A 113,453-nucleotide genomic window follows, 5' to 3' on the forward strand; every position below is an offset into this window, starting at 1 on the left:
AGAAGCGACGGTGCGTTTCTTCTTCATCGGCATATCCATGACTTTTACCTCTCATAATATGCCTCGCCCACAGAATTGCGGATAGGTCCAGCTTCGAGGCTGCAGCAGCGGGTCTCGTCGCGCTGGGGACCACTTCTACGCAAGTGGGTTTTGCCATCGGTGCGCTCTTCCTGAGCAGCGTGGTCGCGCGTTACGACTATCATCGTGATCTGCTCTCGCTCGCAATGCGGATTCAAGATTTTCATAACTGATGCTTGCCTGGTCCAGATGCTCCCTCGGACCAGGCAAAAATGAACGTCAGCCCCTCAATCCACCGCCTTCATCATATCCTCCACCACCTTCTTCGCGTCCCCGAAAACCATCATCGTCTTGTCCATATAAAACAGTTCGTTATCGAGCCCGGCGTAGCCCGCCGCCATCGACCGCTTGTTCACGATGATCGTGCGCGCCTTGTACGCTTCAAGAATCGGCATGCCTGCAATCGCCGATTTCGGGTCGGTCTTCGCCGCAGGATTCACCACGTCGTTGGCGCCGAGCACGAGCACCACATCCACCTGCCCGAACTCGCTGTTGATGTCGTCCATCTCCTGCACCATTTCGTAGGGCACTTCCGCTTCGGCGAGCAGTACGTTCATGTGCCCCGGCATGCGCCCCGCGACCGGGTGAATCGCATAGCGCACGTCGATGCCTTTCTCCACGAGCTTGTCCGTCAATTCCTTCAGCGCATGCTGCGCGCGCGCCACCGCAAGCCCGTAACCCGGCACGATCACCACGCTTTCCGCATTTCCGAGCATGAAGGCCGCGTCATCGGCGGAACCGGATTTCACTGGGCGCTGTTCCTGCGCGCCGCCCACCGACGGGCCGCCCGCTTCGCCGCCGAAGCCGCCGAGAATCACGTTGAAAAAGGAGCGGTTCATCGCCCGGCACATGATGTAGGACAGAATCGCGCCCGACGATCCCACCAGCGAACCCGCGATGATCAGCATCGGATTGTTGAGCGAGAAACCAATGCCCGCCGCCGCCCAGCCCGAGTACGAATTGAGCATGGACACGACCACCGGCATATCCGCGCCGCCAATCGGAATGATGATGAGCACGCCCAGCGCGAACGCGATCAACGTCATCACGATGAACGGCAACCATGATTGCGTCAGCATGAAAATCACGCCGAAGCCGATCATCGCCACGGCAAGGAGCAAGTTGATGAGATGCTGTCCCGAGTACGTGACGGGCGCGCCCTGAAAGAGCCGGAACTTGTACTTGCCCGACAGCTTGCCGAACGCGATCACCGAACCGGAAAACGTGATCGCCCCGACGAACGTGCCGATGAACAACTCGACGCGATTGCCATACGGCATGTAATAGCCCGGCGGCGCAAGGCCGAACGCCGAAGGTTCCGACACCACGGCATACGCAATGCAGACCGCCGCGAGCCCGATCAGCGAGTGCATCGCGGCGACGAGTTCGGGCATCTTCGTCATCTCGACTTTCGCCGCGATATAGGCGCCCGCCGCGCCGCCGATCAGAAGCGCCGCGAACAAGAGCGTGAGTCCGAGCGAGAGATTGGAACCGAGATAGGAAGCCTGCTTCGCGATGAGCGCGAGCGTGGTGACGATGGCGATCGCCATCCCCGCCATGCCGAACGTATTGCCAATGCGCGCGGTCTTCGGATTGGACAAGCCCTTAAGCGCCTGAATGAAGCATACCGAAGCGACGAGATACAGAAGAGTGACGACGTTCATGCTCATTTACGCGCCCTCCTTCTTGATGAGTTTTCTCGGCTCTTTGCGCTTGAACATTTCAAGCATTCGCCGGGTCACGAGAAAGCCGCCGAACACGTTCACCGCCGCAAGCAGCACCGCGAGCGTGCCGAAGAACTTGCCAGCGCCGCCGATTGTCAGACCGACCGCGAGCATCGCGCCGACGATGACGATTGCCGAGATTGCATTCGTCACCGCCATCAAGGGTGTGTGCAGCGCGGGCGTGACGTTCCAGACCACGTGGTAGCCGACGTAAATCGCCAGCACGAAGATGATGAGATTGATCACCGTGTGATTGATGACGTCCATGTTGATCTCCGTGTGCTTTTAAGCCGCCGGGCGCGTGACTTGCCCGTCGCGGCACTGAAGCGTGGCCGCGACGATATCGTCCGCAAGGTCGATGTTGAGCGTGCCTTCCTTCGTGATGATCAGCTTCAGGAAGTCGAGCAGGTTGCGCGCGTAGAGCGCGGAGGCGTCGGTGGCGACCATCGACGCCAGATTCGTGAAGCCTACGATATGCACGTCATGCTTCATCACCACCTGATCGACTTCGGTGAGCGGACAGTTGCCGCCTTTACGGCCGTCGAATTCGGGTCCGCGTCCCGCCGCGAGATCGACGATCACCGAGCCCGGTTTCATATGCTTGACCGTTTCCACGGACAGCAAGGTGGGCGCGGGACGGCCGGGAATCAGCGCGGTCGAGATGACGATATCCGCCGCCTTCGCGCGTTCATGCACCTGCGCCGACTGACGCGCGAGCCAGCTCGGCGGCATGGGCCGCGCGTAGCCGCCCACGCCTTCCGCCGCCGCGCGTTCCTCGTCGGTTTCGAAGGGGACATCGACGAACTTCGCGCCCAGGGATTCGATCTGCTCTTTCACGGCTGGCCGCACATCCGACGCTTCGACCACGGCGCCCAAGCGCTTGGCCGTCGCAATCGCCTGCAGTCCCGCGACGCCCGCGCCCAGCACGAGCACGCGCGCGGCTTTCACGGTGCCGGCGGCGGTCATCAGCATCGGCATGAAGCGCTGGTAATACTGGCAGGCGACGAGCACCGCCTTGTATCCCGCGATGTTCGCCTGCGACGACAGCACGTCGAGACTCTGCGCGCGCGTCGTGCGCGGCGCGGCTTCGAGTGCGAACGCGGTCACGCCGGTGGCGGCGAGCCGCGCGGTGTTTTCGGTATTGAATGGATCGAGCATGCCGATGACCACGGCGCCCGGCGTGAGCCACGCGAGTTCGTCGATGCCCGGAGACTGAACTTTCAGAACGAGTTCGGCGGAAAAAGCGGTGGCGGCATCGACGAGATCGGCGCCCGATTGCGCGAAGGCGTCGTCGACATAACTTGCTCGCAAGCCCGCGCCGCTTTGCACCGAAACACGATGCCCCTGAGTGACGAGTTTCTTGACCGTTTCGGGCGTGGCGGCGACGCGCGCCTCGTTCGCCCCCGTTTCAGCAGGCACTCCGATGTGCATATTCGAATCCTCCTGTCTTCTCGCTTCCGCGCCGGGGCTGGCGTCAGGAAACTCGGGGCTGAGTTTCGTTTCAAATGCTGGAATCAACGGCTGTCTCCACTGTAACCGAAGAATGAGCCGATCCGGCACTCGTTCTTTCCCGCCGAGGGTTGTCACTCGTTTTCACGAGCGAGCTTCGACGGCGCCGGGCGCGATGAGCGTCGGCACGATAAAATATCGAACATGAAATCAGATACTTGGGTTCCTCACGTCACGGTGGCTTCGGTCATCGAAGCCGATGGACGCTTCCTCGTCGTCGAGGAGCACACATCCGGCGGCCTGAAAATCAACCAGCCTGCCGGTCATCTGGAAGCAGGCGAATCGCTGGTTCAGGCAGCTATCCGTGAGACGCTGGAAGAAACGGCGCATCGCTTCGAACCCGAGGCCCTCGTCGGCGCGTACATGACGCACTTCACGCGGGCGAGCGGCGATGTCACGTATCTGAGCTTTACGTTTTGCGGCAAGTCGCTAGGCGAGATGGCGGGGCGGGCGCTGGACGAAGGCATTGTCCGCGCGATGTGGTTGACCGCCGACGAGCTCCGCGCGATCAGCGAGCGGCATCGGACGCCGCTTGTCATGCAGCGGGTCGACGATTATTTATCCGGGCGGCGCGTGCCGCTCGATTTCATTCATACGCATTCGGTCGCGCCGGTCGCGCCTCTTAAGCAGACTTGAGCCGCGGTATTCCTATGAGCAAGCGCAGAGTAGTGGTGGGCATGTCGGGCGGCGTGGATTCGTCGGTCACGGCATGGCTTCTGAAAGAGCAGGGTTACGACGTCGTCGGCCTCTTCATGAAGAACTGGGAAGACGACGACGACGGCGAATATTGCTCGACGCGTCAGGACTGGATCGACGTGGTGTCGGTGGCGGATCTGCTCGGCATCGACGTGGAAGCCGTGAACTTCGCCGCGGAATACAAGGACCGCGTCTTCGCGGAGTTCCTGCGCGAGTACTCGGCCGGCCGCACGCCGAATCCGGACGTGCTGTGCAATGCCGAGATCAAGTTCAAGGCGTTCCTGGATCACGCGATGTCGCTTGGCGCGCAAACCATCGCGACCGGGCATTACGCGCGCGTGCGCGAGCAGGACGGCCTGTTCCAGTTGCTCAAGGCGACCGACTCCACGAAAGATCAGTCGTACTTTCTGCATCGGTTGAATCAGCAGCAGTTATCGAAGACGCTGTTTCCGCTCGGAGAAATTCCGAAGACGCAGGTCCGCGAGATCGCGGCCCGGATCGGTTTGCCGAACGCGAAGAAGAAGGATTCGACCGGAATCTGCTTTATCGGCGAACGGCCGTTTCGCGAATTCCTGAATCGCTATTTGCCGACCAAGCCCGGTCCGATGAAGACGCCGGATGGCAAGGTCGTCGGCAAGCATATCGGACTGGCGTTCTATACCTTTGGGCAGCGAAAGGGCATTGGTATCGGCGGCGCGAAGGACGGCAGCGGCGAGCCATGGTTCGTCGCGGGCAAGGACATGGCAAGCAACACGCTTTATGTCGTGCAGGGGCATGACCATTCGTGGCTCTTGTCGAACACGCTGGAAGCGGGAAACACGAGTTGGGTCGCCGGGTTCGCGCCGGAAGAAGGCGCGGTTTGTGGCGCGAAGACGCGCTATCGGCAACAGGATGCCGCGTGCCAGTTCTCGCGCGCCGACGATGCCCGCTTTGCGCTCCATTTCGACGACGCGCAATGGGCGGTGACGCCGGGGCAATCGGCGGTGCTGTATCAGGGCGATGTGTGTCTTGGTGGCGGCATCATCGAACAGGCGGCTTCGGGGCAGACTTCCGCGATGAGCGCGGAGCAGTTGGCCACGCAGGCGCTTTGACGCTTATCGGCGAGTTTTCCGGATCATCGAAACTCGCCGACTTCCACCGACGCAATAAAGCTTTTTTGATACAAGTGCTTGACTGTCTATCTAGCGATAGATAAATTCTCCGACGTGGGATGCGATAACTATTGTTAGTGTCAGAAAATCCGGAGACTGCGCAATGGACAAGAACACCGTACGCGAAGCACTGCTGGAACATGCCCAGACGCTCATCATGACGCGCGGTTACAACGGCTTCAGTTATCGCGATTTGTCCGATTTGGTCGGCGTAAAGACGTCGAGCATCCATTACTACTTTCCCGCCAAGGAAGACCTGGCGCTGGAAGCCGTGAACGCCTACAGCGCGGATGTCATGTCGTCGGTCTATGCCATCGACAGTTCCGCGGCGGCCGACAAAAAACTCGATCGATACACGAAACTGTTTGGGCGCATTCTCGGCGACGGGAAGCAAGTGTGCCTGTGCGGCATGCTTTCGGCGGATTTCGATTCGTTACCCGAAAAGGTTCGTCAAGCCGTGCAGGGTTTTTTCAAGGCGAACGAGAATTGGCTGGCGAAAGTGCTCGCGGAAGGTGAAGCGCAAGACACGCTCGATGCGGGTGGCAAGCCAGAAGCGGCGGCGCGCGCCTTATATGCCGCATTTCAAGGCAGTTTGCTTGCTTGCCGGCTGTTTCAAACGCGCGCCAGACTGGACGAAGTTGTCGACGCTGTCAGACGGTAGATAACCCTGTGGATAACTATGTGGATTTCATGGGTTTTCGCGTTGTGTAACCTATCTTTAGGTAGATAGATTTTGACGGGAGGTGTTTTACTTTGCCTTCGAATGGTGTCGGTGCGGACAATTGAGCGGCAGTAGCCGCCGTTTAAAGCTTGCGGCTTGAATTCCGTCGCATATTAATTATTTGCAAAGGGTTAAACGTTACGAAAATCTATCTAGGAGTAGATTCAATTTGAATTGCGGATTAGTGACGATTTCGTGCAGCAGTCGTCGTACGAAGCAAGCCGCAAAACAATCGGAAATTTGCCGCGATTATCGTGACAAGATCGATTTGCGAATGCTAAATGGGCGACGCGCAGCGTTCAATAGAGCAAACGCGGCCATCGAGGCCGCGTCAATCCGGGAAGCGAAGCGTCCGCTCGCGTTCAAGCCGGCGCCGTATCCACGAACGACTGCCGTTGCGCAAGCCGCGCGTAAAACTTATCGAGCGCCGGGTGCGCATCGCGCCAATTCAACTCCGGCAGGCGGAAATCCAGATAACTGAGCGCGCAGCCACAGGCGATATCGGCAAGTGTGAAGCGGTTCGCCGAGCACCATTGCTTCGAGCCAAGACCGCGCGCCATTGCGCGAATGCCGTCGTCGATCTTCAAACGCTGCCGCTTGATCCACGCCTCGCTGCGCTGTCCTTCCTCACGCAGCACGCCTTCCAGGCGAATCAGCACGGCGGCGTCGAGCATGCCGTCGGCGAGCGCTTCCCAGCAGCGCACTTCGGTGCGCTCGCGGCGTTCCTGCGGCAGAAGCTTGCCGACAGGCGTGAGCGTATCCACGAATTCGCAGATCACGCGCGAGTCGAACACCGCTTCGCCGTCGTCCAGAATCAGGCAGGGCACCTTGCCGAGCGGGTTGTAGTCGTGGATCTTGGAATCGGATGCCCATACGTCCTCGAGCACCAGTTCGCAATCTATCTTCTTCTCTGCCATCACGATCCGAACCTTGCGGACGTATGGACTTGTGTGCGAACCGATCAGTTTCATTATCTATCTTCGCGATCATTTCTTAATGCAGTCGAGAATGATCTTAACGGACGCACGCAAGCCATCGGCAAATTACAGGGGACGCCGCGCGTGGGTGTCGTCTGGTGACAACGCCGCCAGATTCCCCGCCGGGCACGGCAAGAGCGGCGCACTCGGCGTGCTGGCGGCCGTCTTGCCCTTCGCGGACGACGACACGGCGGGCGCGGGCGGCAGCGCGGCGACACTTCGCACGCCGCTCGAAATCGCCGATGCAATCTCGCTCACCGCCTGCCGATGCCCGTCGACGAGCGCATCGAAACCATCGCCGACGCGTTCCTGCGCCACGGTCCGGCACGTGAGCGTCGTCTGCGCTCCCGCCGATGTCTGCACGCTCCACACGGCGTCGATCACGGCCCGCGAGCCCGGCCACGATTCGAAGCGCTGCACGTTCACCTTCACGCGATACAGCGGCGTTCCTTCCGGCCGCGCCGTGCCCGAGACATCGATTGCCCCGAGCTGGCGTGTCAGATCCGCGGACAGCGCGCGCCGCATTTCGTCGGACGGCAGCGAGGCCCAGCGTTCCGTTTCGAGCACCTTGACCTGCGCGGGGCTCGTCTGCACGACCAACTGGTTGCGCGTTACCTGCTGCGGCATGTCCACCGGCGCGAGTTCGAAGTAGAGCGAGGCCGGCTGCGCGGGCGCCGCGCCCGGCGCGTCCGTTCCGGTGAGCGTGTAGAAGCGGCTCGACGGCGACGAGGCGCAGGCGGCGAGCACGCCTGCCGCGCCCAGAGTCAACAACGACGCGACGAACCTCATGGCTTTTCTCCCGTTTTCCCGCGCAACAGCGATTCCGGATGGCGTTCCAGATAATCGGCGAGCGCATTGAGCGATTGCAGCGTCCGCGTGAGTTCCTGCATGGCCTGACGCACGTCGGACTGGACCGGCGAATCTTGCGAAAGCGTCGATTGCGCCGCGCCGAAGGTTTTCTGCGCCTCGGTCAGCGTGCTGCGCATTTCCGGCACGACTTCCGTATCGAGTTGCTTGAAGAGCGCATTGGCCTGCTTGAGCGAGCCGTTCAGATTCGTGCCGATCTCGTCGAACGGAATCTTGTCGAGCTTGCGGGCGATGTCGGCGATCTGCAATTGCAATTCGTCGAGCGTGTTCGGCACGGTCGGCAACTCGATCGGGTCTGTGTTGGCGAGCACCTTCGCGGCCGGCGCCTTCGGGAAGAAGTCGAGCGCGACGTAAAGCTGGCTCGTCAGCAGATTGCCCGTGCGCAACTGGCCGCGCAGACCGCGCTTGACGAGCAGATTGAGCATGTCCTGGCTCGCCGGCGACCCCTTGTCGGGGAGCGCTTCCTTCGCGCGCCGGCCGAGGCGGTCCGGATAGAGGTCGATCGTCACCGGCATCATGAAGGAATGCGATTCCTGGTCGTAGCGCACGCCGATACCCGTCACCTGACCGAGCACGATGCCGCGGAAATCGACCGGCGCGCCGACCGACAAGCCACGCAGCGATTGATTGAAGTTCATCACCACGTGCACGGGCTCGCCGTCCGGATCGCGCATGGCGTCGGCTTGGTCGGCGGCGAGGCGGAACGTGGAGTTGTCCTTTGCCTGCGCGCCCGACTGCTGGTTCGGCGGCGTCTGGAACGCAATGCCGCCGAGAATCACCGTCGCGAGCGACTGCGTGTTCAGCGTGAAGCCGCTCGAATCCAGGCGCAGATCCACGCCGCTCGCATGCCACCAGCGCGAATTGCCGCCTACGTATTGATCGTAGGGCGAATTGACGAACACTTGCATGGTGACGCCGGTGCCGTCCTTGTCGAGCGAAAACGCCGTCACCTGACCGACCTGCACGCGCCGGTAATAGACCGGCGAGCCGATATCGAGCGAACCGAGAGATTCTCCGTGCAGCGTGAAAGTGTGGCCTTTCTGATCCGCCGTGACGGCGGGCGGCGTCTCCAGCCCGACGAAATAGCTCTGATCCTCGGAGGACTTGCCCGCATCGACACCGATATACGCACCCGAGAGCAAGGTGGATAACCCCGTCACCCCGCTTGCCGCCACGCGCGGGCGCACGACCCAGAAGCGCGTGTCCTTCACGGCGAAATCGGTGGCTTCCTTGGTGAGTTGCACATCGACGAGTACGCGTGAATGGTCTTTCGACAACGTGATCGACTTGACCGTGCCGATATCCACGTCCTTGTACTTCACCTTGGTCTTGCCGGTCTCGAGCCCTTCCGCGCTGACGAAGCTGATGGTCACCGTCGGTCCACGGCTCGTCACCGTCTTGACCACCAGAAAGATGCCGATCAACGCCGCCACGAGCGGAATGACCCACACGAGCGAAGGCAGCCAGCGGCTGCGTGGCTCGATCACCGGTTCCGGCAGATTGGGCGGCAGTCCGCCGCCTTGTTTCGACGGCTCGTCACCACGCGTGGATTCGTTCGGCCCGTTCGGCCCCTGGCCACTAGTCATGTTTCTTTCCTGACGGTTCTATGTTGTCCCATATGAGGCGCGGGTCGAATTGCATGGATGCGAGCATGGTAAGCACGACCACCGAAGCGAAGGCGATCGTTCCCGGTCCCGCCGTGATGACCGCGAGCGACTTGAAACGCACCAGCGCGACGGTGAGCGTGACCACGAAGACGTCGAGCATCGACCATCGTCCGATGCCTTCGACGATTCTAAAGAGCGTGGTCCGCTGGCGCGGTCGCCACACCGAGCGTCGCTGTACGCTGATGAGCAGGAAGCCGAGCGTGGCGAGCTTCATCATCGGTACGAGAATGCTGGCGATGAAGATGATTGCCGCGAGCGGATAGTCGCCATCGTTCCAGAAGAGCGCGACGCCCGACATGATGGTGTCGTCCTCGGAGCCGAGAATGGACGACGTGTGCATGACCGGAAACAGGTTCGCCGGAATGTACAAAATCGCCGCGCTGATAAGAAGTGCCCACGTGCGCGCGATGGCATCCGGGTGCCGCCGGTGCACGACCGCGTCGCAGCGCGTGCAGCGCTGTCTTTCGATGGTATGCGCGAGCGGCTGCACCAGACCGCATGCGTGGCACGCCACGACGTTCTGGCGCGATGCCGTGGTGTAGAGCGTAGGCGGCGGCGCTTCGGGTTCATCGACGGCCGCGCTGGTTTGATCCGGATTCATGATTTCTGCCTCACCGTCGGTGCGATGCGTTGTCTGCGTTCCGCGCGCTTGGGCAGCTTTTCGGCGATATCCCACAGCCGTTGAGGATCGAAGCTCACGACCACGGCGACCATCAGCGTCAGGGCGCCGAAAGCGAACAGCGCGGCTTCGGGAATCACGCGCGCGAGACTAACCATCTTCACGAGCGTGACGAGCACGCCGAGCATGAACACCTCGATCATTCCCCACGGACGTACGAACTGAATGGTGCGTAACGTGGCATTGAAGCCCGGCGGCACGTAACCCGCGCGCAGCGGCACGAGCACGTAGAGCAGCGCGAGCAGTTCGGCGAGCGGCGCGAAGATGGTGGCGAAGAACACCAGCACCGCGATGATCTCCATCTGCTCGTTCCACAAGGAAACGATTGCGCCGATCAGCGTGGTCTGCGAAGTGATGCCGTTGGCGTCCAGTTCGACGATGGGAAACGCCTGCGCGATCACGAAGGTGATCAGCGCGGCGAGCGTCATGGCGCTGATGCGATCGAGATTGCCCGCGATACTGCGATAGAGCAGCGCACCGCAACGCGGACAGCGCGCCGACGTATGCCGGGGCAACGCGCGCTTCTTGAAAAGCGCGTCACACTCGTGGCACGCAATGAGTTCATCCGGTTCGTTCTCGTTCATGGTCTGAAGCCGAGCCTTCTGATGCGGGTTGATCTGGCGCCGCAAAGATCGGCTCGGAGCGAGCACAGCAAATTACGAGCCAGCGCGATCGGAAGCAGCATGGTAACAAACGTCGCGGGACTGACGCTTATCTGGCGGCGCGGACAGGTGGTGGACGCGGTGAAATGAGCGCGGGAATATTGGCGCATGCTCCATCGTTATCTCTCATTGGGCGTCGGTCGGGCGTCCGTCGGGCGTGTGATTGGCGTCTTGCAGGGCGTGCGGGCGACTGAAGCCGAATGAATCAATCGACCGTTGCATGGGCGGAATAGTTCGTTGCAACAGTGCGACGTAGCAGCAAAAGAGCGCGCAGCGTCAATGGCGGCGGGGCTTTGCGGCTATTGGGCAGACACCTCGCACGCGCTGGCAATTCCGTATTGTTGATGTAGGATTGCGGCCTTGAAGACCCGTCGTTCCGGACGGCCAGCCGCATAACGATGAATATCAGGGTGAAGCAATATGGAAAGCAGCGTTCGCATCGCGTCGGCTCAGTCGACCGGACGATACAGCGCCACGGCAATCGGCCTGCACTGGCTGATTGCGTTGCTGATCGTATGCGGCTTTTATCTCGGCTGGATCATGACGGACATCCCGGGTTTCACGCCGACCAAGCTAAAGTATTTTTCGTGGCACAAGTGGATTGGCGTGACCGTGTTCGCGCTTGCCGTTCTGCGGCTCGTGTGGCGCGCCACGCATCGCGCGCCGCCGATGCCCGTCGACATGCCGGGCTGGCAGAAGGGCGCGGCGCATCTCACGCATTTCCTCCTTTACGCACTCATGCTGGTGATTCCCGCATCGGGTTATCTTTATAGTTCCGCGGCCGGCTTGCAGGTGGTTTATCTCGGCGTGTTGCCGTTGCCAACCATCATCGGGCCGGACAAGGCTTTGAAGGCGACGTTGAGAATCGTGCATATTGCGCTGAACTACACGTTGCTCTTCTTCGTCGTGATGCACGTGCTCGCGGCACTCAAGCATCATTTCGTCGATCGCGATGGCTTGCTCGGCCGCATGCTTCCGTTTCTGCGCTAAGCCGCCGATGCGATTGTTTCCTGTGCGTTGGCAAGGCGTTTCCCGCCTGCTGTTTTTTCCAGCATTCTTTTGATTTCCAATACCGGATGTTCGTCGGACCCGATCAGGAAAAGGTACACATGAAAGTGAAACTCAATCGTTGGATGCTGGCCGCCGTATCGGCAAGCTCGCTTGCGCTCGCCATCGGCGCACATGCGCAAGTGGACGTGAGCAAGAGCAGCGTGACCGCGACATCGAAGCAGATGAACGTGCCCACGGACGGCAAGTTCAACAAGTTCACGGCGCAGATTTCGTTCGATCCGGCCAAACCCGCCGCCGGCAGCGCGAATATCACGATCGATACCGGCAGCTACGATCTCGGCGACGACGACTACAACAAGCAGGTGCGCGGCAAGGAATGGTTCGATGCCGCGACCTATCCGACCGCCACGTTCGTTTCGAGCGCCATTGCGCCGGCGGGCGGCAATCAATACAAGGTGACGGGCAAAATCACCATCAAGGGCAAGTCGCAGACGGTCACGGTGCCCGTGACCATCACGCAGCAGGGCGCAACGGAAACGTTCGACGGCTCGCTGCCGATCAAGCGCAACCAGTTCGACATTGGAACGGGTGAATGGAAAGACACGTCGGTGGTCGCCGACGATGTCGTCATCAAGTTTCATATCGTCGCCGCGAAGAAGTAAGCGGCCGACTCAAGCAAATCAAAGCCAACTCATTGCATCGCAACGATTCAACCAGGAGAAGCACTTGAACAAACTTTCCGTTTTCGCCGCAGGCGCGCTTGCAGCCAGCCTTTCGTTCAGCGCAATGGCCGCTGATACCTACCAGCTCGATCCGAACCACACGTATCCGAGCTTCGAATCCGATCACTTCGGCGGCGTGTCCACGTGGCGCGGCAAGTTCAACAAGAGCAGCGGCACCGTCGTGCTCGATCGCGCGGCGAAGACTGGAACGGCTGAAGTGACGATCGACATTGCATCGATCAACACCGGCAACGCGAAGCTCGACGAGCATCTGCAAAAAGCCGAATTTTTCGATGTCGCCAAGTACCCGACCGCGGTGTACAAGGGCACGTCGATCCGCTTCAACGGCGACACGCCGGTTGAAGTCATCGGCACGCTGACCATGCACGGCGTGACCAAGCCGCTCAACCTGAAGCTCGACACCTTCAAGTGCTTCGTCAATCCGATGATGAAGAAGGAAGTGTGCGGCACGGAAGCGTCGGCGACGTTCGATCGCGGCGACTTCGGCATGGACTACGGCAAGTCGTACGGCTTCAGCCTGAAGACGACGCTGCATATCCAGGCCGAAGGGGTGAAGCAGTAAGTTTCATCGAGTGTGGGATGAAACCGCCTCGCGTGCTGTACGTGAGGCGGTTTTTTTGCGCCCGCGCCAAATGCAAAGGGCCGGTCTCCTTTCGAAGACCGGCCCTTTGCTTGTCCATCGTTACGACGCGCCTTAAACCTGAGCGCCCGCGTTCGGATCGTTCGGATCGAACCTGTCCTTCTTGTCCTTGACGAGATCTTCACGCTTCACGCCCAGCCACATCGCAAGCGCGGCGGCCACGAACACCGACGAGTAGATACCGAACAGAATACCCACCGTCAGCGCCAGCGCGAAGTAATGCAGCGTCGGACCGCCGAAGAAGAACATCGAGAGCACCATCATTTCCGTACAGCCGTGAGTGATGATGGTTCGCGACATCGTGCTCGTGATCGCGTGGTTGATGACCTCGATCACCGTCATCTTGCGCTGCTTGCGGAAGGTTTCACGAATCCGGTCGAAGATAACCACCGACTCGTTAACCGAATAGCCGAGCACCGCGAGAATCGCCGCCAGCACGGACAGCGAGAACTCCCACTGGAAGTAAGCGAAGAAGCCGAGAATGATCACCACGTCGTGCAAGTTGGCGATAACGCCCGCCACCGCATACTTCCACTCGAAGCGGAACGACAGATAGATCACGATGCCGATCACCACGCAAGCCAGCGCCAACAGCCCGTTGGTCACGAGTTCCTTGCCCACCTGGGGCCCGACGAACTCGACACGTTGCAGTGTGACTTGCGGGTCGTTGACCTTGAGCGCGGTGATCACCTGATCGCTCTGCTGCGCCGACGTGAGGCCTTGCTTGATCGGCAAACGGATGAGCACGTCGCGCGATGTGCCGAAGTTCTGCACTTGCGCATCGGCGTAACCGAGCCTGGCCATGGTGCCGCGCACGGGTTCGAGCGGCACGGCTTGCGGATACTGCACCTCGATGACCGTTCCGCCCGTGAACTCCACCGACAGATGCAGGCCTCGATGCACGAGGAAAAAAACAGCCGCGAGGAACGTGATGAGCGAGATCGCGTTGAAGATCAACGCGCGCTGCATCAACGGCAAGTCGCGGCGAATGCGGAAGAATTCCATGTTTCGTTTCTCCGGGGTTCAGTCAATCAGCGGGGCGAACCCGGTTTTTCCTCATCGATGCCAGGACCAGAACGGCGGCGCACGCTCGGCTTGCCACCGCGCGCAGGCGTCTGAACCTGAGCACGCGGCGCCGCGACGGGAACAGCCGTCTTGGTCTTGCCTTTCGCCGTCTTGATGATTTCGTCGACGGGCGAATCGTCACCGCGTTGAGCGGCGAGATACGCGGCCGCCGCAGCTTCGGTGTTGCCGCCTTCCGGGCGCCACACCTGACCGATAGCCAGCGACTTCAGCTTCTTCTTGCCGCCGTACCACAGGTTCACGAGGCCGCGCGAGAAGAACACCGCCGAGAACATCGAGGTCAGAATGCCGATACAGTGCACGACCGCGAAGCCGCGGACCGGACCCGAGCCGAACGCGAGCAGCGCGAGACCGGCGATCAGCGTGGTGACATTCGAGTCGAGAATGGTCGCCCAGGCGTGTTTGAAACCTTCCTGTATCGCCGTTTGCGGCGGCGCGCCGTTACGCAGTTCTTCGCGGATACGTTCGTTGATCAGCACGTTCGCGTCGATCGCCATGCCGAGCGCAAGCGCAATAGCCGCGATACCCGGCAAGGTCAGCGTGGCCTGCAGCATGGAGAGGATCGCGACGAGCAGCAGCAGGTTGACCGACAGCGACAACATGGAGATCAGGCCGAACAGCATGTAGTACACGATCATGAAGATGGCGATCGCGGCGAAACCGTACTGCACCGAATCGAAGCCCTTCTTGATGTTGTCGGCGCCAAGGCTCGGCCCGACCGTGCGCTCCTCGATGATGTCCATTGGCGCTGCGAGCGAACCGGCGCGCAAGAGCAGCGCGAGATCCGTGGCGGCTTGCGGCGTCGGCTGGCCGGTAATCTGGAAGCGGTCGCCGAGTTCGGACTGAATGGTCGCGACCGTCAGCACTTCGCCCTTGCCCTTTTCGAACAGAACCATGGCCATCGGCTTGCCGATGTTGTCGCGCGACACGCTCGACACCGCGCGGCCGCCGGCCGAGTCGAGGCGAAGATTCACGGACGGACGCTGATGATCGTCGAAGCCCGTGGACGCGTCGATGATGCGGTCGCCCGTGAAGATGATCTGCTTGCGCAGGAACACGGTGCGGTCGCCCTGCTTGAACGCTTCGTCGCCCGGCGGCACCGGGTCGGTTGCGTTTCCGTAGGTGTTCACGGGATCGGCGAGACGTGCTTCGAGCGTCGCCGTGCGGCCGATGATGTCCTTTGCCTTCGCCGTGTCCTGCACGCCCGGCAGCTCGACGACGATCCGGTCCGAACCCTGCTGCTGAATCACGGGCTCGGCCACGCCGAGTTCGTTGACGCGGTTATGCAGCGTCGTGATGTTTTGCTTGAGCGCGCCGTCTTCCACCGTGCGCTGCGTGCCCGGCGTGAAGGTGCCGACCACCTGATAGCCGTCGCCGCCCTGACGCGTGGTCCATTGCAATTCGGCGACGCCCGTCGTGAGCAACGTGCGCGCGTTGTCGGCCGCGGCCGCATCGGCGAAATTCACCACCACCGATTGCCCCACGCGATTCACGCCGCCATCGCGGATATTGCGGTCGCGCAGGTAAGTGCGCGCGTCGGCGGCGTCGGAATCGAGCTTCTTGTTGAGCGCGCCGGCCATGTCCACTTGCAGCAGGAAGTGCACGCCGCCGCGCAAGTCGAGACCGAGGTACATCGGCAATGCATGCAGCGCGGAGAGCCAGCGCGGCGATGCGCTCTGCAGGTTCAGCGCGACGATGTACTGCGGGTCGGTCGGGTCGCTGTTCAGCGCCTTCGTGATGATGTCTTTCGCATGCAACTGCGTGTCCGTGTCTTTCAGACGCACACGAATGTTCGCACTCGCCGACGAGTTGTCGAACGTGACTTCGTCGGACTGGATCTTCGCCGCGGCGAGCGCGCTCTCGACAGTCGAAAGCGTGGCGGAGTCGAGCTTCACGGTTGCCTTGCCGCTCGATACCTGCACGGCAGGCGCTTCGCCGAAGAAATTGGGAAGCGTGTAGACGAGACCGATGACGAGCGCCACCAGCATCACGACATACTTCCAGAGGGGATAACGATTCATGGGGATGGCCGAACGGAAAGTTGGCTGCGGGGGAGGGGGCGTCCGGCGTCATGCGCTGCGAACCGCATGGGAAGACCCGGTGGCTCGGTGGCGAGGCCGCGCCGGACGCGAAGGAACGTGGCCTTACAGCGCTTTGATGGTGCCCTTCGGGAGAATGGTCGTGACGGCAGCCTTCTGCACGGTGATTTCCGTGCCTTCGGCGATTTCCACGCCAACGTAAGCTTCCGACACCTTCGTGACCTTCCCGACGATGCCGCCGTTCGTGACGACTTCATCGCCCTTGGCCATGGCCGACAGCATGTTGCGATGTTCTTTCTGACGCTTCATCTGCGGACGGATCATGATGAAGTACAACACGGCGAACATCAGGATCAGCGGCAGGAAGCTCATCAGGCTCGATTCCGCGCTGCTGGCGGTGCCTTGTGCAAAGGCATTGGAAATGAACGACACGTTGGTCTCTCCGTTAATACGTTCAGAATTGCGTTCGAAATGACGTTCGCAAATGCGTTTGAAAACCTGGGCCAGAAATTAGCCCGATATTCTACCACTCGCAGCGCCCCTCAAATGGCTGGAATGCGCTTTGGCATCAAGCCGTTACCGCGACTTTCGAGAGTCCGTTGCGAGCGACGGAAAGGCGATTGTAATGCTTGTCCGGGCGATATCCGTCCCGCCTTAGTCGACGCCGCGCGCCCGATTCTCCGCGAACGTCTTGCGAAATGCCTCGAACGTGTGTGTTTCGATCGATTGGCGCACTTCGCCGATAAGTTCCAGGTAGTAATGCAAGTTGTGAATGGTGTTCAGCTGCGCGCCCAGAATTTCCCCCACGCGATGCAGATGGTGCAGATAAGCGCGCGTGAAATTGCGGCACGTATAACAACCGCAGCTTTCGTCGAGCGGCTTTTGCGAGTTCTTGTGCGTCGCGTTCTTGATCTTGAGGTCGCCGAAGCGCGTGAAGAGCCAGCCGTTGCGCGCGTTGCGCGTGGGCATCACGCAATCGAACATGTCGACGCCTGCGGCCACGCCCGCGACCAGATCTTCCGGTGTGCCGACGCCCATCAAATAATGCGGCTTGTCGGCGGGCAGCTTCGGGCCGATGTGATCGAGCACGCGCATCATGTCCTCCTTCGGCTCGCCGACCGAAAGACCGCCTATGGCGAGCCCATGGAAGCCGATTTCCGAGAGACCCGCGAGCGACTCGTCGCGCAAGTCCTCGAACATGCCGCCCTGCACGATGCCGAACAGCGCGTTCGGATTGCCGAGCCCGTTGAACTCGTCGATGGAGCGCTTCGCCCAGCGCATGGACATGCGCATGGAGTCGGCGGCTTCCTGGTGCGTCGTCGGTACGCCGTTCGTGGCGTAAGGCGTGCACTCGTCGAACTGCATGACGATGTCTGAATTCAGCACCTTCTGGATCTGCATCGACACTTCGGGCGAGAGAAAGAGTTTGTCGCCATTGATCGGCGAAGCGAACGTCACGCCTTCTTCCGTGATCTTGCGCAGTTCGCCCAGCGAAAACACCTGAAAGCCGCCCGAGTCCGTGAGAATGGGACGGTTCCATCCCATGAACCTGTGCAGCCCGCCATGCGCGCCGATGGTCTCGAGACCCGGACGCAGCCAAAGATGAAACGTGTTGCCGAGGATGATCTGCGCGCGAATCTCTTCGAGTTCGCGCGGCTGGATTGCCTTGACGGTGCCGTAGGTGCCGACCGGCATGAAGATCGGCGTTTCGACGACGCCGTGATTCAGCGTCAGACGGCCGCGACGCGCCTGTCCGTCGGTGGCGAGCATTTCGAACTTGAGGCCGTTGTCGGGCGGAGTGTGATTCTCGGTCATTGTGGTTCCTGGGCCGCCGGGGAGCGCAGAGATTGTCGCCATGGTAAGCGCTGTCGCTGGCCATGGAAGTCAAGCCGTCAGCTTCGGTCGATACGTCCGGCGCGTAGATGGTTAAGTTTGGGAATGGCGAGTCAAAAGCATGGCATCGCCATAACTGAAGAAGCGGTATTTCTCGTCGATGGCGTGCTGGTAAGCCGCGCGGATCGCGTCCATGCCGGCGAAGGCGGACACGAGCATCAGGAGCGTCGACTTCGGCAAATGGAAATTGGTGACGAGCCGGTCGACTACGCGGAAGGTGTAGCCTGGCGTGATGAAGATATCCGTCTCGGCGCTCGTCGCGGCGAGCGGGCGGCCGGCTTCGGCGGCGTCGCGGGCGGCGGCTTCCAGCGCGCGCATGGACGTCGTGCCCACGGCGATCACGCGATTGCCGCGCGCCTTCACCGCCGCGATTTTATCGACGAGCGACTGCGGCAACTCGTACCACTCGCTGTGCATCTTGTGCTCGGCGATATTGTCCACGCGTACCGGCTGAAACGTGCCCGCGCCGACGTGCAGCGTGAGCGTGGCGCGTTCGACTCCACGCGCGTCGAGCCGGGCGAAGAGGGCATCGTCGAAATGGAGGCCTGCCGTCGGCGCCGCGACCGCGCCGGGATTTGCTGCGTAGACGGTCTGATAACGCGTTTCGTCGTAGGCGTCGGGGTCGTGCTCGATATACGGCGGAAGCGGTAAGCGCCCGTATTGCTCGATGAGCGTCAGGCATTCGGCTGGAAAATGCAGCGTATAGAACGGTTCGACGCGCTCGCCGACGGTGACATCGAATGCATCGGCGAGGCGAATGGTCGTGCCCGGCCCGGGACTCTTGCTCGCGCGAATCTGCGCAAGCGCGGTGGTTGCGCCCGTCAGACGCTCTACCAGCACTTCTACGCGTCCGCCACTGGCCTTCTGGCCGAGGAAGCGCGCCTTGAGTACTTTGGTATCGTTGAAGACGAGCAGATCGCCGGCGTCGAGCCGGTTCGGCAGATCGGAGAAACTCCGGTCGATGAGCGTGGCCGGCGAAACGCGATTGTCCACTTCGAGCAGACGGCTCGCGCTGCGCTCGGTGAGCGCACTCTGCGCGATCAGCTCGGGCGGCAGATTAAAATCGAAATCGGAAAGCGTGAACATGGCGTTTGATAGTTGCCCGATGTTGCCTGAGGGCGGCACAGGCGCGCCGACCAAAACCCCATATTGTACTTGCGAAGAGAGCAGATGCCCTTGTCCGACCGCCGCGTGACTTCTCCCGACGAAGCGTTTCCGAGCGCCGAAGACAGCGGCGCGCGTGTCGAAGGGAAGGCCGCGCGCACGCGGAAGAAAGCGCCGAAGCCGGTCATGGCGGGCACGATCCAGCCGCAAGGCGAGGTGCGGGCGTCCGCGCTCGACGACGGTCATTCGCAGCCGACTGCTTCGGCGGCGAAGGCTCAAGACGCGGGTTTCGACAGCGCCGCCGAAACCTTCGAGGAGCCGAGCGTGGCGGACGCGCACTCCACTCGCGCCGCCCAACCCGCGTCGGCCGCGAAAACTGGGAACGCCGGTCTGACTAGCGCCGGCAAAACCGCGCCCAAGCTCGTCAAACCCGCCGACAAGCTCGCCAAGCTCGGCTTGAAGACCGACATCGACCTCGTCTTGCATCTGCCGATGCGCTATGAAGACGAAACGTCGCTCACGCCAATCGCCGAACTGATTCCCGGCGACATCGCGCAGACGGAAGGCGTCGTGTTCGATAACGAGATTGCGTATCGGCCGAAGCGGCAATTGCTCGTGAAGATTCGCGACGATGCCGGCGACGACCTGACGCTGCGCTTTCTCAACTTCTACGGTTCGCAAGTCAAGCAGATGTCCGTCGGCGTGCGCCTGCGCGTGCGCGGCGACGTGCGCGGCGGCTTTTTCGGGTTGGAGATGGTGCACCCGGTCGTGCGCCCCGTCGATGACGACACGCCGCTGCCGCAAGCGCTCACGCCCGTCTATCCGGCGACCGCGGGCGTCTCGCAGGCGTATCTGCGCAAGGCGATCGACAGCGCGCTCTCTCGCGTGTTTCTGCCGGAGTTGCTGCCCGAGCCGATCGCGCGCGCGCATCTCGCCCCGCTCAACGTGCCCGGCCTGCTCGACGCGGTGCGCACGCTGCATCATCCGCGCGCGGATTCCGACGAAACCGCGCTCATCGACGGCACGCATCCGGCGTGGACGCGCATCAAGTTCGAGGAACTGCTCGCGCAGCAGTTGTCGCTCAAGCGCGCGCACGCCGAACGCCGCACTCGCGCCGCGCCCGCCATGCCGCGCCGTGCCGCCGGCGATTCCGGCTCGCTCGTCGTGCGTCTCCTGAAAGCGCTGCCGTTTTCGCTGACCGGCGCGCAGCAGCGCGTCAGCGCGGAAATCGCGCACGAACTGACGCTCGCGCATCCGATGCAACGTCTTTTGCAAGGCGATGTCGGCAGCGGCAAGACCATCGTCGCGGCGCTCGCGGCGGCGCAGGCCATCGACGCCGGTTATCAGGCCGCGCTCATGGCGCCGACCGAAATTCTCGCGGAACAGCACGCGCGCAAGCTGCGCGGCTGGCTCGAACCGCTCGGCGTGTCCGTCGCGTGGCTCGCCGGCAGTCTCAAAGCCCGGGACAAACGCAGCGCAAGCGAGGCCGCCGCGCTCGGCACCGCGCACCTCGTCATCGGCACGCACGCGATCATTCAGGACTCGGTCGAGTTCGCGCGTTTGGGCCTCGTGATCGTGGATGAGCAGCATCGCTTCGGTGTCGCGCAGCGGCTTGCGCTGCGGGCGAAGGCGCAGAAAGCATCGAACGGGGCGAAGGACTTCCAGCCGCATCAGCTGATGATGTCCGCGACGCCGATCCCCCGAACGCTCGCCATGACCTATTACGCCGATCTCGATGTCTCGACCATCGACGAACTGCCGCCTGGCCGTACGCCGATTCTCACGAGAATCGTCTCCGACAGCCGCCGCGACGAGATCATCGGCCGCGTGCGCGAGGCGGCGCTGACTGGTCGGCAAGTTTATTGGGTGTGTCCGCTGATCGAGGAAAGCGAGACGCTGCAGTTGCAAACCGCCGTCGAGACTTACGAAACGCTCGTCGCGGCGCTGCCCGAACTGCGCGTCGGGCTGGTTCACGGTCGGCTTGCGCCCGCTGAAAAGGCGGCGGTCATGGACGCCTTCTCGCGCAACGAAGTGCAATTGCTGGTCGCGACCACGGTGATCGAAGTGGGCGTGGACGTGCCGAATGCATCGCTGATGGTGATCGAGCATGCGGAGCGTTTCGGGCTCGCGCAGCTGCATCAGTTGCGTGGACGCGTGGGGCGCGGCAGCGCCGCTTCCGTGTGCGTGCTGATGTACGCGAATCCGCTCTCGCAAACCGCGCGCTCCCGGTTGCAAACGATGCGCGAAACGACCGATGGCTTCGAGATCGCCCGCCGCGATCTTGAAATTCGCGGTCCCGGCGAGTTTCTCGGCGCGCGCCAGTCCGGTGAGGCGATGCTGCGTTTTGCCAGCCTCGAAAACGACGGCTGGCTGATCGAACCCGCGCGCGCGGCCGCGGATCGCATGCTCGAAGCATTCCCGGACGCCGTTACGCGCCATCTCACCCGCTGGCTGGGCGTGCGCGAACAGTATTTAAAAGCGTGATGGGTGAACTTGAGCGGGCGTCGTCGGTCCCTATTTGCTAAATACACAGCCGCGTTTGCAATAGCTGCGAGAGTTGTCGAATTGCGCTCGGCGGGTGTATAAGATAAACCTATCGAATCAATGTATTCCATTGGCCTCCAATGACGCTCACTGAACTGAAGTACATCGTCGCGGTTGCGCGCGAGCGGCACTTTGGCCGCGCCGCCGAAGCGTGCTTCGTCAGCCAGCCGACGCTGTCGGTGGCAATCAAGAAGCTCGAAGACGAACTCAACGTGCAGATCTTCGAGCGCGGCACGAGCGAAGTCAGCGTGACGCCCATCGGCGAGCAGATCGTCACGCAGGCGCAGCGCGTGCTCGAACAGACGCTCGCCATCAAGGAAATCGCCAAACAGGGCAAAGACCCGCTTGTCGGGCCGCTGCGGTTGGGCGTCATTTATACGATCGGGCCGTATCTGCTGCCGACGCTCGTTAAGCAGATGATCAAGGCGGTGCCGCAGATGCCGCTAATGCTCCAGGAAAACTACACGCTCAAGCTGATCGAACTGCTGAAGCAGGGTGAGATCGATGTGGCGATCATGGCGCTGCCATTTCCCGAAACGGGCCTCATGGTGCGCGCGCTGTACGACGAGCCGTTCGTCGTTGCCATGCCTTCGGGTCATGCGTGGGAAAACCGCGCGAAGATCGATCCGGACGATTTGAAGCAGGAAACCATGCTGCTGCTCGGCAGCGGCCATTGCTTCCGCGATCACGTTCTCGGCGTGTGTCCGGAGCTGATGCGCTTCTCGCAGAACGCGGACGGCATTCAAAAGACCTTCGAAGGCTCGTCGCTGGAAACCATCCGACATATGGTGGCAAGCGGCGTCGGCATCACGGTCCTGCCGCGTATGTCGGTGCATGAAGTGAAGCCGCACGCGGCGGGCATCGATTCCGGCCTGCTTAGTTACGTCGCGTTCGATGACCCCGTCCCGGACCGGCGCGTCGTGCTGGCGTGGCGCAAGAGCTTCACGCGCGTGCCTGCCATCGACGCGATCAGCGATGCCATCGCTGCCTGTGATTTGCCTGGCGTGAGAAAGCTGGACATACCGGTGGCGGTGAACTGAGTCCGCCGCAAGTTTCACGTTTCATTGCAAAGCCGTGCCTTCATCGAAGTCACGGCTTTTTCATCTGGGTGGCGCCCCCAGCTATCGAATAGATAAATTCAATCAAATTTTTGTTTTCGATAGTTTTCTATAAGCTTCCTCCATCGACAGCGCTTGGCCACTCCGGCCAAGCCCACGGAGGAACGTCATGCACCGCCACGCCGCCATCGCCAAATCATGGAACGAACTGCGCCACGTCGCCGTGCGCGTTCTAGCGGACTTCGCGCGCGTCGCCTGAATCTCGGCGAACCGTCGCATCACTCATCTCAAGCCAACGCAAAAATAGGAGTATCACGATGACCAACGAACGCCTCACGACTGCCGCTGGCGCACCCGTCGGCGACAATCAGAATTCGCAAACCGCCGGTCCGCGCGGTCCCGTGACCTTGCAGGATTTTTGGCTGATCGAAAAACTCGCGCATTTCGACCGCGAAGTGATTCCCGAGCGCCGCGTGCATGCAAAGGGTTCGGGCGCCTTCGGTACGTTCCGCGTCACGCACGACATCTCGCGCTATACGAAAGCCAAGATTTTCTCGGAGATCGGCAAGGAAACGCCGATTTTCATGCGCTTCTCGACGGTGGCAGGCGAACGCGGCGCCGCCGATGCCGAACGCGACGTGCGCGGCTTCTCCATCAAGTTCTACACCGAGGAAGGCAACTGGGACGTGGTCGGCAACAACACGCCGGTGTTCTTCATCCGCGATCCGCTGAAATTTCCCGACTTCATCCACACGCAGAAGCGCGACCCATACACGAACACGCGCAGCAATGTCGCCGCTTGGGATTTCTGGTCGCGTCATCCGGAATCGCTGCATCAAGTGACGATTCTCATGAGCGATCGCGGTATTCCGAAGAATTATCGGCAGATGCATGGCTTCGGCTCGCACACGTTCTCGTTCATCAACGCCGATAACGAGCGCTTCTACGTGAAGTTCCACTTCAAGTCGCAGCAGCCGCTCGAAAACTACACGGATGCCGAAGCCGGCGCCGTGATCGCGAACGATCGGGAAAGCGCGCAGCGCGATCTGGTCGACAACATCGATCGTGGCGAGTTTCCGCGCTGGAATTTCCGCATTCAGGTGATGAGCGAGGAGGAAGCGGCGCGCTATCGCATCAATCCGTTCGATGTCACCAAGGTGTGGCCGCACAAGGACCATCCGCTGATCGATGTCGGTGTGATCGAATTGAACCGCAATGCGCAGAACTATTTCGCGGAAGTCGAGCAGGCCGCGTTCACGCCCGCCAACGTGGTGCCGGGCATCGGCTTCTCGCCGGACCGCTTGCTGCAAGGGCGCCTCTTCTCTTATGGCGACACGCAGCGCTATCGGCTCGGCATCAATCATCATCAGATTCCGGTGAATGCGCCGCGCGTGCCGGTGGCGAATGCATTTCATCGCGATGGCGGAATGCGCGTCGACGGCAATCTCGGATCGCGCGTCAATTACGAGCCGAACCGCTTTGGCGAATTCGCGCAGGACGCGAGCGTGAACGAGCCGCCGCTCGCGGCGGGGACGGTGTATCGCTTCGATCACCGTGAGGACGACGACTACTACAGCCAGGCAGGCGCGCTTTTCCGTCTCTTCGACGAAGCGCAGCGCGAGCGGTTCTTTGGCAATATCGCGCGGCATATCTTCGGCGTACCGGATGAGATCGTCGCGCGTCAGATCGAACACTTCCGCCGCGCGGACCCGGCTTATGCGGCAGGCGTGATAGATGCTCTTATCAAGCTCGGACAGAAAGTAACCGTGAAGCAGGACGAGGAAGATACCGCGGCCGCGTGATCGGCCAGGGAGAAACGACCATGAATCAGGCATTCAACACCATCGAGCAGGCCATGAAACATATCGAAGCCACTAGTCGCAAAGTGCGCGTGACGCTTGCGTTTGGCGCCGTCGCGATGGGTTACGGGCTCGTCGTTGCCAGTGCATTGCATGGCGCGGGCGCGGGCGTTTTCGCCTGAGGCAGGACGTCTATCGACACGAAGACAGGCCGCTCTGTCAGCACCACGCGGCGGCCTGTCTTCCACGCATGCAAAGCCGCGCCATATAAAAAAGTGACCTTGTTTCTACGATAAACTAGCGGACGGTCTGTAGCTTCGCGCCTCGCTTGAGCAATAGGCGCACTCAACGTTCGAATCACACTTTCACGGAGTCAATATGGCGAACAAAGACGCTGCACCTCCCGTCAACATCGGCATCAACGACGAGGATCGCAAGAAGATCGCCGACGGGCTGTCCCGTCTGCTGGCCGACACGTACACGCTATACCTGAAGACGCATAATTTTCACTGGAACGTCACGGGGCCGATGTTCAACACGCTCCATCTGATGTTCGAGACGCAATACAACGAACTCGCACTCGCCGTGGATGCCATCGCCGAACGTATTCGCGCGCTGGGCGTGCATGCACCGGGCAGCTACAAAGACTTCGCGCGGCTGTCGACCATTCCGGAAGCGGATGGCGTGCCCTCAGCCGAAGAGATGATTCGCCAGTTGGTACAAGGTCAGGAAGCGGTGGTGCGCACGGCGCGCGAAATCTTCCCCGCGACGGACGCCGCCAACGACGAGCCGACCGCCGACTTGCTCACGCAGCGCATGCAGACGCATGAGAAGACCGCGTGGATGTTGCGCGCCATGCTGGCCTGACGTCTCGGCTTCAAACGCTTGGAAAGCTTCAAACGCTTCGATGAAAACCCCGTGCGCGGGGTTTTTTGTGGACGCAATGCGCGGGCTTGCGCCAGCACGCTGGTCTAAAATAGGCCATCGAACTTTCGCTGCCTCGCCATGCTCGCCCGCCTTCCGCTGTATATGCGCCTCGTGCGCCTGGATAAACCCATCGGCAGCCTGCTGCTGTTGTGGCCGACGCTCAACGCATTGTGGATCGCGTCCAACGGGCATCCTTCGCCAATGCTGCTCGTCATCTTCGTGATCGGCACCATTCTCATGCGCTCGGCGGGCTGCGCCATCAACGACTACGCCGACCGCGATTTCGACCGCTACGTGAAGCGTACGGCCGAGCGTCCGATCACGTCGGGCAAGATCAAGGCATGGGAAGCGGTGGCGCTCGCGGCGGCTTTATCGCTCCTTGCGTTTTTGCTGATACTGCCGCTCAACACACTCACGAAAGAACTGTCGGTGTTCGCGCTGTTCGTCGCGGGCAGCTATCCCTTCACCAAGCGATTCTTCGCCATACCGCAGGCGTATCTCGGCATTGCGTTCGGCTTCGGCATTCCCATGGCGTTTGCCGCCGTGCAGAATCACGTGCCCGCGCTCGCGTGGATCATGCTCGCGGCCAACGTGTTCTGGTCGGTGGCCTACGACACCGAATACGCCATGGTCGATCGCGACGACGACATCAAGATAGGCATCCGTACATCGGCGCTCACTTTCGGGCGATACGACGTGTTCGCCGTCATGCTTTGCTATGCCGTGACGCTCGCCATCTATGTGGGCATAGGCGTGGCGCTTGGCTTTGGCTGGGCGTACTGGCTCGGCTGGCTTGCCGCCGCGGCATGCGCCGTCTATCACTACGCGCTGATTCGCGAGCGCGACCGCATGGGATGTTTCGCTGCGTTCAAACATAACAACTGGCTCGGCGGCATGTTGTTCGTGGGAATTGCGCTGCATTACGCGCTGGCTTGATGCGCCGAATGATGCCGACTGGCATCTTTATGACAGTTTTCGGGCCATCGACTGATTGCGCGAAGCCGTCCAATGGCTAGACTCTTGCGGATTTACTTACACGCTTAAAACCGCATGAGTCACATCGAGCGCCCCATCGCCTTCATTCTCGCCGCGTCAAACCATGGCACGCTGATCGTCAATCGCAACGACTTCAACGCCGTGCAGAACGCCGTATCGAACTACACCTACGGCGTCGGGCATCAGATCCTCAGCAAGTCCAGCTTCGATCCGCAAGAAGTGCAGTTCGTGCTCTCTCTTCTCGCGCTGCGTCGTCGTTATTTCGGTGACGGCGTATTCGCCATAGACGGCGGCGCGAATATCGGCGTGCATTCCGTGGAATGGGCGCGTCACATGAACGGCTGGGGACGCGTGCTGAGTTTCGAGGCGCAGGAGATCATCTACTACGCGCTGGCCGGCAATCTCGCGCTCAACAACTGCCTCAATGCGCGGGCTAGGCTGGCTGCATTGGGTGAGTCCGTGGGCGAGATCGGCATTCCGCAACCGGATTACTTCTCTTCGGCGAGCTTCGGCAGTCTGGAAATCAGGCCGCGTGAGCACACCGAGTTCATCGGCCAGGCTATCTCTTACGATGCCGCCGCAAGCACGACGGTGCCGATGATCAGTATCGACTCCCTGAAGCTCGAACGCGTCGATCTTCTGAAGATCGACGTCGAAGGCATGGAAATGGATGTGTTGAGAGGCGCGCGCGAGACCTTGCTTCGATGCAAGCCTGCGCTTTTGGTCGAATGGATCAAGGGCAGCGAGAACGATATTCGCGACTATCTGAGAGGCGTTGGCTACGAGACGTTTTATTCGGTCGAACCGAATGTGCTTGCCATCGCCAAGGGTGATCCGCTGCATGCTCATTTGAACGAGCGCGATGGCGTGCTCAATATCGGTTGAGCGAGCTCGCGGGGCGGCGGTGAGCGCGAGCGAATCCTTCAATGCGCGGGTGCGAAGCCCGCGCGCCGCGCACGATTCACGTGTTGCCGTGCCGCCAGTTCCTTTTGTGCGCATGCGAGTTGCCAGCGCACCGCGCACGATTCACGTTTTCACAAGCCGCCCAACTCGTCACCCATCTCCTTCGCGCGCGCCTGCGCCGCGAGCGCGCCACGCACGATGGCGTCCTTCACACCTTCAGCCTCGAACGATGCCAGCGCCGCCGCCGTCGTGCCGCCTTTCGATGTCACCCGTTCGCGCAGCACGCTCGCCGCTTCGCCCGATTGCGCGGCAAGCTGTGCCGCGCCGGTGAAGGTCGCCACCGCGAGTTCGCGGCCCTGGGCTTCGTCAAGGCCGAGTGCGCGCGCGGCTTCCTGCATCGCTTCGATGAAGTAGAACACGTAGGCCGGACCGCTACCGGAAACAGCGGTGACGGCATCGAGTTTCGCTTCGTCGTCGAACCAGACGGAGGAGCCCACCGCTTCCAGAACTTGCGATGCCAGCGCCTTCGCGTCGTCGCTCACGCCCGGCAGCGCGGCGAGTCCGGTCACGCCCATGCCGATCAGCGCGGGCGTATTCGGCATGGTCCGCACGATCTGCGTATAGCCGTTCAGCCAGCGCGACAGATCCGTCGCGCGAATGCCCGCCGCGATGCTGATGATGGTTTGCTTCGACAGATGCGGCGCGAGCGATTCGGCCACGCTCTTGAGCACTTGCGGCTTCACGGCCAGCAGGATCGCGTCGTAGGCCGCGAGTTTCTCGTCGATGGCCGCGCCCGTCGCAATGCCGAACTGCTTCGCGGTGCGTTCGCGCGCTTCGTCGTTGATATCGACGGCATAGATATCCGCCGGCGCGACGCCGCGCTTGACCAGACCGCCGATGAGCGCGGCAGCCATGTTGCCACCGCCGATGAATGCAATTTTCATGGTGAAGTAGTCGAGAGTGAAATCAATGCGAATAGTCGCGCGCGCCGAAGATCGCGGTGCCAATGCGCACCATGGTCGCGCCTTCGAGCACGGCGGCTTCGAGGTCGGCGGACATGCCCATGGAAAGCGTGTCGAGATCGAGACCGTCTGCGCGCAGCTTGTTCATGAGTTCGCGAAGGCGCGCGTGCGGCTCGCGTCGCGCGTCGAGTGTGTCGGCGGCTTCGGGAACGGCCATCAGGCCACGCAAGCGCAGGGCAGGAAGCGCCGCGACCGCATGCGCGAGCGCGGCGGCTTCTGCCGGTTCCACGCCGCTCTTCGAAGCCTCGCCGCTCACGTTGACCTGCACGCAGACATTGAGCGCGGGCGTGCCTTCGGGCCGTTGCGCGGACAGACGCTCGGCAATCTTCAGCCGGTCGATGGAATGCACCCAGTCGAACTGCTCGGCGACGAGCTTGGTCTTGTTCGATTGCAGCGGCCCGATGAAGTGCCACTCGATGTCGCTGCGTAAGTCGGCGAGCGTGGCAATCTTCGCGATGCCTTCCTGCACGTAGTTTTCGCCGAACGCGCGCTGGCCGGCAATGAACGCGGCGCGCACGTCTTCGGCGGGAAAGGTCTTGGAGACGGCGAGAAGCTGCACGGACGCGGCGTCGCGCGAGGCGTCCACCGCGGCCTTCGCGATACGCTGCCGGACTTCTTCGAGATGTTGAGCGATAGACATGCTGGCCGCCTGAAAAGCAATCCAGTCATTATACGAAGCGCTCAACCGTAAAGCAGATGCTCGAGCAACTGAATCCAGTGCGCGACGGGCGTGGACGTGCCGCTTTGCAGATGCGCGATACACCCGACATTCGCCGACACGATCATCTGCGGCTCGGTCTTTTCCAGCCGGTCGAGCTTTTGATTACGCAGCGTGTATGAGAGCTTTGGCTGTAGCACCGAATACGTGCCCGCCGATCCGCAGCAGAGATGGCTATCCGCGGGCAAACGCACTTCGAGCCCGAGCGCGGTCAGCAGATGCTCGACGCGTCCGCGAATCTGCTGCCCGTGCTGCAAGGTACACGGCGGATGGTAGGCGACCGTATGCACGCTGCGGCGTCTTGCCAGCGCGATGAGTTCTTCCTCGTACATCGGCAGGATTTCGGCGAGGTCGCGCGTAAGCTCGACGATGCGCGCCGCCTTGTCCGCGTAGACCGGATCGTCGCGTAAAAGGTGCGCGTATTCCTTCACCGTCGCGCCGCAACCCGACGCGTTCATCACGATTGCCTCGACGCCGTTCTCCACATACGGCCACCATGCGTCGATATTGTTGCGCACGTCGTCGAGCGCTTCGTCGTTGTAGCCGAGATGCAGGCGGATCGCGCCGCAGCAGCCCGCATCCGGCGCGGTGACGATCTCGATGCCGAGCGCGTCGAATACGCGTGCGGTCGCCGTGTTGACGTTGGGCATCATGGCCGGTTGCACGCAGCCGGAAAGCATCAGCATCTTGCGCTCGTGTTTGCGCGTGGGCGCGGCGAGCGGCTTCTCCGGGACGGGAATCTTCGCGCGCAGATTGCGTGGCAGGATGCCGCGAAACTGCTGGCCGAGTTTCATCGCCGGCGTGAAGAGTGTGCTGTTCGGCAGAAAGCTCGCCAGCAAGCGCCGCTGCAAACGCTGGCGCATGGGGCGCTCGACTTTCTCTTCGACCACCTTGCGGCCGATCTCCACGAGCCGCCCGTACTGCACGCCCGACGGACATGTGCTCTCGCAATTGCGGCAGGTAAGGCAGCGATCCAGATGCAGTTGCGTGCTGCGCGTGACCGGCGCGCCTTCGAACATCTGCTTCATCAAATAGATGCGCCCGCGCGGTCCGTCGAGTTCGTCGCCGAGAATTTGATAGGTCGGGCAAGTCGCCGTGCAAAAGCCGCAATGGACGCATTTGCGCAGGATGGCGTCGGCTTCGTCGCCATCGGCCGTGCCGCGGATGAAATCGGCGAGATTGGTTTGCATCGAGGCGCCTAGAAATCGGGGTACAGCCGGGCGCGATTGAACACGCGCGCCGGATCGAACGCCGCCTTCAGCCCGCGATGGATTTTCATCAGCGGCGCGGGCAACGGCGTGAACACGCCCGCATTGCGGTCATACGCGGAACCGGCGCGGAAGATGGTCGCGTGCCCGCCGGCTTGCTTCGCGCTGATACGCACGGTCTGCGGGTCGGTGTCCGTGATCCACCAGCGCTGCGCACCGCCCCATTCCATGAGTTGCGCGCCCGGCAAATGCAGCGGCTCCGCAATGGACGGCAACGCGAGCCGCCAAAGCGCCGAGCGCGGCTGAATGACCGCGAAGAACGGATCGGTCTGCTCGCGCATGCCGATCCAGAAACGGTCGGCTTCGACGGCGTCGACTACCTCGCCGCCGAGCGTGTTGCGCGCGGATTTAACAGCAGCTTCCGCGCCCGCGAGACGTAGCGCGAGCGTGCCGTCGCGCCACGCGCTGCCGGTGATCGGCAAGGGATGACCGCCCCATTCGTTGAGCTTGCGCACGCCGTCCGTTGCATGCATGTCGAATTTGAGCGTGGCTTCGGCGACGGGGCGGGGCAGCACCTTGATCGACAGTTGCAGCATGAGGCCGAGCGTGCCGAGCGAGCCCGCGAGCAGGCGCGCGACGTCATAGCCCGCCACGTTTTTCACCACTTGGCCGCCGAAGTGCAGCACTTTTCCGTGCCCGTTCATCACCACCGCGCCGAGCACGAAATCGCGCGGCGCGCCGGTCCATGCGCGACGCGGGCCGGCAAGTCCCGCCGCGATGCAGCCGCCGAAGGTCGCGTTGCGGCCGAAGTGCGGCGGCTCGAAGGGCAGCATCTGCCCGTGCTCCCTGAGCGCGGCTTCGATTTCCGCGAGCGGCGTGCCGCTCTTCGCGGTGATCACGAGTTCCGCCGGATCGTATTCGACGATGCCGCGATGCGCGCGCGTGTCGAGAATCTCCCCTTGGAGCGTCTGTCCGTACCAGTCCTTCGTCCCGCCGCCGCGAATGCGCAGCGGCGTGCCGGTCTCGGTGGCGTGTGCAATCCGCTCCGACCAGCCGGCGACGATGTCGTCCTGTTCCATGGGTGTCCCGCTTGATTGATGCTTCTTCTATTCCGTCTCGTCCGGTCGATTGTACCGGGCGCTTAACGCAGCCACAGTCGGACAAACGTGGATAGCGGGATCGCGCACTCGTCAAAAGCGCGGAATCTCCGGGTGCGGCAAAAGCCCGCCGCGAATGTGCATCTTCCCGTATTCGGCGCAGCGCGCGCGCGTGGGAATGCCCTTGTCGGGATTGAGCAGGCCGGGCGGATCGAACGCGCGCTTGACCGCGTGAAAGGCGTCGCGCTCCTCGGGCGAGAACTGCACGCACATCGAATTGATCTTCTCGATGCCCACGCCGTGTTCGCCCGTCACCGTGCCGCCCAGTTCCACGCAGGTTTCGAGGATATCGCTGCCGAACGCCTCCGCGCGATGCCATTCGTCGAGATCGTTGCCATTGAAGAGAATGAGCGGGTGCATGTTGCCGTCGCCCGCATGGAACACGTTGATGCAGCGAAGCGCGTACTTCTGTTCCATCTCTTCGATCCGCTTGAGCAGCGGCCCGATGGAGCGGCGCGGCACCGTGCCGTCCATGCAGTAATAGTCGGGCGACATGCGGCCGGCGGCGGGAAAGGCGTTCTTGCGGCCCGACCAGAACTTGAGCCGCTCGCTTTCCGTGCGCGAAATCTGGATGCGCGATGCGCCGAACTCGCGCAGCACCGCCGTCATGCGGACGATTTCCTCGGCGACTTCGTCGTGCGTGCCATCGGATTCGCACAGCAGGATGGCGGCGGCGTCCAGGTCGTAGCCAGCGTTGACGAATTGCTCGACGGCGCGCGTCGCGGGCTTGTCCATCATTTCGAGGCCGGCCGGGATGATGCCTGCCGCGATGATCGCCGCGACCGCGTTGCCGCCTTTGACCACGTCGTCGAAGCTCGCCATGATGACTTGCGCCGTCTGCGGCTTCGGGATCAGCTTGACGGTGATCTCGGTGACGATGGCGAACATGCCTTCGCTGCCGATCAGCACGGCGAGCAGATCGAGGCCGGGCGCGTCGGGTCCGAGCGAGCCGAATTCGACGGCATCGCCGTCCATGGTGACGGCGCGCACGCGCAGCACGTTATGCACGGTAAGGCCGTATTTCAGGCAATGCACGCCGCCCGAATTTTCGGAGACGTTGCCGCCGATAGTGCACGCGATCTGCGACGAAGGGTCCGGCGCGTAGTAGAGCCCGTAAGGGGCGGCGGCCTCCGATATGGCGAGATTGCGCACGCCCGGCTGAACCGTCGCGGTGCGCGCGTACGGATCGACTTCGATGATCTTGCGAAAGCGCGCAAGCGACAACACGATGCCATGACGGATCGGCATCGCGCCGCCCGAGAGCCCCGTGCCCGCGCCGCGCGGCACGATCGGCACGTCGAGGCGCGCGCAGATCTGCACGACGCGCTGCACCTGCGCTTCGGTTTCCGGCAATGCGACCGCAAGCGGCAGACGGCGATACGCCGCGAGACCGTCGCACTCGTACGGCGCCGTGTCTTCCTCGCGAAACAGGAGGCAATGCGTGGGCAGCACCGCCATCAGCGCCTGCACGACATCGCGCTGACGCGCCGCGAGTTGTTCCTCGGAGAACCGAGGCGCGTCCGCATGCGGCAAATTCGGCGAAGTGTCGGTCACGAGTGCGGTCTTGAGCTCGTCGGGTGCGTTCATGTCTCCTCCGGGCGCTCGGCGGCGCTTCGTTCGGTTTGATCGACGCAGATGCTCTTCGTCGACGAATGATTGGGTTACCGCGGTCCATCTTGCCCGCTTGCGGCGACAGCGTCCATTGCCGTCGCCGTGTGCGCGAAATGAAGCGCAAACCGCGCGATTACTGCTCGAACGCGAAGATCTTGCCCGGATTCATGAGGTTTTTCGGGTCGAGCGCGTGTTTGATCGAGCGCATCACGGCGATCGCGTCCTCGCCGTGCTCCTCGATCATGAAGCCCATCTTGTGCAAGCCGACGCCGTGTTCGCCCGTGCAGGTGCCGCCGACCATCAGCGCGCGTTCGACGATGCGGTGATTCAGCCGTTCGGCTTCCGCTAGTTCCTCGGGCTTGGCCGGATCGAGCAGCATGGCGACGTGGAAGTTGCCGTCGCCGACATGGCCGACGATTGGGCAGGGAAGCGGCGAATCCACCAGGTCTTTTTCCGTTTCCTCGACGCATTCCGCGAGACGCGAGATCGGCACGCAGACATCCGTGGTGACGGCGCGGCAGCCGGGTTTCAGTTGCAGCATCGCAAAGTAGGCGTTGTGGCGCGCGTTCCAAAGACGACTGCGGTCTTCGGGACGGGTCGCCCATTCGAAACCGGTGCCGGCGTTCTCGGCGGCGATGTCCTGCACCGTTTGTGCTTGCTCCTTGACGCCCGCTTCCGTGCCGTGAAATTCGAAGAACAGCGTCGGCGATTCGGCGAGCGTCAGATTCGAATGACGATTGATTGCGCGCACGGCGAGCGAATCGACGAATTCGACGCGCGCAATCGGCACGCCCATCTGAATGGTCCCGATGACGGCGCGCACCGCATCGCCCATCGACGGGAAAGCGCAGATGGCGGCGGAAATGGCTTCGGGCTGCGGATAAAGCCGCACGGTGATTTCGGTGATGACACCGAGTGTGCCTTCCGAGCCGACGAAAAGACGCGTCAGGTCGTATCCCGCCGACGATTTGCGCGCGCGCGTGCCGGTTTTGATGACTCGGCCATCGGCGGTAACCACCGTGAGGCCGAGCACGTTTTCGCGCATCGTGCCGTAGCGCACGGCGTTGGTGCCGGAAGCGCGCGTTGCCGACATGCCGCCGATGCTCGCGTCCGCGCCGGGATCGATCGGGAAGAAGAGGCCGGTGTCTTTCAGCGCTTCGTTCAGTTGCTTGCGCGAAATGCCGGGTTCGACGGTGACCGTGAGATCTTCGGCGTTGATCGAGATGACGTTTTTCATCTCCGACAAGTCGATGGAGACGCCGCCTTGCACTGCCAGCAGATGCCCTTCGAGCGATGAGCCGTTGCCGTAAGGAATGATCGGCGTGTCGTGTTCGGCGCAAAGTCTGACGATAGCCTGCACGTCATCTGTGCTGCGCGCGAAGACGACGGCGTCGGGCAGTTGCGGGTCGAACGGGGATTCGTCGCGGCCGTGGTGCTCGCGCACCGCCTGGGCAGTGGAGACGCGCTCCGCGAATCTTGAGCGCAGCGCATCGAGCAGGGCGGCGGGGAACGGGCGGCGGAAGGCGGTTCGTGCGGCTTCGGCGGGGTGGTTCACGGTGTCTCCGGGGCAGCTTGGGCGCTGCGATTGTTCGGTCGATTTTCGCGGCGGATTCGTCGCGTGTTGCTTATTCGTGCCACTAAACGCTTCAGGCGACGGATCGAGCACGTTGCGTTTTGCGCGCCGGTGCTTAATCGTCGCGCTCGTTGGGTTGCTGCGCTCGGCGTGGTCGAGTGCTTGCTTCACGACTTCCATCTCATTTTACGCCGATGAGATGGAGGGCGGCAGGCGGGTAAAACCGTGGGACCGCTTGCCTATAATGGGTCGGAGTTTCGGCGCGGTTCAAAGCGTGAACGCGCGTTTCGAGCGATGAATCAACGAGCAAGGAGAAAACGATGGGCAACCGTCTGAGCAAGATCGCCACCCGTACCGGCGATGATGGCACCACGGGGCTCGGCGACGGCCGTCGCGTTTCCAAGGACGATGCGCGGATTGCCGCAATCGGCGATGTCGATGAATTGAATTCGACTTTGGGCGTATTGCTATGCGAACCGCTGCCAACGGACGTGCGCGATGCGTTGACGACGATTCAGCACGATCTCTTCGATTTAGGCGGCGAGTTATCGATTCCCGGGCATTCGATGATCGAGGAATCGCATTTGGCGCAACTGGATGACTGGCTCGCGGAATACAACCGGACGTTGCCGCCGTTGGCTGAATTCATTCTGCCGGGCGGATCGAGAGCGGCGGCAGTGGCGCATGTGGCGCGGACGGTTTGCCGAAGAGCGGAGCGGTCGATCGTGGCGCTGGGGAAAATCGATGAAGCCGGAGTAAATGAAGCGCCAAGGCGGTATGTCAATCGGCTGTCGGATTTGCTTTTTGTACTGGCGCGGGTTTTGAATCGCGCGGATGGCCAGAACGATGTCTTGTGGAAGCATCAGCGCGACGCGGCAACCGATTAACCGTGAACGAATAGACAGCGGCCGCTGAGTTAGCGGCCGCTGTCTATATCTTAATTACCACCGCCTCGCGCAATGCGCCGCTGTTTAACCGACGCTGCCAATCCTTCGAGTACAGTCACGCTCTCATCCCAGCCGATGCAAGCATCCGTCACGCTTTGTCCGTAAGTCAGCTCGCATCCTGGCTTGAGGTCTTGCCGGCCGCCAACCAGATGCGATTCAATCATCACGCCGATAATTCGCTCATCGCCGGAAGCGAGTTGCTTGCCAATATCCTCGCAAACCGGAATCTGATTCTCGTGTTTCTTCGAGCTATTCGCGTGACTCGCATCGATCATCAAGCGCGCCGCTAATCCCGCCTTGCCGATATCGCTGCAAGCCGCATCGACACTAGCGGCATCGAAATTCGGCGATTTACCGCCGCGTAAAATGATATGGCAATCCTCGTTGCCGGCGGTGGAAACGATCGCCGAATGTCCGCCCTTCGTGACCGACAGGAAATGATGCGGCTGCGAAGCGGCCTTGATAGCATCGACGGCAATCTTGACGTTTCCATCCGTGCCGTTTTTAAAGCCCACTGGACAAGACAATCCCGATGCAAGCTCACGGTGAACCTGAGATTCGGTAGTCCGCGCCCCAATCGCGCCCCACGAAATCAGGTCCGCGATGTACTGCGGACTAATCATATCCAGATACTCGGTGCCGGCCGGCAAACCAAGCTCGTTGATATGCATGAGCAATTCCCGCGCAGCCCGCAATCCATCATTTATCTTGAAGCTGTTATCCATATACGGATCGTTGATCAGCCCTTTCCAGCCCACCGTGGTACGCGGCTTTTCGAAGTACACGCGCATCACGATTTCCAATTCGCCCGCGAAGCGCTTACGCTGCTCGATCAGTCGTCCCGCATATTCCATCGCCGCCTTGGGATCGTGAATGGAGCACGGTCCGACGATCACGATCAAGCGATCATCCATTCCGTGCAGTATGCGATGCATCGACTTGCGCGCGTTGTAGATCAGTTCCGACACGGGTTCGGCGCAAGGGAATTCGCGGATCAGATGCGCGGGAGGCGTCAGTTCTTTCAGCTCACGAATGCGGACATCGTCGGTATTGTGCGGGGGCATTTCTTTTCTCCTGCGTCTCTTTCAATCAAAACCAACGTGTGAAGGGCGAAAAAAAACCGCCAGACTCGCTGGCGGTTTTTCGGGAATTTGGTTTTGCGTACTTACCGTACTTGCAACGACCCCTCTCCATCCGCCAGCGGCTCGAGATGCCAAAAGAAATAAAAATAAAACTTGGCGGTCATGGCTTAAGAGAGAAAAGTCTGTTGCAAAAAAATCAGGTAACTGCTTTTATAACCGCAAACACGCGGCGCTGGCAAGCCTTCCACTCGAAGAACGCGGGAATCCCGCATCGCCGGCCCGTGCAATCGCAAACCCAGCCCGAAGCGACGCGGAAAGCCCGCATCGAGAAACATCAAACCGTGCCGCCCACCGTCATTTTTTCGATGCGCAACGTCGGTTGCCCAACGCCCACCGGCACGCTCTGGCCTTCCTTGCCGCACACGCCGACGCCCGTATCCAGCGACATGTCGTTACCGATCATCGTCACGTATTTGAGCGATTCCGGTCCGCTGCCGATCAAGGTCGCGCCCTTCACCGGATACGTGATCTTGCCGTCCTCGATCATGTACGCCTCGGACGCCGAAAACACGAACTTGCCGTTGGTGATATCCACCTGTCCGCCGCCGAAATTCACCGCGTACAAGCCTTTCTTCACCGAAGCCAGAATTTCCTTCGGGTCCTTGTCGCCGTTGAGCATGTACGTGTTGGTCATGCGCGGCATCGGCAGGGCGGCGTAGGATTCGCGGCGCGCGTTGCCCGTCACGGGCATTTTCATCAAACGCGCGTTGAGCGAATCCTGAATGTAGCCCTTGAGAATGCCGTCCTCGATCAGCGTCGTGCACTGCGTCGGATTGCCTTCGTCGTCGATGTTGAGCGAGCCGCGCCGATTCGGCAGCGTGCCGTCATCGACCACGGTCACGCCCTTCGCCGCGACCTGTTCGCCGATACGACCCGCGAACGCCGACGATCCCTTGCGGTTGAAGTCGCCTTCCAGCCCGTGCCCGATCGCTTCGTGCAGAAGCACGCCCGGCCAGCCCGGCCCGAGCACGACGGTCATGGCGCCTGCGGGAGCCGGACGCGCTTCCAGGTTCACCAGCGCCGCGTGCACCGCGTCGTCGACGTAGCGGTTCAGGATGTCGTCGGTGAAATAGCCGTAGTCGAAGCGTCCGCCACCGCCGCCCGTGCCGATCTCGCGGCGTCCGTTTTGCTCGGCGATCACCGTGACCGATACGCGCACGAGCGGTCGCACGTCGGCGGCGAGCGCGCCGTCGCTGCGCGCCACCAGCACGACGTCGTATTCACCGGCGAGCCCGGCCATGACTTGCGTGATGCGCGGATCGCGGCCGCGCGCCATCTGCTCGACGCGCTCCAGCAGCTTCACCTTCGCGTCGGAATCGAGCGAATGCAGCGGATCGGCGGGCAAATACAGATCGCGGCCCGACACGCCCGTGAGCGTGCTCGCCGACTTGATTTTGTGCTTGCCGCCGCCCGCCTTGGCGATCGCGCGTGTTGCGTGCGCCGCCTGGCGAATCGATTCGGGCGAAAGATCGTCGGAGTAGGCGAAAGCCGTGCGCTCGCCCGAGACGGCGCGCACGCCGACGCCCTGATCGATGCTGAAGCTGCCCGATTTGACGATGCCTTCTTCCAGACTCCACGCTTCGCTGCGCGTGGACTGAAAATAGAGGTCGGCGTAATCGACGCGATGCGTGAAAATTTCCGCAAGCGTACGCGTGATGAGCCCCTCGTCGAGGCCATACGGCGTAAGCAAAACGTCCTTCGCCGTGACCAGATTCCTAATGCCGGGTTCGATGATGTTCATGCGGTGCCTGTTGCGAGTTCGGTGATATTTCAGACCATTCTAATGGCTGACGGGGTTCGGTCATGTGCGGAGAAAAAATCGCGCTTTCAAGACCGTCGGAAAACCTATTTTCAAGATACTTGGCGCGCGCGTCTCAGCCGATCACGCGATGCCGATACGCCGGCAAGCTCTGTCGCACTGACGCGATGCGCGCCGGATCGATCTGGCCGGCCACGACGCCCGCGCCTTCGTCGCGCACGTCGATGATTTCGCCCCAAGGGTCGATCAGGATGCTGTGGCCGAAAGTGCGCCGGCCGTTTTCATGTTTGCCGCCTTGTGCCGCGGCGAGGACGTAGCACTGGTTTTCAATGGCGCGGGCGCGTAGCAAGATTTCCCAATGTGCCTTGCCGGTCGTGTAGGTGAACGCGGAGGGGACGACCATCAACGCGCAGTCGCCCATTTTTCGGTACAGCTCCGGGAATCGCAGGTCGTAGCACACCGAAAGGCCGACTCGTCCGAATGGCGCGTCGAAAGTCCGCACTTCGCTGCCGGGGCAGATGGTGCGCGCTTCGTCGAACGATTCCTCGCCTTTCTCGAGATTGAAGAGGTGAATCTTGTCGTAGCGCCCAACCTGCTTGCCGGCGGGGTCGAACACGAGCGTGGTGTTCAGCACGCGATCCGGCTCCGCCGACTGCAACGGCAAAGTCCCGCCGATCACCCACACGCGATGCTCGCGCGCCGCATCGGACAAGAATTGCTGGATCGGACCGGCGCCCGGCGTCTCGCGAATGGCGAGTTTGTCGGTGTCCTTGAAGCCCATGTAGCAGAAGTATTCGGGCAGGAGCACGAGTTGGGCGCCGTCGCGCGCGGCTTGCGCGATCAGCCGGCTGGCCTCGGTCAGGTTGCGATCGCGGTCCGGCGCGCTGACCATCTGCAGCGCGGCGACGCGGAAATTCGCGCTTTCGCTCGATTTATCGTTCATATTTTTGTGCGCGTTTGCCAAAAAAGGTGACGAAAATAGGGCGGAACCGTGCCGCCTTCACGGAGCGACTGCTGGTACGGCAGCAGGGACAGCGGCGGCGGCAGGTGTTTCGATCTTACCCTGATCGCCCCGCAGGCGCTGAACGACGGGTTTGGACCAGGGACCGGTGATCGAATAGTCGAGTTCGAACGCCTTCTGAATGGACTTCGACAATGCGAGATCGGCGGCCAGCGCGCCCAGACCGAGCAGCGGATTGATGACCGCCGCGCCGATTGCGACCGCGCCCGCGCCGACGGTCGGTATGACCTTCACGTGCAAATCCTGCGTGCGTTGCGGCAGGTCGACGAGCCCTTGCATCTGCACGCGCGCGGGCGATGTGATCATCACCAGATCGTCCGTCCTCGCGATGCCCTGTTCGATATGCGCGTCGCCCGTGACTTTCTCGAACGGCAGTCCCTTGCCGACGACATCCTGAAAATGCAGCGTGAGCAGATTCGCAAGGCTGCGCAAGCTGAAGATGCCGAGCCATTTCGCGGCGCCGGGCGCGCGCAGAATTTGGCCGTGACGCAAATCGACAGCGACGTTGCCATCGAGCGAATTTGGATCGACTGTCGTCGGGCCGCCGTTCCACGCCGCGTGACCGGACACCGTGCCCGCGCCGTGATTGACCGTGCGCGGCAGACCGAAGCGGTCGATCAACTGACCGGCGTCGTTCACGTCGAGCTTGAAGTCGAGTGCCGTGCGGCGCGGTAGGGTGTCGTCGTTCGCGGGTTTCACAGCGGTCGAGACCACGCCGCCCGGCAGCGTGCGCCACGTCGCGTTTGCGGTGAGCGTGGCGTCGGGGTTCGCGAGTTCGAGCTTGTCGAGCGTCCAGACGGGTTGATCGGCGACGACTTCGTTATGCGCATCGACCTGAAGCCGGCCGAGATCGTGCTCGCGATATACGAGCTCGTTCACGATGAGATCGATCGCGGGCATGTTGCGCGGCGGCTTGCTCACGATGCGTTCGTCCGGCGCGTTCGTCGCCGCTATCTTCTCGGGAATGACCACTTTGTCGAGGCGCGCCTGCAATGCGCCCGGACTTCCCTTGAGCGCGCCCGGCGTGAACGCGAGCGTGCCCGTCACCTGATTCGACGCCACGTTCGCCTGCCATTTGCGATTCGCCGGCTCTTGGTTCGCGCCGATCCGCACGTTGTCCCAGCGGCGGTCGAGCAGCCTGAGCGTGGTGAAGTGGATGTCGGCACGCGTCGGGATGAACTGCCTGACCATATCGTTCATCGGTGGCGAGGCGGGCGCGGCTGTATCGGCCACGGGTGAAGCGCTCGCGGATGCGTTGATATCGGCGATGAACTTGCGCCACGCGTCGGCATCGAGCGTGTCCATATCGACGGATGCCGACACGCCTTCGGCGGGCAACGCCGCCGGCTTGTTCACGGCGATCGCGCCGCGCGCAACCTTCAGCCGGGCGCGCATGTTCATCGGCTCGGCGGGGTTCTGCGGATCGACCGTGACCTGCGCGCGGCCGATTTGCTGCAGCGAGTAATGCGCCTGCACGGGCCCGAACGTGAGTTGCGCGTCATGCAGATCCGAAGGCCCGCCAGGCGCGGGCTGAAAGGTGAACGCGAACGGCATGGGCGTGCCCTTTGCCTTGCCGAACGGCGCGGGCAGATCGAAGCCGATGCCCGTCAGATCCGAACTCGCCTGCACGACGGGCAACGCGTTCTTCACGCCATGCACGTGCGCCTGATACGGCGCGGAACCGTCGATGCGCTTCAGGAACTGCGCGACCTGCGGCGTGATGCGCGTGTTCAGACGCTGTGCCGCGTCCGCGCCAATGCGCCCGTTCACATCGAACGTGTAGCTGCCGTCCGGTTGCACGCCGCCTTTCGCGCGCACGTCGCCGCCGAGCAGTTGCGCGTTCAGTCCGTCGAGCGTCACGGTCTTCGCCGCGAAATTCGCCTTGCCGTGCAGATGTTCGAGCGGCGGCAGATTGCCATAAGCGACTTCGTTGTCCGCGAACGTGAGCGAGCCTTTGTATTCGGTGCGAAGCGGCGGCGCGGGCGGCGGCGGCCGGAATCGCGGAATGCCGAGCGTGAGCGCGAGCGCGGCATCGCCTTTAGCTTGCAGCTTGCGCGTGGCGTGCTTGGCCATCAGGCCGAGCGAACTGTCGTCGACATACTGAAGCATGTCCGAGAGCGGTCCGCGTGCTTGCCCGTCAATCCACAGTTTCGATTCGCGGTCGCCGGTATCGTCGATTCGCCCGCTCAGATTCGATACCTTCACGCCGCGATAATGTCCGCGCTCGACATCGAAGCGCAGTTTGTTTTGCGCGAGCTTGAACGTGCCGTCGATCCCGTCGAAACCCGGCCAGATGCTTGGCATGCCGTTGGCGAGTTTGCGCGGCGGGAACGGCGTCGGATCGAAACGGCCGCCGGTGAACGGCGCCTCGATGCGAAACACGCCCGCGTCCGGCGCCTTTGCATACGGGAACTTGGTGAGGTCGCCATGCACTTCGAGCACGCTGTTGCGCGCCACGCCCGCTTGCAGCGCATGCCCGAGATAGACGCGCACGCGTTCGTTGAGACTCGTCGGCAGATAGCGCACGAGCCTTGTGACCTGCATGTGCGCGATCTTCGCCTTGAGATCGAGATTGCCGCGCCCGTGGCCCTGATTCCAATACGAAGCGGTGACGTCGCCTTCGGCATCGGCGTTCTTCACACGCAGCGTGTCGAGGTGAATGGTGAATGCGCGGCGCAATTCGCCGGGCGCGATTTCATCGGCGACGGTCCAGGTTGCGTGGCCTTGCAGCGTATCGAAGGTCAGACGCGGATCATCGAACGCGCCGGGAATGGTGATGGCCGCATTTTTCGTATCGATGTCGATAGCGCCTTGCGCCTCGTTGGCATCGACATGACCCCACAGGTTTTCGATGCCCGGAATGCCCGCACGCGGATGGTTGTTCACGGTAAGTCCCGGCGGCGGTTCCTGCGCCTGCACGCTGATACCCTGCAAGTCGGCCTTGAGCGTGAAGTGCAAGAGCTTGGCGTCGCCTTTTTCGTGCTGCTGCTTTACCTCTTCTTCATTGCGCGGCGCCGCGCGCTCCGTGTAGATCGAGTAGTTCGCAATCTGCCCGCGCGGATTGAAGCGCACGAGTTCGTTGAGCACGCGCGGCGGCACGGGCAGCGCCCGCACGAAGTCCGCGAGGATGCCGAGATCGACGTGATCGCCCGCGACGCGAAACATCAATCCCTTGCCAACCGATGCCGGCCGGTACGTGCCCGTGAGCGTATGCGCCGCCAGAAGACGCGCGACCGGCGTGCCGTCCGAGAGCGCGGGCTGACCGAGTTCGGCATGGATGTCGGACAGATTCAGCGTGTAGGCCGTATCGTTCTTGTCGATGGTCCAGTCGAAGCGCGCAATCGGCAATTCGAGGCGCGGCTGCGTGGCGCGCACGCGCAGCGCAACGTTGCCGCCGTTCAGATCGCCGCCTGCCTTTTGCAACTGGCCGCGCGCGAAGTCCACCCAGATACGGTTTTCGACGCGGCCATCGTAGATCTGAAAAGGCAGCTTCACGTAGCGGCCGAGCGTCGGCAGGTCGAGCGGCCCGGTGGAAACGTAGAGACGTCCGGTCCAGTTCGCGGGTGCGCCCATCGCGGTGAACGGCTCGTGGCGAAAGTCCGCGCGCACATCGAGCGGGCCGTGCAGCACGTCGCCGTCGGCGGGTGCATCGAGTGCGAGCCGATGCCGCAAGCCGTCGTTGAGGATGGTCAGTTGCAGGCGCTTGAACGCCACTTCGGGCGCGTCGCGTTCGGCATCGCGCCAACGCAGCGTGCCGTCGCGCAGACGAATGCGGTCTTGTCCGAGCAGCCAGTTCGTGAACGCGCCAGAACCCGTGCGATGCGTGGGAACAGGCACGCCCGCGACGGTCAGTTCGCCCTTGGCATTGCGCGCGACGATGACATCGGGACCATCGACGGTGAGATCGGCAAGCTTCGGCCGAAGATGCAGCAGCGAGCCCCACGCAATGCTCGCGCGCGCATGCGGCACCGCCACGCCGGGCGATCCGTCGGCGGCGTCGATACGCAGATTGTCGATCAGAAAGGTGGGTTGCGAACCCGCCATGACCGCCGTGATCCGGCCGATATGTAGCTGCGCGTGAATGCGCGAGGAGACGAGTTGCTCGATGCGCGGCCGGAACGAATCGACCTGCGGCAACACGATATAGCGCAACGCGAGATAGATGCCCGCAACCGCGAAGTACACCACGGCCGCGAACACGAGAACGATTTTGAAGACGCGTGAAAGCACGCGCTCGGCGTTGCCGCTGGGCTGGGCTTGTCCAACTTCGGTCGGGTCGACGGATCGTCTGCTGTCGGACATGCTGCGGCTAGTCGGCGATATGGTAGTTTTGCGTGTTTGACGCTGCAATGTAACACAGGGAAAAGCGGGCAAGGCTTGGCCGCGCCGCTCTGGAAAAGTCTCTCGGAGCCGCTTCGGACAAGCCTCGCGGACCATCGGTTCAAACCGCTTCGCTGCCCGTGTACGATCAGCATCTGTACCAAGCAACGAGCGAGCCTACCCTTTCATGACCGACGCGAAACTCCTCAGTTCCAGCTATTCCAACTACTCGTCGCGCGCTTATTCGGCGCGTCCGGAACTAGCCTCCGATGTCGCCCAATGGGCAACGACGCCGATCACGCGGCAATGGATCGAAGCGCGCCTCGACGCTCATTGCGTGCCGTGCGTCGAGACCGGCACGCTCGATGAAGCCGCGCTCAAGACGGCGTTGCGCCGCTTGCGCATGGAGGTTTTCTGCACGGCGATGGAGCGCGATCTAGCGGGCACGGCGGATGTCGCCGAAGTCACCGGCGCAATGACGGATCTCGCCGAAGTAACGATCCAACGCGCCATCGCGGTACTCGCGGCCGACCTCGAAGCGCTCTTCGGCGAGCCGCGCTCACCCGAAGGCGAACGGCTTACGCTCGGCGTCGTCGGCATGGGCAAGCTTGGCGGGCGCGAACTGAACGCGTCGTCGGATATCGATCTGATCTTCGTTTATGAAGACGATGGCGAAACCGCCGGCGGCAAGCGCTCGCCGCTCTCGGTGCAGGAATTCTTCACACGGCTCGGGCGGCGCGTGATCGGCGCGCTCGCGGAGATGACGCAAGACGGCTACGTGTTTCGCGTCGACATGCGGTTGCGTCCCAACGGCGATTCGGGTCCGCTCGTGTGCAGTCTCGGCATGCTCGAAGAGTATTTCTATGTGCAAGGGCGGGAATGGGAACGCTACGCGTGGATCAAGGGGCGCGTCGTCTCGGAGACGAAGAGCGATGCCGCGCGCCGTCTCGTCAAACAACTCGAAGCCATTGCGACGCCTTTCATCTATCGGCGATACCTCGACTACGGCGTGATCGCCGCGATTCGCTCGCTGCATCTGCAGATTCGGCAGGAAGCGCGGCGGCGCGCGTCCATGCGCCCCGACAAGGCCGACGACATCAAGCTCGGACGCGGCGGTATCCGCGAGATCGAGTTCAGCGCGCAGGTTTTCCAGTTGATTCGCGGCGGACAGGCGGCGGATTTTCGCATTCGTCCGACGCTCAAGGTGCTCGAACGCGCCGCCGCGCACGGGCTGATCGCGCAGAACGTGTGCGACTCGCTCACCGACGCGTATCTGTTTTTGCGCACGGTGGAGCATCGGCTGCAGTATCGCAACGACGCGCAGACGCATGCCATGCCGGTTGCCGACGACGAGCGCGCGTTGCTCGCGTCATCGCTCGGATTTGCGAACTACGCCGCGTTGATGGACAAGCTCGATGCGCATCGCGAATTCGTCGAACAACAGTTCGATGCCATCTTCGCCGACAAGATCGGCGGTGAAAACGGCTGCGGCGTGTCGGACGATTCGGCTGCATCGTGGATCTGGAGCAGCGCGCTCGCCGACGATTCCGCGCAGGAAGAACTCGCCGGCCGTCTGTCCGAACTCGGCTTCGCGGACCCGGCGCCGGTGCTCGCGCGTCTAACGGGCGTGTGGAACTCCACGCGTTACGCGAGCCTGAACGAGCACAGCCGCGAGCGCTTCGACGTGGTCGCGCAGCGCGCGCTCGAAGTCGTGCAGTCGATCGATGCCGCGCGTCGCGGCGATGTGATCGCGCGGCTTTTCGACTTGCTCGAAGCCATCGGCAAACGCGGCGCGTATCTCGCGCTTCTGACTGAATATCCGGCGGCGCTCGAACGCGTGCTGTCCGTGTTGTCCGGCTCGCGCTGGGCGGCGGGTTATCTCATTCGCCATCCGCAATTGCTGGACGAATTGCTCGATGACGAAGCCATTGCCAGCCCCTTCGACTGGGACGGGTTCAAGCGTTCGCTGCTCGCCCGGCTTGCGGCAGCGGAGGACGCGGAGCATCAGATGGACTTGCTGCGTCACGCGCATCAGGCCGAAGTGTTCCGCATCCTGCTGATCGATCTGGCGGGACATCTGTCGGTGGAACATGTGAGCGACCGTCTGTCCGAACTCGCCGATGCCGTGCTTGACGTAACCGTGCAGACGGTTTGGCGGCAGTTTCCGAAGCGGCATCGCGATACGCCGCGCTTCTCCGTCATCGCGTATGGAAAGCTCGGCGGCAAGGAACTGGGTTATGCGTCCGATCTCGATCTGATCTTTCTCTACGACGATCCCGACGATTCGAACGACAGCGCCGCCGACATTTACGCGATGTTCGCGCGCCGTCTCATCACGTGGCTCACGGCGGCGACCGGCGCGGGCACGCTGTTCGATGTGGACTTGCGTCTACGGCCAAACGGCGAATCGGGTTTGCTGGTGACGAGTCTGGAGTCGTTTCGCCGCTATCAGATTCGTGAAGGCGATGCCGCGAATACCGCGTGGGTCTGGGAGCATCAGGCGCTTTCGCGCGCTCGCTACAGCGCCGCCGACGCCGAGATCGGCGCGCAATTCGAAGCCATTCGCGCGGACGTGCTGGTGATGGAGCGCGATGCGGCATTGCTTGCCCGCGAAATCGTCGCGATGCGCGAGCGTGTGGCGGCGGGGCATCCCAATCGCAGCGAATTGTTCGACCTGAAGCACGATCGCGGCGGGATGGTGGATATCGAGTTCATCGTGCAGTACTGGGTGTTGCTGCACTCGCGCGAGCATCGCGAGTTCGTGCGCAATGCGGGCAATATCACCTTGCTCAAGATCGCGGCGCAGAGCGGGTTGATCAGCGCGGACGAAGCGGAAACGATTGGCGCGGTGTACCGGCACTACCGCAAGCTGCAGCACACGCTGCGGCTCGATGGAATGGAGAAGGCGCGCGTCGCGCCGGATGCGGTAAAGGGCGAAAGGGAAGCGGTGACGGCGTTGTGGAGACGCGTGTTCTCGATTGCCGAGTGAGGTGGAAGGCGGCGCAGCGTTTTTGCGCCGCCTCGTTCGCCCGCGCCTCAAGCCGCGAGCATCTCCTTTGCATGCTTGCGTGTCGTCGCCGTGATTTCGATTCCTCCAAGCATCCGCGCCACTTCTTCGATGCGTTTCGACTTGTCGAGCGGCGTCACCGTGCTGACCGTGCCGCCGGCATCGTCGGAAGTTTTCGCCACCTGGAAATGCTGATCGCCGCGCGCCGCGACTTGCGGCAAGTGCGTGACGCACAGCACTTGCCGGTCGCGTCCGAGTTGATGCAAGAGCCGTCCGACCACTTCCGCCACGCCGCCGCCAATGCCCGTATCCACTTCGTCGAAGATCAGCGTGGGCGTCGGGCTCGCGGTGCTCGCGATCACGGCGAGCGCGAGGCTGATGCGCGCGAGTTCGCCTCCCGATGCGACCTTCGCGAGCGGCCGTAACGCGACGCCAGCGTGGCCCGCCACGCGAAACTCGATCTGTTCCAGCCCGTTTGCGCCGCCTTCCGCAAGCGGCACGAGCGCGACTTCGAAGCTGCCGCCCGCCATCGACAATTCCTGCATGCCTTCGGTGACTGCCTTCGACAAAGTCTTGGCCGCTTTCGCGCGCGCCTTCGACAGCGCTTTTGCATCCGCGAGATAAGCGTCGTTCGCTTTCTCGGCGACGGCGTTGAGCGCGTCCAGGTCCGCGGCGGCATCGAGTTCGGCTAGCTGGCTGCGGCGCGCTTCATGTTCCTCGGGCAGCGCTTCGGGCTGAAGGCGGAACTTGCGCGCCGTCGAGTGAAGCTGATCCATGCGACGCTCGACCTGCGCGAGCCGGTCAGGATCGAGTTCGAGGCGCTGCGCGTAGTGCGAAAGTGAGTACGACGCTTCCTGCAACTGAATCTCGGCGGGTTCGAGCGAGGCGAGCACGTCGCTCAACGCGGGATCGATATCGGCCAGATCGCGCAGCTTCGTGATGATGGCTGCGAGTTGGGAAATCATGGCTTCGTCGGATTCGGACAATGCGGACAGCGCGCTTTGCACGCCGTCGATGAGACTTGCCGAGTGCGAGAGCCGATGATGCTCCGCGCTCACTTCCTCCCATTCGCCCGGCTGCGGCGCGAGCTTATCGAACTCGCTCAACTGCCATGCGAGACGCTCGCGTTCCAGTTGCAGTTCGCGGTCGCGGCTTTGCGCGGCTTCTACGGCCTGCTGGGCCTCGCGATACGCACGCCACGCGCGATTCACGGTGCTCGCTGTGTCGACGAGACCGGCGTGCGTGTCGAACAGTTCGCGTTGCGCGTCGGGGCGCATCAGCAATTGATGCGCGTGCTGGCCGTGGATGTCGACGAGCATTTCGCCCACTTCGCGCAGTTGCGTGAGCGTGGCCGGCGTGCCGTTGATGAACGCGCGCGAGCGGCCGCCGGAATCGATCACGCGGCGCAGCATGACGGTGTCGCTGTCTTGCGAGAGCGCGTGCTCGTCCAGCCAGCGCGCCACTTGCGCGTGCGTGGTGAATTCAGCGGTAATGTCGGCGCGCGCTTCGCCCGTGCGCACGACGCTCGCGTCGGCGCGGGCGCCGAGCGTGAGCGCAAGGGCGTCGATCAGGATGGATTTGCCTGCGCCGGTTTCACCCGAAAAAACCGTGAAGCCGGAGTCGAACTCGATATCCAGCGCGGCAACGATGACGAAGTCCCGAATGGAGAGATGACGGAGCATGGACGCTTGGAAAGGGCGTGGTGAGCGCTTCAGAGGGCGGAGTCTTGCGAGGGATGCTCGTTCCAGTGCAGCTTTTTGCGCAACGTGGCGTACGTGCTGTAGCCGACCGGATGCAGCACCGGCACCGTGTGCCGTGAGCGCCGCACTTCGATGGCGTCGTTCAGCTCGACGGCCGTGAACGACTGCATGTCGAAGTTCACGTTGACATCGCGCCCGCCGATGAACTGAATGGTCACCTTGGAGTCGTCGGGCAGCACGATCGGACGGTTCGAGAGCGAATGCGGCGCAATCGGCACGAGCACGAAGCCCTGCAACTGCGGATGAAGAATCGGCCCCGCCGACGAAAGCGCGTAGGCGGTCGAGCCGGTGGGCGTCGCGACGATCAGACCATCCGAGCGCTGGTTGTACATGAAGTGGCCATCCACCGACACGCGCAGTTCCGCCATGCCTGAAAAGCCGCTGCGATTGACCACCACATCGTTGAAGGCGAGCGCGTGATAAATGGGCTTGTCGTTGCGCACGATACGCGCTTCGAGCAGGCTGCGTTCCTCGCGCTCGAACTGTCCGGCGAGCATCTGAGGCACGATCTCGCGCATCTCGGTGAGCGGGATGTCCGTGATGAAGCCGAGCCGCCCGTGATTCACGCCGATGAGCGGCGTCTTGTACGGCGCAAGCTGGCGGCCCACGCCGAGCATGGTGCCGTCGCCGCCCAGCACGACCGCCACGTCTGCGCGCGCGCCGATTTCGGCGACCGAGAGCGCCGGGTAATCGGTCACGCCGACATCCTTCGCGGTGCCGGCCTCGAACACGACCTCGAAACCCTGCTTCGAGATCAGCTCCGCGAGCAGGCGCAGCGGCGTCTCGATGCCGGGCGTATTGGTGCGCCCAATGAGCGCGACAGTCTTGAATTGGCCAATTTCCATGCCGGCATTACACCATAGGTGGAAGGCGAAAAGAACCGTGCGCGAAGGGTGGCTGCGACGCCACCCGATCACGCCGGGGCACGCCCGTTGTTTATCGCTAGAATGGAGCGGACATTGAATCGCTCGACAAGCGATTCATCGCGGCGGGTACGTTCGCCGCGCCACGACACGTTAGGCTAAAATTTCCCCATGCTAGACCCACGTGCACAAACCCTCCTCAAAACGCTGATCGAGCGCTACATCGCCGAAGGTCAGCCGGTCGGTTCGCGCACGTTATCACGGCATTCCGGCCTGGAGCTGAGTCCCGCGACCATTCGCAACGTGATGTCGGACCTGGAAGACCTCGGTCTCGTCGTCAGCCCGCACACGTCGGCGGGACGCATTCCCACGCCGCGCGGCTATCGGCTCTTCGTCGACACCATGCTCACCGTGGAAGCGCCGCAAGACGAAGCCATGACCACCGCCGTCAAGACGCGCCTGCAAGGCGAGGAGCCGCAGAAGATCGTCGCGGCGGCGGCGAGCGTGCTGTCGAGTCTCTCGTCGTTCGCGGGCGTGATCCTCACGCCGCGCCGCAGTCACATGTTCAAGCAGATCGAATTCATGCGGCTGTCGGACAAGCGCATTCTGCTTATCATCGTGACGCCCGAAGGCGACGTGCAGAACCGCATGATGGCGACGCAGCGCGACTATTCGCCGTCGCAGCTCACGGAAGCCTCCAACTACATCAACGCGCATTTCGCGGGCCTGTCCTTCGACGAAGTGCGTCTGCGGCTGCGTCAGGAAATCGACGAATTGCGCGGCGACATGACCGCGCTCATGCAGGCGGCCGTGGTCGCGAGCACCGCCGAAACCGATCCGGGCGAGACCGTGCTGATTTCCGGCGAGCGCAATCTGCTCGAAGTGGCGGACCTTTCGTCCGACATGGCGCGGCTGCGCAAGCTGTTCGATTTGTTCGACCAAAAGACGAGCCTCCTGCAATTGCTGGATGTTTCGAGTCACGCGCAGGGCGTGCAGATTTTCATCGGCGGGGAATCTAATCTGGTGCCGATCGAGGAAATGAGCGTCGTGACCGCGCCGTATGAAGTCAACGGCAAGATCGTCGGCACGCTCGGCGTGATTGGACCCACGCGCATGGCCTACAACCGCGTGATTCCCATCGTCGATATCACCGCACGCCTGTTGTCCATGTCGCTCAGTTCTCAATAGCTTTTCCTTCAGCCCATCATGCCGGCCCGCGCGCCGCGCCGCCACTAGGCCGTTCGGCCAATGATGCGGCGTGAAACGCGCCGCTATAATGGGTTTCACCTTTCGACCACTTCCGGCCGCCTTGCCCTATGCGTTTCGATCTCGAGTTGCCTTCGCAGCCTAGCGCTTCGCATCGTGTCGCGGTGCTGCTGATCAATCTCGGCACGCCGGACGCGCCCACGCCGCGTGCCGTGCGCAAGTATCTGGCGCAGTTCCTCTCCGATCCGCGCGTGGTCGAGATTCCCTCCTTGCTCTGGCAGATCATTCTGCGGTTGATCATCCTGCCGTTTCGCGGGCGCGCGTCGGCAAAGAAATATGCGCAGGTCTGGATGGCGGAAGGCTCGCCCTTGCGTGTCTATACGGAGAAGCAGGTCGAGGGCTTGCGGCGCCTCTTTGCGGCAAACGACTATCACGTGCTCGTCGACTACGCGATGCGCTACGGCACGCCGGGCATCGGCGTCATGCTCAATCAGCTCAAGCTCGAAGGCGCCGAGCGCATTCTCCTGGTGCCGATGTATCCGCAGTACTCGTCTTCGACCACCGCGACCGCTTTCGACGACGCCTTTACCGCGCTCAAGCGCGTGCGCAATCAGCCCGAGATTCGCACCATTCGTCATTACGCGGATCATCCGGCGTATATCTCCGCGCTTGCAGAGCAGGTGCGCGATTACTGGCGTCATCACGGCGTGCCGGATTTTGCCGCCGGCGACAAGCTCGTGCTGAGTTTTCACGGCGTCCCCAAGCGAACCATGGATCTCGGCGATCCGTATCACGACCAGTGTCAGTTGACGGGCTCGCTGCTCGCCTCCGCGTTGGGGCTCACGCCGGTGGAATGCCGCGTCACGTTCCAGTCGCGCTTCGGCCGCGCGGAATGGCTGCAGCCATACACCGCGCCGACGCTCGCGGAACTCGGCGCGGCGGGTGTTGCGCGCGTGGACGTTTTTTGTCCGGGCTTCACGGCGGATTGTCTTGAGACGATCGAGGAAATCGGCATCGAGGTGCGCGACGAATTTCTGCACGCAGGCGGCAAGCAGTTTCACCGCATTCCTTGCCTGAATGCATCGCCGGCGTGGATCAAGGCGCTGGGAGAAATCGCGGCGCAGAATCTGCAAGGCTGGCCGGTGCAGGCCGTGCAGCCATTGACGGTTGCCGCCTGAACGAACGGTTATTCATGAACTACACGATTTCGACGGAACCGGGCGCGCGTCTGCGCATCGACAAATGGCTTTGGGCAGCGCGCTTCTTCAAGACGCGTTCGCTCGCGAGCGACGCGGTGGAAAAAGGCCGCGTGAAGATCGGCGGGGCGAACGTGAAGCCGTCGAAGGACGTGCGCGTCGGCGATCTCGTCGAGATCGATATCGAGCGGATCGTCTGGCAAGTGGAAGTAAAGGGCGTGTGCGACGTGCGCGGACCGGCAAGCGTGGCCCAGACGCTTTACGCGGAAACGGAAGAGGGCCGAGTGAAGCGGTTAGCCGAAGCCGAGCGGCGCAAGACGTTTCGCGAGCCGGCTGCCGGAATTCAGGGCAGGCCGACGAAGCGCGACCGGCGCATTATCGACAAACTGGCAGGTTCGGATTGAAGTAGTTTTCGATGGTCGCATGAACGCCGCCGTACTCGGTGTTACGGGCGGTGACAGCGCCGGACATACATATGGTGGTCGTTCCCGCAACCAGTACCAGAGCGACCACCGCGATAGCAAAGGTCAGTTTCATGGTACCCCCGGTGAGCGGGATAACCGGTTGCGAAAACCGGAAGGAAACGGGCAAGGGCTTGAGCGGTTACTGCATTCGTAGGATTAGGGTTAACGTGTTCCTGCGACGCATGTTCGAAGTGTAGGCGAACAACGCAATCGCCTCAATCTGATTTTTGCGTACTGCGACGAAACGCCCATTACGAAGTGTTTCCCGCAGTCAAATGTGGCGAATTTGCACTTAACGCGTCACGCAGCCGACATGCGTGGCCCGCCGTTGTCCGATGTTTGAAGCGCACGCGAAAAAAGCTAAATTTCGTCCGAAAAATCGCTTCTGGAGCCTTGAAAATCCCTCGGATGCCCCAAATTCCGCCGCTAGTGCGAAAAAGCCTGGCCTGGTTCTCGGCGGTAAGAGGACTCCCGGCCGATCGCATCCATTTCACTCACAGCAATACATTCAGCGACATGGAAAACACGCAAGAGAATCCAGCGAGCCAGAACCCCACGCCCGCAGACGAAACCGCGCGCCAGGCCGCCGACCCGACCCAAGCCGGCGCAACCGGAGCGCCGACGGGCGCCGATGCGCCGCAAGTCGCGCCGGACGCGAACGAAGCCGCGCTGGCCGAAGCGCAGGCGAAGATCGCCGCGCTCCAGGAAGAGTTCCTGCGCGCCAAGGCGGAAACGGAAAACGTGCGTCGCCGCGGTCAGGACGATGTGCAGAAGGCGCACAAGTTCGCCATCGAAAGCTTTGCCGAACATCTGCTGCCGGTACTCGACAGTCTCGAAGCCGCGCTTGCCGATCAATCGTCCGATCTCGTCAAGGTGCGGGAAGGCGTCGAACTCACGCTGCGTCAACTGACCGCCGCGCTGGAAAAGGGGCGCGTCACCGCGCTGAATCCGGTGGGCGAGAAGTTCGACCCGCATCGTCACCAGGCTATTTCCATGGTGCCGGCCGAGCAGGAAGCGAATACCGTCGTGTCCGTGCTGCAAAAGGGCTACGTGATTTCGGATCGCGTGCTGCGTCCGGCTCTCGTCACCGTCGCCGCACCGAAGTAACGCGCCGCGAGAACGCCATGGCCGCCTCGGAGAATCGCGTTCCCGTCGATGCCACCGCGTTTTCGGTCTTCGCCATGCAGGAGCTCGACGCGCCCGGTTTCGACGCCGCGCTGGCTTCGGCGGGAGATGATCTGGCCGTCGTGTTCTTCTGGGGCGTCGACTGCTTCAACTGCGAAATCGCCAAAAAAGCGATGCTCGCGAAGCCCGATGAAATTCGCGCGCTCGGACTGAAGTGGTTTCACAGCAATGTCTACGAGCATCGGGAACTGGGACGGCGCTTTTTGCTGCATGGCGTGCCGACGTGGTTTTTCTTTCATCGCGGCAAGCGTCTCGGGCGCGCCACCGGCTGGCATGGTCTCGCGCAATTCGAAGCGGCGGTCGCGGCGGCGCGGGAAAAGATCCGCGGCAAGGCTTCCGAGTGAAAAAAGATATAGACCGCATCGCTTTCAGGGTCTTGAAAACGAAATCCGCGTTCTTATCTTGCGTACAGGTATGAATATTTGGGCGTTCGGCCCGGTAAATCGGCCGCACAAGCCGGCGTTTTCCGGCCGCAGCGCTAAAGCGATCAAAGCAAGGAGAGTATAAAAAATGGGCAAAATCATTGGTATCGACCTCGGCACCACGAACTCGTGCGTGGCGCTGATGGAAGGCAATCAGGTCAAGGTCATCGAGAACTCGGAAGGCGCGCGCACCACGCCGTCGATCATCGCGTATGTCGACGACAACGAAATCCTGGTTGGCGCACCTGCCAAGCGTCAGTCGGTTACGAATCCGCGCAACACGCTTTATGCAGTGAAGCGCCTGATCGGCCGCCGCTTCGACGAGAAGGAAGTGCAGAAGGACATCAGCCTGATGCCCTACAAGATCGTCAAGCACGACAACGGCGACGCATGGGTCGAAGCGCACGGCAAGAGCCTCGCGCCGTCGCAGATTTCCGCTGAAGTGCTGCGCAAGATGAAGAAGACCGCTGAGGACTACCTCGGCGAGCCGGTCACGGAAGCCGTCATCACGGTCCCGGCGTACTTCAACGACAGCCAGCGTCAGGCAACGAAGGACGCAGGCCGCATTGCCGGTCTGGAAGTGAAGCGCATCATCAACGAACCGACGGCAGCCGCGCTCGCCTTCGGTCTCGACAAGGCCGAAAAGGGCGACCGCAAGATCGCCGTGTTCGACTTGGGCGGCGGCACGTTCGACATCTCGATCATCGAAATCGCGGACGTGGACGGCGAAATGCAGTTCGAAGTGCTCTCGACCAACGGCGACACGTTCCTCGGCGGTGAAGACTTCGACCAGCGCATCATCGATTACATCATCGGCGAGTTCAAGAAGGAACAAGGCGTCGATCTGTCGAAAGACGTGCTCGCGCTGCAACGCCTGAAGGAAGCGGCTGAAAAGGCGAAGATCGAACTGTCGTCGACGGCTCAGACCGACATCAACCTGCCGTACATCACGGCTGACGCGTCGGGCCCGAAGCACTTGAACCTCAAGTTCACCCGCGCCAAGCTCGAAGCGCTCGTCGAAGAGCTGATCGAGCGCACGATCGAACCGTGCCGCACCGCCATCAAGGATGCGGGTGTGAAGGTCGGCGATATCGACGACGTGATCCTCGTCGGCGGCATGACGCGTATGCCGAAGGTGCAGGAGAAGGTGAAGGAATTCTTCGGCAAGGAACCGCGCCGTGACGTGAACCCGGACGAAGCCGTGGCCGTTGGCGCCGCGATTCAAGGTCAGGTTCTGTCGGGCGACCGCAAGGACGTGCTCCTGCTCGACGTGACGCCTTTGTCGCTCGGCATCGAGACGCTCGGCGGCGTGATGACGAAGATGATCAACAAGAACACGACCATCCCGACGAAGCACGCGCAAGTGTATTCGACGGCGGACGACAACCAGGGCGCCGTGACCATCAAGGTGTTCCAGGGTGAGCGCGAGATGGCCGCGGGCAACAAGCTGCTCGGCGAGTTCAACCTCGAAGGCATTCCGCCTTCGCCGCGTGGCGTGCCGCAGATCGAAGTGACTTTCGACATCGACGCGAACGGCATTCTGCACGTCGGCGCGAAGGACAAGGCAACGGGCAAGGAAAACAAGATCACCATCAAGGCGAACTCGGGTCTGACGGACGCGGAAATCGACAAGATGGTGAAGGACGCCGAAGCCAACGCCGAGGAAGATCATAAGCTGCGTGAACTGGCCGATGCCCGCAACCAGGGCGACGCGCTGGTCCACAGCACGAAGAAGGCGGTTGCCGAGTACGGCGACAAGGTCGAAGCCGGCGAGAAGGAAAAGATCGAAGCTGCGTTGAAGGAACTCGAAGACGCGCTGAAGGACAACGCGAGCGACAAGGCGACCATCGAAGCGAAGGTCGAAGCACTGGCGGCGGCATCGCAGAAGCTCGGCGAAAAGATGTACGCCGACATGCAGGCGCAGCAAGGCGCGGCGGGCGCGGCGGCAGGTGCGGCCGGTGCGGCGGGCGCGGGTGCATCGGCGGAAGCGGGTGCGAGCCAGCAGCACGATGACGTGGTCGACGCCGACTTCAAGGAAGTGAAGAAGGACTAAGCCGGAGGGCGCGTGAGTGGCGACATTCATGCGCCCTTGGTCGTTTCGCGGCGCGTATGCGTCACGCGAAGACCGGCATCGGGACGCGTCTAGCGTCTGACGTGGAACGCGCCTGGCGAGCCTGACGGCTCTCCGGGCACGTTGTTTTTAGAGGCGTCTTGCTTCGAGCCGAGTTTGGGGCGAGGCGTCAGAGGTTTCAAGCGCGGGTCGAATGGCCCGGAGCATCTCAGAGGAACCGTCGGGTTAGAAGCGCGGCGGAATCGAACCGACATGGCGAAACGGGATTACTACGACATTCTGGGCGTCGCGAAAAACGCGAGCGACGAAGAGATCAAGAAGGCGTATCGCAAGCTCGCGATGAAGTATCACCCTGACCGCAACCCGGACAACAAGAAGGCCGAGGAGAATTTCAAGGAGGCGAAGGAAGCCTACGAAATGCTCTCCGACCAGCAGAAGCGCGCGGCCTACGATCAATACGGCCACGCTGGCGTCGATCCGAACATGGGCGGCGCGGGCGCGCAGGGCTTCGGCGGTTTTGCCGATGCCTTCGGCGACATCTTCGGCGACATCTTCGGGCAAGCCGCAGGCGGCGCGGCGCGTGGCGGCCGCGCGGGTCCGCAGGTGTATCGCGGTGCGGATCTGCGCTACAGCATGGAAATCACGCTGGAGCAGGCGGCGCACGGCTACGACACGCAGATTCGCGTGCCGAGCTGGGCCAACTGCAATGTTTGTCACGGCTCGGGCGCGAAGCCCGGCACGAAGCCCGAGACTTGCCCGACTTGTCATGGTCAGGGCCAGGTGCGCATGTCGCAGGGCTTTTTCAGCATCCAGCAGACGTGCCCGAAGTGTCACGGCAGCGGCACCTATGTTCCGGACCCGTGCACGAACTGCCACGGCGCGGGCAAGGTGAAGGAAACGAAGACGCTGGAAGTGAAGATTCCGGCGGGCATCGACGACGGCATGCGTATCCGCTCCGCCGGCAACGGCGAGCCGGGTCTCAATGGCGGTCCGAGCGGCGACTTGTATGTGGAGATCCACATCAAGCAGCACTCGGTGTTCGAGCGTGACGGCGACGACCTGCATTGCCAGATGCCCATTCCGTTCACCACGGCGGCGCTGGGCGGCGAGATCGAAGTGCCGACGCTGGCGGGCCGCGCGAGCTTCACGGTGCCGGAAGGCACGCAGTCGGGCAAGACGTTCCGGTTGCGCGGCAAGGGTATCAAGGGTTTGCGTTCGAGCATTGCGGGCGACTTGTATGTGCATGTACAGGTCGAAACGCCCGTGAAACTCACCGATCAGCAGCGCGATCTGCTCAAGCAGTTCGAGAAGTCGCTGACGGAAGGCGGCGCGCGCCACAGCCCGCAAAGCAAGAGCTGGTTCGACCGCGTGAAAAGCTTCTTCGATTGATGTGTAAGACGTGGCACTACCGGCAGCGAGTGTTGCCATGAAGACTGAAGAGCGCGGCGCGGTGTTCGCGCTGCTCGACGACTGCGAAGCGACCGCCGAAAGGCGGTCGAGTCGTTTGTACACGGGATTCGTGCGCGCCCATGTCTGCGAAGACGGGCGCATGCTCGACGCCGTATGCGCGGCCATCGATGCCGATTTCCAGAGCGGCCTGCATGCGCTCGTCGTCGCGGATTACGAGTTCGGGCGCAATCTCCAGTTCGGCGGTATCGGGCGCGGCGCGGATCGTGCGTTGCGAGTGCTCATGTTCCGCGAGTTCGCGCCCATGTCTCGCGACGAAGCCAGCGCGTGGCTTGCATCGCGAGATGGCGGTTGTGAGACGCCCTCGGTGGCGGGCGTGGCGGGCATCGAGCCGAGCATCACGCGCGACGAATTCGATACCGCCATCGCCGCCGTTCATCACGCGCTGCGCGAAGGCGAGTCGTATCAGATCAACTTCACGTTCCGGTTGAATTTCGATGTATTCGGCACGCCGCTCGCGTTGTATCGGCGTTTGCGCGAGCGTCAGCCGGTGCGCTTTGGCGCGTTCATCTCCATGCCGGACGGCCGCGTGGTCGTCTCGTGTTCGCCGGAGTTGTTCGTCGAGAAGCAAGGAGCGCTTTTGCGCGCGCGGCCGATGAAAGGCACCGCGCCACGCGACTCCGATCCCGCCGCGCTCCACGACGACCCGAAGAATCGCGCGGAGAATGTGATGATCGTCGACCTGTTGCGCAACGACATGTCGCGCGTGGCGGCGACGGGCTCGGTGCATGTGCCGGCGTTGTTCTCGGTCGAGGCTTATGCGTCGGTGTGGCAGATGACGTCGACCATCGAGGCGCGCATGAAACCGGGCGCTTCGTTCGCCGATATCGTCCGCGCGCTGTTTCCCTGCGGCTCGATCACGGGCGCGCCGAAATACCGTACGATGCAGCTCATCGACGAGATCGAGAGCACGCCGCGCGGTCTTTATACCGGCGCGATCGGCTGGCTCGATACGCGCGGCGACTTTTGTCTCTCGGTCGCGATCCGCACGCTCGTCGTGGATGCCGACGGCACGCGCGGCGTGATCGGTATCGGCGCGGGAATCGTGCTCGATAGCGATGCCGCGAGCGAGTACGAAGAGTGTCTGTTGAAGGCGCGCTTTCTGACGGGCGCGGACCCCGGCTTCGAGTTGTTCGAGACGACGCACGCCACGCGCGATGACGGCGTGCGCCACGCCGCGCGTCATCTTTCTCGTTTGAAGGCGAGCGCCGCGTGGCTTCGTTTTCCGTTCGATGAGCGCAAGCTGGACGCGCAACTCGCGCAACATCGTGCGGGCTTCGAGGCGGGTACGCCGTATCGGTTGCGCATCGCGCTCGACAAGAGCGGACGCTTTGCATTGACGAGCGCGCGGCTTGCGCCGTTGGCGTCGGATAGCGTGGATGTGTTGCTCGCTTCGGATCGCGGGTTTGCGCCGCGATACTCCGGCGACGCGCTGTTGCGTCACAAGACGACGCATCGTGCCGACTACGATCGCGCGTGGAAAGCGGCGGAAGCGGAGGGCGCGTTCGACATGCTCTTTTGCAACGAACGCGGCGAGATTACGGAAGGCGGGCGGTCGAGCGTGTTTGCGCGCATCGACGGAAAGTGGTGGACGCCGCCCATCGAGGCGGGCGTGCTGCCGGGCGTGATGCGCGCGGTGTTGATCGAAGAACTGGAAGCCGCCGAGCGCGTAATGACGACCGAAGACCTCGAGGGCGCCGATGAGTTGCTCATCAGCAATGCGTTGCGCGGCGGGGTGAAGGCGCGTCTGAGACGGTGACGGCTCGCGATCTCGACGAGCCGTCAGCGCGTCAGGAAATCACCACTCGGCTACGCTTCCATCCGCATGCCGCCAGACCGGATTGCGCCACCGGTGACCGATCTTCGCCATTTCGCGCACCTTCTCTTCATTGACCTCGATTCCCAGCCCCGGTCCTTGAGGAATCGCGACCATCCCGTCCGCATAAGCGAACACTTCGGGATTCTTGATGTAGTCGAGCAGGTCATTGCCCTTGTTGTAGTGAATGCCGAGGCTCTGTTCCTGAATGAACGCGTTGTAGCTCACGGCGTCGATCTGTAGACACGTGGCAAGCGCAATCGGCCCGAGCGGACAATGCAGCGCGAGCGCGACGTCGTACGCTTCGGCCATCGAGGCAATCTTGCGGCACTCGGTCAATCCGCCCGCATGCGACGCGTCCGGCTGAATGATGTCCACATAACCGCCCGCGAGGATGTGCTTGAAGTCCCAGCGCGAATAGAGCCTTTCGCCGAGCGCGATGGGCGTGCTCGTCTGACTGACGATATCGCGCAACGCCTCGACGTTTTCCGACAGCACGGGTTCTTCGATAAACATCAGCTTGAACGGATCGAGTTCACGCGCGAGCACCTTCGCCATCGGCTTGTGCACGCGGCCATGAAAATCGACGCCGATGCCCACATTCGGTCCCACCGCTTCACGCACGGCGCGCACGTTGTCGATGACGCCTTGCACCTTGTCGAAGGTATCGATCATCTGCAGCTCTTCCGAGCCGTTCATCTTCACGGCCTTGAACCCGCGTTCGACGACCGCGCGCGCGTTGTTCGCGACATCGCTCGGACGGTCGCCGCCGATCCACGAGTACACCTTGATCTTGTCGCGCACTTGTCCGCCGAGCAGCGCGTGAACCGGCACGCCATGATGCTTGCCGAGAATGTCCCACAGCGCCTGATCGACGCCTGCAATCGCGCTCATGCCGATAGGCCCGCCGCGATAGAAGCCCGAGCGATACATCACTTGCCACAAGTCTTCGATATGTCGCGGGTCTTTGCCGATGAGATAGTCGGCGAGTTCATCGACGGCGGCGGCGACGGTATGCGCGCGTCCTTCGACAACGGGTTCGCCCCAGCCGGTGATGCCCTCGTCGGTTTCGATCTTGAGGAAGCACCAGCGCGGTGGAACGATGAAGGTTTCCAGTTTCGTGATTTTCATGGACGTCTCCTAAACGGGTTCGCTATCTTAGCAAAACGCGGCTTGAAGTAGTATTAATAGTACTATTGGCGCATTGGCGCATTGGCGCATTGGCGGATTGGCGGATTGGCGGATTGGCGGATTGGCGGATTGGCGCATTGGCGCATTGGCGCATTGGCGGATTGGCGGATTGGCGGATCGGCGGATCGGCGGAAGGCGGAAAGGCGGAAAGGCGGAAAGGCGGAAAGGCGGAAAGGCGGAAAGGCGGATTGGCGGATTGATGGATTGATGGATTGGCGGAATGGCGGAATGGCGGAATGGCGGAATGGCGGAATGGCGGAATGACGGATTCGCTAGGTGTTGGATGGTGAGTTGGCGTAGTGGGAGTCGTGAGTGGCTTGATGGTTAAGTGACCAAGGTGCGAGGTGAAACAGCAGAGTGGCGAAGTCGCGGATCGGTGCACGAGCAGTCGGATGGTGGAGTGGTGGAGATATGGCGACGCTCGCGCATGCCCCATCCGCTATCCATGCAAAGCCGCTTCGGTTCCAAGGAAACCGCTTCAGCACACTCGGCCAATGCCCGATAATCGTGCGCAAACGAGCAGGAGAACGAGATCATTCATCGCGATTTACACGGCCGCGTCGCTCACGAACTCGGCATGGCCATTTTGCGCGGCGATTTCGCGCCGCAGACTTCGTTGCCGCGCGAGGCCGAATTGATGGAGCGCTTCGGCGTGAGCCGCACGGTGCTGCGCGAGGCGCTGCGCACGCTCACATCTAAAGGGCTGATCGAATCGCGGCCCAAGGTCGGCACGCGCGTGCGCGCAAGGGACGCGTGGAATCTGCTCGATGCCGACATGCTCGACTGGTACTCGCGCGTGGCGCCGCCGCTGCAATTCGCGCTCAAGCTGCAGGAGATGCGCGAGATGATCGAGCCATACGCAGCCGCGCTCGCCGCTGACAATCACGAAGCGCAGACGCGCGAGCGGCTCACGCGCGCGCATCAGGCGATGGTCGGCGCGCAGAACGTCGACGAATGGGTACGCGCCGATCTGGATTTTCATTTGTGCGTGCTGGCCGCCTGCAGCAACGAGTTGCTGATTCCGCTTGGCGCGCTGATCGAACGCACGCTGGAAGGCCAGCTTCGGCTGAACGCGAAGCGCGCGGAGGTGTACAACGCGTCGCTTGCCGAACACACGGCGGTGTTCGATGCGATCATCGCGCGCAATGCTGGCGCCGCTCGCCGCGCAATGGCCGATCTGCTCGGCGTGACGCGGTCGCGGATCGAGAGTTGAGGCGTGCGTCGGTGGATCATCGTGCGCGATGCCGCACGACGCACGACGCACGACGCACGACGCACGACGCACGACGCACGGCGCACGACGCACGGCGCACGACGCACGGCGCACGGCGCACGCCGGCCAATCGGCTTTGGCGTGACGCAATCGCGGATAGCAGACAGCAGATCGAGGCGTACATCGGAGGCATGAACCATCTGTCCTGCGACCTCGGCATGTGTCGTCGCCAAACCGGCTGGCGTTCATCGGCAAGAAGGCAATGCGCGCCTTCTTCCTCGCACATCACACCGCAGTGACAGCGCCACGCACGCACGACCCAAACGCCCCGCTGACACCGCTACATTCAGGCAAACCATTCACGATCGCGATAAAGTGGAGCCCTTGCGCACCGCACCGAAAGCACGCCCGCATCGAAGAACCGTGCGCTAGCTCGTGAAGGAGTTTGAATGCCGCACGTCCCGACTTCGCTTGCGTCGTCGTGGGGCGCGTGGGCCGTGTTCGTCAGCGTCCTCGCGACGCAACTTGGCGTACCGGTCCCCGCCGCGCCGATGCTGATTCTCGCCGGCTCGCTCGTCGCGTCCGGCGAGTCGTCCTTTTGGCCGATGCTCGGCGCGGCCGTGCTCGCGGTGCTCATCGCCGATTCGCTCTGGTTCGCGGCAGGCCGTCTCTACGGCCGACGCTTCCTCAACTCGCTGGTGCGCTTCTCCCTCTCGATCGACTCCACGCTGCGCACCGCGCGTCGCTGGTTCGAACGCTTCGGCGTGCCGCTGCTCGCGTTGTCCAAGTTCGTTCCCGGACTCGGGCTCGTGTCGGCGCCGTTGCTAGGCACCACGCAGATCGACGTGCGCGTGTTCGTGTTGTGGGACTTGATCGGCGCGACCGCCTGGGCCAGTTTCTGGATTCTAGGCGGCGCGGCGCTGCAGGAGCAGATCGCGCGCCTCGTCGTGCTGGTTCGCGCGAACGGCGCGACCGTGATCGATATTCTCGTGCTCGCGGGCGTCGGTTTCATTTTGTATCGATGGGTGCGGCGCGTGCAGTTTCACCAGTGGCTGGAGAAGTATCACATCACGCCCGACCAGCTCGACGCCATGATGCAAAGCGATACGCCGCCCGTCATCTACGATGCACGGCCAATCGACATACGCCGCAAGGAGCCGTATCGCATTCCGGGCGCGGTCGCGCTGGATCTCGATTCCCCCGGCCGCGTCGATCAGTTGCTGTCGGAGCACGAAGTCGTCGTGTATTGCGTCTGCCCGAACGAAGCGACGGCCAAGTCTATCTCGCGTCGGCTGCGCGCCAAGGGTTTCACCAACGTGCGTCCGCTCAAGGGCGGCCTGGACGCGTGGGAGAAGCACGGCTATCCGATCGAATCCATTCCGCCGGAAAAGCCGCACGTCGATACGCACGAAGACAGCGATATGGACGACATGGTCACGATCCGCGCGACGGCGCCCGAGTAATCGAAACTCGGGCGGTCCTGCCGCGCCGGCTTACTCGGGTGATAGCCGCAAGCGCCCATGCTCCAGGTCGGCGCTCGAATAAAAATTCAAGCGTTCCCGCCGCGCCGGTTGACGAGCGCGATGCCCGCAAGCACCATCGCCGCAGCGACCATGAAGCGCGCGGTGAAGTGCTCGCCGAGCAGCAACACGCCGAAGGTCACACCGAAGATCGGCGTCAGAAACGAAAATACGGAGAGCCGCGACGCCATATAGCGCGTGAGCAGCCAGAACCAGGTCAGATAGCTCACGAACGCCACCACCACGGCCTGATAAACGAGACTTGCGATAGCGAGCGGCGGCAGCGCGTCGACATGAGTTTGTCCGGTGACGGCCGCGAGCGCGAGCAGCATGACCGCCGATACCGCGAGCTGATAGAAGAGCGTCTTGCTCGCACTCGTTCGCGCGAGTGACGAGGCGCGCACGACCACCGTCGTCGCGGCCCAGAAGAGGCCCGCCATGACACCGAGCGTATCGCCTGCGATGCCGCGCAAGGTCGATGCGCTTTGCGGCGCGCCGTGCAGAAAACCATCCGCGAAGGCAAGCGCCATGCCGCAAAACGCGAGCATGATGCCGCACCACTGCGTGCGCGCAAGCCGCTCGCCGGCGACGAACCAATGCAGGCCAAGTGCGGTGAAACAGGGCGCGGTATAGAGAAAGACGGCCATGCGCGAGGCTGTCGTTAGACTCAGGCCGAAGAAAATGCAGACGAATTCACCGCCGAACAATATGCCGGCAAGGATTCCGGCGGGCAGGGTATCGTCGCGCTGAAAGAGCGGCACGCCGCGCGTGCGCGTCCAGATCAACACCAGAAAAGTGGCGATGAGCGAGCGTACGCCCGCTTGCAGCATCGGCGGAATGAAGCTGTTTGCTTCCTTGATGGCGACTTGCTGAAAGCCCCACACGCCGCACAGCGCAATCATCACGGCGACGGCCGTGAGGTCGGGCGCGCGGCGCAGGGCGAAAGAGGATGTGCTCATGTTCACGCATCGACGTCGCACTGTTTTGGAGCGTCGATTGTGCCAGCGAAGTGGTGACGCTGCGCGTGAAAAACCAGAAGTAGCACGACGGTGATGCGAAAGCGTGACCGGCCTTACGTTCGAGCGCGATGATTACGGCCGGCTTAGCCGTGGTCGGTCATGCGCCCACAGCCTGACGTTCGAACACGCCGAGTTCGGCTTGACGACAAGCGCCGTCGTGCGCAAGCGCACGTCGTTTGGAAGCGGTAAGCACGGTCTGCTTGAGCAAACGGCATCACTTCGCCGCTTCCGATTGCCGCAATCGCGCTGAATCGAACGTCCAACGTCGGACGTCAATCAAGAATGTTTTTCGATCAACTCGACCTTGTACCCGTCCGGGTCTTCGACGAACGCGATCACCGTCGTGCCGCCCTTCACCGGACCGGCTTCGCGCGTGACCTTGCCGCCGGCTTCGCGGATACGGTTGCACGCGTCGGCGGCGCTGTCCACTTCCAGCGCGATATGACCATATGCCGTGCCCATCTCGTACTTCTCAACGCCCCAGTTGTAGGTCAGCTCGAGCACGCTGGTCTCGCTCTCATCGCCGTAACCGACGAAGGCGAGCGTGTACTTGTACTCGGTGTTCTCGCTTTGACGCAGCACTTTCATGCCAAGAATGCGCGTATAGAAATCGATGGAACGTTGCAGATCGCCGACGCGCAGCATCGTGTGAAGGAGTCGCATGGTGGGGTTCCTGTTGTTTGATTGCGAAAAGACGACACGCCCGGTTCGTTTTTATCGATTGGTCGGGCCGCGCGGTTCTCGTCTCGAATTGTACCGGGCACCCGCGGCGCGCGCTGACGGGCGCTCAAAGCGCGGGCAGCAGATCCGGCGGATGATGTTTGAGCGTATGCCGGGCTTCGCGGAACTCGGGAAAGATGGATTCGACGGTCTGCCAGAAACGCGGACTGTGGTTCATCTCGCGCAGATGCGCAAGCTCGTGCGCGACCACATAGTCGATGATCGACATCGGAAAATGAATGAGCCGCCAGTTCAGGCGAATCTTGCCATCGCTCGAACAACTGCCCCAGCGCGTCGCCGCCGACGAAAGCGCATACGCCCGGTATTCCACGCCGAGCTTTCGTGCATAGACCGCGAGCTGCTCGCCGAAGATGCGCTTCGCTTCGCTTTGCAGCCAGCCTTGCACGCGGTCCTTGATCTGCTGCGCATCCGCGAGTGCGGGAAGCGGCACACGCAGCACGCCGGTCTCGTCATCGAACGAAAGCGATCCTGCGCCCGCATTCAGCGCCACGCGTATGGTCTTGCCGAGATACGGAAACTGCGCGCCGTCTTTCCAGTCGATGCGCGGCAACGCGCGCTCTTCCACACGCGTCTGCCATTCGGTCAGCTTCTTGAAGATCCAGCTTTGCTTGCCGCCGATCGCGCTTTCGATATCGGCGATCGTCACCCAGCGCGGCGCGGTGATGGTGAGTCCGGTGCCATCGATGCAAAAGCCGATGGTGCGCCGCGCCGACCGCTTTAGCCGATAGTCGAGCGCGCGCGCACCCAGGACGATGCGGCGCTGACGCACGCCTTCCGGCAGTGGTGCGCTTGAAGGAGGAACTTCGCCGCGCAGAGGCGCGGGCGCCGTGGATGGCGCACAGAACTCGGGCGCATGCTCGAACGGTAGATCGAGTTGCAGGGTATCGAGCGCGACGGCGGGGCGCTGTCGCGAAGGTTGCTTCTGCATCGGCTCGGCTTTGCGCTCCCGGCGCAGGAATGACGAGAAGAACGAGAAAGGCACGCCGCGGCTCGATCGGATGCGAATGCGAACGACCGCGTCAGCGGCCAGCGCCCGCCGCGCCAGGTTCACCCGGTCGCACGTCGGGCGTCGCATACGCGAGCGGATCGATGCGGCGCATCTCCATTTCGATCCAGCTCTCGACTCGCGTGTTCACTTCCTCGGGCGTGAGTCCGGCAGTGTCGATCGGCTGGCCAATCGACACCGTGACTATACCCGGATATTTGATGAACGAATTACGCGGCCAGAGCCGCCCCGCGTTATGCGCGATAGGCACGACCGGCGCGCCCGTCGCCACCGCGAAGCGCGCGCCGCCCGTCTTGTACTTGCCCTGCGTGCCGGTGCGTGTGCGCGTGCCTTCCGGAAACATGATGACCCACGCGCCTTCGTCCATGCGCGCACGGCCTTGCCGCGCGACGGAAACGAACGCATCGCGGCCTTGCTTGCGGTCGATATGCACCATCTTCAGGAGTCCGAGCGCCCAGCCGAAGAACGGCACATAGAGCAGCTCGCGCTTGAACACATAGCAGAGCGGACGCGGCATCAGCGCCGGAAACGCGAGCGTCTCCCAAGCCGATTGATGCTTCGACAACAGCACCGCCGGACCATGCGGCAGATTCTCCATGCCGACGATCTCGTAGCGAATGCCGACCAGATAGCGCAACACGACGATGGTCGACTGGCACCAGCCGGCCGCCATCCAGTAACGCTTGTCGGCCCGCATGAAGGGGAACGCGATGAAGCACGCGGTCGCGTACGGCACGGTGTACGCGACGAAGTAGAGCATCAACAGCAACGAACGGATGAAGCGCATGGAAGGTCAGTGATGCGGCGGCCGGTCAGTCACGATGCCGCGCGAGATAGTCGAGCGCAAAGGCGCGCAGATCCTTGTGAACGCTTAAGCCTTCGGGCAGATTGCCTTCCGCGAGCGTAATCGGTCCCTTGCCGGTCAGAACGAGATGCACGGGAAAGCCGAGTGCCGCGCCGGCTTGCAGGTCGCGCAGCGAGTCGCCGACGACCGGCGTGTCTTCCGGGTCGATCTCGAAGCGCTCGATGATCTGCTGCAACATGCCAGGCTTCGGCTTCCTGCAATCGCACTGGTCTTCGGCCGTATGCGGACAAAAGAAGATGGCGTCGATACGCCCGCCGACTGCCGCCGCCGCGCGATTCATCTTCTGATGCATGGCGTTGAGCGCGGCCATGTCGAACAGGCCGCGCCCGATCCCCGACTGATTCGATGCGATCGCCACGCGAAAACCGGCCTGATTCAGCCGCGCGATGGCTTCGAGACTGCCGGGAATGGCGACCCATTCGTCCGGCGACTTGATGAAGGCATCGGAGTCGACGTTGATGACGCCGTCGCGATCGAGAATGACCAGTTTGCGATTCATCGTCGTCATGCGGCCAGTTTGGAGATGTCCGCGACGCAGTTCATCTGCTGATGCAATGCGTTGAGGAGCGCGAGGCGGTTGTTACGCAACGCCGGGTCTTCCGCGTTCACCATCACGTCGTTGAAGAACGTGTCGACGGGAGCGCGAAGGGCGGCGAGCGCGGTCAGCGCTTCGGTGTAGTTGCGTGCGGCGAGCTGGCTCTGCACGCGCGGCGTGACACTTTCGATCTGCGCGTAAAGGTCTTTCTCCGCAGCCTCGACGAGCAGGTCGGGGTTGACCGCCGTCGGCACGCCTTGCTCGGACTTTCTGAGAATGTTCGAGATGCGCTTGTTGGCCGCCGCGAGCGATGCCGCCTCTGGCAACGAGGCGAATTCGCGCACGGCATCCAGACGCGCGACGATGTCGTCGAGACGCGTAGGATTCAGGCTCAGCACGGCGTCGATTTCGCTCGCGTTGAAGCCGCGTTCGCGCAGAAGACCACGCAGACGATCGAGGAAGAACGCGTAGATTGCTTCGGTCGAATCCGCGACTTGCGGCATGCCGGCGAACTGGCGCTGGGCCGCGTTGACGAGCTCGCGCAGGTCGATCGGCATCTTCTTTTCGAGCAGGATGCGCAGCACGCCGAGCGCATGACGGCGCAGCGCGAACGGATCTTTCTCGCCCGTCGGCGCAAGGCCGATGCCCCAGATGCCGACGATGGTTTCCAGCTTGTCCGCGAGCGCCACCGCGCAACCGACGCCGGTGGACGGCGTGTCGTCGCCCGAGAAACGCGGCTGATAGTGCTCCGAGCATGCGAGCGCCACTTCCTCCGGTTCGCCGTCGTGGCGTGCGTAGTACGTGCCCATCGTGCCTTGCAATTCGGGGAATTCGCCGACCATGTCGGTGAGCAAGTCCGCCTTCGCAAGACGCGCGGCGCGGCGCGTGAGGGCGGCATCGACACCGACGAGCGGCGCGATCTCGCCCGCGAGCGCTTCGAGACGCTCCACGCGCTGCAAGGCCGAGCCGAGCTTGTTGTGGTAGACGACGTTCGCAAGTTGCGGCACGCGGTCTTCGAGGCGCTTCTTCTTGTCCTGCGTGAAGAAGAACTTGGCATCGGCGAGACGCGGACGCACCACGCGCTCGTTGCCTTCGATGATCTCGCCGGGCGTCTTCGTATCGATATTGGAGACGATCAGAAAGCGCGAGCGCAGCTTGCCGTCCTGGTCCGTGAGCGCGAAATATTTCTGGTTGGTCTGCATCGTGAGGATGAGACATTCCTGCGGCACCTGCAGGAACTCGTCGTCGAACCGGCACTGATACACGACCGGCCATTCGACCAGCGCGTTCACTTCGTCGAGCAGCGCTTCGGGCATCACGACGCGATCTTCACCCGCGAACGCCTGCAACTGCGTGCGAATGGATTCGCGGCGGTCGTCGAAATTGGCGACGACATGGCCCTTGGTACGCAGCGTTTCGGCATAGTCGTCCGCGCGAGCGATTGCAACGAAGCCCTCCGACATGAAGCGATGACCGATGGTCGTGTCGCCCGCATCGACGCCGAGCGCGCTGACCGGCACGATATCGCGGCCATGCAACGCGACCAGACGCTGCACCGGACGCACGAACTGCACGCTCGCGCCGTCCGGACGCTGATACGTCATGACCTTTGGAATCGGCAACTTGGCCAAGGTTTCGTCGAGCGCGGCTTGCAAGCCTTCGGTGAGCGTTGCGCCCGGCGCCGCGTAGCGCAGGAAGAACGCTTCGGCCTTGCCGTCCTGCGCGCGTTCGAGTTCACCAATGGGGAAGTCGGGAAAGCCGAGCGCCGCGAGCTTCTTGGCGAGCGGCGGCGTGGGATTGCCGCTCGCGTCGAGCGCGACGGTCACGGGCAGCACCTTCTCGCGCACCTGCTTTTCCGGGGCGACGTTGCGCACGTTTTCGATCAGCACGGCGAGCCGGCGCGGCGTGGCGTATTTTTCGAACGATGCCGCGCCTTCGATCAGATCGCGCGCGGCCAGACGCTCGACGATGCCTTCGGCGAAAGCGGTGCCGAGACGCGCGAGCGCCTTCGGTGGCAGTTCTTCGGTCAACAGCTCGACGAGCAGAGAAGCGGAAGTGGATTGCGTCATTGTTCTGTCGTCTCTCGTCAAGCTTGTTCGGTGTTGCCGGGATTGCTTTCGACTTTCAACGCGGGCGCCCAGGCGGGACGCGCCGCTTCCTCGCTGTCGGTGATGAGCCCGGCTGCGGCGTGCACCGGATTGCCGAGCATCGGGAAGCCGAGCGCTTCGCGCGAATCGTAATACGCCTGCGCGACGAGTCGTGACAACGCGCGGATGCGGCCGATATACGCCGCGCGCTCCGTCACGGAAATGGCGCCGCGCGCGTCGAGCAGATTGAATGTGTGGCCGGCCTTGAGCACGAGTTCGTAGGCGGGCAGCGCGAGCTTCGCTTCGATCATCTTCTTCGCTTCGGCTTCATAGCTGTTGAAGAAGGTGAAAAGCAGATCGACGTTCGCGCGTTCGAAGTTATACGTGGACTGTTCGACTTCGTTCTGGTGATAGACATCGCCATACGTAAGGCGCCGCAGTTCGCGGCCATTCGGGCCGTCTTCCTGCCATTCGGTCCAGATGAGGTCGTAGACGTTATCGACCTTTTGCAGATACATCGCGAGACGTTCCAGACCGTAGGTGATTTCGCCGAGCACCGGCTTGCAGTCGAGACCGCCTGCTTGCTGGAAGTACGTGAACTGCGTGACTTCCATGCCGTTCAGCCAGACTTCCCAGCCGAGACCCCAAGCGCCGAGCGTGGGATTTTCCCAGTCGTCTTCGACGAAGCGCACGTCGTTCTGCTTCAGATCGAAGCCGAGCGCTTCGAGCGAGCCGAGGTAGAGATCGAGGATATTTTCCGGCGCGGGCTTGAGCACCACTTGATACTGATAGTAGTGCTGCAGGCGGTTCGGGTTCTCGCCATAGCGGCCGTCCTTGGGGCGGCGCGACGGCTGCACGTAGGCGGCACGCCACGGTTCCGGGCCGATGGCGCGCAAAAACGTATGAACGTGCGAGGTGCCGGCGCCGACTTCCATGTCGATCGGCTGAAGAAGCGCGCAGCCCTTGTCGTTCCAGTAGGACTGCAGCGTCAGGATGATTTGCTGAAAGGTGAGCATGATTGCCTTTGATGCGGACCGGACGCGGCCGTGGACGCAGACGTCATGGTGCTCGTGACGGCACGGACCCGAAGCTCGGCGGAATACCGAAACTCTCAATTCTAGCGTATGGCGGGGTGGGGGAGCTTGCGTATGGGTTGCCGAGCGCGGATAGGGTGTTGGACCGATCCCATGCGCGGTGAGCCTTCGCGTGACTCGGCAGCTTGGATCGATGCGGCGCGCGCACCGGCATGAGCGCACGCCGCAGTCGCATTTACGAGCGTTTTCTCCCCGGCGCAAACGCAAATGCCAACGCGAGCAACAACAACGAAACGGCAATCACGGTGACGTTCCCGCTCGTCACATAAGGCGTGCGCCCCGACATTCCCTGCACCGTCGCCTCCAGCACGCCTGTCGTGAACGTCGGCAGACGCGAGACGATATCGCCGTTCGCCGCGATCACCGCGGTCATTCCCGTGTTGGTCGCGCGCAGCATCGGCCGGCCGGTTTCGATCGAACGCATGCGTGCGATCTGCAAGTGCTGGTCGAGCGCGATCGTATTGCCGAACCACGCGAGATTGGTCGAGTTCACCAGCACGCCCGCAGGCGCTTCCTGCTCGCGGATCGTATGCGCGATCTCTTCGCCGAAGATGTCCTCGTAACAGATATCGACGGCTACGGGCTGGTTATGCACGAAAAACGCCTTCTGCGCGATCGGCCCGCGCGCGAGATCGCCGAGCGGAATGCCCATCAGTTGCACGAACCAATGAAACCCGAGCGGCACGAATTCGCCGAACGGCACGAGATGATGCTTGTCGTAGCGATAGACATCGAGCGTCCCCGGCGTGATGCCAAAGAGACTGTTCGTGAAGTCGGTCACGCGGCCATCGGGCAGAACCGTTACGCCAATTGCACCGAACAGGATCGATGACTTCGTATTGTCGGCGAAGCCGCGAATCTTGGCGGCGAAATCATGCGGCACCTGAACAGCCAGCACCGGCAGCGCGGTTTCGGGTGTCACGATGAGATCGGCGGATTTCTCCGTGATGAGTCGCTCATAAAGCGCGAGCGATGCATCCACGCCCGCCTGTTCGAACTTCATCTCCTGTTTGACATTGCCTTGCAGGAGCCGCACGGTGAGCGGCGCGTTGGCGGGCGTCGTCCATTGCACGAGCGAGAGCAGCATGCCGGCGACGATCAGCGCGAGCGCAACCGCGCCCGGTACAAAACGCGCAGCGCGCGCTCGGCTGACTTGATAGACCGTTTGAACGATCAGCGCGGCGACGAGCGCCAGCACCCATGCAACGCCATATACACCAACGACCGAACCGAAGCCCGCGAGCGGTCCATCGACTTGCGCATAGCCGCTTGCGAGCCACGGAAAGCCCGTGAACACTAGCCCGCGCAACCACTCGCCGATAGCCCACGCGCTCGCGAAGGCGAACGCGCCGTGCCAGGTGGGTACGTAGCGCGACGCGGTTTCGATATCTTGCACGGTGGCCGCATCTTCATCGCCGAAACGCGCGCGCCCTGCGACGAGCGCCCAGAGCGCGCTCGATAACGCCGGATACATCGCGAGATACAGGCAAAAGAGCGCGACGGCGGCCGCCGCGAGCGGCGCGGCCATACCGCCGTACACATGCATGCTGACATAGAGCCACCACACGCCCGTGACGAAATTGCCGAAACCGAACGCCCAGCCGGTTGCCGCCGCGCTCTTCCAACTGGTCGTGCGTGAGAGCCACGCGAAGAACAGCGTGAAGAGCAGGAGCTCGATCCAGCCGCCATGCGGCGTCGGCGCGAACGAAAGCGTGTTGGCCGCGCCGAGCACGGCGGCCAAGAGGTAATGCCAGAAGGGAAGAGCGCGGGGCGTATTGCCGGTTGCGGATTCAGATGCCGCGCGTCGGCGCGAGAGAAGACGGAACGATGAGTCGGTCATGGAATACGTGGTTGACGGCGGAGCCGTGCGGGAGCGGAGGCGTGGTTGTGGTTTGCGATCGAGACTTTATCAATCGCGCACCCCTCAATCCCGCAGCTCATCCTCGTCATCGGCATCATGCCGGCGATGCTGCGCCACGCTCGGCACGCGCCTCACGAGCAGCACATGAATCTGCCGCGCATCGCCACGCAGTATCTCGAACACGAAGTCGTCGATGCGCACCTTCTCGCCGCGATGCGGCACGCGCCCGAAACGATGCGTGACGAGCCCGCCGATGGTGTCCACTTCCTCGTCGGAAAAGTCGCTGCCGAATTGCTCGTTGAATTGTTCGATGCCCGTCAGCGCGCGCACCCGATACTTTCCGTCCGGCGACGCGATGATATTGCCCGCTTCCTCGTCGAAATCGTATTCGTCCTCGATATCGCCGACGATCTGCTCCAGCACGTCTTCGATGGTGATGAGGCCCGCGACGCCGCCGTATTCATCGACGACGATGGCAATGTGATTGCGGTTTACACGAAAGTCGTGCAGCAGCACGTTCAGACGTTTCGATTCCGGAATGAATACGGCGGGGCGCAGCATGCCGCGCACATCGAATTCTTCTTCCGCGTAATAACGCAGCAAATCCTTCGCGAGCAGGACGCCGATGATGTTGTCGCGATTGCCCTCGAACACCGGATAGCGCGAGTGTGCTTTTTCCAGCACGAACGGGATGAATTCCGCGGGCGTTTCGGCGATGTTGATGGCGTCCATCTGGGCGCGCGGCACCATGATGTCGCGCGCGCAGAGATCGGACACCTGAAAGACGCCTTCGATCATCGAAAGCGAATCGGCGTCGAGCAGGTTGCGTTCGTGCGCGTCCTGCAGCACTTCGAGAAGCTCGTCGCGCGACTCGGGTTCGTGCGAGATGAAGTCGGTCAGGCGTTCGAGCAGCGAGCGCTTTTCCGGCGGTTTTTCGGAGTGTCGTCGACTGGGATAGGGTTCGTTCATAGCGGAGCGCCCGGGAATGCCCGGGCGCGTTTTAGCGGAAAGTTAAGCATACACCAAGGAAAATAGCGGCCGGGGTGAAGCGGCGCGCGCGCTTCTCCTGCGAAGGAGATGCTAGCCGAGAATTATGCGAGATGTGTGTCTCGTGCGCGGATTGGCCATCCGGACGATCTTCGTACGATGCCCGAGCGCGCGCCTTCACTCCGCGTTTTGCCCCTTGCAGCGCCGCAACAGCGCTTCCAGCGCGCGGTCCGGCATGCCGCTTTCGCGCAGCGCCACGACCGTGCGGCTCACGTAATCGAGCGTCGTGCCATAACGGCCGCTCGCGCAGCCGAGCACGGTCCGAACGATCGGGTCCGCGAGCTTGCCCGTGTACGACACCACGTCGCGACGCATCACGAAGGCAAGCGCATCGACGCGCCGGCCGTCGATCAGCGTGCACGGCAGCCACGCGGGACGGTACGAGCCCATTGCCATTTCGCGTCGCCAGAGCACTTCGAGATGTTCGTGCGCCTCGGTTCCGGACAGGCGAAACGCCATGCCGGTGCACGAGCCTCCGCGATCGAGCGCGAGCACGAGGCCCGGCTGTTCCGGCGTGCCACGATTCACACGCGACCACAAATAGAGCCCGCGATGATACCCATGCACCTTGCCGCGCACGGCTTCGAGCGTCGGCAAGCCGGGGTTCCAGATGAGCGATCCATAGCCGAAAAGCCAGATGTCGGATTTGCCGTCCCAATCGGCGAAAGTCACCGCGCGCGAGGCGGCGAGCTCCTCGTCGGTGAGAAGCGCGGAGTTGCCCAGCACCGGCGGATAGTCGGGGCACGGCGTGGCGGGTTCGTAAAAGGGCGTGGGTTCAGGCGTCTTGTCGTTCACGGCGCGTGGCAAGGCATCTCGATGAAGACCGGGGATCAGACGAGCGGCACGTAGGGATCGGTGAAACCCAGAGACTGCATGATATCCGTCTCGATCGATTCCATCTCTTCCGCCTCGCTTTCGACCTCGTGGTCATAGCCTTGCGCATGCAGCGTGCCATGCACGATGAGATGCGCATAATGCGCGGCGAGCGGCTTGCCTTGCTCGGCGGCCTCGCGCTCGACGACCGGGCAGCAAAGAATGAGATCGCCGGCGACCGGATCTTCTTCCGACTCGGCATAGGCAAAGGTCAGCACATTGGTCGCGTAATCCTTTTGCCGATACGTCCGGTTCAGCATGCGGCCTTCTTCTTCATCGACGAAACGCACGGTCAATTCGGCGTCCGCGAAGAGCGAAGCCTTGATCCAGCGCGCAACCGTCGCACGCGGCAACAGCGCCTTGTGCGACGGATACGCTTTCGCGGCAGGAAACTGCAGCGTCAAAGTGAGGCGAGGCATGACTTCACTCGGACCTTTGCCGCGCTTCCGCGATTGCCGCATCTTTCTGCGATTGCGCGTCGTAAGCCTCGACGATACGCGCGACCAGCGGATGGCGCACCACGTCCGCCGACGTGAAGTGCGTGATCGCGATGCCGCGCACTTCCGCCAGCACATGCTGCGCTTCGATCAGGCCGCTCTTGTGTCCGCGCGGCAAATCGACCTGCGTGGTGTCGCCGGTTACGACCGCCTTCGAGCCGAAGCCGATACGCGTGAGGAACATCTTCATCTGTTCCGGCGTGGTGTTTTGCGCCTCGTCGAGAATGATGAACGCGTGGTTCAGCGTGCGCCCGCGCATGTAGGCGAGCGGCGCGATTTCGATCATCTGGCGCTCGAACATCTTGGCGGTCTTGTCGAAGCCGAGCAGGTCGTAGAGCGCGTCATAGAGCGGGCGCAGATACGGATCGACCTTTTGCGCGAGATCGCCCGGCAGGAAGCCGAGCCGCTCGCCCGCTTCCACGGCGGGTCGCGTAAGCACGATGCGCTTGACCTGATCGCGTTCGAGCGCGTCCACCGCGCAGGCAACCGCGAGATAAGTCTTCCCCGTGCCCGCCGGCCCGATGCCGAAGGTCACGTCGTGCGCGATGATCTGCTTCAGATAATCGCGTTGCGCGGGCGTGCGGCCGCGCAAATCGGCGCGGCGCGTGTAGAGCTTGGGACCGTGGTCTTCTTCGTCGCCCAGGTCGATGGTGGCGCTGGGTTCGTCGAAGGGATGGTCCGGATCGCCGCGAAAACGCGGATCGATCGGCGCTTCTTCTTCCTTCGCCTTCGCGCGGCGCGTTGCGTGGCGCGCTTCGACCAGCGCGAGCTGGATGTCGTCCACCGAGAGCGGATCGCGCGCGCGGTTGTAGAAGTTTTCGAGCGCGGTAAGCGCGACCTTTGCGCCACGGCCGCGAATGGCGATCTTGTGGCCGCGCCGCGAAAGCGTCACGTCGAGCGCCTGCTCGATTTGCCGCAGGTTCTCGTCGAGCGGACCGCAGAGGTTGGCGAGCCGCGCGTTGTCATCGCGCGGAGCGGTAAATTCCAGATGCTGCTGAGGAGCGTTCTTCAAGGCGAAGTGGGTGTCCTTAACTTAGTTGGCCAACTCGGGCGTCGCCGCCGTATCCGGCGCGAGCACCAGCGCGCCGCGCAACGAGTGCGGGTACGCGTGATTGATCTCGACGTCGATCATTTGGCCGATCAGGCGCTTGTGAGCCGAAAGCGGCGCCGGGAAATTGACCACGCGATTGTTCTGCGTGCGTCCGGCGAGCTCGCTCGGGTCCTTGCGCGACGGGCCTTCCACGAGAATACGCTGCACCGAGCCGAGCATGGAATTGCTGATCTTGACGACGTTTTCCTCGATAGTCGCCTGCAAATGTTGCAAGCGCTTGAGCTTGACTTCGCGCGGCGTGTCGTCGTGCAGATTCGCGGCGGGCGTGCCGGGACGCGGGCTGTAGATGAACGAGAAACTCGTGTCGTAGCTCATCTCGTGAATGAGCGCCATCATCTTGTTGAAATCGTCTTCGGTTTCGCCGGGGAAGCCGACGATGAAATCCGTCGACAGCGAAAGGTCCGGGCGAATGGCGCGCAGCTTGCGGATCACCGATTTGTATTCGAGCACGGTATAGCCGCGCTTCATCGCCATGAGAATGCGGTCGGAACCATGCTGCACCGGCAAATGCAAATGGCTCACGAGCTTCGGCACCTTGGCGTAGGTATCGATGAGGCGCTGCGTGAATTCCTTCGGATGCGACGTCGTATAGCGAATGCGCTCGATGCCCGGCACTTCCGCGACATACTCGATGAGCGTGGCGAAGTCGGCGATTTCCTGCGAACCGAGCGTCAGCGCGCCGCGATAAGCGTTCACGTTCTGGCCGAGCAGCGTGACTTCGCGCACGCCCTGGTCGGCCAGGCCGGCGATTTCGGTGAGCACGTCGTCGAGCGGGCGCGAGACTTCCTCGCCGCGCGTGTAGGGCACGACGCAATAGCTGCAATACTTGCTGCAGCCTTCCATGATCGATACGAACGCGCTCGGGCCTTCGACGCGCGCGGGCGGCAGGTGATCGAACTTTTCGATTTCCGGAAACGAGATGTCCACCTGCGCGCGGCCGGTCGAGCGGCGCTTGTCGATCATGGCGGGCAGGCGATGCAGCGTTTGCGGACCGAACACGAGATCCACGTAAGGTGCGCGCGAAACGATGGACGCGCCTTCCTGGCTCGCGACACAACCGCCTACGCCAATCAGCAGATTCGGGTTTGCTTCCTTCAATTCGCGCACGCGGCCGAGGTCGGAAAACACTTTTTCCTGGGCCTTCTCACGCACCGAGCACGTGTTGAACAGGATGACGTCCGCATCTTCAGGCGTGTCGGTCTTGACGAGCCCTTCCGCCGCGCCGAGCACGTCGACCATCTTGTCGGAGTCGTACTCGTTCATCTGGCAGCCGAAGGTCTTTACATATACTTTCTTGGTCATGAATGGTCGCCGGTCGCAGTGGTTAACCTGGGGGCGCTAAAAGAGATTGAGAGGGTTTTGCGCGTGACTGCCGCGCTTTTGCAGCAATCTGCACGGCTTCTACTTGTAATTAGGCCGATATTATAGCTCTGGCGACAAATCCTGACGAAGCCCGACGCGCTCGGGCGGATACGCCAGATCGCCAAGCAGTTCGCCCGTGGTCGTCTCGAAGCGTCCGATCAGAAAATCCAGCAGCACGCGCACGCGCGGCGCCATATATCGATTGGCGTGGAAGAGCGCGTGTACGGGCGCTTCGTGCGTGCACCAGTCGGGCAGAATCAGCTGCAGCGCGCCCGAGCGCACGTCGGCGGCGATGTCCCAGATCGACTGATGCGCGATGCCATGTCCCGCCAGCGCCCACGCGCGCGCGATGGCGCCGTCGTTGGTTTCCCAGGCATCGGCGACGGGCAAGGTGTAGGAATAGCGCTCCTCGCCGCGCACGAAAGCCAGTTCGTTAAGGGTTCCCGCAGCGGTGAAAATCACGACGAATTGGTGCCCGGTGAGTTCGGCGGGCGTTTGCGGCACGCCTTTGCGCGCGAGATAGTTCGGCGACGCGCACAGCACGCGCCGATTCGGCGCCAGCGAGCGTGCCGCGAGCCCGCTGTCCGGCGGCGCGCCGAAGCGAATCGCCAGATCGATTTCCTCCTGCAGCAGATTCGACACCGAGTCCGACAGCGTGAGCGCGAAGCTCACGTCCGGATGCAGGCGGCTGAAGTCGTCCAGCCAGCCGCGCAGCATGTGCCGGCCGAAATCCGACGTCGCGGAAATGCGAACTTTGCCGCGCACGCGATTTTGCCCGGCTTGCAGCGCCGCTTCAGCGTCGTCGATAGCCTGCAGCGCGATACGGCAATGCTGCAAGTACAGCCGCCCTTCGTCCGTCAGGCGCAATTGGCGCGTGGTGCGCTCGAAGAGGCGCGCGTGCAGCGCTTTTTCCAGCTTGATGAGCCGCGCGCTCGCCGCCGCTGGCGACAAGCCGAGTTTGCGTCCCGCCGCCGACAGGCTGCCGAGCGTGGCGGCTTCGGTGAAAAGGCGCATGTCGCCAAGCCGATCCATTGTCATCTTCAAATCCGGTTTGACAATGATTCAAAGGCTAGCCCAATTATCAACGGCGCGCCATGCGGTCACAATCCGTCCAACTCGTTTCAGGTTCAACGCCATGCAACTCGATCACGTGACTATCGTCGCGCCGGACTGCGATTCGATGATGCGTTTCTTCGTCGATGTCGCCGGGATGTCAGTGGGTCCGCGACCGCCATTCGGTGTGAGCGGCTACTGGCTGTATCTCGGCGCGCGGCCGGCCGTGCATCTGATCGCGACGGGCGATGCGTCTGTCGCCGCGCACCCCGATGCGACGCGCATCGACCATCTCGCGCTGCGTATCGACGACGAAGCCGAGTGGCGCACGCTCATCGACCGTCTCGAATGTCGCGGCTACGCCTATGGGATCGCGGAAGTGCCGCTCGCGCGCGAACGTCAGCTTTTCGTGCGGCTTGCGCCGGGCGTGGTAGTCGAGTTCGTGACCGCGCGCCATTGATCTATTTCGGAGCATGACCATGCCTTTACCTCTTCTCGCGCTGGCGATCAGCGCGTTCGCCATCGGCACGACCGAGTTCGTCATCATGGGCTTGCTGCCCAACGTCGCACGCGATCTTTCCGTGTCGATTCCATCGGCAGGGCTGCTCGTCACGGGCTATGCGCTCGGCGTGGCGGTCGGCGCGCCGCTGCTCGCCGTGCTTACGAGCAAAATGCCGCGCAAGCTCGCGCTGCAATTGCTGATGCTCGTGTTTATCGTCGGCAACGTGTTTTGCGCGCTCGCACCGAACTACGGTTTGCTGATGATCGCGCGCGTCGTGACCTCGTTCGCGCACGGTTCGTTCTTCGGCATCGGCGCGGTGGTCGCGGCGTCGCTCGTGCCCGCCGACAAGCGCGCGAGCGCCATTGCGCTCATGTTCACCGGCCTCACGCTCGCGAACGTGCTGGGCGTGCCGTTCGGGACGTTCGTCGGTCAGGAACTGGGCTGGCGCGCGACGTTCTGGATCGTCGCCGGTCTCGGCTTGCTGTCCGCGCTCGGCGTGACCGCGCTCGTGCCGAATCGTCACGATGCGGCACCAAGCGGACTCGGCCGCGAAGTACGCGTGTTGCGCGACCCGCAGGTCTGGCTCGCGCTGACGATGACCGTGCTCGGCTTCGGCGGCGTGTTCGTCGTGTTCACGTATATCGCGCCGATTCTCGAACAGGTCGGCGGCTTCTCGCCGCGCGGCGTGACGCTCGTGCTCGTGCTGTTCGGCATCGGGCTTACGGTCGGCAATACGATTGGCGGCAAGCTCGCGGACCGCGCGTTGATGCCTTCGCTGATGGGCATTTTGCTGGCGCTTGCCATCGTGATGGCCGTGTTCGCAAAGACGAGCCACAGTCAGGTCGGCGCGATCGTGACGATCTTCGTCTGGGGCATCGCGGCGTTCGCGACGGTGCCGCCGTTGCAGACACGCGTGGTCGAGAAGGCGAAGGACGCGCCCAATCTTGCTTCGACGTTGAACATCGGCGCGTTCAATATCGGCAATGCGGGTGGCGCCTGGCTCGGCGGCGCGGTATTGATGCATGGTTATGGGCTCAATGTGTTGCCTTGGGCGGCGGCGATGGTCGCAGTGGCCGCTCTTGGGGTGACGTGGTTCGCGGCGCGCTTCGATGCGCCGCAGGTCAGGTCGGGGGTGAAAGCGGCGGATTCGAATGCTTAACCATCCGCCCACGCCTTCGCCGCCTTCACCGCCCGCTGCCATCCCGCGAGAGACGCCTCGACATCGGCGGCGGGCATCGTCGGTGTGAACTGCCGCTCGAGTTGCCACTGCGATTTCAGCTCGTCGATATCCTTCCAATATCCGACCGCGAGCCCCGCGAGATAAGCCGCGCCAAGCGCGGTCGTCTCGGCGATGCGCGGTCGCACCGCATCCACACCCAGGATGTCCGCCTGAAACTGCATCAACAGATCGTTGGCGCAAGCACCGCCATCCACCCGCAATTGGGCGATGCGTATGCCCGAATCCGCTTCCATCGCGCGCAAGACATCGACCGATTGATAAGCGATCGAATCCAGCGCCGCCCGCGCAATATGGGCGGAAGTCGTCCCGCGCGTCACGCCGAACAGTGTGCCGCGAGCCCGCGCGTTCCAGTGCGGCGCGCCCAAGCCAGCGAAAGCGGGCACGAGATACACGCCATCGCTATGCGGCACGCCGCGCGCAAGGGCTTCGACGTCACTCGCGCGGCGAATTAGTCCCAACCCGTCGCGCAGCCATTGCACGACCGCGCCCGCAATAAAAATACTGCCTTCGAGCGCATAGTTCACCGTATCGCCGATTTGCCAGGCAATCGTCGTCACGAGATTGTTGCTCGACTCGATCGGCGTTTCGCCCGTGTTCATCACGAGGAAGCAGCCGGTGCCGTAAGTGTTCTTCACCATGCCGGTATCGATGCACATCTGGCCGAACAACGCGGCATGCTGGTCGCCGGCAATGGACGCGAGTGGAAGATCGGCCGCGAACACGGTGCCCTGCGTCGTGCCATACACCTCAGATGAACTGCGTACTTCCGGCAGCATGCTGCGCGGTATCTCGAATGCCTCGAGCAGTTCGTCGTCCCAGCGGCGCGCGTGGATGTCGAACAGCATGGTGCGCGACGCATTGGTGATGTCGGTGACATGCAAACCGCGCCGCGTGAAGTTCCACACGAGCCAGCTATCCACCGTGCCGAACGCGAGCCGTCCCTGCTTCGCCTTGTCGCGCGCGCCTTCGACGTTATCGAGAATCCAGCGGATCTTGCTCGCCGAGAAATACGCGTCGATGGGCAACCCCGTCTTCGCGCGCACCATGGTTTCGAGCCCGCGTGCCTTGAATTCGTCACACAGCGAGGCCGTGCGCCGGTCCTGCCAGACGATCGCGTTATAGATCGGCTTTCCCGTTTCCCGATCCCACACGATGGTCGTTTCGCGCTGATTCGTGATGCCCACCGCCGCAATCGACGACGCGCTCAAACCCGCCCGCGTCACGGCTTCGGCGGCGACGCCCGCCTGAGTCGACCAGATTTCCTGCGGATCGTGCTCGACCCAGCCCGCTTGCGGATAAATCTGCTGAAACTCCTTCTGCGCCACCGAAACGACATTGCCATTCCTGTCGAACAGCATGGCCCGCGAACTGGTCGTGCCCTGGTCGAGCGCGAGGACGTACTGATCCTGCATGTTCATCTCCGGAAAGTGCACGGATCGGCGTGCTTGTGAAATCGAGCGATGCCGTGCGAGGTCTGCATGCGCAATCTATCGGACGCGCGGCATGCGTACAACCTGGCCGGATGGCATAGGCCATTAGCACAAAGCGCCCTAAGGAGCCGTTCGCGCCAAGGAAACCGTAAGAATGCCTATTCCATTTGGCCGAGTGGCGCGAACTCGCGGTTCGTCCGATACTGGCAACTCGAAATCGGGCAACGGGTGAATGCAATGCGAATGCAGGTTGTGTCAGGCGTGCTGGGCGTGGCTGTTCTGGCCGGCTGTGTAGCGACGCCGAATATCGACGGATCGAGCGGTGCGCCGTCGTTCAGCGCGTTGCAGGAGATGTGCGGGACCACGCAGGTGGACTATGGCGGGGACGCGCCGTCCGTCTACACGGCGTTCTTCGACGCTTACGTGGCGCAACGGCGCGGCGGGTTATCGAAGGATCGCTATTGCGCGTTTCAGGGGACGATCGCCGCGCGCTACGGCGTATATCGCGCGAATTCGGGGCCGGAGGCGCAAAGTGCGTGGGCCAGCTTCTTTCTGGATCAGCGTGCGCAGGCTTTGAGCTGGCGTGCGGCAGTCGATCCGACGCTGCGGGCAGGATAGGACGCGGCGCAGATAAGTCCGCGTCCGACATCGCTTGGGAAGCGAAGGCTAGGAGAACCGCTTGAATGCCTTGATGGTGGAGTCGCCAGTTGCGGTAAGGCGCCATTGTTGTCGGCCCGAAGCCAGGTTCTCGAGTTGAACGAGTTGACGTTCGAGCAATGCATCGAGTTCATCGCGTTCCATGTCGACCTGATTGGGCTCTTCCTGAACCAGCAGCAGCGTGGCGAATTCGTGCGGACTCAGCATTCGTGTTCTCCATTAAGACCGAACGGCAAGGCGACCGGCTTTGTGAGCCGGGTCTCTTTGCTTCTAAGCGTTTAATTGGAAGACTTCAATCTGCCGGGCAGTCGCGTTGTCGTGTGCTGCGTTTGCCAGGAATTCGGATTGTAGGCAAGCGTCTGAAGAGTGCCAAACTCCCGGTGAAAATTTTGGCTTTGACATTTCCTCGTCGCGCAAGCGGGTCCCAAGTCAGCCGAACTTGAAGAAATTACTTGAAGGTTTTGCCGCACTGCAAACACCTCAAACTAGGTCTTTTTCAGCGCCATGCGATTGACTCATCAATTGCGGCGACAAATGAATTTGCTTTGAATTAAGCAGACAATGCACCATTCGTTCTTTTGAACTGTCGGCTGATCGACGCGGCAAGCCGTCAGACCAGAGCGGCTCGCTGTTAATCCGGACATCAATCACATGACTCGTTTCAACTGGCAGAACCCTTATCCGACTCCGCGCTTGCCGGTTTTTGCGCGCAATATCGTTTCGACGTCGCATCCGCTGGCCGCTCAAGCTGGTTTACGCATGCTCTGGAAGGGCGGTAACGCCGTGGATGCGGCCATCGCCGCAGCGGCCGCTATCACGGTCGTCGAGCCGGTTTCATGCGGGCTCGGCGGCGACGCGTTCGCGCTGGTCTGGGATGGCAACAAATTGCATGGACTGAACGCTTCGGGCGTGGCGCCAGCGGCCTGGAACGTGGACTACTTCCGCACCAAATACGGCGAAGAGAACGGTCTTGCCCGTCAGCCCAAACGCGGCTGGGACGCGGTGACGGTGCCCGGCGTCATCGCCGGATGGGAAGCGCTTCACGCGAAGTTCGGTTCGCTGCCATTCGCCGATTTGATGGAACCTGCCATCGAAATCGCGGAGCGCGGACACGCGGTGGCCAGCATCGTCGCCTATAAATGGGCGGCCGCCGTGCCTGAACTGAAAGACCAGCCAGGCTTCGCGGATGTCTTCATGCCGCGTGGACGCGCGCCCGAAGTCAGCGAACTCGTGCGTTTTCCCGGCCATGCGAACACGTTGCGACGGCTCGCGGAGCACGGCCCGCGCGCGTTTTACGAAGGCGAAAGCGCCGAGCGCATCGCTGCGTTCTCGCGGCAGGGCGGCGGCGCCATGACCATGGACGATCTCCGAAATTACCGCGCCGAGTGGGTCGAGCCGATTCAGAAGGATTATCGCGGCTACACCGTGCACGAGATTCCGCCGAACGGACAGGGAATCGCGGCGCTCATCGCGCTTGGCATCCTCGACAAGTTCGATGTCCGCGCGCTGACCGTCGACCGCATCGAGTCGCAGCATCTGCAAATCGAGGCGATGAAACTCGCGTTCGCGGATGTATATCGCTATGTCGCCGATCCGCGCTCGATGGAAGTCACGCCCGAGCAAATGCTCGACGACGCCTACCTCACGGAACGCGCCAAGCTGATCGATCCGAACAAGGCAAGGCATTTCGACTTCGGCATGCCGAAAGCGGGCGGCACCATCTACATGTCGGTCGCCGACGAGCGCGGCATGATGGTGAGCTTCATTCAATCGAACTACATGGGTTTTGGCTCGGGCGTGGTCGTGCCGGATACGGGCATCTCGCTGCAAAACCGCGGTTGCGGGTTCTCGATGGACCCGAAGTCAGCGAACGTGGTCGAGGGCGGCAAGCGGCCGTTCCACACGATCATTCCTGCGTTCCTCACGCAAGAAGTGGATGGCCGGCGCGAGGCCGTCATGAGCTTCGGCGTGATGGGCGGCGACATGCAGCCGCAAGGACATCTGCAGTCGATCGTGCGCATGCTCGACTATGGGCAACAGCCTCAGGCCGCCTGTGACGCGCCGCGCTGGAAGGTGAATCACGATTTCACGATCGATATCGAAGCGACACTCGACCTCGAAACGGCCCGCGCGCTCGAAGGGCTCGGCCACACCATCAAGTCGGTCGACGATCCATACATGGATTTCGGCTCGGGACAATACATCTGGAAGCTGGATCGCCACGATCCAGAGCGTGGTTACGTTGCCGCAAGCGACAGTCGACGCGACGGGCTTGCGGCCGGCTTCTGAGCCTGCACGCGCCGGCAGCTAATCACGGCGGCAGGCGCGTCGTCGACGCCAGATCGCGCAACCTCCCTTGGCGGCACATTTCGTGCTCCTTCGTGCGCCAGCCGTTCTTGCGCATCGACTCGTAAGAATTTGACATAGACGGAACTGCGCTGATGCAGCGCAAGTCTGTCCCCATGTCTGCAAATTCATTGCAGGACGGCTAAGATGGAAAAACAAGCCGTTAAGACGCGAAGTTGAAGTCGCCCGAGCCGAATGGTTCGCGGCGTCGCCTGAACCTCGGCCCGCTCTTGTTGGCCGATGGCGCGTTCAGTCCATCCAGGGAGCGCGATACATGCACACCGATAGTACCCATGTGATGCCGTGGCGCATCGAAGACATCGATCTCAACCGGATCGATCGTCAGAAGGCGGCATCCAACGAACATCTTCTTTTGCTGTTGTGCGCATGCTCATTCATCGAGAGCGGCACGGATCTCTACACGAGCAATCTCAGCAAGTATTTTCACGACGACCCCGAGATTTCGGCGTGGCTGAACGACGAATGGGAGCCCGAAGAAATGCAGCACGGCCGGGCGCTCAAGACTTACATCAACCACATCTGGCCGGAATTCGACTGGGACCGGGCTTTCAAGAGCTTCTTCGACGAGTACTCGCTAACGTGTTCCTACGAAGCGTTCGAGAAAAAGCGTGCGCTCGAAATGGTGGCGCGGTGTGTTGTCGAAACGGGCACGGCCACGCTGTATCGCGCGATCAACGACTGCTCGGACGAGCCGGTGTTGAAGGAGATCACCGACAACATCCGCACCGACGAAGTGCGCCACTACAAGCACTTTTTCCGCTTCTTCAAGAAGTGGAACAAGATCGAAGGCAACGGGCGTCTCGCCGTGCTTGGCGCGTTAATCCGTCGCGTGATGGAACTGAAGAGCGAAGACTCGGAAATCGCGCTACGGCACGTGTTTGCGGTGCGTTATCCCGAGCGCGTCAAGGACTCGAGCTATAACCGCGAACTGTTCGCGCAGGTGAACGCGCTCGTGCGGCGCAATCTTTCGGCGGATCAGTGCATCAAGATGCTGTTGAAGCCGCTCGATCTGCCCGCGCGTATTCAGCCGGGCGTTCACTATCCGCTTGCCAAGATCACGCAGTTGTTTTTCCGCTAATCAGGACGATGCCCGCTCAGGTTCATGCGGGCATTCGGTGGATCTGCCTTTCAAGTCATTTCCCCCATGACCGATGCCACGCCGCGTCAGGCCGAACTCTCGTCGCAAACGCCTTTCGATGAATGGCCGCCTGAACTCAGGACGCTCTTCGATGGCACGCTGACCGGCGCACCCGTCGGCTTCACGGCGTCGCTATGTGCCGTCGATAGCGGCGGGCGCGTCCGCACCGCGCTCCTAAGTGCGGGCGAGCTGCTCGCGCCCGACGCGCGCACGCTCGTGTTCGCGTTGTGGCCCGGCTCGCGTACCGCGCAGGCGATCGCCGCGAGCGGGCGCGCGACCATCGCCTTCGTATTCGACGAAGCGTTCTTTCAGGTTCAACTGGATACGCGCCGCGTGGCGCTCGACGATGTCCCGCTCGCATGCTTTGTCGCCACGATCGAAAGCGGCGAAGCGCAACGTGTCGCCTATGCGCGTTTGAAGAGCGGGATTACGTTCGAACTGACGGAGACCGAGAGCGTGCTCACGCGCTGGCGTGAGCAGCTTGACTGGCTGAAGCGGGCAGCGAGCGCTGCCGCCTGAAACACACCTTCGAATACTTAACGTCCGCGGCCGCCCGAGCGCATGCCGTCGCGCCGCGCGCCGCCGCTGTCGCTGCGCGCCTTGCCGCCGAGCAGCGCGCCGGGATTACCGGCCTTTGCGTTCGGATTCGCCGCGCGTGCCGCATCCGGACGGCGCGTTGCCGCGCCTGCATTGGCGTTGGGAGCGGCGGGCTTCGCGCCGGCAGGCTTGGGACCGCGTGCATCGCGGCCATCGCGTGAATTCGCCGCTTGCGATCCGCCGTTGCGATTACCGTTCGCCGGCTTGCCACTGCCGCGCGCTTCGCCAGATGCCGCGCCGCTTGCACGGCCGCCATCGCGTCGCGCTTCGCCGCCACCGCGTTTCGCTTCGCCTTCGCGTCGCGGGGCGCTGCTGCGCTTCGCTTCGCCGCCTTCACGCGGACCGCCGCGCCCTTGGCTGCGGCGCTGAATCGGTTCGGGACGCGCATCCGGGTCCGGCTCGAAGCCGGGAATCACTTCCTGCGGAATCGGGCGCTTGATCAGACGCTCGATGTCCTTAAGCAACTGAAGCTCGTCCACACAGACGAGCGATACCGCTTCGCCATCCGCGCCCGCGCGACCCGTGCGGCCGATACGGTGCACGTAATCTTCCGGCACGTTCGGCAGATCGAAGTTGACCACGTGCGGCAACTGATCGATATCGATACCGCGCGCCGCGATGTCGGTGGCGACGAGCACCTGCAAGGTCTGATCCTTGAACTCGGCCAGCGCACGCGTACGCGCAGACTGACTCTTGTTGCCGTGAATCGCAAGCGCGCTGATGCCGTCCTTGCCCAATTGCTCGGCAAGCCGGTTCGCGCCGTGCTTCGTGCGCGTGAACACGAGCACCTGGAACCAGTTGTTCGTGCGGATCAGATGCGTGAGCATCTCGCGCTTTCGGTCGCGATCCACCGGATAAATCTTCTGTTCGATACGCTCGGCCGTCGTATTGCGGCGCGCGACTTCGATCAGCGCGGGCGAATCGAGCAGGCTGTCGGCCAGCGCCTTGATTTCATCCGAGAAAGTAGCCGAGAAAAGCAGGTTCTGACGCTTCGCGGGCAGGCGCGCGAGCACGCGCTTGATGTCGTGAATGAAGCCCATGTCGAGCATGCGGTCGGCTTCGTCGAGCACGAGAATCTCGAGCTGCGACACGTCGATGGTCTTCTGCTGCATGTGATCGAGCAAACGTCCCGGCGTTGCCACGACGATATCGACGCCGCGCTTCAACGCGTCGATCTGCGGGTTGATGCCCACGCCGCCGAACATCACGGTCGACTTGAGCTTCAGATATTTGCCGTAGGCGCGCACGCTTTCCTCGACCTGCGCGGCGAGTTCGCGCGTCGGCGTGAGGATGAGCGCGCGGATCGGACGCTTCGTTCCGGCGGCAGCGGGCGCCAGTTGCGAAAGACGTTGCAGGATGGGCAGCGTGAAGCCGGCGGTCTTGCCCGTGCCGGTCTGCGCGCCCGCCAGGAGATCGCCGCCCTTCAGAACGGCGGGGATGGCCTGGAGCTGGATCGGGGTCGGAACGGTGTAGCCCAGTTCGTTGACAGCGCGTAGCAGAGGTTCGGACAGGCCGAGTGAATCAAAGGACATAAGGGATTTTCGAATTCGTTGTGTCGAACGGCGTGCATGCGAATGACGTTGCGGCGAACCGTGGTTCTGCCGGTTGCGCGCATGTGCGACGCTCGGAAAAAAATCGGGCGGCTTGCCATCGAGCGTTCATCGATTCATCGACGAGCGCGAAGCGTTGCCGCGGGGATTCGACGCGTTATCAAGACACGCCGGCTGGCCGTAAGTTGCATCGATGAAGCCGCGATGCCCGGGCTCACTCGCTGTTCGCCGCTTCACGCGACATAGCGCGCGACGCTCACGAACTGACAGAGACTGCCCGCCAGCACGAACAGATGCCAGATACCGTGGCCGTGCCGGATACGCTCGTCGTTGATGAAAAAGTAGATACCGGCGCTATAGATCACGCCGCCCGCCACCAGCCACGCGGTGCCCGCGGGCGGCAGCGCCGTCACGAGCGGACGGACGGCTACGAGCGCGAGCCAGCCCATCAACACGTACAGCACCATCGAAACGCTGCGGGTTCGGCGCCCGAGCGTGAGTTCCTGCGTAATGCCGAGAACCGCGAGGCCCCAGCTTACGCCGAATAGCGACCAGCCCCAGGGACCGCGCAATGTCACTAGTGTAAACGGTGTGTAGCTGCCTGCTATCAGCAAATAAATTGCCGAATGGTCGCACTTTTGCAGAATCGACTTCAGGCGAGGCGAGCGCACGCAGTGGTACAGCGTCGAAATCAGGTAGAGCGCGCAGAGCATGGCGCCATAGATGGCGAAGCTCACGACCTTATAGGCATCGCCGTCCAACGCACCCATTACGACGAGCGCCACCAGACCGGCGATCGACAAGACCGTGCCGATCAAATGGCTGATGCTGTTGAACCGCTCGCCTACGTACATGCCCGATCCATACCGAAAGACGCGCCGGTGACGCGCCACAAAAGACAAGGGGCGCGGCCTAAGTTGAAGGCTGCGCCCCAGTGCGTATTGTACGCTGTCTTTCCCGAATGTCAGTCGAGCGGCGCCGAACGCAGATTACTCACCTGCTGCGGCGACACCGGCGTGCCGTGATTGCCCCACGACATACGGATGTACGTCACGACCGCGGCCACTTCCGTATCCGACAGCGACTGCGCGAACGGCGGCATGCCGTGCGGCATCGGGTTGCCACCCGTGCTCGGCGGATAACCACCGTTGAGCGTCATGCGGATCGGGTTGACGGCCGACGGCATCTGGATGGACTGGTTATTCGCGAGCGGCGGATATGCCGGCGGCTTGCCGAGACCATTCTCCTGGTGACACTTCGCGCAGTTCTCGGTATAGACCTTCTTGCCCATGGTCAGCAATTCGCCGCCGAACTTCTCGGAGGTTTCGAGCTGCAACGACTCAGGCGCTTCCTTCTTTTGCGGAATCGACTTGAGATACGTCGAGATCGCGTTGATGTCGCCGTCGGTCATGTACTGCAAGCTGTTGTGGACGACTTCGGCCATCGGGCCGAACACCGCGCCACGCTGCGACACGCCGGACTTCAGCAAGTCGTTGATGTCCTTGATGTCCCAGTCGCCGAGACCGGCTTCCTTGTTCGACGTCAACGACGGCGCATACCAGTTTTGCAGCGGAATCAGACCGCCGGCAAATGCCGCCGAGCTGACCGGACCGCCCATGGCGTTGATCGACGTATGGCACATGGCGCAATGGCCGAGGCCTTCGACCAGATACGCGCCGCGGTTCCATTCGACCGATTTGGTCGGGTCCGGCTTGTACTCGCCTTCGCTGAAGAACAGGGTGCGCCAGCCGATCAGCAGATTGCGATTGTTGAACGGGAAGCGCAGTTCATGCGGACGGCTCGCTTCGTTGACCGGCGGGACGGAGCGCAGATACGCGTAGATCGCGTCCGAATCGGCGCGCGTGACCTTCGTGTAGCTCGTGAACGGGAAGCCTGGATAGAGCAGACTGCCGTCCTTCGAGCGGCCGGTGTGCATCGCGCGATAAAAGTCGTCCGACGTCCATTTGCCGATGCCGAATTGATCGTCCGGCGTGATGTTCGGCGTGAACATGGTGCCGAACGGCGTCGCCATGGGCAGGCCGCCCGCGAATTCCTTGCCGCCGCGCACCGTGTGGCACGCGATACAGTCGCCGGCGCGCGCGAGGTATTCGCCTTGTTTGATCAGCGCGGCTTTGTCGGTAGGCGTCGCCGCGACGGCGCCGCCCGAATGCAGGTTGTCGCCGCCCGACCAGAGGACGGCGGCGGCTGCGACGGCTGCCACCACGACAGCCGAGGAAAGTGCGAACAGGGACTTGCGTTTCATTATGTTGTCGCTCCAGACGCCTTATTGCGGTTCGCTGCCGCAGGTCAGCGGCATCTTCAACGAGCCAGCGGGCGCGGGCACCGGGTTGGCGGGTGCGGTTTGCGTAGAGAGCCAGGCAGCGACGGCGGTCACGTCGTCGTCAGTCAGGCGCGAGGCGATTTGCTGCATGCAGTCAGGCGCTTTCGCGTGGCGCGTGCCCGATTTCCATGCGCCGACTTGCGCGCTGATGTAATCCGAGTGCAACCCGACGAGGCCCGGAATGGCCGGCTGCATGCCGGTCAGACCCTTGCCGTGACAGGCCGCGCAGGCGGGAATGTTCTTCGATGCATCGCCGTTCAGCACGATTTGCTGGCCGCGCGCAAGCGTGGAAGCCGAAACATTCGTCTTGGCGGGCGGCGGATACGGCGGGCGCTGGCTCGAGAAGTATCCGGCGATCTGATGAAGGTAGTCGTCCGAGAGATACGTGACGAGGTAGTTCATAGGCGGATACTTGCGCCGGCCTTCGCGGAAATTCTGGAGCTGGTTGTACAGATAATCGGCAGGCTTGCCGGCAAGACGCGGGAAATAGTCATTGTCCGTGCCTTCGCCATGAACACCGTGACATGCCGTGCAGCCTTGCACGCGCGCTGCCATGGTGTCCGGGGCGATCGGCTGGTTCTGCGCCTGGGCTTGTGCCTGACCCGCGCCGAATACGCCGGCGCTGCTGACGACGGCCAAAGCGAGCAGCGGACGAAAAATGCGTCTTGAAAACACGCGACACTCCATGAAATTCGGGGACCTGCCGAGCTTCGTGCGGCTCGGTGCGAAGGTGGCGAACCACGGCCACGCGTTGGGTGGCGGAGGGTGGCGGGCCACGGCCATAGTGGCTCGACGAGCCTCTGATGCGACGCGGAATTCTATCATCGATGCATGATGATGACTATTTGACACAACTTTCCGCCCTCACTGAGGCGCAATCGCGACAATCTGCCGCGTCGCAACCAAGAACTTTGACATAGCGCAACACAAATGCATGTCGACAAAGCATCGACTTTCTTCGTGCGAAAAACGGGGTCGCTGCACTCTATTCTCACGGCAAGCTTAGGAAGCTCGATGCGCAGGTTCAAGACCTTTCAATGGTGCCGCGCAAGGTGCGTTCGTTTAGACTGCGCGAGCCGAGACTCGCAGGTTCTTCCATGATCTCCCCAGCCTTACATCCAACAATTGGCGTTCCCGAAGCGTCCACGGCGGCGCCATGAACGGCGATTTCGACTTTCTCTGGCTCGCGCAGGTCGTATTCGGAGCATTGAGCGATACCGCGTTTGCCTGTGCGCTTGGCGCGGCGCTCTTCGACGCGTGGCTCTGCGGCGAAAGAGCGCACGCGGTCGTTTCGCCTGCGCATCGGGGTTGGCGGCATGCAGCGCGTGCCGGAACCGTGGCCGCAATTACCTTCGTGGCTTGCAACTTCGTGTGCTTGTGGCTTCAGGCCGCGGCGATGAGCGGTTCGCCTGTCAGCGATGCGGGCGCGTCGCTGTGGCTCGTTGCGACTAGCACGCAAGCGGGCATCGGCTGGCTGGTGGCGTTGGCGGGCGGCCTGGTGATCGTGCTGGCCTGCGCGACGGGCATACCGCAAGGCGCATCGAAGACAGGGTTCGCGATCTTCGGCGCGCTCGTGGCCGCTGCAGGGAAAGCGGCTATCGGCCATGCCGCCGATGCCGGTGCGTTTTCCCTCGCCGAAGCCGTGCAGACGCTGCATCTGCTTGCCACGGGCGTGTGGGGCGGGATCGTCATCGTGGGCGCGCTGGCGGTGTTGCCGGCGCTCGGAACATCGGTGGCGCGTGCGTCGTCGATTCGCATCGTCGCGCGCATGTCGCGGGTGGCGACGCTCGCGGTGATCGTCATCATCGCGACGGGCGTGTTCAACGCGTGGCGCGGCACGGACGGATCGGCGGCGGTGCTCGTCGACAGCAACTGGGGGCACGCGCTGATCGTGAAAACGGGACTGGTTCTGGCGGCGCTCGCCTTGGGCGCGCTCAACCGCTGGTCGGTGTTGCCGCGCCTGCAGCGCACGGCATCGACGATGGATGCGCACACGGTCATCAACGTGATGCGCCTTGAAGCGGTGCTGATGCTTTGCGTGTTCGCCACGGCGTCGGTGTTGTCTCACGGCGTGCCGGGCGCGGCGCTCGCCGGCTGAACGCGTTTCGAACGCTTACTCGTATCCCAGCCGATGACTGACGATCGGCGCACAGAAGAGCGCCACCGCGCAGCCGATCACTTTCCCCTGCAATTCGACATAAGCCGTGTGCGAGCTTGCAACGAGCAGCACTTCGAGCATTTGCGGCGCGCAGAAAATGCCCGCCACGCCAATGAACCAGTTGGTAACGACAGGAATGCGCCAGCCACGCTGCGCGCCAATTGCCGCCGCAACGACGCGCGCGACGCCGAAAGCGACGAGCGCGCCGACGGCCATCTGCGCGCGGATATATTCATCGGGAAGGACTTGCCACATGGCTGTTCTCGTTCTTGGTGACTGTTCGCAGCTTACTTTGCAAGAATCTCGCCATATGTACGACAAAACGCAATCGGCGTCAAAAAAATCAGAAGGTGTGTTCCGGGCCGGGGAATGTGCCTTCACGGACTGCGCGCACGTACGCGTCGACCGCCGCGAAAATGGTCGGCTGTCCCTGCATGAAATCCTTGACGAAACGCGGACGCTTGCCGTGGAAGATGCCGAGCATGTCGTGCAGCACCAACACCTGTCCCGAGCAGTCGATGCCCGCGCCAATGCCGATAGTCGGAATCGCCAGACTCTCGGTCACTTCGCGCGCGAGCAGCGTCGGCACGGCTTCGATCACGAGTAAGCGGGCGCCCGCCTGCTGGAGCGCCAGCGCGTCGCGGCGCATTTGCTCGGCGGCCGCTTCGGACTTGCCCTGCACCTTGAACCCGCCGAACGCGTGCACCGATTGCGGCGTGAGACCGACGTGTCCGCATACGGGAATCGAACGCTCGACGAGAAAGCGCACCGTGTCCGCAAGCCATTCGCCGCCTTCGAGCTTCACCATCTGCGCGCCGGCGCGCATCAGTTGCACGGCGTTGGCGTAGGTTTCCTCGCGCGATCCGATGGTGCCGAACGGCATATCCGCGACGATCAGCGCGCTCTTGCTGCCGCGCGCCACGCAAGCCGTGTGATACGCGATGTCCGCGAGCGTGACCGGCAGCGTCGTCGCATGGCCCTGAAGCACGTTGCCGAGCGAATCGCCGATCAGTATGACGTCGACGCCCGCGCGATCGAGCAGCGCGGCGAAGCTCGCGTCGTAGCACGTGAGCATCGCGATTTTTTCGCCGGCTTCACGCATGGCCTGGAGTTTCGGGACGGTGATCGCCGAACGGCTCGTTTCCTGCAAGTACGTCATGGTCGTTTCAAAACTCGATTAGGGGAAAACAGCAGCAAGCCTGGCGCTCAGACCGACACGCCTTTCACGAAAGATTCCTTGCGTCCGCGCATGGTCTCGATGCGCTCGACGAGCAACGCGAGATCTTCTTCCGATGTCAGCGGGTTCAGATGCTCCGCGTTCACCGTGAGCAGCGGCGTTGCATCGTAGTGATAGAAGAACTCGTTATACGTATCGCACAGTGCGCGCAGATACGAATCCGAAATCTGCAGTTCCATGGGGAGCGCGCGTTTTTGAATGCGCGAAAACAGCACTTCGGGACTCGCCTGCAGATACACGACGAAATCCGGCGCGGGCCCGGTGGTACCGATGCGTGAGGCCAGGTCCTTGTACAACTGGAACTCGTCGTCGGGCAGCGTGAGGCGTGCGAAAAGCTCGCTCTTCTGCGTGAGAAAGTCCGCGATCAACGGCGTATGGCCGGTGAGCATTTCCGCGGCTTCACGCGTCTGCGTCACGCGCTGCAACGCGAAACTCAATTGCGTCGCGAGCGCATGGCGCGTGGTGTCGCGATAAAAGCGTTCGAGAAACGGGTTGTCCTGCGGGCGCTCGAACAGCGTGCGCATGGACCAGCGTTCGGCGAGCAAGGTTGCAAGCGTGGTCTTGCCCACGCCGATAGGACCTTCGATCGCGATATAACGGTGCGGCGGGCGCAGTTGCGGCGCGGTAACAGTGAGAGGCGGAGCGCTCATCGGCAATTGGGTTTGGTGGCGGCAGCGGGTGCCTCTGCTGCACTGGATGGAGCGGCGCGCGTGAGCACCTGACATTGGCAGGTCGCGACCTGCTCGATACGCTGATCGGCGACGCCCGCGAGAAATGCATTGGCGCGGCCGCGTTGCGGAATGACGAGTTCGGGTTCGAGTTCGAGCAGCGGCACGAGCACGAACGCGCGCTCCGTCATGCGCGGATGCGGCACGATCAGGTCCGCTTCGTCGATGCCCGACTGGCCATACAGCAGGATGTCGAGGTCGAGCGTGCGCGGCGCATTGCGATACGGCCGCTCACGCCCGAATTGTTCCTCGATGTGGTGACACAAGCGCAAAAGCGCGCGCGCCGGCAACGATGTTTCAAGCTTCACGACGCAATTGAAATAGTCGTCGCCCGAAGAGTCGATCGGCGCGGTGCGGTAAAGGCTCGATTTGGCGAGCACGGTGATCGTGTGCTGCTGGGCGAGACACACGACTGCGTCTTTCAGGGTCTGGCGCGCATCGCCGAGATTCGCTCCCAGGCCCAGATAAGCAATCGTCATGGCAGAAGTCCTACGCCGTCGTTCGGCGAAAAGCGGGTAGATCCCGGCGATACGGCCCGGGGGCAAACCTGTATTCGCTACTGTAACGAAAAGCGGCGTTATTCGTTGTCGGCGCCTTCGACTGGGCCCGAGTCGCTCGCCGCGCCTGCTTCGTGTGCTTCGTGCTCCGCGGTCTCGCCGTTCTTGCGCTTTGCGTTGCTGCGCCGCCGGCGCTTCTTCGGACCGCGATCTTTCGTGCCGCCTTGCGAAAGCAATGCTTCGCGATCGGCGTGATCGGCTTCGATGAAATCGGTCCACCATTGACCGATTTCGGCATCCAGTTCGCCCGACTCGCAACGCAGCAGCAAAAAATCATAACCCGCTCTGAAGCGCGGATGTTCCAGCAGCTTCAAGGCGGTGCGGCCGCGCTTTTCGAGCCGATGCTGAAGCCCCCAGATCTCGCGCATATCCGACGAAAAACGCTTGTGAATGGCGAGCTTTTCGGTCTGCATGTCGAGCACGTCGTCCATTGCGCGATGCAGCGCCGGCACCGGATAGTCGCCGGCTGCGGTGAACTGTTGCCAGCGCGTCTGCACATCGTGCCAAAGCAGCGTGGCGAAGAGAAAGCCCGGCGACACCGGCTTGCCCGCGCGCACGCGTTGGTCGGTGCTCGTCAACGCGAGCGTGACGAACTTCTCGCCATGCGGTTGCTCCAGCACGACATCGAGCAAAGGCAGGACGCCATGATGCAGCCCTTCCTTGCGCAGACGCGTGAGACACGCCAATGCGTGACCGGAAAGCAAGAGCTTAAGCATCTCGTCGAACAGACGCGCGGCGGGCACGTTGTCCATGAGATCGGCGAGTTCTTGAATGGGCGCGCGCGTGGCGTCGTCGATCTCGAAGCCGAGCTTGGCCGCGAAGCGCACGACGCGCAGCATCCGCACCGGGTCTTCGCGATAACGCGTGGCCGGGTCGCCGATCATGCGCAACAGGCGCGCGCGGATGTCGGCCATGCCGTCGTGATAATCCAGCACGGTTTGCGTGGCCGGATCGTAGTACATCGCGTTGATGGTGAAGTCGCGGCGCGTGGCGTCTTCGTGCTGCTCGCCCCACACGTTGTCGCGCAAGACGCGGCCGCTCGCGTCGACCGCGTGCGTGCGCGTGTCGAGTTCGCTGCGCTTGTAGCGGCGTGGCGCTTCGGCGGCGGGCGCGGTTTGCGCGGACGGTGCATCCACGAGCGCGCGGAACGTGGAAGTCTCGATGATCTCCTGCCCGAACTGCACGTGCACGATCTGAAAGCGCCGCCCGATGATGCGCGCGCGCCTGAAAAGCCGTTGCACTTCGTCGGGCGTGGCGTCGGTCGCGACATCGAAGTCTTTGGGCGCGACGCCGAGCAGGAGATCGCGCACCGCGCCGCCGACGATGAACGCGCGATGCCCCGCCTGTTGCAGCCCGTCGGTCACGCGCACCGCGTTCTTCGAGATGAGCGAAGGATCGATGCCATGAACATCCGACGACAGGATGACCGGCACGCTCGGATCGCGCTTGGGCGGCGCGACGGTTTTCTTGCGCGTGCTCTTGCGAGCCGGTTTCGTTTCTGACGAAGCGCTGGCTTGAACGTCGCCATCGGTGGTATCGGCGCTTTCTTGTCCGAACAGCTTGCGGATGAGTTTTTTAATCACGTGTATCGAAGAGGTTCAGAATGCGCCAGCCTTTGGCTTGCGCATGCGCGCGCAGGGTGTCGTCGGGATTGGTTGCGACCGGGTCGGTCACGCGTTCGAGCAACGGGATGTCGTTGTGCGAATCGCTATAAAAATAGCTGTGTTTGAAGTCGGCGAGCGACTTGCCGAGCGTGCCGAGCCATTCCTCGACCCGCACGATCTTGCCTTCGCGATAACTCGGCGTGCCGGTCGGCCGGCCCGTGAGCGCCCCTTGCGGGTCGTTGTCGACGGTTTCGAATTCGCAAGCGATCAGCGTTTCGATGCCGAACGCTTCCGCGATAGGCGCGGTGATGAACGCGTTGGTCGCGGTGACGAGGCAGCAGAGATCGCCATTATCCTGATGCTCGCGCACGAGCGTGACGGCAGCCGGGACGATGCGCGGATTGATCACCTCGCGCATGTACTGCGCGTGCCAGTCGTCTAGTTGCTCGCGCGAATGCTTGGCAAGCGGCCCCAGCATGGCGTGCAAATACGCGTTGATATCGAGCACGCCCGCCTGGTATTGAGCGTAGAAGGCATCGTTTTGCCGCGCGAAGCTGTCTGCATCGACGATACCGAGCTTGACCATGAAGCGGCCCCATTCGTGGTCGCTGTCGGTGGGAATGAGCGTGTGGTCGAGATCAAAGAGGGCTAGGTTCATGGGAGCGCATTTTACTTGAAGCGGGTCGGAGCGTTGTCTGTAGCGGCGTGCGCGTGAGGCTCGCCGAACAGGTCGATGGAATCGGGCGATGCGCTTTCCGTCTCGGACCCGGCCAGGTCCCACGAAGGCTGGCCGAAGCGCGCGAGCACGGTGCGCAAAAGCGGCATGGTCACGGCGCGCTTTTTTTCGAGCGAGAAGCGGTCGAGTTCGTCGAGCAGCGCCATGAGACTCGGCATGTCGCGCCGGAAATGCGTGAGCAGATAAGCGGGCACGCCTTCGGCCAGCACGATGCCGCGCTCGCGCGCCGCGTGCCGCAGCACCGACGCCTTGGCGTCATCCGCGAGCGGCAGCAGATGGAACACGAGGCCCCAGCCGAGCCGCGTGCGCAGGTCCTCGCGCACGACGAGCTGCATTGGCGCGACGTTGCCGGTCGCGACAAGCGCGCTGGCGGGGTAAGCGCGCACTTCGTTGAAGAGATTGAACAGCGCGATTTGCTGAGCCGGCGAGAGGCCGTCGCAATCGTCGACGGCGTAGAGCGTCACGCGCGGATCGAAACCGAACGCGTTCAGCGCGCTTTGCGGGCTCAGAAAGCGCGCGCGGCCGTTCGCCTCGTACACGAGCGCGTGCAGCAGATGGCTGCGGCCGCTGCCGGCTTCGCCCCAGATATAGAACGTGCGATCCGCGACGGGTCCGGCCGCGAGCGCGCCTTCGAGCTCGCGCAGGCGCGTCACCAGTTCGTGGTTGCTCGCGGCGAAGAAGTTGTCGAAGGTGGCGGGCGGTGGTGTGCCCAGGTCGAGCGTCAGTTGGCGTTGCACGTGAGAAAGGAGTCGGTTCGGGCTGTTTGGGCGGATCGGTTGTGTCTTCGTCTTGTCTTCGTCGTGTCTTGAAAACAGGCGGCTCGGATGCGCCGATGTTCGAAACGCCGCCTCTGGCCACCGTTCGCGCGCGGCGCCGTTGCTTTCGCCGGACCGTATTCGATCTCGAAAAGAGCGCCGGCAGGCTTCGATGCACGCGCGGGAAAACCAGCCGGACGGCTGTCATCGGGTAAAATCGCATTTTACCGACCTTCTTGCGCTCCCCCCATGAATCAACCGAAATCCGCCCCTGATGCTCCCGGTTTGTCGTATCGCGATGCGGGCGTCGACATCGACGCAGGCGACGCGCTCGTCGACCGGATCAAGCCGTTCGCCAAGAAAACCTTGCGCGAAGGCGTGCTGGGCGGCATCGGCGGATTCGGCGCGCTGTTCGAAGTGCCCAAGAAGTACAAGGAACCGGTGCTCGTGTCGGGCACGGACGGCGTCGGCACCAAGCTGCGTCTCGCGTTCGAACTGAACCGGCACGACACGGTGGGCCAGGATCTCGTCGCCATGAGCGTGAACGACATCCTCGTGCAGGGCGCGGAACCGCTCTTTTTCCTCGATTATTTCGCCTGCGGCAAGCTGGACGTGGATACGGCGGCGGACGTGGTGAAGGGCATCGCGCAAGGTTGCGAATATGCGGGCTGCGCGCTGATCGGCGGCGAGACGGCGGAAATGCCGGGCATGTACCCGGACGGCGAGTACGACCTCGCGGGCTTCGCGGTCGGCGCGGTGGAGAAGAGCAAGATTATCGACGGCAGCGCGATCAAGCCGGGCGATGTCGTGCTGGGTCTGGCGTCGAGCGGTATCCATTCGAATGGGTATTCGCTGGTGCGCAAGATCATCGAGCGGGCAAATCCTGACTTGAACGCCGATTTCGACGGCCGTTCGCTCGCCGACGCGCTGATGGCGCCCACGCGCATCTACGTGAAGTCGCTGCTGTCGGCCATGCAGACCGTGACCGTGAAGGGCATGGCGCATATCACGGGCGGCGGTCTCGTCGAAAACATTCCGCGTGTGCTGCGCGAAGGGTTGACGGCTGAGCTGGATCATCGCGCTTGGCCTTTGCCGCCGCTGTTCGCATGGCTGCAGAAGCACGGCGGCGTCGCGGATGCGGAGATGCATCGCGTGTTCAACTGCGGCATCGGCATGGCGGTGATCGTCGCGGCGGAAGACGCGCAGGCAGCCACCGGCTTGCTGTCGGCAGCGGGTGAACAGGTTTGGCAGATTGGTGTGGTGCGGGAAAGCGCGGATGGGGAGGCGCAGACGGTGGTGGTTTGAATGCTTGCCGCGTTGTGATGTCGGTGTTGAAAACCCTCGCTGGTGGCGGGGGTTTTTGTTTTTCAACTACAGCAACGACATTACTCAGACGGCTGCGCGAGGACGCGTTCGAGTTTGGGCAGCGCGCTTTGCACCGTTTCCCAAACAATGTCCAGATTCGTATCGAAATAGCCGTGTGTCATGCGATTGCGCATGCCGCGTAGCTTTTCCACGGTACGGTAGCGTTGCTTTTCGCGAAGCCGGGAAACTCGGTCTCAATCTGAACCGCGGCTTCCCCTATTACGATGAGGTTCAGAATAACTGCCTGCTGAACCATCCGATTCGCGACGAAGTCTGCCTTGCTCAGCTTCTGAACGTAGCCGCGTGCAGTTCGCGAAGCGTCCAGCAGATGGTCGATATAGTCGGTCAGGCGCAACTGGCGCTGTTTTGCATTCATACCGCGCGCGCCTCACTCAGAACAACGGATCGAAACTTCATTGGCAAGTCTTGCGGTGTCACGACGTCCACCGGCACGCCGAGCAGTTCTTCCAGTTCGACCTGAATTGCTCCAAGGTCGAAAAGCGTCGCTCCCTGTAGAGCATCAACCAAAATGTCGAGATCGCTGCCGTCGTCGTCTTCGCCGTGAAGAACCGAGCCGAATACCCGCGGATTTGCCGCATGGTTGGCCGCGATGATGCGACGAACGTCGTTGCGATGCACTTCGAGCGCTGATGAAGGTTTGGTCATGGGACGGAACGATAAGAAGCCACGCATGAATGATAACGCGGCTTTGCCTTGAGGCATGAAGCGCAAGCGAGAACCGGTTTCGCCGCTTTTCTTGACGCCACTCACCCCGCGACCGCCAACACCGTCGCCACCGCCCGCTCCGTTGCATCCCCCGCGCAACAATCCACCACCGCCCGCTCCGGTATCGAACGCAGCCACGTCAACTGCCGCTTGCACAACTGCCTCGTCGCGAAGACGCCCTTATCGCGCATTTCGTCATAGCGTGTCGCGCCGTCGAGATACTCCCATGCTTGCCGATAACCCACGCAACGCATCGACGGCATCGACAGATCGAGGTCGCCACGGGCGCGCAGCCGCTTCACTTCGTCGATGAAACCGTGCGCCAGCATCGCATCGAAGCGTGCCGCGATACGCGCATGCAGCACCGCGCGATCCGAAGGTTCGAGTGCAATCGGCACGAAGCGATACGGCGCATCGCCCGAAGACTCGCGCGGCGCGGCAAGCAGCGCCGACATCGGCTGCCCGGTGAGCATGAACACTTCGAGCGCGCGTTGAATGCGCTGCGAGTCATTCGGCGCGAGACGCGCGGCGGTTTGCGGATCGATTGACGCAAGTCGCGCATGCAACGCCGGCCAGCCGTCGCGCGCGGCATCGGCATCCAGAAGAGCGCGCGTATCGGCATCGGCGGGAGGCAAGTCGTTCAAGCCCTGCGTGAGCGCCTTGAAGTACAGCATCGTGCCGCCGACCAGCAGCGGCACATGCCCGCGCGCGACGATCTCGCCGACGAGCCGCAGCGCATCGCCGCGAAACTGCGCGGCGGAATAGCTCTGTGAGGGATCGATGATATCGATCAGATGATGCGCGGCCAGCGCGCGTTCTTCCGCGTTCGGCTTGGCCGTGCCGATATCCATCTCGCGATAAACCAGCGCCGAATCCACGCTGATAATCTCGACCGGCCGCGCCGAGCGCGCGGCAAACGCAAGCGCCGCCGCTGTCTTCCCCGATGCCGTCGGCCCCAATAAACACGCGATGGAACGAGCCGTCATTGTCCGCGCATGAAGAGGCGGTCGAGGTCGGCGAGCGTGAGTTGGAACCACGTCGGCCGGCCGTGATTGCATTGATCGGCGCGTTCGGTTGCTTCCATCTGGCGCAAAAGGCCATTCATTTCATCGAGCGTAAGGCGCCGGTTGGCGCGCACGGCGTGATGGCACGCGAGCGTTCCAAGCAACTCGTGCTGACGCTCGGTGAGCACGCGCGACCCGCCATACGCCTGCAAATCCGCCAGCACGGCGCGCGCAAGCGCTTGCAGATCGGCATCCTTGAGCAGCGCGGGAACTGCGCGAATGGCAATCGATGTCGGCGAGAGCACGGCCAGATCGAAGCCGAGCGCATCGAGCGTGGCGCGCTCTTCCTCGACGATGCCGATCTCGACCGCATCCGCCGTCATCGATACCGGAATGAGAAGCGGCTGCACGGCGATCGCACGATCCGCAAGCGCATTCTTGAACTGCTCGTAGAGAATGCGTTCGTGCGCGGCGTGCATGTCGACGATCACGAGTCCGCGCGCGTTTTGCGCAAGCACGTAGATGCCGTGAATCTGCCCGACGGCGAAGCCGAGCGGCTGGTCATCGGCGTGATCGAGCGGAGCGGGTCGCGGCGCATAAGCCGGCGCGCTTTCGCCGGCCCACGCCACCGAAGGCGACGCCTCGGGCGCGGCGTTGTCCTTGCGGCCGAAGAGCGCGTCGTACAGCGCAAGCGGCTGCGCGACGGGCAAAGTGCCCTGCGTCATGCGCGACTGGCGCATCCATGACGTGCCGTTTTCGCCGCGCATCGGCGCCGTATCGCCGCTGCCCGTGGCGTAAGGCTTTGCGCTGAACGAAGCCGGTCCGGTCGGCGACAACTGCGCCGCATGCCCGCCCGACGTGGTTTCCGGCGACGCGCCCGCTTGCCGCGCGAGCGCGCGCTGCACGGCATGAAACACGTATTGGTGAATCGAGCGCGAATCGCGAAAGCGCACTTCGATCTTCGACGGATGCACGTTCACATCCACCGATTCGGGCGGCAAGTCGAGAAACAGCACATAGGCCGGATAGCGATTGCCATGCAGCACGTCTTCATAGGCCGCGCGCACCGCGTGCGTAAGCAGCTTGTCGCGCACGAAGCGGCCGTTGACGAAGAAATACTGTTGATCGGCGCGTCCGCGACTGGCGGTCGGCAGGCCCGCGCAACCGTAGACGGCGAGCGGCCCGGCGCGTTCATCGAGCGGCAGATGCGCGGTTTCGAACACCTCGCCGAGAATCTTCGCGACGCGCGTCCGCGGATCGCTCGCGTTCCAATGCTCGACGGCCTTGCCGTTGTGCATCACCGAAATGGCGACGTCCGGGCGCGCGAGCGCCATGCGCCGGATCACATCGAGGCAATGCCCGAGTTCGGTCTGTTCGCTCTTGAGGAACTTGCGCCGCGCGGGCGTGTTGAAGTACAGCTCGCGCACTTCCATGGTGGTGCCGACCGTGCCGGCTGCCGGGGAAATGGCGCCCGTTTGCGCGTCGATGCGCGTCGCGTGCGAGCAGCTCTCAGTGCGGCTCGTGATGAACAACTCCGCGACGGAAGCGATGGAGGCAATTGCCTCGCCGCGAAAGCCGAGCGTGGCGACGGCTTCCAGGTCCGCGAGCGAGCGGATTTTGCTGGTCGCGTGGCGTAAAAGCGCGAGCGGAAGTTCGTTGGGCGGAATGCCGCTGCCATCATCGGCAATGACGATTCGCTTCACGCCGCCTTCATCGAGCGTGATGCGCAGGGTGCGCGCGCCTGCATCGAGCGCGTTTTCCAGCAGTTCCTTCACGACCGATGCCGGCCGTTCCACGACCTCGCCCGCCGCGATCTGGCTGATGAGCTGGTCGGGAAGCGGCGCGATGGCGCGCGAACCGCGCGCGGCGTCTGCGGTCAATGTGTAGGCGGAGGGATCGTTGAGTTCGGCCATCCCGAATTATAGCGATTCGCATCCGAGCGTCCCGATGCGCGATTTTGGCGGCAAAAGGGCGTCGAGACGGCGTCTGGATGAGCGCTTCCTAATTGAAGGCGCGTTTGCGTTCGGTATCATGGCGCGACCTTCCACGGTTCTTGACGGCGGGCAGATTCCTGTCGCGCCGGGCCATTTTTTTCGAGGAAAGCTTTTGGACACGCTGCTGCAATTTCTAGGGATGATCCTTCACATCGACAAGTCGCTCGGTGTCTTTATCCAGCACTACGGCGCTTGGGTCTATGCGGTGTTGTTCCTCATCGTGTTCTGCGAAACCGGGCTCGTCGTATTCCCGTTCCTGCCGGGCGATTCGCTGTTGTTCATCGGCGGCGCGTTTGCCGCGTCCCACGCGATGGACTTGAGCGCGCTCATCGTGCTGCTGCTCGTGGCGGCTGTTCTGGGGAACACGGTGAATTACTTGATTGGGCGCGCTATCGGCCCGAAGGTGTTCGACACCAACATTCCCGTGCTGGAGCGCTTTCTCGACCGCGCGGCGCTGCAGAAGACCCACAACTTTTATGAGCATCACGGCGGCAAGACTATCGTGATCGCGCGCTTCGTGCCGGTGGTACGGACCTTCGCGCCGTTCGTGGCGGGCGCTTCGTCGATGAATCACACGCGCTTTCAGTTCTTCAATATTCTGGGCGCGCTGGTTTGGGTCCTGTTGCTCGTGCTGCTCGGCTACTTCTTCGGCAACATTCCGTTCATTCGGCAGTATTTGAACGTGATCGTGCTGGTGGGAATCGGCGCGGCAGTGGTGCCGATCGCGCTGGGTGCGCTTTGGAAGCTGACGCGGCGGCGCTCGAAGGCGTAAGCCGTAACGGCCGATTGCTGCTTCGGGGCACTGAAATCGAGCGAGACGCGTGTCACTGCGCGCCTCGCTCGATGCGTTTTATCCGCGGCGAATCAGGCGGATAAGGAACAGCAGCACGACTGCGCCGATCACGGCCGTCACGAGCGAGCCGAAGATGCCGCCGCCGAACGAGATACCGAGCGTGCCGAACAGCCAGCCGCCGATCAGACCGCCGACCACGCCGACGATAATGTCGACGATCACGCCGAAGCCGCTGCCGTTCATGATGAGACCGGCGAGCCAGCCCGCGACGCCGCCGATGATCAGCCAGAGGATGATTCCGTGTTGCAAGAAATTCATGAGAAAAAACTCCGAGAGATTAGATGATTGCAGGACTGCAGGAAGCTCCTGCTTTCGAGCGCGGTGAATTTAGCCCAAAGAACGGCCACGCGGACCGGCCTGAGTGTCAAGTTTTGTCGATGCCACGGCTCGCGCCAGACACGGCAAGCGCGTCGAAGATAGTGTGTAATTTGATCAAAATTTAGAATGCCGAAACGCCCGGTGCACCGAATGGCCACGTGTGTCGTTTATGTCACGACGGCGGAATTGTTTCGGTAATGTTTTATGCTGGCGGATGTTGATCGTTTCACGTAATGCAACAGGAGCGGCGCGACGCATTGCTGTAATCGGCGCTGTGGGCTTTGAACACGCTGCAAGAGACTAGAACAAGAGAATGAGAACGTTGGTGTCGATGCAAATGGAAGGTTTCAAGCTATTCAGCCGCGCGGGCATCGCGGGGGCAGCGGTCGCGGCAATGCTCGCCGGATGTTCCTCCACACCGCGCACGCCCGCGCCTATCGTCGAGAGTTCGGCGTCGAGCGCGCCGCCTGTCGTTCAGACGACGTCGCCCGCCGTCATTCCCGCGCCGGTCGTGCCGCTCAACGCGCCGCCAGCGGAGCCGGGCTTCTATCGCGTGAAGCCGGGCGACACGCTTTACGGCATCGCGCGAAACTACAAGCAGAAGCCCGACGACCTCGCCAAATGGAACACGCTGCCCGAAAGCAAGCAGGTGAATATCGGACAGTTGTTGCGCGTGGCGCCGCCGGGCGCAGCCGTGGCATCCGCGAGCACGGCGCAAAAGAAAGACATGCCGCCGCTCATTGCCACACCGCAGAAGTCATCGAGCGACAAGACCGAAAAGTCCGTCGCGCAAAAGCCCGCGCCCGAAGCCAGCGAAGAACATGTGAGCGCGGCCAGGGGCACGTTCGTGTGGCCCGCGAAGGGCGAGGTCGTGCGCAAGTTCGGCGCAAGCGGCAACAAGGGAATCGATATCTCCGGCAAGGTCGGGCAGCCCGTGAAGGCGGCAGCCGGCGGCAAGGTCGTGTATGCGGGCAGCGGCTTGCGCTCGTATGGGCGCATGATCATCGTGCGGCATGGCAACGATTTTCTGACCGCCTACGCCTATAACGACAAGCTGCTCGTGCACGAAGGCGATACGGTCAAGCAAGGTGCGACCATCGCCGACATGGGCACGGGACCGAGCGGCTCTCCGGAGCTGCATTTCGAAGTACGCAAGTCGGGCGCGGCGGTTGACCCGTTGCCCCTGCTTGGCGCAGGTGGTTGAAGAATGAAGGTTGAAACATGAAGGTCGAAGGAGAGTGATGGTGAAGAAAGTCATGGGCGCGGCATGTGTCGCGTTGTCATTGCTTGCTGGCTGCGATCAGCAGCAAAGCGAGGATGGGTTGAACAAGCTCAAGGCAATTTTCAATGCCGTGAAGCCCGACAATCTGCTGCTGAAGGATTTGCAGCCTGGCGTCACGACCGAGGCGCAGATTCGCAGTCAGATGGGCGACCCGGAAATCGAACGGACTTTCACCGACGGGTCCAAGCGGCTCGAATATCCGCGCGGCCCGGCGGGAACGAACACCTATTTCGTCGATCTCGACGCCGACGGACTCTTCGTGTCGGTGACGCAGGTTCTGACCGCGGCGAATATCGCGAAGGTAAGGCCCGGCATGACGCAGGATGAAGTGCGCCGGTTGCTTGGCAAGCCGACCACCGTCGCGGAGTATCGACTGAAGCAGGAACGCGTGTGGAGTTGGCACTGGCTCGAAGATGGCGTGAATCGCGACGCCATGTTCAACGCGCATTTCGACCCGAACGGCATCGTGGTGACGACTTCGCGCTCGGAGGCGGAGGGCGGCGGACGTCATTGAAAGGTGTAGAGGCAATGAACAATCAGAATAACGACAAGAGACGAAACGCCTTGATGAACGACGCCGCGCGCTATCGCGACCGTTATCTGCAAGACGCGAACGATGCGACGCTCACGATCTGGGCTTGCGACCGTGGTCATCACTGGGACGACGCGGTAGATGCGGCTCAGAATATTCGTTGCATGAACTGCGCGTCGCACCGGCGCGAGGTCGAGATGCAGCGCTTGCATGGCATCGCGCAGATGCGCGGCGGTGCGCTGTTATCGCCGGGCCGTGCCGACACCAAGGCGCCGCCTTCCTGGCGATGCGCGTGGGGACACGTCTGGGATGCGGATATCGAATCCGCGCAGCGTTCATGGTGTGCGGAGTGCGGCCGGACGGTGTTTTCGAAGTACCGCTGAGTCGCGCAAAAAAGAAAAGCCGGCGAGTGCCGGCTTTTGAGCTTCTTTGTCGGAGCGATGGCGTGGTTCGCCTGCTACTCGCCGGGCTGTTGGCAAAACCGTGCGCTCTTTATTCGTTACCTGCCTGGCGCGCCTGTGCCTTTACCCACAACTCGGTCGAATGCCGCCCATCTTTTTTGTGGTCCGTTTGCGCTTGAATCGACTTCCCCCGTGCGCAGACACAGTATCGAGGCAACGGTTTTGTATGAGTGTTCGTTCTCGAACACACGCAAGCAAGATACGTGGCGGATAAACCCTTAACCGTCCAATCGGCTTTTCGACTAAGCCAGTTCTTCGTGTTTGGCCTCCTGACGCAGGTTCGCCGCGACGAGCGATTGCGTGACCATGCGTGCTTCGGCTTGCGCGATGTGTTCGAGCGTCGCGTCTTCGAGCTGGTCGGCATAGATGGCGAGTGCATCGCACAGGTTGGCGTGCGCCGCGTCGTCGAGCGTCCACTCGCCCGTGCCGGTGTGCCGCTCGTCCAGTTCGACGAGCGCTTCGTAGGCTGCGGTGATGTCGTCGGCGTGATCCGTCACGTGACCGAGCTGGCCGAGTTCTTCCGCGATCAGCAGATGCCGGCACAGCGCCATGAAGAGCGGCTTCGAGCCGTGTCCGCGCCGGAGGGCGTCGAGTGCGGCATAGGCTTGAAGCAGCATGGCGTTGGTCATCGGTTCGCGGGCGGCGCGGCTATAGGTCAGCGCGCGCAACAGCGGCGACATGGCAGGACGGCCGGACTTCATATTCGTCGATTTTTTCTTCACGGAATTCTCCGGAACAGGTTCTTGCTCGCGCACCCGAACCGGCGGGCCGGGACGCTTCGTGCAATGAGCATGGAAACATCATCGCACTCGATAATTAGTGTTGTCTTAAGACGCGTCAGGCTTTGCAAAGGCGCGCCGTTCTCAAGCCGGGCTCAGCGATTCACCCGCCACGCGCACTCGCTCGCCGACCGCGACGCCGGGCGCGCTGTCGTAATTGAAGCTGCGCACGCTGCCATCGTTCATGCGGACTTGCACCTGATACGTCGTCGTCTTGTGGACGACATGTTCGATCTGATTGCCCGCGAGCCCGCCGCCAAGTGCGCCGATGATCGTCGCCGCCGTGCGTCCGCGACCGTTACCGATCTGCGTCCCCGCCAAACCGCCCACGACCGCGCCGCCTATTGCACCGAGACCCGTGGTGGGTTGCGCGGTCTGCACCGCGTTCACCGCCATGACCTGGCCGGCATACGGATCGTACGCCGGTTGGGCTTCGACCGCTGCGGGCGCCGCGGCCGCCACGCTATGTGCCGTCGTCGACGCCGGTTTCAAGTGATGCCCGCGAACCGCACGCGGCAATCGATCCGCGTCGCTTCCAGTCAGAGCCGGCGCGCTTGCGGGCGATGCCTTGGCGACTTGCCCATCTACCGTCGGCGAAGCTGTCACGGCCGTCGCGGTGGCTTTCGATGACGGCAGAAGGCCGGTCATCGCGGCCACGCCCGTGCCGCAAGCGAGGATCACCGAGACGGCGGCCGCCGCCATGAGCGGATGAATACGCGAGGGCTTTTGATCGAACTGGGGTACGGCGTTCATGGCAGCGTCTCCGTTGAGTGCTTGCAAGGCATTGATGCCTGCCTGCTATAACGCCGCGTTTGCTACCCGGTGGACGCGTTCGGTGTGACATTTGTAAGCAAACATCTCCGCTTGATTCGAACGAGGAGGCGTTTGAGAAGCGTCGCGTCACTTCGCGGCGGGCAAGTCACGCGTGTCGAGTGTCATGGCGACGAGCGCGTAACCAACGAGATGCGGAAAGGCGCCGGTCATGCATGAAGACAAAAAAACGCTGGCATGCCGGGAAGCGCGCCGAAAGCAAAAAGCCGCTGATCCTTGCGGAACAGCGGCTTCTTTTGATGCTGGTGGCGAATCAGGGAGAAAAGGACAAATTCCCGGATCGGCCGCCCCGCCTGACTCGGCGAGGCTCAGAGCCCAAAAACTGGTGGTCCACTGGGTTGGACCACCGGATTTTAGCGCCATTTTTCGTGCATGAGGTCTTTGCGAAGTCCAACAAAGAGCCGCAACGAGGAGCGGTTGATGCCTCCGAACATATATCCTGTGAAAGGGCACTTCACATTTGGCGACGCAGCCATTGAAGCCGCATTCAACGATAGGCCCGTAGTCGAGAAATCCTGGCAACGTCGTTCGTGACAATGCGTCGACATTTTCGATGTCGAAAGAATGTGTGTGAAGCGAAAGCAAACGACACGCCAAGGGCATGTGTTTAACACCCTCGCACTTGGCGAATTATGCGAAAAGTCGCTTAATATCAAGGAAATCCGCAATGAGAACACTTCTCGCGCTTATATTGACCGCTATCGCTGTTGGATTGGTTATGGCAGTTATCAGGCAAAAACCAGGAATATTCTATGATTGCGAACAGCGAATCGAGCGATGGGCTCAAACGAGAATCGAAGAGATCAAAGAGTGGCTCGGCATTGAGATAACGACGCTTTCCTTCGCCGGCGCGATCATCGCTGTTGGCGTCGTGCTGGTGATAGGTTTGAGCTTCGTAAGCGAATCGAGTGCGTTGAAGACCGTCTCCACGGTGCTGGAATACGGTGTCGCGATCCTAAACTTCGCAGGTGTGATGTTCATCTCGCGCGGTGTGATCCTGATGAACGAACAGCGAGAAAAATTGAAAAAGACGGCCGACGCGGGAGACTCTTCGCGCTTCACACAGGTGGCGGCGGACTTGTTTGTCGATGCGTCGACGGCTTGCGAGCGGGGTTCATTGCTCGTAGCGGCGGCGTTTTTGCTCGATTTGATTGCAAAAACAATCGGCTAGTGGCCGGAGGTCACTTTTGCAAGACCCATCAGCGCAAATGCGACAAAACTGAATAGCAAAAAGAGGAAAAAACCAAACAACGATTTTCGCGCTCTTCTCGTTTCCAACGCTTCTTGAAAATTTTCAGGGGGCTGTTTCATCGAGAGCTCGCTGGGTTTAACGGTCCGAAAATAGGAGTCCCCTTTTATTTGAGTCAAGGCCCGATGGCAATAGCAAAAAAGTAAAAGGAGACGAACGGAATGAAAAAGGGCAAACGCTCGTCCGTGAAACCGTGCGTGCGGCCAAATTATTACCGGACCCGGCGCCGCTTTCTGCTCACGATCAGTGCTGAGACACTGGTCGCCATCGCCGTAAAATCGCAGCGTGTTCAAGGATCCTTCGAAGCTTCTTTGGATGGCACATATTTTTCGCGACGGGATGTTGTTCGGGCACTGCTCGAACCCGACTTTGGCATGAAGTGAGCGCCTGGTGAATGTCCGGATGGCTATCGGAGCGTCAAATTTTCAGCGCCCATTTCTTGATGTCGGCGGCTTGCCCGCTATACACCGTTATTCCTGGCGGACCGTTTTCGGTCCCTTGAATTACTAGCAAAAGCGAACTCACACGGACCTCAGATTGGCGAAGCAATCGGGAAAACGCGTCAATATCCATAGCGGACGCAACTGGCTGGGCCTCGGGGTGGGTGTGCCACTCACCCAAATAAAGCATGCCTCGGTCGGCGCGCAGATCGATATTGCGTTGCGCGACGACCGGATCCGAACGAAACGACACTCTCGTTCGTTCGTCGCGCGGACCAGGGCCGTTGGCTTCCAGGATGCAAACCGCTTTATCGGAGACCACTCCAAACAATTGGCCCCCGGCTTCCTTCGACCAACGAAAGCATTGCCGATGGCGCGCAAGATGGGATCGCGCAGCAGGGGCAATCAACAATTCCTGAGCAAAATCGTCGTGTTTGAAAACAAGCTGGGCAGTTGCCGGAGTCTTTATTGAGGCCAAGGAATCACACGCTCGGTCATGCTCATATCGAAGTCGTCGGAAAGCGTCGCCCCCAGCGAAATGGCCCGATCCCGGGCGCCAAGCCACACGCGGTGGCACGGCGGGGCGCAGTGTCCCAGCAAAGCGTCAAGCGCAAGGCGCGCCGCGAGCCCTATTGTTCCTTGCAAATCGGCCGCGCCATATGGCTGGAAAAAGTTGCCGCAGCCAGCCTCAGAAAGTGTGGCCACCCCGGACGCCCACCGCGATGTCATCCGGCGTTTGGGCTTGCCCTCGTCATCGAACAAATCCATTAACTCACTGGCGGGCGAAAGCAACACAGCGTGTCCGGCAAGCGCGAATTCTTCGGTCCACGAGACCATCCAGGGCGACCGCGATTTGATCGATTTTCGCCATCGGTCCATCTGCATGTCGACCGCAAGTGAAACTCCGGAGCTGATCAGCAGATCTGCCGAAGCGACCGAGGCAAGCTGCTCCTTCGTCAAATCACCGAAGCGTCGCGGAAATGCATCGGCGGAATCGATGTGGGGAAAGTCGCGTTTTAAACGATCCGAAAGCGCGTTGGTTTTATAGCGGAAAACATCCGCGGCGCCCAAGAGATGCCGAGACGTGTTCTGTGGGGCGAGATTATCGTGGTCTATAAGAATGAAGCGCGCGACCCCTGACTGCGCGAGCAACCGGGCAATTTCAGCGCCAAGTGCGCCGCATCCAACGAGCGCCACAGTCTTTTGCGCGAGCAGATCAGAAGAGGGGTCTTTGTCCCGCCCGTGCACCCAGGCGCGATCTGCGCGGCCCACATTGAAGCGCTCGACGCTTTGCCCCGAATAGCAAAACAAAATGTGCTTCTGGGGGAGATTGGCAATCGCGCGAAATCCCTTCAGCAGGGTCTTGCGGGGCGGGCCTTTAATCCAGGTTCCGACAAAAACCGGCCCGCTGGGCGTTGGCATGCCGATCAGGACAGGAAATGGTTTGGGAGGGGTGAGCAGCGGAGCGATGTTTGCATGGCCAGAGATGTTGAGGATATCTTTGCCGTTGATCGGGTATTGGGCCGGGGTGAGCGGTTGATCTAGCATCGTGAACCACGCGGGCGAGGGCTCCGCGGGCTCTCTGACGCCAGAGTTGCGCAGCCAGGATTTCATCTGCTCGGCAGAATCCGCAAATACAGGGGCGCCTCGATGCACCGCATGCACGATTGATCGAGATAGTCCCGTGGGCGGGAAAATAGCAAGGCCGGATCGCGAGTCAGGGGTCTTTTCTCTCGCCCAATAAGACAACGCCTCGCGGCGCAGCTCGCCCTCTCTCGCATCTTTGTCGAGACGCAACACTTTCACCGCGTCCGAGATCGCAAGCGCAATGCGACGGCCGGTGGGGAGGTTGAACGGGCGCTTCACAAGGCACAGGCTGCCCCACTCCTCCACGTGCGGCCATCGGTCAGCGTGCTGCTTGTCAGCTTGCGGCGCGCAAACGCGAATCTCGGAAAATGGAAAGCTGCCGTCGATCAACACAAGCAGATGATCGACTGTGGGGTGCTGGTGCTCGCCGCGCGGAATCTCAATGCGCCACGCGTAGGCGAAATTAAATATTCCGCGCAACGCGGCGGTTTCGGCGTCATCAAGCCGTCGCCATTCGTTGGGCCAAAGCTCGTCTAAACTGTTTTCGAAGCTTTCTGCCATAGGCGGCGTAGGGGAAAGGGCCAGCGAAGTCAACCGTATCGCCCATCGCCATCGTCGCGCTTGTCGCCTATTGTCTCGGCGACAACGAAACGCGACTTAGAGCCCCCGCCGTCCTCTCTGCTGGAAGGCGTGGGCTGTCCCGAGAAAAAGTTGGTGTCGAACACTTCGTCCCACGCCGCGCGCGCCTCGACCCGAGTAGGGTCGCCATCGAAAATGCCGAGGGTCGCCAAAGCTTCGGCGAGTCGGTCGCGCAGATACGCTGCTTTCTCGTCGTCTGGTCCGGCCAACGGCGTGTCGCCCACGGGATGCGCGACGACGAGCGAGCGCCTGAGCCTGGCTAAGACCTTGACCCATGTTTCGCGCAGCGATTGATCGTCTCGGTCCTGAACGGGGACGAAATCGTCGCAGACCAAGCAAGTGATCAGAATGCCGCTGCCCGTCTTTTCTTTCCAGTCGTGACGGCTACGGGCATAGAACTTCGTCAGTCGCACCGCTTTGCGAAATTGCCGGCCGTCAACGCCGAAATCTGAGACTTTCCTCTTGAACCACCGTGTCACTTCGCGCGCGTCGGAAACAGTCCACTCGTCGCCGCTAGCCAGTTCGTAGGTTTCGGTTCGCCCGCCCGCTTCGTCTTTGCTGACGCGAGTTCTATAAACCGGAATGTCGATGTGATAGCCCTGCGGGTAGAGCTGGCGCACGCAATTGTTGTGAATTTCCGCCTCGCTTGCGAGCCTCCCGTCCATGGCGAGCGCCGCGCGGACGCGTTCTTTTGCCTCGGAAGGCGTCAAAGCCACACCTTGCGCGTCGTTAAGATCCTTCTCTTTGAAATAAGCGCCGTCGTCGATGTCGTATTCACACTCTATGTCTTGAACCATCGTGTGCATCGCATACGAACCCTGAGAATGGTGATCCGGCTGCGGATGCCCATTTTTATCAAGGCCGTTATTGAGTCGAATGCGACCGTTATTGCGACGCGCGCGCATTTCGTCGCGCTCAGGCGTGGTGAGCGTGACTTTTTTGCCGTGAAAGCTGTCCATCTCGTTGTGGCAGTCAAACATTTTTATTTCCTTCTTTCTGTGGATCAAGCGGGCGGGGCCCGAACGCCGCCAAGAACCGGAGCGCGCACGGTTCTCCGCGGGCGGCTTCTGCCCATAAGAAGTCGACGTCAGACACCGCTTGGCGTGAGAGCGCGTTTAGCACCCTCGGTCGCGCGTCATCCATATTCGACAAATACTTTCGCAAATCATTTGAGGGGCATTGGGCTGGCATGCGCCACGCGCCGCTGCCATTGCCGCGAATCTCGATGATCTTTTTCGCAATGTAGTCGTAGCCCACAGCCTGCGCATTGATCGACGCCTCCATGATCTTTATGCCGAAGCTCCATCCCCAGGCG

104 protein-coding genes and 1 pseudogene (1 of these 105 running past the window's edge) are annotated in these 113,453 nt (G+C 62.2%); 40 read left to right on the plus strand and 65 right to left on the minus strand.

Going from position 1 to position 113,453, the window contains the following annotated elements; translation table 11 throughout:
• Nucleotides 1–305: 305 nt before the first annotated feature.
• Genes NCT04_RS02025 through NCT04_RS02035 form a run of 3 tightly spaced genes read right to left on the minus strand, consistent with a single transcriptional unit; the run spans nt 306 to nt 3,233 of the window.
• Nucleotides 306–1,748, minus strand: a complete 1,443-nt coding sequence (locus NCT04_RS02025) for an NAD(P)(+) transhydrogenase (Re/Si-specific) subunit beta (protein ID WP_250463036.1) — start codon at nt 1,746–1,748, stop codon at nt 306–308.
• Nucleotides 1,749–2,069 carry an NAD(P) transhydrogenase subunit alpha part 2 gene (locus NCT04_RS02030; protein ID WP_244827003.1) on the minus strand — a complete coding sequence of 107 codons (321 nt, stop codon included), beginning with the start codon at nt 2,067–2,069 and terminating at the stop codon, nt 1,749–1,751. It abuts the gene before it with no gap.
• An 18-nt stretch (nt 2,070–2,087) separates the two neighbouring features.
• On the minus strand, nt 2,088–3,233 hold the full coding sequence (locus tag NCT04_RS02035; RefSeq protein ID WP_250463040.1) for a Re/Si-specific NAD(P)(+) transhydrogenase subunit alpha: 1,146 nt from the start codon (nt 3,231–3,233) through the stop codon (nt 2,088–2,090).
• Between the two features lie 222 nt (nt 3,234–3,455).
• Between NCT04_RS02035 and NCT04_RS02040 the strand changes: the two genes are divergently transcribed.
• From NCT04_RS02040 to NCT04_RS02050, 3 genes are all read left to right on the plus strand, one after another.
• Entirely contained in the window at nt 3,456–3,947 is a 492-nt protein-coding gene (locus NCT04_RS02040) for an NUDIX hydrolase (protein ID WP_250463043.1), read from the plus strand.
• 14 nt (nt 3,948–3,961) lie between these two features.
• The gene (gene mnmA / locus NCT04_RS02045) at nt 3,962–5,098 is read left to right on the plus strand and encodes a tRNA 2-thiouridine(34) synthase MnmA (protein WP_250463046.1); all 1,137 of its coding nucleotides are present in this window, start codon (nt 3,962–3,964) and stop codon (nt 5,096–5,098) included.
• A 163-nt stretch (nt 5,099–5,261) separates the two neighbouring features.
• Nucleotides 5,262–5,819, plus strand: coding sequence for a TetR/AcrR family transcriptional regulator (locus NCT04_RS02050; protein ID WP_250463049.1), 558 nt, complete (start codon nt 5,262–5,264; stop codon nt 5,817–5,819).
• Nucleotides 5,820–6,241: 422 nt separating this feature from the next.
• Here the strand turns inward: NCT04_RS02050 and NCT04_RS02055 are convergent, their stop codons facing one another.
• From NCT04_RS02055 to NCT04_RS02075, 5 genes are all read right to left on the minus strand, one after another.
• On the minus strand, nt 6,242–6,850 hold the full coding sequence (locus tag NCT04_RS02055) for a glutathione S-transferase N-terminal domain-containing protein (RefSeq protein WP_244827008.1): 609 nt from the start codon (nt 6,848–6,850) through the stop codon (nt 6,242–6,244).
• A 72-nt stretch (nt 6,851–6,922) separates the two neighbouring features.
• Nucleotides 6,923–7,645 carry a PqiC family protein gene (locus tag NCT04_RS02060; protein ID WP_250463051.1) on the minus strand — a complete coding sequence of 241 codons (723 nt, stop codon included), beginning with the start codon at nt 7,643–7,645 and terminating at the stop codon, nt 6,923–6,925.
• Nucleotides 7,642–9,309 carry a PqiB family protein gene (locus tag NCT04_RS02065; RefSeq protein ID WP_250463054.1) on the minus strand — a complete coding sequence of 556 codons (1,668 nt, stop codon included), beginning with the start codon at nt 9,307–9,309 and terminating at the stop codon, nt 7,642–7,644. The genes NCT04_RS02060 and NCT04_RS02065 overlap by 4 nt, the downstream gene beginning before the upstream one ends.
• Nucleotides 9,302–9,991 (minus strand): paraquat-inducible protein A, encoded by a 690-nt coding sequence (locus NCT04_RS02070; RefSeq protein ID WP_250463056.1) that lies wholly within the window; start codon nt 9,989–9,991, stop codon nt 9,302–9,304. The genes NCT04_RS02065 and NCT04_RS02070 overlap by 8 nt, the downstream gene beginning before the upstream one ends.
• The gene (locus tag NCT04_RS02075; protein WP_250463059.1) at nt 9,988–10,653 is read right to left on the minus strand and encodes a paraquat-inducible protein A; all 666 of its coding nucleotides are present in this window, start codon (nt 10,651–10,653) and stop codon (nt 9,988–9,990) included. Before NCT04_RS02075 ends, NCT04_RS02070 begins: the two co-directional genes overlap by 4 nt.
• A 498-nt stretch (nt 10,654–11,151) precedes the next feature.
• Here NCT04_RS02075 and NCT04_RS02080 point away from each other — a divergent pair, with 498 nt between their 5' ends.
• The 3 genes from NCT04_RS02080 to NCT04_RS02090 all read left to right on the plus strand — a co-directional run bounded on the left by NCT04_RS02080 (nt 11,152) and on the right by NCT04_RS02090 (nt 13,047).
• Nucleotides 11,152–11,721, plus strand: a complete 570-nt coding sequence (locus tag NCT04_RS02080) for a cytochrome b (RefSeq protein ID WP_244827013.1) — start codon at nt 11,152–11,154, stop codon at nt 11,719–11,721.
• A 119-nt stretch (nt 11,722–11,840) separates the two neighbouring features.
• Entirely contained in the window at nt 11,841–12,404 is a 564-nt protein-coding gene (locus NCT04_RS02085; RefSeq protein WP_244827014.1) for a YceI family protein, read from the plus strand.
• Nucleotides 12,405–12,528: 124 nt separating this feature from the next.
• On the plus strand, nt 12,529–13,047 hold the full coding sequence (locus tag NCT04_RS02090) for a YceI family protein (protein ID WP_244827958.1): 519 nt from the start codon (nt 12,529–12,531) through the stop codon (nt 13,045–13,047).
• 132 nt (nt 13,048–13,179) lie between these two features.
• Here NCT04_RS02090 and secF read toward each other — a convergent pair whose 3' ends face one another.
• The 5 genes from secF to queA all read right to left on the minus strand — a co-directional run bounded on the left by secF (nt 13,180) and on the right by queA (nt 19,226).
• Nucleotides 13,180–14,130, minus strand: a complete 951-nt coding sequence (gene secF / locus NCT04_RS02095; protein ID WP_250463062.1) for a protein translocase subunit SecF — start codon at nt 14,128–14,130, stop codon at nt 13,180–13,182.
• 26 nt (nt 14,131–14,156) lie between these two features.
• Entirely contained in the window at nt 14,157–16,229 is a 2,073-nt protein-coding gene (secD, locus tag NCT04_RS02100) for a protein translocase subunit SecD (RefSeq protein ID WP_244827016.1), read from the minus strand.
• A gap of 123 nt (nt 16,230–16,352) precedes the next feature.
• On the minus strand, nt 16,353–16,679 hold the full coding sequence (yajC, locus tag NCT04_RS02105) for a preprotein translocase subunit YajC (RefSeq protein WP_244827017.1): 327 nt from the start codon (nt 16,677–16,679) through the stop codon (nt 16,353–16,355).
• 222 nt (nt 16,680–16,901) lie between these two features.
• Complete coding sequence (tgt, locus tag NCT04_RS02110; RefSeq protein WP_250463065.1) at nt 16,902–18,062, minus strand: tRNA guanosine(34) transglycosylase Tgt; 1,161 nt, start codon at nt 18,060–18,062, stop codon at nt 16,902–16,904.
• Nucleotides 18,063–18,173: 111 nt separating this feature from the next.
• Complete coding sequence (gene queA, locus NCT04_RS02115) at nt 18,174–19,226, minus strand: tRNA preQ1(34) S-adenosylmethionine ribosyltransferase-isomerase QueA (protein ID WP_250463067.1); 1,053 nt, start codon at nt 19,224–19,226, stop codon at nt 18,174–18,176.
• Nucleotides 19,227–19,310: 84 nt separating this feature from the next.
• Between queA and recG the strand changes: the two genes are divergently transcribed.
• The 7 genes from recG (at nt 19,311) to NCT04_RS02150 (ending at nt 27,453) form a co-directional block, all read left to right on the plus strand.
• The gene (gene recG / locus NCT04_RS02120) at nt 19,311–21,728 is read left to right on the plus strand and encodes an ATP-dependent DNA helicase RecG (protein ID WP_250463069.1); all 2,418 of its coding nucleotides are present in this window, start codon (nt 19,311–19,313) and stop codon (nt 21,726–21,728) included.
• 140 nt (nt 21,729–21,868) lie between these two features.
• On the plus strand, nt 21,869–22,828 hold the full coding sequence (locus NCT04_RS02125; RefSeq protein WP_244827021.1) for a hydrogen peroxide-inducible genes activator: 960 nt from the start codon (nt 21,869–21,871) through the stop codon (nt 22,826–22,828).
• A gap of 335 nt (nt 22,829–23,163) precedes the next feature.
• On the plus strand, nt 23,164–24,648 hold the full coding sequence (locus NCT04_RS02130; RefSeq protein ID WP_250463071.1) for a catalase: 1,485 nt from the start codon (nt 23,164–23,166) through the stop codon (nt 24,646–24,648).
• 20 nt (nt 24,649–24,668) lie between these two features.
• Nucleotides 24,669–24,827: a hypothetical protein gene (locus NCT04_RS02135; RefSeq protein WP_244827023.1), complete on the plus strand. Its 159-nt coding sequence runs from the start codon at nt 24,669–24,671 to the stop codon at nt 24,825–24,827.
• Nucleotides 24,828–25,023: 196 nt separating this feature from the next.
• Complete coding sequence (locus tag NCT04_RS02140; protein WP_244827024.1) at nt 25,024–25,512, plus strand: Dps family protein; 489 nt, start codon at nt 25,024–25,026, stop codon at nt 25,510–25,512.
• 138 nt (nt 25,513–25,650) lie between these two features.
• Nucleotides 25,651–26,508, plus strand: coding sequence for a 4-hydroxybenzoate octaprenyltransferase (ubiA, locus tag NCT04_RS02145; RefSeq protein ID WP_244827025.1), 858 nt, complete (start codon nt 25,651–25,653; stop codon nt 26,506–26,508).
• Between the two features lie 114 nt (nt 26,509–26,622).
• The gene (locus tag NCT04_RS02150) at nt 26,623–27,453 is read left to right on the plus strand and encodes an FkbM family methyltransferase (protein ID WP_250463073.1); all 831 of its coding nucleotides are present in this window, start codon (nt 26,623–26,625) and stop codon (nt 27,451–27,453) included.
• Between the two features lie 149 nt (nt 27,454–27,602).
• Here the strand turns inward: NCT04_RS02150 and proC are convergent, their stop codons facing one another.
• From proC to NCT04_RS02180, 6 genes are all read right to left on the minus strand, one after another.
• Entirely contained in the window at nt 27,603–28,415 is an 813-nt protein-coding gene (gene proC / locus NCT04_RS02155; RefSeq protein WP_244827027.1) for a pyrroline-5-carboxylate reductase, read from the minus strand.
• A 22-nt stretch (nt 28,416–28,437) separates the two neighbouring features.
• On the minus strand, nt 28,438–29,133 hold the full coding sequence (locus NCT04_RS02160; protein WP_250463075.1) for a YggS family pyridoxal phosphate-dependent enzyme: 696 nt from the start codon (nt 29,131–29,133) through the stop codon (nt 28,438–28,440).
• A gap of 41 nt (nt 29,134–29,174) precedes the next feature.
• On the minus strand, nt 29,175–30,401 hold the full coding sequence (glcF, locus tag NCT04_RS02165) for a glycolate oxidase subunit GlcF (RefSeq protein WP_244827029.1): 1,227 nt from the start codon (nt 30,399–30,401) through the stop codon (nt 29,175–29,177).
• An 8-nt stretch (nt 30,402–30,409) separates the two neighbouring features.
• Nucleotides 30,410–31,498: a glycolate oxidase subunit GlcE gene (gene glcE, locus NCT04_RS02170; protein WP_244827030.1), complete on the minus strand. Its 1,089-nt coding sequence runs from the start codon at nt 31,496–31,498 to the stop codon at nt 30,410–30,412.
• 111 nt (nt 31,499–31,609) lie between these two features.
• Nucleotides 31,610–33,163: an FAD-linked oxidase C-terminal domain-containing protein gene (locus NCT04_RS02175; protein WP_244827031.1), complete on the minus strand. Its 1,554-nt coding sequence runs from the start codon at nt 33,161–33,163 to the stop codon at nt 31,610–31,612.
• A gap of 157 nt (nt 33,164–33,320) precedes the next feature.
• The gene (locus NCT04_RS02180) at nt 33,321–34,742 is read right to left on the minus strand and encodes an FAD-binding oxidoreductase (protein ID WP_250463077.1); all 1,422 of its coding nucleotides are present in this window, start codon (nt 34,740–34,742) and stop codon (nt 33,321–33,323) included.
• Between the two features lie 338 nt (nt 34,743–35,080).
• Between NCT04_RS02180 and NCT04_RS02185 the strand changes: the two genes are divergently transcribed.
• Nucleotides 35,081–35,647, plus strand: a complete 567-nt coding sequence (locus NCT04_RS02185) for a cob(I)yrinic acid a,c-diamide adenosyltransferase (protein WP_250463081.1) — start codon at nt 35,081–35,083, stop codon at nt 35,645–35,647.
• A gap of 50 nt (nt 35,648–35,697) precedes the next feature.
• Here the strand turns inward: NCT04_RS02185 and aroG are convergent, their stop codons facing one another.
• From aroG to NCT04_RS02205, 4 genes are all read right to left on the minus strand, one after another.
• Nucleotides 35,698–36,771, minus strand: a complete 1,074-nt coding sequence (gene aroG, locus NCT04_RS02190) for a 3-deoxy-7-phosphoheptulonate synthase AroG (protein WP_250463084.1) — start codon at nt 36,769–36,771, stop codon at nt 35,698–35,700.
• Nucleotides 36,772–37,123: 352 nt separating this feature from the next.
• On the minus strand, nt 37,124–38,590 hold the full coding sequence (gene tldD, locus NCT04_RS02195; protein ID WP_244827035.1) for a metalloprotease TldD: 1,467 nt from the start codon (nt 38,588–38,590) through the stop codon (nt 37,124–37,126).
• 133 nt (nt 38,591–38,723) lie between these two features.
• Nucleotides 38,724–39,551: a carbon-nitrogen hydrolase family protein gene (locus NCT04_RS02200; protein ID WP_250463086.1), complete on the minus strand. Its 828-nt coding sequence runs from the start codon at nt 39,549–39,551 to the stop codon at nt 38,724–38,726.
• Nucleotides 39,552–39,608: 57 nt separating this feature from the next.
• A complete protein-coding gene (locus NCT04_RS02205; RefSeq protein ID WP_250463087.1) occupies nt 39,609–43,931 on the minus strand; it encodes a YhdP family protein in 4,323 nt (1,440 codons plus the stop codon).
• Between the two features lie 205 nt (nt 43,932–44,136).
• Between NCT04_RS02205 and glnE the strand changes: the two genes are divergently transcribed.
• Entirely contained in the window at nt 44,137–46,938 is a 2,802-nt protein-coding gene (glnE, locus tag NCT04_RS02210; protein WP_250463090.1) for a bifunctional [glutamate--ammonia ligase]-adenylyl-L-tyrosine phosphorylase/[glutamate--ammonia-ligase] adenylyltransferase, read from the plus strand.
• A gap of 47 nt (nt 46,939–46,985) precedes the next feature.
• On the opposite strand, the gene recN is transcribed toward glnE, so the two are convergent.
• Nucleotides 46,986–48,638, minus strand: a complete 1,653-nt coding sequence (gene recN / locus NCT04_RS02215; protein ID WP_250463093.1) for a DNA repair protein RecN — start codon at nt 48,636–48,638, stop codon at nt 46,986–46,988.
• A 29-nt stretch (nt 48,639–48,667) separates the two neighbouring features.
• Nucleotides 48,668–49,561, minus strand: coding sequence for an NAD kinase (locus NCT04_RS02220; protein ID WP_244827040.1), 894 nt, complete (start codon nt 49,559–49,561; stop codon nt 48,668–48,670).
• Nucleotides 49,562–49,750: 189 nt separating this feature from the next.
• Between NCT04_RS02220 and hrcA the strand changes: the two genes are divergently transcribed.
• The 8 genes from hrcA (at nt 49,751) to pabB (ending at nt 59,349) form a co-directional block, all read left to right on the plus strand.
• Nucleotides 49,751–50,767, plus strand: coding sequence for a heat-inducible transcriptional repressor HrcA (gene hrcA / locus NCT04_RS02225; protein WP_244827041.1), 1,017 nt, complete (start codon nt 49,751–49,753; stop codon nt 50,765–50,767).
• A gap of 128 nt (nt 50,768–50,895) precedes the next feature.
• The gene (hemH, locus tag NCT04_RS02230) at nt 50,896–51,963 is read left to right on the plus strand and encodes a ferrochelatase (RefSeq protein ID WP_244827042.1); all 1,068 of its coding nucleotides are present in this window, start codon (nt 50,896–50,898) and stop codon (nt 51,961–51,963) included.
• 14 nt (nt 51,964–51,977) lie between these two features.
• Nucleotides 51,978–52,385, plus strand: coding sequence for an RNA-binding S4 domain-containing protein (locus NCT04_RS02235; RefSeq protein ID WP_244827043.1), 408 nt, complete (start codon nt 51,978–51,980; stop codon nt 52,383–52,385).
• 576 nt (nt 52,386–52,961) lie between these two features.
• A complete protein-coding gene (gene grpE / locus NCT04_RS02240; RefSeq protein WP_244827044.1) occupies nt 52,962–53,552 on the plus strand; it encodes a nucleotide exchange factor GrpE in 591 nt (196 codons plus the stop codon).
• Nucleotides 53,553–53,569: 17 nt separating this feature from the next.
• On the plus strand, nt 53,570–53,974 hold the full coding sequence (locus tag NCT04_RS02245; protein ID WP_250463096.1) for a thioredoxin family protein: 405 nt from the start codon (nt 53,570–53,572) through the stop codon (nt 53,972–53,974).
• A gap of 166 nt (nt 53,975–54,140) precedes the next feature.
• On the plus strand, nt 54,141–56,105 hold the full coding sequence (gene dnaK, locus NCT04_RS02250) for a molecular chaperone DnaK (RefSeq protein WP_250463099.1): 1,965 nt from the start codon (nt 54,141–54,143) through the stop codon (nt 56,103–56,105).
• 270 nt (nt 56,106–56,375) lie between these two features.
• Nucleotides 56,376–57,512 carry a molecular chaperone DnaJ gene (dnaJ, locus tag NCT04_RS02255; protein WP_244827046.1) on the plus strand — a complete coding sequence of 379 codons (1,137 nt, stop codon included), beginning with the start codon at nt 56,376–56,378 and terminating at the stop codon, nt 57,510–57,512.
• Nucleotides 57,513–57,549: 37 nt separating this feature from the next.
• Nucleotides 57,550–59,349 carry an aminodeoxychorismate synthase component I gene (gene pabB / locus NCT04_RS02260; protein ID WP_250463102.1) on the plus strand — a complete coding sequence of 600 codons (1,800 nt, stop codon included), beginning with the start codon at nt 57,550–57,552 and terminating at the stop codon, nt 59,347–59,349.
• Between the two features lie 39 nt (nt 59,350–59,388).
• On the opposite strand, the gene dgoD is transcribed toward pabB, so the two are convergent.
• Nucleotides 59,389–60,537 (minus strand): galactonate dehydratase, encoded by a 1,149-nt coding sequence (dgoD, locus tag NCT04_RS02265; RefSeq protein ID WP_244827048.1) that lies wholly within the window; start codon nt 60,535–60,537, stop codon nt 59,389–59,391.
• A gap of 592 nt (nt 60,538–61,129) precedes the next feature.
• Between dgoD and NCT04_RS02270 the strand changes: the two genes are divergently transcribed.
• Nucleotides 61,130–61,810 carry a FadR/GntR family transcriptional regulator gene (locus NCT04_RS02270; protein WP_350029495.1) on the plus strand — a complete coding sequence of 227 codons (681 nt, stop codon included), beginning with the start codon at nt 61,130–61,132 and terminating at the stop codon, nt 61,808–61,810.
• A 449-nt stretch (nt 61,811–62,259) separates the two neighbouring features.
• Entirely contained in the window at nt 62,260–63,273 is a 1,014-nt protein-coding gene (locus tag NCT04_RS02275) for a DedA family protein/thiosulfate sulfurtransferase GlpE (RefSeq protein ID WP_244827051.1), read from the plus strand.
• A gap of 86 nt (nt 63,274–63,359) precedes the next feature.
• On the opposite strand, the gene NCT04_RS02280 is transcribed toward NCT04_RS02275, so the two are convergent.
• The 14 genes from NCT04_RS02280 to NCT04_RS02345 form a co-directional block, all read right to left on the minus strand.
• Nucleotides 63,360–64,289 carry a DMT family transporter gene (locus NCT04_RS02280; RefSeq protein ID WP_250463107.1) on the minus strand — a complete coding sequence of 310 codons (930 nt, stop codon included), beginning with the start codon at nt 64,287–64,289 and terminating at the stop codon, nt 63,360–63,362.
• A 336-nt stretch (nt 64,290–64,625) separates the two neighbouring features.
• Entirely contained in the window at nt 64,626–65,012 is a 387-nt protein-coding gene (gene gloA, locus NCT04_RS02285; RefSeq protein WP_244827053.1) for a lactoylglutathione lyase, read from the minus strand.
• 124 nt (nt 65,013–65,136) lie between these two features.
• Nucleotides 65,137–66,018 carry a M48 family metallopeptidase gene (locus NCT04_RS02290; RefSeq protein WP_244827054.1) on the minus strand — a complete coding sequence of 294 codons (882 nt, stop codon included), beginning with the start codon at nt 66,016–66,018 and terminating at the stop codon, nt 65,137–65,139.
• 91 nt (nt 66,019–66,109) lie between these two features.
• Nucleotides 66,110–66,883 (minus strand): lysophospholipid acyltransferase family protein, encoded by a 774-nt coding sequence (locus NCT04_RS02295; RefSeq protein ID WP_250463110.1) that lies wholly within the window; start codon nt 66,881–66,883, stop codon nt 66,110–66,112.
• Between the two features lie 25 nt (nt 66,884–66,908).
• Nucleotides 66,909–67,469 (minus strand): D-glycero-beta-D-manno-heptose 1,7-bisphosphate 7-phosphatase, encoded by a 561-nt coding sequence (gene gmhB, locus NCT04_RS02300; protein WP_250463113.1) that lies wholly within the window; start codon nt 67,467–67,469, stop codon nt 66,909–66,911.
• Complete coding sequence (gene glyS / locus NCT04_RS02305; RefSeq protein ID WP_250463116.1) at nt 67,466–69,565, minus strand: glycine--tRNA ligase subunit beta; 2,100 nt, start codon at nt 69,563–69,565, stop codon at nt 67,466–67,468. The genes gmhB and glyS overlap by 4 nt, the downstream gene beginning before the upstream one ends.
• Nucleotides 69,566–69,582: 17 nt before the next feature.
• Entirely contained in the window at nt 69,583–70,599 is a 1,017-nt protein-coding gene (gene glyQ / locus NCT04_RS02310) for a glycine--tRNA ligase subunit alpha (RefSeq protein WP_250463120.1), read from the minus strand.
• A gap of 253 nt (nt 70,600–70,852) precedes the next feature.
• Complete coding sequence (gene lnt / locus NCT04_RS02315; protein ID WP_250463122.1) at nt 70,853–72,517, minus strand: apolipoprotein N-acyltransferase; 1,665 nt, start codon at nt 72,515–72,517, stop codon at nt 70,853–70,855.
• Between the two features lie 84 nt (nt 72,518–72,601).
• A complete protein-coding gene (locus NCT04_RS02320) occupies nt 72,602–73,507 on the minus strand; it encodes a CorC family transporter (protein WP_244827060.1) in 906 nt (301 codons plus the stop codon).
• A 195-nt stretch (nt 73,508–73,702) separates the two neighbouring features.
• Complete coding sequence (locus NCT04_RS02325) at nt 73,703–74,380, minus strand: gamma-glutamylcyclotransferase (protein WP_244827959.1); 678 nt, start codon at nt 74,378–74,380, stop codon at nt 73,703–73,705.
• 35 nt (nt 74,381–74,415) lie between these two features.
• Nucleotides 74,416–74,877 (minus strand): rRNA maturation RNase YbeY, encoded by a 462-nt coding sequence (ybeY, locus tag NCT04_RS02330; protein WP_250463125.1) that lies wholly within the window; start codon nt 74,875–74,877, stop codon nt 74,416–74,418.
• A 4-nt stretch (nt 74,878–74,881) separates the two neighbouring features.
• A complete protein-coding gene (locus tag NCT04_RS02335; RefSeq protein WP_250463127.1) occupies nt 74,882–75,967 on the minus strand; it encodes a PhoH family protein in 1,086 nt (361 codons plus the stop codon).
• A 21-nt stretch (nt 75,968–75,988) separates the two neighbouring features.
• Complete coding sequence (miaB, locus tag NCT04_RS02340; RefSeq protein ID WP_244827063.1) at nt 75,989–77,368, minus strand: tRNA (N6-isopentenyl adenosine(37)-C2)-methylthiotransferase MiaB; 1,380 nt, start codon at nt 77,366–77,368, stop codon at nt 75,989–75,991.
• A 120-nt stretch (nt 77,369–77,488) separates the two neighbouring features.
• Complete coding sequence (locus NCT04_RS02345; RefSeq protein ID WP_502800647.1) at nt 77,489–78,460, minus strand: LysR family transcriptional regulator; 972 nt, start codon at nt 78,458–78,460, stop codon at nt 77,489–77,491.
• Nucleotides 78,461–78,563: 103 nt separating this feature from the next.
• Between NCT04_RS02345 and NCT04_RS02350 the strand changes: the two genes are divergently transcribed.
• On the plus strand, nt 78,564–78,941 hold the full coding sequence (locus NCT04_RS02350; RefSeq protein ID WP_250463133.1) for a VOC family protein: 378 nt from the start codon (nt 78,564–78,566) through the stop codon (nt 78,939–78,941).
• A gap of 19 nt (nt 78,942–78,960) precedes the next feature.
• Entirely contained in the window at nt 78,961–80,142 is a 1,182-nt protein-coding gene (locus NCT04_RS02355; RefSeq protein ID WP_250463136.1) for an MFS transporter, read from the plus strand.
• On the opposite strand, the gene glpK is transcribed toward NCT04_RS02355, so the two are convergent.
• The gene (glpK, locus tag NCT04_RS02360) at nt 80,139–81,635 is read right to left on the minus strand and encodes a glycerol kinase GlpK (RefSeq protein ID WP_250463140.1); all 1,497 of its coding nucleotides are present in this window, start codon (nt 81,633–81,635) and stop codon (nt 80,139–80,141) included. The two genes, NCT04_RS02355 and glpK, sit on opposite strands and share 4 nt — an antisense overlap.
• Nucleotides 81,636–81,890: 255 nt before the next feature.
• Here glpK and NCT04_RS02365 point away from each other — a divergent pair, with 255 nt between their 5' ends.
• Nucleotides 81,891–82,271 carry a hypothetical protein gene (locus NCT04_RS02365; RefSeq protein WP_250463143.1) on the plus strand — a complete coding sequence of 127 codons (381 nt, stop codon included), beginning with the start codon at nt 81,891–81,893 and terminating at the stop codon, nt 82,269–82,271.
• A gap of 48 nt (nt 82,272–82,319) precedes the next feature.
• Here NCT04_RS02365 and NCT04_RS02370 read toward each other — a convergent pair whose 3' ends face one another.
• The gene (locus NCT04_RS02370; protein ID WP_244827069.1) at nt 82,320–82,517 is read right to left on the minus strand and encodes a hypothetical protein; all 198 of its coding nucleotides are present in this window, start codon (nt 82,515–82,517) and stop codon (nt 82,320–82,322) included.
• Nucleotides 82,518–82,961: 444 nt separating this feature from the next.
• Between NCT04_RS02370 and ggt the strand changes: the two genes are divergently transcribed.
• The 3 genes from ggt (at nt 82,962) to NCT04_RS02385 (ending at nt 86,334) form a co-directional block, all read left to right on the plus strand.
• Nucleotides 82,962–84,599: a gamma-glutamyltransferase gene (gene ggt / locus NCT04_RS02375; protein ID WP_250463146.1), complete on the plus strand. Its 1,638-nt coding sequence runs from the start codon at nt 82,962–82,964 to the stop codon at nt 84,597–84,599.
• Nucleotides 84,600–84,930: 331 nt separating this feature from the next.
• Nucleotides 84,931–85,755, plus strand: a complete 825-nt coding sequence (locus NCT04_RS02380; RefSeq protein ID WP_244827071.1) for a ferritin-like domain-containing protein — start codon at nt 84,931–84,933, stop codon at nt 85,753–85,755.
• 66 nt (nt 85,756–85,821) lie between these two features.
• Entirely contained in the window at nt 85,822–86,334 is a 513-nt protein-coding gene (locus NCT04_RS02385; protein ID WP_250463149.1) for a hypothetical protein, read from the plus strand.
• Between the two features lie 17 nt (nt 86,335–86,351).
• Here NCT04_RS02385 and NCT04_RS02390 read toward each other — a convergent pair whose 3' ends face one another.
• From NCT04_RS02390 to NCT04_RS02405, 4 genes are all read right to left on the minus strand, one after another.
• Entirely contained in the window at nt 86,352–87,944 is a 1,593-nt protein-coding gene (locus tag NCT04_RS02390; protein ID WP_250463151.1) for a DEAD/DEAH box helicase, read from the minus strand.
• Nucleotides 87,945–88,195: 251 nt separating this feature from the next.
• Complete coding sequence (gene trhA / locus NCT04_RS02395) at nt 88,196–88,816, minus strand: PAQR family membrane homeostasis protein TrhA (protein ID WP_250463154.1); 621 nt, start codon at nt 88,814–88,816, stop codon at nt 88,196–88,198.
• A gap of 110 nt (nt 88,817–88,926) precedes the next feature.
• On the minus strand, nt 88,927–90,225 hold the full coding sequence (locus NCT04_RS02400) for a cytochrome c (protein ID WP_250463157.1): 1,299 nt from the start codon (nt 90,223–90,225) through the stop codon (nt 88,927–88,929).
• A gap of 21 nt (nt 90,226–90,246) precedes the next feature.
• The gene (locus NCT04_RS02405) at nt 90,247–90,990 is read right to left on the minus strand and encodes a c-type cytochrome (RefSeq protein WP_244827960.1); all 744 of its coding nucleotides are present in this window, start codon (nt 90,988–90,990) and stop codon (nt 90,247–90,249) included.
• A 469-nt stretch (nt 90,991–91,459) separates the two neighbouring features.
• Here NCT04_RS02405 and NCT04_RS02410 point away from each other — a divergent pair, with 469 nt between their 5' ends.
• Entirely contained in the window at nt 91,460–92,401 is a 942-nt protein-coding gene (locus NCT04_RS02410; RefSeq protein ID WP_250463159.1) for a CopD family protein, read from the plus strand.
• 15 nt (nt 92,402–92,416) lie between these two features.
• Here the strand turns inward: NCT04_RS02410 and NCT04_RS02415 are convergent, their stop codons facing one another.
• The 7 genes from NCT04_RS02415 to hda form a co-directional block, all read right to left on the minus strand.
• Complete coding sequence (locus tag NCT04_RS02415) at nt 92,417–92,716, minus strand: hypothetical protein (protein ID WP_250463162.1); 300 nt, start codon at nt 92,714–92,716, stop codon at nt 92,417–92,419.
• An 88-nt stretch (nt 92,717–92,804) separates the two neighbouring features.
• On the minus strand, nt 92,805–93,620 hold the full coding sequence (gene panB, locus NCT04_RS02420) for a 3-methyl-2-oxobutanoate hydroxymethyltransferase (protein ID WP_250463164.1): 816 nt from the start codon (nt 93,618–93,620) through the stop codon (nt 92,805–92,807).
• Between the two features lie 47 nt (nt 93,621–93,667).
• Complete coding sequence (locus NCT04_RS02425; protein WP_250463167.1) at nt 93,668–94,348, minus strand: deoxynucleoside kinase; 681 nt, start codon at nt 94,346–94,348, stop codon at nt 93,668–93,670.
• Nucleotides 94,345–94,905, minus strand: coding sequence for a 2-amino-4-hydroxy-6-hydroxymethyldihydropteridine diphosphokinase (folK, locus tag NCT04_RS02430; RefSeq protein WP_250463170.1), 561 nt, complete (start codon nt 94,903–94,905; stop codon nt 94,345–94,347). The genes NCT04_RS02425 and folK overlap by 4 nt, the downstream gene beginning before the upstream one ends.
• 98 nt (nt 94,906–95,003) lie before the next feature.
• Nucleotides 95,004–96,566 (minus strand): polynucleotide adenylyltransferase PcnB, encoded by a 1,563-nt coding sequence (pcnB, locus tag NCT04_RS02435; RefSeq protein ID WP_250463173.1) that lies wholly within the window; start codon nt 96,564–96,566, stop codon nt 95,004–95,006.
• Nucleotides 96,559–97,245, minus strand: coding sequence for a histidinol-phosphatase (locus NCT04_RS02440; protein ID WP_244827082.1), 687 nt, complete (start codon nt 97,243–97,245; stop codon nt 96,559–96,561). Before NCT04_RS02440 ends, pcnB begins: the two co-directional genes overlap by 8 nt.
• 11 nt (nt 97,246–97,256) lie before the next feature.
• On the minus strand, nt 97,257–98,060 hold the full coding sequence (gene hda / locus NCT04_RS02445; protein WP_250463175.1) for a DnaA regulatory inactivator Hda: 804 nt from the start codon (nt 98,058–98,060) through the stop codon (nt 97,257–97,259).
• A 267-nt stretch (nt 98,061–98,327) separates the two neighbouring features.
• Between hda and purM the strand changes: the two genes are divergently transcribed.
• Nucleotides 98,328–99,383, plus strand: a complete 1,056-nt coding sequence (gene purM / locus NCT04_RS02450) for a phosphoribosylformylglycinamidine cyclo-ligase (RefSeq protein ID WP_250463178.1) — start codon at nt 98,328–98,330, stop codon at nt 99,381–99,383.
• A gap of 80 nt (nt 99,384–99,463) precedes the next feature.
• Here purM and NCT04_RS02455 read toward each other — a convergent pair.
• From NCT04_RS02455 to mutL, 4 genes and pseudogenes are all read right to left on the minus strand, one after another.
• Nucleotides 99,464–99,819 (minus strand): annotated as a pseudogene (locus NCT04_RS02455) (HepT-like ribonuclease domain-containing protein).
• Nucleotides 99,816–100,109, minus strand: a complete 294-nt coding sequence (locus NCT04_RS02460; protein WP_250463250.1) for a nucleotidyltransferase family protein — start codon at nt 100,107–100,109, stop codon at nt 99,816–99,818. The pseudogene NCT04_RS02455 and the gene NCT04_RS02460 overlap by 4 nt, the downstream one beginning before the upstream one ends.
• A gap of 101 nt (nt 100,110–100,210) precedes the next feature.
• Nucleotides 100,211–101,155 carry a tRNA (adenosine(37)-N6)-dimethylallyltransferase MiaA gene (miaA, locus tag NCT04_RS02465; protein ID WP_250463180.1) on the minus strand — a complete coding sequence of 315 codons (945 nt, stop codon included), beginning with the start codon at nt 101,153–101,155 and terminating at the stop codon, nt 100,211–100,213.
• Nucleotides 101,152–103,086 carry a DNA mismatch repair endonuclease MutL gene (mutL, locus tag NCT04_RS02470; RefSeq protein WP_250463182.1) on the minus strand — a complete coding sequence of 645 codons (1,935 nt, stop codon included), beginning with the start codon at nt 103,084–103,086 and terminating at the stop codon, nt 101,152–101,154. The genes miaA and mutL overlap by 4 nt, the downstream gene beginning before the upstream one ends.
• 193 nt (nt 103,087–103,279) lie before the next feature.
• Between mutL and NCT04_RS02475 the strand changes: the two genes are divergently transcribed.
• On the plus strand, nt 103,280–103,939 hold the full coding sequence (locus NCT04_RS02475; protein WP_250463184.1) for a VTT domain-containing protein: 660 nt from the start codon (nt 103,280–103,282) through the stop codon (nt 103,937–103,939).
• Nucleotides 103,940–104,017: 78 nt separating this feature from the next.
• Here NCT04_RS02475 and NCT04_RS02480 read toward each other — a convergent pair whose 3' ends face one another.
• Complete coding sequence (locus tag NCT04_RS02480; protein ID WP_244827961.1) at nt 104,018–104,269, minus strand: GlsB/YeaQ/YmgE family stress response membrane protein; 252 nt, start codon at nt 104,267–104,269, stop codon at nt 104,018–104,020.
• A gap of 382 nt (nt 104,270–104,651) precedes the next feature.
• On the opposite strand from NCT04_RS02480, the gene NCT04_RS02485 reads away from it, so the two are divergent.
• From NCT04_RS02485 to NCT04_RS02495, 3 genes are read left to right on the plus strand one after another with little or no spacing between them, the layout of a single operon-like run.
• Complete coding sequence (locus NCT04_RS02485) at nt 104,652–105,542, plus strand: peptidoglycan DD-metalloendopeptidase family protein (RefSeq protein ID WP_250463186.1); 891 nt, start codon at nt 104,652–104,654, stop codon at nt 105,540–105,542.
• 37 nt (nt 105,543–105,579) lie between these two features.
• Nucleotides 105,580–106,134: an outer membrane protein assembly factor BamE domain-containing protein gene (gene bamE / locus NCT04_RS02490; RefSeq protein ID WP_244827089.1), complete on the plus strand. Its 555-nt coding sequence runs from the start codon at nt 105,580–105,582 to the stop codon at nt 106,132–106,134.
• Between the two features lie 14 nt (nt 106,135–106,148).
• Nucleotides 106,149–106,535, plus strand: coding sequence for a hypothetical protein (locus tag NCT04_RS02495; protein WP_250463188.1), 387 nt, complete (start codon nt 106,149–106,151; stop codon nt 106,533–106,535).
• Nucleotides 106,536–106,855: 320 nt separating this feature from the next.
• Here the strand turns inward: NCT04_RS02495 and NCT04_RS02500 are convergent, their stop codons facing one another.
• Nucleotides 106,856–107,335 (minus strand): hypothetical protein, encoded by a 480-nt coding sequence (locus tag NCT04_RS02500; protein WP_250463190.1) that lies wholly within the window; start codon nt 107,333–107,335, stop codon nt 106,856–106,858.
• Between the two features lie 141 nt (nt 107,336–107,476).
• Entirely contained in the window at nt 107,477–108,145 is a 669-nt protein-coding gene (locus NCT04_RS02505) for a glycine zipper 2TM domain-containing protein (RefSeq protein ID WP_250463192.1), read from the minus strand.
• Between the two features lie 233 nt (nt 108,146–108,378).
• On the opposite strand from NCT04_RS02505, the gene NCT04_RS02510 reads away from it, so the two are divergent.
• Both NCT04_RS02510 and NCT04_RS02515 read left to right on the plus strand, forming a co-directional pair.
• On the plus strand, nt 108,379–108,702 hold the full coding sequence (locus NCT04_RS02510; protein WP_250463193.1) for a hypothetical protein: 324 nt from the start codon (nt 108,379–108,381) through the stop codon (nt 108,700–108,702).
• A 188-nt stretch (nt 108,703–108,890) separates the two neighbouring features.
• Nucleotides 108,891–109,394: a hypothetical protein gene (locus NCT04_RS02515; protein ID WP_250463195.1), complete on the plus strand. Its 504-nt coding sequence runs from the start codon at nt 108,891–108,893 to the stop codon at nt 109,392–109,394.
• On the opposite strand, the gene NCT04_RS02520 is transcribed toward NCT04_RS02515, so the two are convergent.
• A complete protein-coding gene (locus NCT04_RS02520; protein ID WP_250463198.1) occupies nt 109,391–109,534 on the minus strand; it encodes a hypothetical protein in 144 nt (47 codons plus the stop codon). The two genes, NCT04_RS02515 and NCT04_RS02520, sit on opposite strands and share 4 nt — an antisense overlap.
• 99 nt (nt 109,535–109,633) lie before the next feature.
• Between NCT04_RS02520 and NCT04_RS02525 the strand changes: the two genes are divergently transcribed.
• On the plus strand, nt 109,634–109,855 hold the full coding sequence (locus NCT04_RS02525) for a hypothetical protein (RefSeq protein WP_250463200.1): 222 nt from the start codon (nt 109,634–109,636) through the stop codon (nt 109,853–109,855).
• Between the two features lie 34 nt (nt 109,856–109,889).
• Here the strand turns inward: NCT04_RS02525 and NCT04_RS34615 are convergent, their stop codons facing one another.
• The 4 genes in view from NCT04_RS34615 to NCT04_RS02545 are tightly spaced (at most 29 nt apart) and all read right to left on the minus strand, a layout consistent with a single transcriptional unit that may run on beyond the window.
• Nucleotides 109,890–110,489 carry a Mov34/MPN/PAD-1 family protein gene (locus tag NCT04_RS34615; protein WP_350029990.1) on the minus strand — a complete coding sequence of 200 codons (600 nt, stop codon included), beginning with the start codon at nt 110,487–110,489 and terminating at the stop codon, nt 109,890–109,892.
• Nucleotides 110,378–112,060 (minus strand): ThiF family adenylyltransferase, encoded by a 1,683-nt coding sequence (locus tag NCT04_RS02535; RefSeq protein ID WP_250463206.1) that lies wholly within the window; start codon nt 112,058–112,060, stop codon nt 110,378–110,380. The genes NCT04_RS34615 and NCT04_RS02535 overlap by 112 nt, the downstream gene beginning before the upstream one ends.
• A 29-nt stretch (nt 112,061–112,089) precedes the next feature.
• On the minus strand, nt 112,090–113,118 hold the full coding sequence (locus NCT04_RS02540; RefSeq protein ID WP_250463210.1) for a cyclic GMP-AMP synthase DncV-like nucleotidyltransferase: 1,029 nt from the start codon (nt 113,116–113,118) through the stop codon (nt 112,090–112,092).
• Nucleotides 113,111–113,453: the end of a patatin-like phospholipase family protein gene (locus NCT04_RS02545; protein WP_350029991.1), read on the minus strand. It continues 764 nt past the right edge of the window; 343 of the gene's 1,107 nt are visible here — the last part of the coding sequence; the start codon falls outside the window, past its right edge; the stop codon is at nt 113,111–113,113. Before NCT04_RS02545 ends, NCT04_RS02540 begins: the two co-directional genes overlap by 8 nt.

Origin of the sequence: Caballeronia sp. GAFFF2 (assembly GCF_023631485.1) — a bacterium.
Classification (GTDB): domain Bacteria; phylum Pseudomonadota; class Gammaproteobacteria; order Burkholderiales; family Burkholderiaceae; genus Caballeronia.

What these genes read in the sequence shown, in the direction of transcription:
- NCT04_RS02025 (WP_250463036.1), bottom strand. Translation starts at nt 1,748, where the DNA reads ATGAGCATGAACGTCGTCACTCTTCTGTATCTCGTCGCTTCGGTATGC.
- NCT04_RS02030 (WP_244827003.1), bottom strand. Translation starts at nt 2,069, where the DNA reads ATGGACGTCATCAATCACACGGTGATCAATCTCATCATCTTCGTGCTG.
- NCT04_RS02035 (WP_250463040.1), bottom strand. Translation starts at nt 3,233, where the DNA reads ATGCACATCGGAGTGCCTGCTGAAACGGGGGCGAACGAGGCGCGCGTC.
- NCT04_RS02040 (WP_250463043.1), top strand. Translation starts at nt 3,456, where the DNA reads ATGAAATCAGATACTTGGGTTCCTCACGTCACGGTGGCTTCGGTCATC.
- mnmA (WP_250463046.1), top strand. Translation starts at nt 3,962, where the DNA reads ATGAGCAAGCGCAGAGTAGTGGTGGGCATGTCGGGCGGCGTGGATTCG.
- NCT04_RS02050 (WP_250463049.1), top strand. Translation starts at nt 5,262, where the DNA reads ATGGACAAGAACACCGTACGCGAAGCACTGCTGGAACATGCCCAGACG.
- NCT04_RS02055 (WP_244827008.1), bottom strand. Translation starts at nt 6,850, where the DNA reads ATGAAACTGATCGGTTCGCACACAAGTCCATACGTCCGCAAGGTTCGG.
- NCT04_RS02060 (WP_250463051.1), bottom strand. Translation starts at nt 7,645, where the DNA reads ATGAGGTTCGTCGCGTCGTTGTTGACTCTGGGCGCGGCAGGCGTGCTC.
- NCT04_RS02065 (WP_250463054.1), bottom strand. Translation starts at nt 9,309, where the DNA reads ATGACTAGTGGCCAGGGGCCGAACGGGCCGAACGAATCCACGCGTGGT.
- NCT04_RS02070 (WP_250463056.1), bottom strand. Translation starts at nt 9,991, where the DNA reads ATGAATCCGGATCAAACCAGCGCGGCCGTCGATGAACCCGAAGCGCCG.
- NCT04_RS02075 (WP_250463059.1), bottom strand. Translation starts at nt 10,653, where the DNA reads ATGAACGAGAACGAACCGGATGAACTCATTGCGTGCCACGAGTGTGAC.
- NCT04_RS02080 (WP_244827013.1), top strand. Translation starts at nt 11,152, where the DNA reads ATGGAAAGCAGCGTTCGCATCGCGTCGGCTCAGTCGACCGGACGATAC.
- NCT04_RS02085 (WP_244827014.1), top strand. Translation starts at nt 11,841, where the DNA reads ATGAAAGTGAAACTCAATCGTTGGATGCTGGCCGCCGTATCGGCAAGC.
- NCT04_RS02090 (WP_244827958.1), top strand. Translation starts at nt 12,529, where the DNA reads ATGGCCGCTGATACCTACCAGCTCGATCCGAACCACACGTATCCGAGC.
- secF (WP_250463062.1), bottom strand. Translation starts at nt 14,130, where the DNA reads ATGGAATTCTTCCGCATTCGCCGCGACTTGCCGTTGATGCAGCGCGCG.
- secD (WP_244827016.1), bottom strand. Translation starts at nt 16,229, where the DNA reads ATGAATCGTTATCCCCTCTGGAAGTATGTCGTGATGCTGGTGGCGCTC.
- tgt (WP_250463065.1), bottom strand. Translation starts at nt 18,062, where the DNA reads ATGACCGAGAATCACACTCCGCCCGACAACGGCCTCAAGTTCGAAATG.
- queA (WP_250463067.1), bottom strand. Translation starts at nt 19,226, where the DNA reads ATGTTCACGCTTTCCGATTTCGATTTTAATCTGCCGCCCGAGCTGATC.
- recG (WP_250463069.1), top strand. Translation starts at nt 19,311, where the DNA reads ATGCCCTTGTCCGACCGCCGCGTGACTTCTCCCGACGAAGCGTTTCCG.
- NCT04_RS02125 (WP_244827021.1), top strand. Translation starts at nt 21,869, where the DNA reads ATGACGCTCACTGAACTGAAGTACATCGTCGCGGTTGCGCGCGAGCGG.
- NCT04_RS02130 (WP_250463071.1), top strand. Translation starts at nt 23,164, where the DNA reads ATGACCAACGAACGCCTCACGACTGCCGCTGGCGCACCCGTCGGCGAC.
- NCT04_RS02135 (WP_244827023.1), top strand. Translation starts at nt 24,669, where the DNA reads ATGAATCAGGCATTCAACACCATCGAGCAGGCCATGAAACATATCGAA.
- NCT04_RS02140 (WP_244827024.1), top strand. Translation starts at nt 25,024, where the DNA reads ATGGCGAACAAAGACGCTGCACCTCCCGTCAACATCGGCATCAACGAC.
- ubiA (WP_244827025.1), top strand. Translation starts at nt 25,651, where the DNA reads ATGCTCGCCCGCCTTCCGCTGTATATGCGCCTCGTGCGCCTGGATAAA.
- NCT04_RS02150 (WP_250463073.1), top strand. Translation starts at nt 26,623, where the DNA reads ATGAGTCACATCGAGCGCCCCATCGCCTTCATTCTCGCCGCGTCAAAC.
- proC (WP_244827027.1), bottom strand. Translation starts at nt 28,415, where the DNA reads ATGAAAATTGCATTCATCGGCGGTGGCAACATGGCTGCCGCGCTCATC.
- NCT04_RS02160 (WP_250463075.1), bottom strand. Translation starts at nt 29,133, where the DNA reads ATGTCTATCGCTCAACATCTCGAAGAAGTCCGGCAGCGTATCGCGAAG.
- glcF (WP_244827029.1), bottom strand. Translation starts at nt 30,401, where the DNA reads ATGCAAACCAATCTCGCCGATTTCATCCGCGGCACGGCCGATGGCGAC.
- glcE (WP_244827030.1), bottom strand. Translation starts at nt 31,498, where the DNA reads ATGGAACAGGACGACATCGTCGCCGGCTGGTCGGAGCGGATTGCACAC.
- NCT04_RS02175 (WP_244827031.1), bottom strand. Translation starts at nt 33,163, where the DNA reads ATGAACGCACCCGACGAGCTCAAGACCGCACTCGTGACCGACACTTCG.
- NCT04_RS02185 (WP_250463081.1), top strand. Translation starts at nt 35,081, where the DNA reads ATGGGCAACCGTCTGAGCAAGATCGCCACCCGTACCGGCGATGATGGC.
- aroG (WP_250463084.1), bottom strand. Translation starts at nt 36,771, where the DNA reads ATGCCCCCGCACAATACCGACGATGTCCGCATTCGTGAGCTGAAAGAA.
- tldD (WP_244827035.1), bottom strand. Translation starts at nt 38,590, where the DNA reads ATGAACATCATCGAACCCGGCATTAGGAATCTGGTCACGGCGAAGGAC.
- NCT04_RS02200 (WP_250463086.1), bottom strand. Translation starts at nt 39,551, where the DNA reads ATGAACGATAAATCGAGCGAAAGCGCGAATTTCCGCGTCGCCGCGCTG.
- NCT04_RS02205 (WP_250463087.1), bottom strand. Translation starts at nt 43,931, where the DNA reads ATGTCCGACAGCAGACGATCCGTCGACCCGACCGAAGTTGGACAAGCC.
- glnE (WP_250463090.1), top strand. Translation starts at nt 44,137, where the DNA reads ATGACCGACGCGAAACTCCTCAGTTCCAGCTATTCCAACTACTCGTCG.
- recN (WP_250463093.1), bottom strand. Translation starts at nt 48,638, where the DNA reads ATGCTCCGTCATCTCTCCATTCGGGACTTCGTCATCGTTGCCGCGCTG.
- NCT04_RS02220 (WP_244827040.1), bottom strand. Translation starts at nt 49,561, where the DNA reads ATGGAAATTGGCCAATTCAAGACTGTCGCGCTCATTGGGCGCACCAAT.
- hrcA (WP_244827041.1), top strand. Translation starts at nt 49,751, where the DNA reads ATGCTAGACCCACGTGCACAAACCCTCCTCAAAACGCTGATCGAGCGC.
- hemH (WP_244827042.1), top strand. Translation starts at nt 50,896, where the DNA reads ATGCGTTTCGATCTCGAGTTGCCTTCGCAGCCTAGCGCTTCGCATCGT.
- NCT04_RS02235 (WP_244827043.1), top strand. Translation starts at nt 51,978, where the DNA reads ATGAACTACACGATTTCGACGGAACCGGGCGCGCGTCTGCGCATCGAC.
- grpE (WP_244827044.1), top strand. Translation starts at nt 52,962, where the DNA reads ATGGAAAACACGCAAGAGAATCCAGCGAGCCAGAACCCCACGCCCGCA.
- NCT04_RS02245 (WP_250463096.1), top strand. Translation starts at nt 53,570, where the DNA reads ATGGCCGCCTCGGAGAATCGCGTTCCCGTCGATGCCACCGCGTTTTCG.
- dnaK (WP_250463099.1), top strand. Translation starts at nt 54,141, where the DNA reads ATGGGCAAAATCATTGGTATCGACCTCGGCACCACGAACTCGTGCGTG.
- dnaJ (WP_244827046.1), top strand. Translation starts at nt 56,376, where the DNA reads ATGGCGAAACGGGATTACTACGACATTCTGGGCGTCGCGAAAAACGCG.
- pabB (WP_250463102.1), top strand. Translation starts at nt 57,550, where the DNA reads ATGAAGACTGAAGAGCGCGGCGCGGTGTTCGCGCTGCTCGACGACTGC.
- dgoD (WP_244827048.1), bottom strand. Translation starts at nt 60,537, where the DNA reads ATGAAAATCACGAAACTGGAAACCTTCATCGTTCCACCGCGCTGGTGC.
- NCT04_RS02275 (WP_244827051.1), top strand. Translation starts at nt 62,260, where the DNA reads ATGCCGCACGTCCCGACTTCGCTTGCGTCGTCGTGGGGCGCGTGGGCC.
- NCT04_RS02280 (WP_250463107.1), bottom strand. Translation starts at nt 64,289, where the DNA reads ATGAGCACATCCTCTTTCGCCCTGCGCCGCGCGCCCGACCTCACGGCC.
- gloA (WP_244827053.1), bottom strand. Translation starts at nt 65,012, where the DNA reads ATGCGACTCCTTCACACGATGCTGCGCGTCGGCGATCTGCAACGTTCC.
- NCT04_RS02290 (WP_244827054.1), bottom strand. Translation starts at nt 66,018, where the DNA reads ATGCAGAAGCAACCTTCGCGACAGCGCCCCGCCGTCGCGCTCGATACC.
- NCT04_RS02295 (WP_250463110.1), bottom strand. Translation starts at nt 66,883, where the DNA reads ATGCGCTTCATCCGTTCGTTGCTGTTGATGCTCTACTTCGTCGCGTAC.
- gmhB (WP_250463113.1), bottom strand. Translation starts at nt 67,469, where the DNA reads ATGACGACGATGAATCGCAAACTGGTCATTCTCGATCGCGACGGCGTC.
- glyS (WP_250463116.1), bottom strand. Translation starts at nt 69,565, where the DNA reads ATGACGCAATCCACTTCCGCTTCTCTGCTCGTCGAGCTGTTGACCGAA.
- glyQ (WP_250463120.1), bottom strand. Translation starts at nt 70,599, where the DNA reads ATGCTCACCTTTCAGCAAATCATCCTGACGCTGCAGTCCTACTGGAAC.
- lnt (WP_250463122.1), bottom strand. Translation starts at nt 72,517, where the DNA reads ATGACCGACTCATCGTTCCGTCTTCTCTCGCGCCGACGCGCGGCATCT.
- NCT04_RS02320 (WP_244827060.1), bottom strand. Translation starts at nt 73,507, where the DNA reads ATGAACGAACCCTATCCCAGTCGACGACACTCCGAAAAACCGCCGGAA.
- ybeY (WP_250463125.1), bottom strand. Translation starts at nt 74,877, where the DNA reads ATGCCTCGCCTCACTTTGACGCTGCAGTTTCCTGCCGCGAAAGCGTAT.
- miaB (WP_244827063.1), bottom strand. Translation starts at nt 77,368, where the DNA reads ATGACCAAGAAAGTATATGTAAAGACCTTCGGCTGCCAGATGAACGAG.
- NCT04_RS02345 (WP_502800647.1), bottom strand. Translation starts at nt 78,460, where the DNA reads ATGGATCGGCTTGGCGACATGCGCCTTTTCACCGAAGCCGCCACGCTC.
- NCT04_RS02350 (WP_250463133.1), top strand. Translation starts at nt 78,564, where the DNA reads ATGCAACTCGATCACGTGACTATCGTCGCGCCGGACTGCGATTCGATG.
- NCT04_RS02355 (WP_250463136.1), top strand. Translation starts at nt 78,961, where the DNA reads ATGCCTTTACCTCTTCTCGCGCTGGCGATCAGCGCGTTCGCCATCGGC.
- glpK (WP_250463140.1), bottom strand. Translation starts at nt 81,635, where the DNA reads ATGCAGGATCAGTACGTCCTCGCGCTCGACCAGGGCACGACCAGTTCG.
- NCT04_RS02365 (WP_250463143.1), top strand. Translation starts at nt 81,891, where the DNA reads ATGCGAATGCAGGTTGTGTCAGGCGTGCTGGGCGTGGCTGTTCTGGCC.
- NCT04_RS02370 (WP_244827069.1), bottom strand. Translation starts at nt 82,517, where the DNA reads ATGCTGAGTCCGCACGAATTCGCCACGCTGCTGCTGGTTCAGGAAGAG.
- ggt (WP_250463146.1), top strand. Translation starts at nt 82,962, where the DNA reads ATGACTCGTTTCAACTGGCAGAACCCTTATCCGACTCCGCGCTTGCCG.
- NCT04_RS02380 (WP_244827071.1), top strand. Translation starts at nt 84,931, where the DNA reads ATGCACACCGATAGTACCCATGTGATGCCGTGGCGCATCGAAGACATC.
- NCT04_RS02385 (WP_250463149.1), top strand. Translation starts at nt 85,822, where the DNA reads ATGACCGATGCCACGCCGCGTCAGGCCGAACTCTCGTCGCAAACGCCT.
- NCT04_RS02390 (WP_250463151.1), bottom strand. Translation starts at nt 87,944, where the DNA reads ATGTCCTTTGATTCACTCGGCCTGTCCGAACCTCTGCTACGCGCTGTC.
- trhA (WP_250463154.1), bottom strand. Translation starts at nt 88,816, where the DNA reads ATGTACGTAGGCGAGCGGTTCAACAGCATCAGCCATTTGATCGGCACG.
- NCT04_RS02400 (WP_250463157.1), bottom strand. Translation starts at nt 90,225, where the DNA reads ATGAAACGCAAGTCCCTGTTCGCACTTTCCTCGGCTGTCGTGGTGGCA.
- NCT04_RS02405 (WP_244827960.1), bottom strand. Translation starts at nt 90,990, where the DNA reads ATGGAGTGTCGCGTGTTTTCAAGACGCATTTTTCGTCCGCTGCTCGCT.
- NCT04_RS02410 (WP_250463159.1), top strand. Translation starts at nt 91,460, where the DNA reads ATGAACGGCGATTTCGACTTTCTCTGGCTCGCGCAGGTCGTATTCGGA.
- NCT04_RS02415 (WP_250463162.1), bottom strand. Translation starts at nt 92,716, where the DNA reads ATGTGGCAAGTCCTTCCCGATGAATATATCCGCGCGCAGATGGCCGTC.
- panB (WP_250463164.1), bottom strand. Translation starts at nt 93,620, where the DNA reads ATGACGTACTTGCAGGAAACGAGCCGTTCGGCGATCACCGTCCCGAAA.
- NCT04_RS02425 (WP_250463167.1), bottom strand. Translation starts at nt 94,348, where the DNA reads ATGAGCGCTCCGCCTCTCACTGTTACCGCGCCGCAACTGCGCCCGCCG.
- folK (WP_250463170.1), bottom strand. Translation starts at nt 94,905, where the DNA reads ATGACGATTGCTTATCTGGGCCTGGGAGCGAATCTCGGCGATGCGCGC.
- NCT04_RS02440 (WP_244827082.1), bottom strand. Translation starts at nt 97,245, where the DNA reads ATGAACCTAGCCCTCTTTGATCTCGACCACACGCTCATTCCCACCGAC.
- purM (WP_250463178.1), top strand. Translation starts at nt 98,328, where the DNA reads ATGAATCAACCGAAATCCGCCCCTGATGCTCCCGGTTTGTCGTATCGC.
- NCT04_RS02460 (WP_250463250.1), bottom strand. Translation starts at nt 100,109, where the DNA reads ATGACCAAACCTTCATCAGCGCTCGAAGTGCATCGCAACGACGTTCGT.
- miaA (WP_250463180.1), bottom strand. Translation starts at nt 101,155, where the DNA reads ATGACGGCTCGTTCCATCGCGTGTTTATTGGGGCCGACGGCATCGGGG.
- mutL (WP_250463182.1), bottom strand. Translation starts at nt 103,086, where the DNA reads ATGGCCGAACTCAACGATCCCTCCGCCTACACATTGACCGCAGACGCC.
- NCT04_RS02485 (WP_250463186.1), top strand. Translation starts at nt 104,652, where the DNA reads ATGAGAACGTTGGTGTCGATGCAAATGGAAGGTTTCAAGCTATTCAGC.
- bamE (WP_244827089.1), top strand. Translation starts at nt 105,580, where the DNA reads ATGGTGAAGAAAGTCATGGGCGCGGCATGTGTCGCGTTGTCATTGCTT.
- NCT04_RS02495 (WP_250463188.1), top strand. Translation starts at nt 106,149, where the DNA reads ATGAACAATCAGAATAACGACAAGAGACGAAACGCCTTGATGAACGAC.
- NCT04_RS02505 (WP_250463192.1), bottom strand. Translation starts at nt 108,145, where the DNA reads ATGAACGCCGTACCCCAGTTCGATCAAAAGCCCTCGCGTATTCATCCG.
- NCT04_RS02510 (WP_250463193.1), top strand. Translation starts at nt 108,379, where the DNA reads ATGAAGACAAAAAAACGCTGGCATGCCGGGAAGCGCGCCGAAAGCAAA.
- NCT04_RS02515 (WP_250463195.1), top strand. Translation starts at nt 108,891, where the DNA reads ATGAGAACACTTCTCGCGCTTATATTGACCGCTATCGCTGTTGGATTG.
- NCT04_RS02520 (WP_250463198.1), bottom strand. Translation starts at nt 109,534, where the DNA reads ATGAAACAGCCCCCTGAAAATTTTCAAGAAGCGTTGGAAACGAGAAGA.
- NCT04_RS02525 (WP_250463200.1), top strand. Translation starts at nt 109,634, where the DNA reads ATGAAAAAGGGCAAACGCTCGTCCGTGAAACCGTGCGTGCGGCCAAAT.
- NCT04_RS02535 (WP_250463206.1), bottom strand. Translation starts at nt 112,060, where the DNA reads ATGGCAGAAAGCTTCGAAAACAGTTTAGACGAGCTTTGGCCCAACGAA.
- NCT04_RS02540 (WP_250463210.1), bottom strand. Translation starts at nt 113,118, where the DNA reads ATGTTTGACTGCCACAACGAGATGGACAGCTTTCACGGCAAAAAAGTC.